Raw genomic sequence first — 108,482 nt, 5'->3', positions numbered from 1 at the left:
TTTCATGTCACGTTGCCAGAAAAAGCCAGTGAACTCATTACCCGTCTGACTGATAATTTCCAGATTTTAAAACCCGCATCTTCAAGTTAATTGCGTATATAAGAAAGTAGAGTTGGGTAATATAGAAAGTGATAAGTAAGGTATATTGGAAGCGTGGCCGTTTAAGCGGCCACTTTTGTATAAAATCAATCTATTATTATAATTTCTTTCCCATTGATCAATATATCCAATCCACTGAATATATCATGACCATATTTAGTTATGAATTTTAAATATTCTGGGAATATTTGATATTTTTCTTGGATAATAAATTTGATGCACTCTTCTCTTTGAACAGTATTTAGGGATATTTCTCCATATTGTTTTTCTAATTTTATTAACTTATTCATCTTGAATTTATCCGACTCAGTAATTCAAACTATCCCCAAAATCACCGCCTCATCAGCCTCTCCGCTCACCAATTTCTTTGTTGCTCCATCATAATGAATTTTTCCATCCACAATTAGCAAGGAACGTGGGGCGATTTTTGCTGCATCATCAAGATTATGGGACACCATTAATAAGGTAATTTGTCGTTCACTGCATATTTGATCCAGCAATTCCAGCATTTCATTACGTAAAGCAGGATCAAGTGCCGAAAAGGGTTCATCCAGCAATAAAATCGGTTGATGGCGGACTAAACAGCGAGCCAGTGCCGCCCGCTGGCGTTGTCCGCCAGAAAGTTGAGCTGGCAGGCGAGGCAAACACTCTTCCAGCGACACTTGTGTGGCAATCTGTTGGAGTGTTTTCTTTTGCTCAGTACTCAACCGTAATCCGGGATGCAATCCCAAACCAATATTTTGCTCAATGGTTAAGTGGGAAAACAGGTTATTTTCCTGAAACAGCATCGAAACGGGTCGTTTGGAAGGTGGGGTATTTGTGTGATTTTCGCCATCCAGCCAGATATTGCCTTGTTCTGGGAACTGGAAGCCCGCAATTAAACTTAATAATGTACTTTTACCTGCGCCGCTTGGGCCGAGGATCGCAATGCGTTCTCCGGCTTTAACGCTCACATTAAAATGCATGGCAAGGTGTTCATAGGTATAAGTGACATTTTCAAGTTTAATCATGGCGTCGGCTCGGTAAGCGTTCAATCACAGTGAATAAAATAAAACAAAGCAAAAGCAGCAGGAATGCGGTTACTGCACCATCCTGACTACGATATGCCCCGATTTGTTGATACAGGTAATAAGGCAAGGTGCGGAAATCTTCGTTGCCAAATAATGCGACGACACCAAAATCCCCGATTGATAATACACAGGCGAAAGCCAGCGCCTGCGCTAATGGGATTTTTAATGCTTTAAGCTCGATCCAGAGAAGGCGGTGAAGCCCTTGGATATTGAGAGAACGACATAAGGAGTTGTAACGCTCCGCCAGATCGCGCATCGGATTTTCCAATACTTTTAGGGCGTAGGGGATTGCCATTAGTGCGTTGGTCAAGATAACCAATCCGTAAGGTGATTGAGGTATGCCAGTGGTGGTGTTCAGCAGGAGAAAAAATCCCGTGGCAAGGACAATTCCCGGCATGGCAAGGATTAACAAACCGCTGGTTTCCATCGCCTGCCCCCATCGGGGAGAGTGGCGTAAACGTAGTTCTCGACTGCTCCATAGCAACATCATAGTTAGGAAAACACACAGCAATCCTGCGCCTAACGCAATGATGATAGAAGTTATCAGAGCCTGCCATAAAGCAGGTTGGCTTAATACATTAAAAATACTACGGTTCAGGCCATCAACGATCACCGCAAATAGAGGAGGAAGTAACAGCAGTAAAGCGATGCCAATCAGTAAACCATCAGATAATTTTCTCATCCATGAGTCCTGTGGATTGCTCCATTGTTGTTGATGCCCATAACCAACGGAAAGTACACCCTTGAGCTTTTGGCTAAGGAGTACTAAACCGAGGCAACAAAAAAGTTGTATCAAGGCAAGCAGGGCAGCATGACCCAGATCGTAGTCGTAACTGATTGCCTGATAAATGGCAAGTTCAATGGTCGTTGCTGCCGGGCCTCCCCCCAAGGCAAGGACGGTTGCGAAACTGGCAAAGCACAGCATGAAAATTAATGCGCTGGTCGGCAGGATTTGGCGGCGCAGATAAGGCCACTCGATAAAACGAAAATGCTGCCATTCATTCATGCCAAGCTGGGCAGCGAGTTGGCGCTGCTCAATGGCAATACTTTCCAGAGATTGCAGCAATAACCGTGTTGCCATTGGCATATTGAAGAAAATATGTGCCAGTAGAATGCCTTGCAGCCCGTAAGGAGTAAAACGATATTCAACGCCTATCCATTGGAAAATATTTGCCAGCCAGCCGGTTTGACCATAAACGGTAAGAATGCCAAACAGAGCGACCAAAACGGGAAGAATCAATGTCATGGCACATAAGCGCAGAAATAGCGTCTTTCCCGGAAAATGGCGACGGTAAAGTGCCCGTGCCAGAAAAATGGCAGGGGTTACCGAGAAGGCAGCAGATAGAAATGCCTGCCAAAAAGTAAACCGAATGACATGCCAGAGATAACTGTCATTAAAGAATTCCTGCCAATGGCTTTCAGGCGCATTGAGCCACAGCGTTCCGAATGCTGACAGGGCAACAATAATTAATAGGCCGGAGGCAATGACCCCCGGCAATAACCAACCCGCGATTAACGGCTTACAGCGCTTTGCCATGTACGGATCCATTTTGTACGGTGTTTTGCCACATCATCTGCATTGAATTGCAGAGATTTTTCAGGAACAGGAAGTTGTTTGAAAACGTCAGGCAAAGGAATATCAATCACGGGATACATCCATTGTGTCGTTGGCAGGACTTGCTGAAATGCAGGTGAGAGCATGAAATTCATGAATTTCTGCGCCAGTTCCGGTTGTTTGCTTGAGACCACTTGAGCAGCCACTTCAATCTGCAAGTAGTGTCCTTCCTTGAAGACGGCCGCAGCATAGTTATCTTTTTTCTCTGACATAATATGATAGCCCGGTGACGTGGTGTAGCTCAGTACCATATCACCTTCACCTTTCAGAAACAGGCCATAGGCTTCACTCCAGCCCTTAGTGACAGTGAGTGTCTTTCTGGCAACTTTCTGCCATTCCTGTGCCGCTGTGTCTCCATAAAGCTTCTGTATCCAGAGCAGCAACCCCAAGCCCGGAGTGCTTGTGCGTGGATCTTGGTAAATAATCTTCCAATTCTGGTGACTGTTGATTAATTCATCCATACTTTTGGGGGGATGAGGCAAGGTGTTTTTGTTGAAAATAAAGGCGAAATAACCGTAATCGTAAGGAATAAACGTCGTATTGTTCCATGTAATAGGCAATTTCAGTTTTGAGGTATCGACGTGACTGGGTGTGAATAACCCTGTTTGTTGAGCGGCTTGAATCAGATTGTTATCTAACCCCAGTATGATATCTGCGGGGGTTTTTTTGCCTTCCATCCTCAAACGGTTCAGCAAGGATATCCCATCTTCCAGGGCAACGAGTTTCAGTTCACAGCCGCACTCAGCTTCAAAGGCTTTTTTGATGGCTGGCCCCGGGCCCCATTCAGAGGCAAATGAATCATAAGTATAAACTGTCAGTGTAGGCTTCACCTGAGCAAAGGCATTGACCGAAATAGACAACATACTGATAGCAATAAAGCTGGAAAATAATTTCTTGAACACTTTGCTCTCCTGTAGTTATGAATATTCATAATTATAAATATTAATAGTTATTAGCAGTGGCAAAGGATCTGAGAAGGTGCTAAATGAAAATTACATTTATTATATCAATGATTAGCGTCTCAAATCCCTACGACGGTACTAGCCGGTTCAGGTTCGACGGGTTTGTTCTCAGCAGTACTGTTTTGTAATAGCTGCACCCCGTTGAGATGGCGGTATTGTAGAGACTTCGGTTACGCCTGCAAAGTCCAATCATAGAGGTTTACCGCTTGAGATGAGTGTGAAACAATTAGCTATCTTTTTAAATTTGTTATACCGAGAGGTAGTCTGGTGATCGATGATGATGGCTACCGCCCGAATGTAGGAATTGTAATTTGTAATCGCCAAGGGCAGGTTCTGTGGGCCCGCCGTTATGGGCAGCATTCCTGGCAGTTTCCTCAGGGGGGTATCAATCCGGGGGAATCACCAGAGCAAGCGATGTATCGCGAGTTGTTCGAGGAAGTTGGTTTAAATCGCAAAGATGTACGGGTTCTCGCCTCAACTCGTAGTTGGTTGCGTTACAAATTACCCAAGCGTTTGGTGCGTTGGGATACAAAGCCCGTTTGTATTGGGCAAAAGCAACGTTGGTTTTTATTGCAGTTGCTGTGTAATGAAGCAGATATTAATGTGCAGCGCAGTAAGATGCCGGAGTTTGATGGTTGGCGTTGGGTCAGCTATTGGTATCCTGTCCGGCAGGTAGTTTCTTTTAAACGGGATGTATATCGCCGTGTGATGAAAGAATTCTCTTCTGTTGTGATGCCAACGCAGGAACCTGCTTCATTGCTATATTCACCTTATTTACATCGTCGTAGAAGAAGTTAGGTAATTACTATGCTCATGCGCTTACGGGAAATTGTCGAAAAGGTTGCTATGGCAGCTAATTTATCTGAAGCGCTTGAGCTGCTGGTCAATGAAACGTGTCTGGCAATGAACACGGATGTCTGTTCTATCTATCTGGCAGATCACAGGCGGCAATGCTATTACCTGATGGCAACTAAAGGGTTGAAAAAGCCCAAAGGACGAGCCATCAGTCTGGCCTTTGATGAAGGCGTTGTGGGGCAAGTTGGGCGTTTGTCCGAATTAATTAACCTCGCTGATGTCCGTGACCATCCCAGTTTTAAATATATTCCCCAAGTAAAAGAAGAAAACCTACGAGCTTTTTTAGGTGTACCAATAGTTTACCGTCGCCAATTGCAAGGAATATTGGTTGTCCAGCAACATGATCGACGGTTATTTAATGAAAGTGAAGAATCTTTCATGGTGACATTAGCGATGCAGCTTGCCGCCGTTCTCGCTCAGGCTCAAACAAAAGAGTTATTTGGTCAGTATCTTCAAACGCGTATAAAGGCTCTTGCCATTTCTAATGGCATTGTGATGGCGCAGGGATGGCAAGATCGCTCCCAACCTTTGTTGGAACAGGTTACTGAAGCATTAACACTGGACTATCAGGCTGAGCGCTTAAGGCTGACTTGTGCTCTTGAAAAAGCCACTGCCGAATGCCGTCGTATCAGCAAGCGTTTCACTATTAGCTCGCAGAAAGAAAGCGCCGCCATTTTTGATCTCTATTCTCATCTATTAAATGATCCTCGACTCAAACAAGATCTGTTTCATTCCGTCGATAATGGTTTTATGGCTGAATGGGCGATTAAAACCGTGATTGAGAAATATGCTAAACAGTTTACCAGTTTGCAAGATCCTTACATGCGAGAGAGGGCATCAGATCTGCGGGCACTTGGTCAACGGGTACTGTACCATCTGAATGATCTCTTCACCGAAGGAGGGCAATGGCCGGAGCGTTTTATTCTGGTTGCTGATGAACTCAGTGCTAACTTACTGGCTGAGATGCCAGAAGAGCAATTGGTTGGTGTAATAGTGCGGGATGGTGCGACTCATTCCCATTCCGCAATACTGGTTCGTGCAATGGGGATTCCCGCTATCATGGGGGCGGATATCCAGCCTGAGCTATTACACAACCGAACACTGATCCTTGATGGTTACCGGGGCGAGGTTTTTATTGAACCGGAACCTCTGATTGTCCGGGAATATCAACAAATCATTGAAGAAGAGCAGGTTCTCAGCAAGCTGGCTGAATGTGAACAGCAACAGCGAGCACAGCTTAAAAGCGGGGAACGGGTTCTGGTACAGCTCAATGCTGGCCTGAGTTTAAAACATGAACAACAGATAGAAGATAGTATTGATGGTATTGGACTGTATCGCACAGAAATTCCTTTTATGCTGAATAGCGGTTTTCCATCAGAAGATGAGCAGAAAAATCGCTATCAAGAGATACTGGAACTTTTCCCTGATAAGTCAGTTGTATTGAGAACACTGGATATTGGCGCTGACAAACAGCTTCCCTATATGCCCATTAATGAAGAAAATCCTTGTCTGGGGTGGCGGGGAATTCGCATCATGCTGGATCAACCAGAGATATTCCTGATTCAGCTTCGGGCAATGCTAAAAGCTAATGTACAGACGGGTAATTTAAAAATACTTTTGCCGATGGTGACAAGCATTGAAGAAATTGATGAGGCCCGAAAACTGATTGAAAGAGCAAAAGTTGAAGTGGAGCAAACTTTGGTTGCCACAATCAAAATGCCTCAGATTGGTATTATGCTTGAAGTACCCTCTACCATTTTTTTGCTATCACAATTAAAAAAGCGGATTGATTTTGTTTCTATTGGTACAAATGATCTGACCCAGTATTTGTTGGCGGTAGATCGCAATAATACACATGTCGCTTCGCTATATGATAATTTACATCCTGCGGTAATTAGAGCACTGAAATTGGCTTTTGATGAGTGCCGACGCCTTGATCTCCCTATTAGTGTATGCGGAGAAATGGCAGGTTTACCAATGGGGACATTAATATTGCTTGGTTTAGGTTATCGTAGCCTGAGCGTGAGTGGTCGAAGCGTTCCGCGTACCAAATATTTATTGCGACATTTGGATGCCAATGAGCTTGAGCATCTAATCAAATTGATATTAAAAGCCGAAACCAGCCATGAGGTAAAAAAGTTATCAGCCGAATTTATGGAATCCCATGGTTTGGGAGGCTTGATTCGAGGGGGGATTTAGTCACCATAAACCTTAATCCATTTAATTGCCTGTGTTATTATCTGCGATTATTTGTCTTAAGTTATTCAAGCCTTATAATTCATTCACATAAGATCATTTATTCACAATATCATTCATTCACATAACATTATTTTTTAGTGGGGAACGATGAGCACTAGCTATCTGGCATTTCCTAATATTGACCCAGTCATATTTTCAATCGGGCCTTTATCCCTCCACTGGTACGGTTTTATGTATCTGGTTGGTTTTGTTTTTGCCATGTGGTTGGCAAATCGCCGTGCGGCAAAACCAAACAGTGGCTGGAATAAAACCGAAGTTGAGAACTTACTGTATGCAGGGTTTGTCGGGGTTTTCGTCGGTGGACGCCTCGGTTATGTTCTTTTCTATAATCTCCCGATGTTCCTGGATAATCCTCTTTACCTGTTTAAAGTTTGGGATGGGGGGATGTCTTTCCACGGCGGACTGGTAGGGGTTATCTGCGCCATGTGGTGGTGTGCGCGCCGTACCAAGCGCCATTTCTTACAAGTCGCGGATTTTGTTGCCCCACTAGTTCCTTTTGGTTTGGGCATGGGGCGTATCGGCAATTTTATCAATGGAGAATTGTGGGGGCGTGTTACGCTTGATACGCCGTGGGCGATGTTATTCCCGGGTTCCCGCAGTGAAGATATTGCATTGGCCACAGCTAATTCTTCGTTATGGCCGATTCTGGAAAAGTATGGTGTCCTGCCCCGCCATCCATCACAGCTATATGAGATGGTACTTGAAGGCATCGTGTTATTTATCATCCTCAACTTATTTATCCGTAAACCACGCCCGATGGGGAGCGTCTCAGGCTTATTCCTGATTGGTTATGGCGCATTCCGTATAATAGTCGAATTTTTCCGCCAGCCTGACGCTCAGCTCGGGTTGTTTGAAGGGATAAGTATGGGGCAGATACTTTCTATCCCTATGATTTTAATGGGATTATTTATGATGATATGGGCATATAAATCCCCTGATAACAAAACTCGCAATAACAAGGTTCAAGAGACAAAATGAAACAGTATCTGGATTTAATGAAAAAAGTGCTGGAAGAGGGCACTGCAAAAGATGACCGTACAGGGACGGGAACACTCTCTATCTTTGGTCATCAGATGCGTTTCAATTTGCAAGAAGGTTTCCCACTGGTAACAACCAAGCGTTGTCATATTCGTTCCATTATCCATGAATTGCTTTGGTTCCTGAATGGCGATACCAATACCCAATATCTGCGAGATAATGGTGTGTCTATATGGGATGAATGGGCTGACGAAAATGGCGATTTGGGGCCTGTTTATGGTAAACAATGGCGTGCCTGGGGAACAGCGGATGGTCGCCAGATCGATCAATTGACCCAAGTTATTGAGCAGTTGAAAAGAGATCCAGATTCACGTCGTATCATTGTCTCCGCGTGGAATGTCGGGGAATTGGATAAAATGGCATTGGCACCATGCCATGCTTTCTTCCAGTTCTACGTAGCTGATGGCAAACTTTCCTGCCAACTTTACCAGCGCTCTTGTGATGTGTTTTTAGGGTTGCCATTCAACATCGCCAGCTATGCTCTATTGGTGCATATGATGGCGCAACAGTGTGATCTTGAGGTCGGTGATTTTGTTTGGACTGGTGGTGATACCCACCTTTACAGCAACCATTTGGAACAGACCAAACTTCAATTAAGCCGTGAGCCACGCTCGTTACCTAAGTTAGTTATTAAGCGCAAACCAGATTCACTGTTTGATTATCGATTCGAAGACTTTGAGATTGTGGATTATGATCCGCATCCGGGTATTAAAGCCCCGGTTGCAATTTAATTCTGAATGACATCAGTAAATAAAAAAACATTTTTTTCTTTTTTCCATCCTCGAATTTGGGGATGGAAATTTATTTACCTTAATGAATTATTTATTTCATTAATTATATTTCGTGCGGAAAATGCATCTTGCAGAGAACTTGACATTTTTTAATCAATAAGTAGATTGGTTGTTTATAACATAAACAGCAGGTGAAATTGACATGTTAAGTAACTCAGTAATTGAATCCTCATTTATGACTGGGGAATTGAGTCTGGATGCAGCAGTAATTGATATATTCAAATATAATGATGGTTATATTATTATTACAGAAAATAGCCCTTTTTATCCCAAAAACTATAAATGGGAAGATCAAAAAAGTGACGTCGGAGTTATAGCCTTTGGTACTCATATACTAAATATTGTCAAAACTTATACTGCGGCTATCATTGACGGACAGGTTTATATTGACCAGAATATACCTAATAAATTAAATTCAGAAGATAAGCTTATTCCAGCACACTATTTAGAGTCATTAAATGGTCTGGAAGAAAATTTTATTATAGATAGAAAAATTATTATAAGTAAAAAAGTTAAATTATCTGTTGATGCGGAAGCCAGACATAAAATCAGTGCGGTACATAGCATGGTGCATTTTATGTCCTTGGCTCTAAACAAGGCGGCCAATAAATATTGGAATAAAAATTATGATACAGATAGTTTAGGTAACTTTAATTTAGATAAGGCATCAATATTTAAATCATCAATTTCTGAATTGCAATCTGTAGATATATATCGGTTTGGTAAGTCGATAAAGAAAAAAGGATTTGATAAGGCAGCCTTTTTGCAGGATATTGATAGTGTTAATGAAGAAATTAATCTTACCCTGAAAAATTGGTTGTCAATCGGTAACGAAATACAGGTTGAATACATATCAAAAAACATTGGGGATTTGCGATTATGGAAAAGTTTTGTAGAAAATTATCCAGTTGTTATCCCTTGTGGTGGGACTCATATAAAAAATACAGAAGAAATAAAGGACTTTAAAGTGGAAATAAATCCAGGAGAAAGTGATGAATATATTGAAATAATAACACACTGCAAGTTGAGATAATAAAAGATGATTGGCTTTGAATTGATGTCTGTATTTATTTTATTGGCGTTACTCTCTTATCTGACCCCTGGCCCAGATTGGGCGGTTATCAGTAAAGGTGTATTCAAGAGTAAAAAGGAAGGCATGCTCACTGCATTTGGCGTGCAATCAGGGCTGTTTTTTCACCTTGTTTTAGGATCATTGGGTGCTACGGTTATTCTGGCGACATCGAAAATAGCGTTTAGTATATTGCAAATAATTGGAGCCTTTTATCTTGTTTATCTGGGAATCTCTGGGCTAAGAGAGATTTATCGCAATAAAAATCAACAACAGTCTATTACAGTTTCACAAGATGTAATCAAACAGAAAAGAAACCCTTTTTTAATCGGGCTTATGGCCAATGTATTTAATCCCAAAGTAGCCATATTTTTTATCAGTATTTTACCTCAATTTATTAATCCATCACTACCCCCACTCAGACAAGTTATCATACTTGGAATTATTGATATTATCATTGGTGTATTTTGGTGGATTATATTTGTTTATGCACTATCTTATATCCAGAATGTATTTTTAAAAGGTAATTCCCAAGTTATTATTGAGTCTATTACTAATGCATTTTTATTGTTATTTGGATTTGTTATGTTAGCAAGCGCCATTTTTATGTAAATAATTTATTTCTGTAATATGTGATTTCTGTCCGAATTTATCTATAGAGTCAGGGGCATCAATATGAAGTTTATTGATGCTGTTCTTATTTAAAATAGATGAGGTTAGGTAATGAAAGGTAGAAGTTTGCTTGTTGTATATGATGATTCTTTTTATAATAAATTAGGGAGAGATAATATTTCTATAAACTCATTTGGTAATATAATTGATTTTTTTATAAATTATAACTTTGATGTGTGTAATATAGACGATTATATATCAAGAGGGAATTGTATAAGTGATATTGATATTCTGATTACAACTAATGATGTTTCACAAAATAATATAGATGAGCAACCAAATATATCTATTATATTTTCTTTGTCTGAAATTTATTCGCATACTGAAAGTAACTCGATGAGCAAAGAGGTTATTACTAAGAATATAGAGTTTAAACATAAAAAATATGATTATTTAAATCAACTTGATGGAGAAATGAAAATAAATTACGGGGGAGAGAGTTTCCATTTGCATGGTAATTATGTGCGACAGTTTTTTGATTATAAGGGATGGCAGAGTTTTATCAATTACAACGATTTTGTTATTGGATTGAAAAAGAATAAAAACAATAAAAAATTCTATTAAGTTAATAAGATAAATTATCTGCATTATTGCTATGATCGATAACACGATAACCAGATTTTTCGCCTATTTTTATGAAATCGCAGATAACACTTTCTGAGCCTGAACAAATTACATTGCAACAACTTGCTTTGAATCATCCACACCGGGACATTCGGACGCGAGGAACGGGATTGCTCATGCTTGCCAGAGGAGAAAAACCACCTCAGATCGCCGCTGAGATAGGATGCAGTGTCCGAGTTATCTACAACTGGGTTCACACATGGCACAATTCAGGGATAGCGGGATTATTAGGGGGTCATGCCGGAGGCCGGTATCTTGCCATGACACCTGAAATGATTGCCACTGCGGTCGAAGCCGCCAGCGCAGAGTCCCTGACGCTAGCCAGAATAGCCCAGTGCGTTGAGGCAAAGCATGGTTTCCTGCCCTGTACGCTTGAAACGTTGGCGAATACCCTGAAAAAGCAGGGACTCACCTATAAACGAACCCGCCGGTCGATTAAAAAAAGCGCAATGAAACGGAGTTTGCTAAAAAATCCGCCTTACTGAATAAAATTAAGAGCGGAGCACGGTTAGGCCATTATCGACTGCTCTATTTTGATGAGGCCGGTTTTGCTGCGTCTCCTCCGATCCAATATGGATGGAGCCCACGGGGTAAACCCCATGAGACTGAGCCTCAAGACCATGACAGACGGTCGGTTCTGGGGGCGTTAAATTACACGGACAACACGCTGTTTTACCAGACAACATCAGGCAGTATCACACGCGCTAATGTGATTGATTTTTTAGAGCAGGTCGCCAAACAAGGGGACAACCGCCTGACATTTTTAGTGTTGGATAATGCCCGTATCCACCATGGGATCGAGGAAAAAATCAGAAATCGCTGGTTACGAGAACATAACCTGCTTTTACTTTATCTTCCTGCCTACAGCCCCGAGCTGAATCTGATTGAAATCATCTGGAAACAAGCCAAATATCACTGGCGACGTTTTATCACCTGGACTCAGGATACAATGGAGTATGAGCTAAATACTTTATTGGAAGGTTATGGCGATAAATTTGCAATTAATTTTTCTTGAGCACTTATCTTGGTTTATTGAATACTTATTCATCATTCTATTTCGCAAAATACGATAATGAGAATTTTTTAAAAAGAATAATTGGAGACATTATTGATAGCGATAAAAAAAAGCTCTATTTTCAGTCGGATACGAGTTTTTCTAACAATATAAAAGAATATGAAAAATCAGACATTACTCATGATTTATCTAAAATCAAAGGTAGCCATATTATTCATGTGGATAATGATGAGTTAATTAATAAGGGATTCTATGATGATCAAATGAATAGCCCTTACAATTGTCTGAATAAATTTCTTTCCGAAAGTTTTAAACGAATAACCTATCTTAACCAAGAATTTATAGAAAATTTATACAATTTTAAAAATTATGGTAATGATTATGGCGTATTGCTATTAAAAGGCTTAAATTTTGATGGTATTTTACCTCCCACTCCATCACATGCATTGCATTATCCTGACAAAGGAAATTTTTATGGTGAATTGTGGTTAGCCATGATTTCAGAATTCCTTGGTTGTGCTGTTGGGTATTCACAAGAAAAAAATGGCAACATATTCCAGAATTTGGTTCCCAGTATAAAAAAAGAGTTCCTATTGTCATCGGAAAGTTCAAAGAAAGAACTTGATTTTCATACGGAAATTGCTTTTCATCCATTAATGTGTGATTACGTTTTACTGTATTGTTTACGTCAAGATCATGAAAAAAATGCTAAAACTTTTACATCAAGTGCTAAGATGATGCTCCGAGATTTGTCTCTTAAAGAAATTAAAATATTGTCTGAGCCACTCTTTATTACAGGAATAGATTACTCTTATGGCAGCCCTAATGGAGTAAAAGGTAATGGCCCTCTGACTTCAATTCTTTATGGAAATCCTAATGATCCTTATATGATCTATGATTTGGATTTAATGAAAGGGCTTAATTCAGAGGCTGAATTAGTTCTTGATAAACTTAAAAAAATTGCTAATAAACATAAATATTGGGTTGCCCTTGAAGCTGGAGACTTACTTATCATTAATAATAATCGCTGCGTACATGGTCGTTCAGAGTTTATACCACGTTATGATGGCTATGATAGATGGTTATTGCGAACTTGTGCGTTAACAAATATTAAACAGGCAAGCTCAGATACTCTTGAAGAACCCAGAATTATTAATACACGTTTTATAGTTTAGATTATTTTATAATAAAATAATTTATACCCAATGTGTTTAAATTTATCAAAAATAAATTTAGATATAAAAATATCGATTAACATAAATGTAACTATTAAAGAGTAGATTACTATTCTACTCTTTTTTCTTATTTTGTGATTTTTAAATTTCATTTTGTGAACTATCACGCAACTAAAATGTAAAAAAGTAACACATCTGCTTTTTTTTCAAATCTGTTCGCATAAATAAATAGTGCCACTGTTTATTCTATTTCTAATAGTAGATATTTCCCTTGACCAAAACCGAGAGCAATATATAAGTCGGGAAATAATGGCGTATAAATATATAAACAACAAAAATGGATTTACATTGTTAGAAGTAATGATTGCGATGATCATCATTTCGATCAGTTTGTCCTGGGGATTGTATTATTGGGGGGAATATCAAAGTCGTCTGCGGTTACAATCTTCAGTGCATAATGTGTTGTCCTTTATGGAAAGGCAACAGGCTTTGGCAAATTATTTGAATCAGGATCGCACCTTATGGTTGATGGTAGGGCAACATTGGTGCTTGGTATCGTCTATAACCAAAGTTACTGATTGCAATGAAAGTGATGGGGAGCTTGTTAATTCTCCTCATGAAGATGTATTTTTGTCATTTTCCACGGCTGATCGCATTGATTTTTATGGGATCAGGAATACAGCGATGCCGGCGAGTTTCACTTTGGCAAACTCGGCAGGTGAAATTAGTGTCGTGATTTCGGGGCGTGGTCGGATCAGGACATGCAGCAATACAATTAATCAGCTTCCTAATTGTGAGGGAATAAAAAACCCATGATTTTGACTATTTTCTGTTTTAAACCAAAACAGGAAGGATTTTCCTTGCTGGAAATAATGATAGCCCTGCTGATCAGTAGCGTGATTTTTGTTGCCATGACGAAAACGTATCCGGTTTTATCAGTCCAGATTCTCGATCTTTACCGTAAATATAGATTGCATTATTTGGTGAGTAGAACGGCTTATTTGATAGAGAAAGATATCCGACGAGCAGGTTATTGCCTGGAGAAAAAACAGTGTGAAGGTGCTCCACTGATAATTAAAAAGAAAAATACAGAAACCGCCAACTCCTGTTTTATTGCTGCTTTTGATCTCAATTTAAATAATCGATGGGAAAAACCTGATCATATTGAGTCTGAGTTTTTTGGTTATCGGTTAAACAACCGAGCCCTTGAGTGGAAGAGAGGGGCTGAAGATTGTCAGGAAACTGGTTGGGAAAGGCTGTTTGATCCAAAAGAGATCGTCATTGATGTTTTTCATCTTGAAAAATCACGCACAAAAGACGGAGTAATTTTTATCACTTTGTCCATTAATGCCCGTTGGTTGAAATCCTCATCGATTGTGCATCGTCATCAAGCGACAATTCGGCTGCGTAATATCAGGGAATAAATAAGTTTCCAAAATGTTAGATCACTTTCTTATTATTCTTCGCACCGCAAGGAGTAAGAGAGCTTCAAGCTCTAAATGTATCACTATTATGAAAAGGCATTTATATCGGGACATGAAGAGAATATGACAGATAAGCAACAGGGAAATGTTTTGTTGGTATCAATAATGATGCTATTGGCACTGAGTTTGATGATGTTGAAAGCGCTCCATTATCAACAGGAAAGCGCGATGCTCATGATGATGGATGAACAAAATTATTTGAATGCTTTTCTGCGGGCTGAATCATCATTGATATGGGGAAAGGCTCAATCATGGCCGATTAATCAGAAAGAAATGAGCACTTGGTTTTGTCTGCAACAAACTGAGTTTAATTTGAATAGTTGTCTTAAGCACTATTCAGGTGATCTTTTTTTATTAAAAGGTGTCGCTCAATTCACATCAGGAGAAAAGCTTGAACTTTATCAATGGATGAAACAGATGAAACATTTAAATCAAGATACACTTATTCCTGCAACACTGGTTCCTATTGAAAGTGGCTGGCTGGATTTTTGCCCGGTTTCTCAGGCTGAATTTTGTTTATGAAAATGCACAGCTTATTTGGGCGACAAGAGGGGATGAGTTTACCTGAAGTTATGGTTGCATCTGCCGTATTTGCGATCTCTTTATTGGGTTTAATGCGTTACCATCAAGCATTGTCAGCCAATTTCCAACAATATTGGGGACAGCTCAAGGTGGTACGATATGCCCATGATCAGTTGGAACAATATGAGCGTTGGGAAGGCCAGATTGCTCCGAAGGAAACAGAAGGAGAGGCAATAATACAACGGGGATGGAAAATGGAATTTCAGCGAGAATTTCACTCTTTGGAGTGCTATCGAGTAACGGTTAAATTGACAGTACATTACAATAAACCAAGTAAATTAGAACGCTGGTTTTGTGCAGGTGGGAGATATAAAACTAATATCTCTTATGGTCTACTAAAGTAAATAACCGCAAGTAAAATAAATGAATTTATAATTTTAAATTCTATTTCAGTCTACTGTTGTCTTTCTAAATATCTACAATTTATTGTATAGTTTTTTGTATATGGTTTCCTTCTGTAATTTTTCTATACAATACTGGTGATTTATGAAGCTGACAAATTTGGCAATCAAGCGAGCCAAACCAAAGGAAAAAGCCTATACACTGGCAGATGGCAACGGGTTATCTTTGTTAATTGATACTAATGGTTCCAAAGGCTGGCGATATCGTTATCAATTTGCGGGTAAAACTAAAATGATCTCATTGGGGGTCTATCCGGTAGTCACACTTATTGAAGCCAGAACCAAACGTGATGAAGCCAGAAAGCTCGTTGCTAACGGAATTAATCCCAGTGAAGTAAGAAAAGCGGAAAAGATATCTTCCGCAAACCAAATAGAAAATACCTTCAAAAATATCACACTTGAATGGTACGAAAAGCGTAAAGACAGATGGTCAGCTTCCTATGCAATAGAAATGATGGAAACATTTGAAAAGGATGTTTTTCCCTACATCGGCAACAGACCGATTGCTGAAATTAAACCAATGGAACTGATGGCTGTTTTATCTCGGATGAATGATCGAGGAGCGACAGAAAAACTCAAAAAGGTTCGCCAACGCTGTGGGGAAGTGTGGCGGTATGCAATAGTTACAGGGCGAGCCGAATATAATCCCGCACCTGATTTAGTGTCTGCTTTTGTTGCGCATAAAAAAGAACACTACCCATTTTTAGCGGTTGATGAGATACATGCATTTTATAAGGCTTTAAATGCTTATACAGGGAGTTTCATAGTAAAGATGGGAATGCGTTTACAAATGATAACAGGTGTTCGCCCCGGTGAATTGCGTACAGCCGAATGGTCAGAAATTGATTTTGATAAATCTCAATGGGAGATACCCGCCGAAAAAATGAAAATGCGTCGCCCTCACATTATCCCATTATCGAGACAGGCCATTGATATTTTAGAACAGATAAAACCCATTACAGGTCAAAGGAAATATGTTTTTCAGGGAAGAATAAATCAATCCCAGCCAATGAGTGCAATGACATTAAATGTATTAATTAAGCGGATTGGATACGCTGGAAGAGCTACAGGACACGGCTTCCGCCACACTATGAGCACCATCTTGCACGAACAAAACTATAACTCTGCTTGGATTGAAACACAGCTTGCACACGTTGATAAGAACTCTATTCGTGGCACGTATAACCATGCTCAGTATATTGATGGTCGTAGAGAGATGCTTCAATGGTATGCCGATTATATGGAAGCATTAGAGAACGGTAATAATGTTGTTCATGGCAAATTTAAGCGCGCATAGCCATTAAAAAAATAGTAATAATTATCTCTTTACTTTGTCATCAAGCATTGGCTATATTGCGCTTGCACCAGCAAAATCTGGTGTCAGGATTGAGACCCTGATAATAGAAAAGGCGACACATGACGCTCCAAGCGTCTTTTTTTATGTCGCAGCATTACAGCACCTTTCATTTAGTAAGGCGTTATTTGCCTATACAAATTCAATGGTGATGCTGATGGGGCAGCCTTCGGGCTGGCTGGTTTCCTTTTCTGCCAGTAGTCTCAACCCTGTCAGCGTCACCGCCCCCATAGAGATTGAGACCTCTCGCGGTGACTCCTTAGAAAAAGAAAAGGAGATCGTCGTTATGATGACTATCCCTACCCAAACTCACTTTAAATTTCTATTTTTGAGCATCAAACGTTCAGATTTAGTCTCAATACCTTGCCGTATCGAAACAAGCGCCCCCAATGAACATCATGCAAGAATGATGCTTGTTCGCGACTATATTTTGTTATTTGCTGGTCGTCTGCCTATTCAGGGGGCGCATCATGAATAATAAACCTATCTCATTAAAACAGGCTCTATATCGTTCTGGTTTGGGGATTTCACTTTTCACGTACATTACCAAAAAAGCCAAGGATGAACGCTGCGAAACCAACTTAAATAACCTGATTGTGCTGGCGCACGGGATTCATCAGGAAGTTCATCGAGACCTGTTGAAACATGCCCCACAGAACCCAGTGAATAAATTAGTCAATTGCATCGTACAACGGGAAAGAGATCCATTAGGCCAGTCCTTATTTCGGGCAGGATTATGCACTTCTTTATATGAAGTCATTCTTGAGCAGGCCAGCCAACACTGTTCGGAAGAATTGCATGATTTGCTGTCACTGGCCTGTGATATCAACCATGAAGTTTATCACGCGCTTTATGCGGCTGTTAATGGTGAGGATGAGTGATCATGAATAAAGGAAATTATAACCAGAAACGCCGCCCATTAGATGTAATCCTAGCAGTGAAGCAATCCGCCGCTAACTATTGGCAAAATTTGTTGCCCGCTTGTGGCGTTGAAGTTCCGGCAAGAGGTAAACATGGTGCTTGCCCGATATGTGGCGGCACTGATCGCTTTCATTTTATCGATGATAACCATAACGGCGACTGGCATTGTCGCCAATGTGATGAGCCAAATCACGGTGACGGGCTGGATTTAGTGGCAAGAGCCAAAGGGATCACGATTTATGCAGCGGCCAAATTGGTGGCTGATACCTTAGCAATGCCTTTGCCTGAACCCAAAAGCGTCAAAGAACAACTGAAAGTGGCAAAGCCGATTTCTGAACGCATTGCGGCACTGGTTGCCACTACAGTTACGGGTGAATCTCAATATCTGGTGAAAAAAGAACTGAAATGCCCCAATCAGAACTTATTGAAAGATGGTTCATTATTACTGATCACTCGAACATTGCACGGGACAATCACGGGTGCTCAGACCATCAAGCCGAATGGTGAAAAACGTCTTGTTTCCGGTACGCAGAAGAAAGGCAGTTTTATCCCTGTATCTGAGATAACCGGAACGCCGGACACAATCATCATTACCGAGGGGTATGCTACAACTTTAACGGTCAGCCAGTTACATGACGGTGTAATGCTGGCGGCTATTGATGAAAGCAATTTACTGACTGTTTCCAAGCAGGTCAGGGCACAATGGCCTGACGCAAAAATCATCCTTGCTGCTGATAATGACTGGCATAGACCCGACGAACTGGATAAAAAAGGCAAACCAAAGGTAAATATCGGCAAGATTTCAGCAGAAAAAGCGGCTATTGCCGTGAATGGTTGGGTTACGTTGCCACCTACGGAATACAAAGCTGACTGGAATGATTATCGCCAGCAGCATGGCATTGAGACAGCAAAGCAGGCATTCAGCAATGGGTTATATCAGGCGGCGGTAGGGAACGTAGCAGCGTCAAAATCTGTAATCACTGATTCAGATGAATACCGGGAGAAAGAATACGATCCGCTAAAACCCCATATCGATATCCGCAAGAACGGCATTTACTGGGTTGAACCGAAAGAACAAGGTGGCGAAATCGTCGAAGTTGAAAAATGGCTGAGCGATTACATGGAAATCGTTGGCATTGGCAATGATGGCAGCGAAGGTTATCTCATTATCAAGCTACGTCAGGAAGGCACGGGAAAATGTATTGTTGAAGCGCTTCCCCGCCGTGAAATTGGAATGCCGGTTGGCTGGGCCAGATTACGTTCGCGGGGAATGAACATCACCGTAAAAAACAGTCTGTTGCCTGTTTTAGCTGAGCATCTGCAACGCAGCGGCGATCGCCGTGAATGGGTTGTGACACAGAAAGCAGGCTGGCACTGCGGCGCATATGTCATGCCGGACGGTGAAATCATCGGTCAGCCTTATATGCCTGTGGCGTTCAGTGGTGGCACATCCGCCATTGCCGGTTATATGATCAGGGGAAGCGCCGAACAGTGGAAAACACACGTTGCGTCATTACTGCAAGGCAACCGCTCAATGATGCTGGGCGTACTGGTGGGATTGTCTGCCCCACTTAACTCACTGACAGGCGGGAGCTGCTTTGGTGTGCATTTATTTGCGCAATCCTCCGCAGGGAAAACCACCACCGTTGAGGCGGCCAGCAGCTTATACGGCGATCCCGAAGAACTGAAATTATCATGGCACGGTACTCACCACGGTTTAAACAATGAAGCCGCAGCCCGTAATGATGGCTTTATGCCGATTGATGAAATCGGGCAAAGCTCGAACCCGAAAGAAGTCGCTAACAGTGCCTACAGTCTGTTTAACGGTGTCGGTAAAATTCAGGGAAAACGGGAAGGCGGAAACCGTGCTGTGATCCGCTGGAAGATTGCAGCCCTTTCAACAGGCGAGGAAGATTTAGAAACGTTTCTAATAAAAGGCGGGATCACCCCAAAAGCCGGGCAGCTTGTCAGGCTGCTCAGTGTGCCCTTTATTGATACGGAATGTTTCAATGGCCATGAGGATGGTGATTCTCATGCAAGAGCCATTAAACGTGAATCCAAACGCTATTGTGGTGCAGCGGGTCGGGCATGGGTTCAATGGTTGTCTGAGTATCAGGAGCAGGCAGTCGACATGACTGCCCGTAAAGAAAAAGAGTGGCTTGATAGCCTGCCAGAAGAAGCCTCAGCTCAAGTCAAGCGCGTTGCCGTGCGTTTCGCGTTACTGGATGCCGTTGGAGAGCTGGCAACCCATATTACCGGCTGGAATAAAGATGCGTGTCATGCTGCGGTAAAGCAAAGTTTCGATGACTGGTTAGCTGATTTTGGCATCGGAAACCGGGAAAAATATCAGGTGATCACGAGAACGCGTGACTTTATCCAGAAGTACGGGCTGTCACGCTTTCAGCCTTATACCTACGGCAGGCCAAATGGGGATATTGATACTTCACACGCCATGAGGATTAGTGATCTTGCCGGGTATCTGGTGCATAACCGCCGTCATGATGGACAGGCTGAATACCATATTATCCCCAGTGTATTTGAAGCAGAAATATTACAGGGATTACAGAAGAAATCCGGCTTTGAAGCCTTAGAAGAGGCTGGAATGCTGGTTAAAGCGGAGAAAGATCGCTTTATCAGCAAAACCATCTCAGTGAATGGCACTCAGGGGCGGTTTGTGGTGCTGATTTTCAGGGATGAGGATTAACCTCACGTAAGAGAAAAAAACATTGGGATAACGGGGTATTGGGATAAGAAAGATTTATTTTAAAATATATCAGATAGTTATAGCTTTTTTAATTATCCCGTCTTATCCCGCACTATCCCGTAACATTAGGTGATTACAAATAAAGTGATATCGTAGCAATGGAAGTTATCCCGAAAAAGATTTTTCTCTGGTAGGCTGTAATTTATTGAATTTTAAATGATTTAAATTGGCGCCATAATGTGACGGGATAGATTGGGATAGAGTAACACAATGAAATATATAATAAATATGTCATTTACCCCGTTATCCCGTGAAAATTGGTGCAGTTATATAAAGGTAATCGATAGTAACCGTTATTTTTTCAGCTCTCCGTGCTACCGGGCTAATACATTAACCCGGTAGCACGGAGAAGACAAGCGCAGCGCGTCAGTGTCTAAGCAAGAAACGTTTTCTGGCTGGCAATCAGTTTTGCACCACATGCTGTACGCATGCCTTCCAAGGCGATTTGTTTGTTCTGATACTTTAAAGTCTCACTTCCTTCCACTATCGGAAATGTATCTTCACATTTCGGGCAAACAACTAAATCACCTTTGCCTGCAACAGGAACACCTTGATAAACATAACCATCAATGGCAGTGATGACTTTACCACCATGATCGGTTTTATCGTTTAACCGGATAACGGCTTTATTTGGCATATTTATTCCCTCCTTAATCAGCTATATTCCTATGTTATTGGAAAATATTCTCAAATAATCTTTAACTTCTTTTTCTATCTTCATGATCGCTGAATCAGTATCAGAATAATATTGCCTGAACAATTTTGTATTTAAATGAGGCAAGAAAATATCCTGATCAAATTGATGGCCTAATAAAAACATTATCAGGGTTAAAAAGGCTGATTCATTAGCATTTTCTATGTCATACTGACCCGATTTCTCAACGCCGAATTGGATAAGTTTTTTGACATTTTTCTGTTTGATATATCGGTATTTTTGTGGGTAAAGGGAATTCAAAAGTGCATCTACGTTACTTTCATAGGTATTCCATTGAACGTTTAAACCTTCAATATTGATACTCTGTAATTTAAGCAGACTGGTTTTCAGGTATTCATCCTGTTCGCCCTGGACTTCATTAAAATATCGATTAACTTTATGATAAAGCAAAGTTGTTTTTTCTAATTGTCCAAGATTAGCGTAATTATCAAGGATAGTCTTTATCCATGAATATTGGGAATCAGTCTGAAATTCCGCCCCAAACAAAATCAACATATCAATATAAAACTGAACAGGACCACGTTGATCAAACCCATCGTTTTTTGTTTTTTCTATGGCGTCTGTCAGTACGGTTCTTAAGCCTTCTTTGCCTAATTGCATTTCAAGGTAAGGATAGGATTCATTACAATGCGCTACTAATTCATCGATATATGTATTGATCGAATGGTTTTTTAGTTTATTACATTGCTCTTCATTAAACTCTATAGGCATATTTATGATATCTCCGATCATAATGGCTAAGGCTATAGTCGCTGGTGAAATATATTTTTTATATCATTTTCAGTTCAGCGACTAGCGACTATAGTTTCCAATTTATTATTTATATTAATCAATCTTACCTTCTAGGTAATCGCGGTAGGTCATAATATCTCTATGACTATTATGCCATTCATTTTCTCTCAGAATGAACCAATATGAATCATATGTATATTCATTTTTATATATACTTCTAATAACTAGTAATTCATATTTTTTTTCTTTACAAGGGAATTTTAACAAAAAAAAGTCTCTAACTGGTTTTAATGATTCTTCATCAAATTCCGTATAGACGTACTCATAATTCAATTTATCTTGCATTAACTTTAAAAAATCAATAAAATTCATGTTTTTTAAAACATGAAGCTCAGGAAAATCTCTTGAGTCATTAATCTTTTCTTGTAATGTTCTTGTTATTTTCAGGGATTTAAATACATCAACGCTATTAACATTTTCAATAGCATCAAATTTTTTGTTAATCAGAAAGAAATCACTCACTTTAATATATTGAGAGGTAACCAACCATTCACTGGCATCAAACCATACTTTTTTACTCGGATATTCTGAAGAATTTTCATCATACGATGGCACCAGTATTGCCATTTTATATTTTTGCATATACATATAGTAGCTCCCAGAGAAAACTAATGCTATCAAAAAAAACATTATGAAGAAAAGTTTTATGTTAGATATTTTCATATTTTCATATTTTCAAATCACAGTATTTTAATTTTGAAATCCACCTAATAAATTGATTTTTACCATAATTGCCAACACTATAGCTGATGGAAAAATATATCTTTCATCGCATTAAAAACCCAGCAGCTATAGTTTTTAGAAAAAATTATTGTTTGTATGAATCAATCTTTCCTGCAAGGTAATCTCTGTATGTCAGAGTATCTTTATTGCTCTTATGCCACTCGTTTTCTCTATAAATAGAATCGTAGCGATCGTATACATATTCATCTTCATATTTTCTTCTCATCACTAATAGCTCATATTTTTTATCTTTATGAGGGAATTTGATTAAAAAGAAATCCAATATTGGTTTTAATGACTCTTTATCAAATTTTGTATATATATATTCATAGCTAATTTTATCTTGCATTAAATGCAGGAATTTTATGGTTTCCATATTTTGTAATTCGTGAAGTTCAGGGAACTTCCTTGAATTATCAATTTCATCCTGTAATGTCATTGTTATGCTCAAAGCTTTCAATGTGTCTAAATTTTCAATAGGGACAAATTTTTTATTAATTAGATAGGCGTCATGGACTTTAATATACTGTGATGAATTTAGCCATTCACTGGCATCGAACCAATTTTTTTTGCTAGGAAATTCAGGCGAATTTTCATCATATGACGTAACCCTAACATACATCTGATATTTTTGTATATACATATGATAACCTCCTAAAGACAATAAAATTAAAACTATTAAAATAGATATTATTGTGATGATTTTCTGTTTTAGTAAACTCATAAGGTCCACTCTATTGGTTTATAATTCTGTAGGCCATTTTTTAATCCTTTCGGTGTATTCCCTGTCCCTGGTAATTGCCAAGAACCATCCGGTTCAATAGGGCCACCACCATGATCTTCGTTATATTCTCTTGTTTTAACACCTTCAACTCGCTTTTTCATTATATCATAATCATTAGGTTTTTCTGGTGGTTTGGCATTTTTATTCCCTTTAGCCAATTCATATTTATAAGCTCTATTAGCAGCCTCATACTTATCAAGTATTGAATTATATTTTTTTTCCTCTTCAGCTCCATAAACACCCACATATGTAGAACGTCTCTCAAATGCTTTGACTTCAACATCCCACGCATTCGCCATTTGTTGTGCTGGGCTTTTATTCTGTCCTGCATCAGGTATTCCTGTAAAATCACCAGGCCATCCGTTATCAACTGAAATACCCGCTCGGCAAGCATAAGTCGTTATTTTAGCATCGAAATCAAATATCGACTCATAGACCTTTTCAATCTCCTTTGGTCCAAACAACCCATCCTCTACATTCTCCCCTTTATAATGAAAAGTGGCATAATCAATGATGCCATGACTGAAGATCACCATCTCCTTAATAAGTCTTTTCTTTTCTTTCCTCTGATTCAGAAATTCGATAAGTCCTTGCTTGTTTTTTATATAAACAATACGTCCGCCTAACCCTTTAGTGTATTCGTCAATCCTCTTAATATCCTTTTTGGTATATCCTTGCTCAAATACTACCATAATACGTTGCACTGCGTGATCACCCTGACTGGCTTGAGGAAAAAGCTGCAACTGATGTAATCCGCAATTAATAAAACGGTATTGATTTCCCGGTGATTCTGTAAATATATTCCAATCTTTTTCCCAATCTATAAGAGGATCCACAAGTGTTGTAACTGTTCTCTTCGCTGCTCCTGCGCTAAATTCTCCGGGTGCTGTTCTGGCACCTACCACAGTAATATAATCATACCCACTGATATACGGTTTTTCGGTGGTTGGCTCACCCGTATTTGTAAGCAAGCTGATTTTCCTTTCTTCGAGTTCCTTCAGTGAACCAAAACTACCACGCCTTCTTTCGTAACTTTTGGCCAACTTGCCAACCAATACAGTCACTTCTTCAGGTTGCCGGGTCATAATACGGTCGGTTTCACCTTCGCCATTCGTTTTACCAAATCCTCTGGCGGGAATAGAGATATATGCATAAGGCACATTACTCACGTTAACCTGATTCTCAATCGGCAATAATTTTAGCTGATGACTGAATTTTTGATTACATTTCACGCCCGGATCACCCACTTTTCCCGAACAATTGGGAACCTTAGTAGGATGGGTCATTTTACTCTTTTGCTTCTCAATACTTTTGGATGCTTTGTTTTTCAAATCTGAGAAGACTGAAGAAATACTGTTTTTGTCCATAGCCATTATTTTCCTTTCACGATATGGTGATTGTTATCAAGTTGATAACTCCACTCTTCAATATCTTTTGTGAACTCAATCAATTGTTCCGGCGTAAAAATATGCGGAATTTGATGCAGAACGCGGGGATCGTAAAAACGGAGTAATGCTGTTTCGCCTGTTTTTAGTCGAATATTTAACTGTGATTCGAGATGACGGGTCAGTTTGTCCAATGACAGTGTTGAGTATAGCCATGAAACTGCCGGTGCCGCGCTTTCCAGTCGTAATAATTGTTCTTCCCATGTCTGAGCCTGAGTCATATCAAACAACCACGGCCCGGCAAAGGCGATTTCTGCATCCGGGAATTGCCGGAACAGCGGATTATTTGTACCTTCAATATAAGACAATTCGTCATCAAAGTAGCGCTCGTACTGCAAACCGTCTACCAGCGAATATAATTTCATCTCCGGGTAGTTTTCCCGGTATTTTTCCCATTTTTCCTTTAATGTGGCAGCCATCATTCTCCCCTCATGACCATAACCGAACCCGTTGATGCCGCTTCCATTAAGCAGGATAGGCAAATTTTTTCCGGTGGTGCAGTGAGCATTTTTTCTGGTTGAGCCACATTGATGGATTTCAGTTTATCCAGCATATCCGGCAGCTTACCGCCCCAGCCTGAGCCATTGCCCGGCGCACCACTGCCCATATTAATGGCAGCGCTGCTGGTGATCCCGCCTGCATCAATTTTCAGAAAATGTCCCGCAGCCTGAATGGTCAGTTCAGCCCCAGCATCAATCACCACTTTGGCGCCGGAACTCAGGTGAATTTCATTGCCACTTTGTGTCAGCAGGGCATCGTCTGCCTTGATATGGAGCTTTTGCCCGGTGGACAGCGAAATATCATTGTTTGCCTGTACCCGGTATTCATTATCAACGCGTAAATGCGCGTCATTTTTAATATGGTGTGTGCGGTTATGACCAATATTGCTGGTTTCATCATTGAGTATCTGGTTTTTCATGTCCTTTTGGGCATGAATAAACACTTCCTCACTGCCTTTGGCATCTTCAAAGCGCAGTTCATTAAAACCTTCCCCTTTATGGGTTTTGGTCTTAAACGTGGTGCGGGTCTTGGCGGCAGGTAAATCCAGTGGGGGACGGTTCAGGCCGTTATAAACGCAGCCGGTGACTATCGGGCGGTCAATATCGCCGTTGAGATAAGACACAATCACTTCCTGCCCGATACGTGGTATCGCCATAAAACCAAAACCGTTACCGTTCCAGCCCTGAGCGACACGAACCCAACAGGAGGCGCTGTCATCGGCTTTATCGTAACGGTTCCAGTGAAAATGCACTTTTATCGCGCCGTCTTTGTTCACAAAAATTTCTTCCCCTTCCGGCCCGACAACGGTCGCACTTTCATCACCGTCTGCCTGTGGTTTGTAATGAAACGGGGGACGCCAGTCGGCATAACCATCAATAAAGCTGAAATCGTTACTCAGTGTTGTGCCTTCGCCGCTATTGTCTCCCAGTGCCTGCGGACAGCGACCATGATGGCTTATCCCGACAATCTGCCAGCGGGTATTAAGTGGCGTGTGGGGATGATTTTCGATTTCGAAGATTTTGCCCGGCATCAATTTGATGCAATTACTGTTGCCACTACCACTTTGGGTCTGGTTTTTCAGCACTTCGTGCCGATATCTCACGAAGGGTTTACCTTCGACCTCCCGCTGAAAACGGCCATAACTCTCGTAAATGGTATACGGTGTCAGCGTTCCCATTGCCTGATATTCCTGGCTGCTCTCCAGTTGGTACACCTGAGAAAGCGGCCTGTCCGGGTTATAATCGCGGTGAATACTGCGCTTCGGGGCCATGCCGACACCGAGGCGCACCTGATAAATGACATCCTGACCGTGAGCGGTATCCGGTTGTGGCTGGTATTGCAACGGCAGGTTAGCCGTCATTCCCAAATGACTGTCACTGAAAAACAGCGTTTCATCCTCAAACCAGAAACTGATACCTTCTTCTGCGGCCAGCCGACAAAAAAACGCATAATCGGATTCCCGTTTCTGGGTGGTGTATTCCCTGCCCTGATGAGGATCTTCCAGCTGTGAATCTGCCTGAACATGGTGTTTTTTCAGCAACAGATTCATGATATCTGGCACACTCTGGCGATGATAAATATGGCTGTCCTGATTGAGCGTGAGTCGCCAGAGGTACGGACGTACTGTGAGGGTATACAGGGTTTTGTTGCCATCGGTGCCGCACCAGTCGGCATGGGAAATAATCCCGGTGATTTTGCGTTGCTCCGTTTCACCGTGGAAGACCTGTAATACAGCTTCCTGCATTAACAATGCGACTAAATCGATTTCCGGCTTCGGTTTGAAAGAATTGTCAGGCTGAGACTGAACCAGCGTCAGGTTCAGGGTAAAAAGGTCAGAAAGCCCTTCCCGCAGGGTGAAATCCGCCACGGCAAAGGTATTTTCGGGTAAACTCCCTATACGACAAAGAAAACGTAATCCACTTTTTAGCATTATTTCTCCTGATTTTTCTGTTTCCGTTAATAGCATTACATTTCACTGCGCAGTCCAAGCCTTTGGCGAAATGGCCATAACATCGCCTTCTCATCCCGCCGATAAATTTCTAACATGATGTAATTATCCCGAACGACAAAGCACGCCAGCAATTGGTCAATCATCCGACAAAACTGATACATCATACCGTCATTTTCATAACACGTCGGATCAAGGTAAATGTGCAAGATGTAGCCATTAATCACTCGTCCCTGACCCGATGGGGTGTTGTCAAGGCGGCTTTTCGGCTGAGCATCAACACGGACAATGCCGTTAATATGCTGCTGTATCCTGCGACTGAGGGCGCGATCATGCCCGGCATAACAATCATACAAACGCAGAAAATCTTTCAGTGATTCGGCATGAAAAAGTAAAAATGGCGGACAGTTTAAGAGGTTGAGCAGCAACCAATCCGATTTTCCCATGACCATTGGCGGAAAATCGGGGGAAACCGATGTAATATTGTTCGCGTATAAATGGGCGGGCACTGATTCTTGTGTGAGCGTAATATCACCGATAGCCAGCTTCATAGCCTGCACATGGTAGCCAATGAAATGTGCACATACCATCTGGGATGGCAGATTATTCGCCGTTTTTCCATCCACCCCGGAAAAGTATATTTGGTTGTGAAGTCGCCCCAGTAAATCATCAGTTATCAGCGACTGAAAATAGACGTTATCGGGTTCACCGGCATCCAGTAGCCAGTCACTTTTGGCATGAAACTGATCAATCGGCAGGAAATGGCACGGCTTGCCACGTGGAGCGCTGTCCTGAGTGATTTTCTCACCGGGCTGCTTCGCGGTTTGGATACTTTTCACACGAAAAAGTCGCTCCGTTTCTGCCAGTGGTAACGGGTAACATGCATTATCTGATACCAGTGAAATAGGCTGGCTGACCATCGGCACCAGATGAACCGCTGGCACACACCCCAACTGAAAGGCATCACCCAAATCATCTACAGGCAACTCTCCTTGCAAACGGATAACTAGCTCGCAGGTGCCATCCGGGTTTAATGCTAAATCGCGTTGCTCATTGATATTTAACATCATGAAATTGAATACATGAGGCAGGCAATAATACTCAGTCATCTGTTGCAAACGAGTAAAAGGCAGATTTTCCACGGGTAACAGAGTATGTTGGAAATTCTCAGACCAACCCATAAAATCACTATACCTGAGCCTTATTTCCTCCTTTGCAGTACGCCAATAGATCTCATCAATGTGCATATCCAGCCACAAGCTTAATTGTGCTGCCCGGTTTTTATCAGTTCCTAAAAAGAAAGGCAGTTTTCCACCTGGCCAGGCCGATACTGCATTTCCCGTTTGACGCAGCGTTAACACAATATCGCTGTATTCACGTGTTTTTTGGATCTGTTTATCCAGCATAAGAAACGGTTCAATATGCAAATCGCGGCAGGTGTGAAACTGGAAATGTTGTTCCCCTACAGCGGCAGTAAGCGGTACGCCTTGCGGGATATCCACGGTGCCCTGATGAACGCCCTGATGGGGTGTAAATTGAATGATTGTCGTCGGTGGCACGGGGCGCAGGGCATGAGGCCAGATACGACCGAGCATTGCATGGGTGACTTGTGGAATACTGTCTTCAATGGTACTGCGCAGATTTGAAGACAGCAGTGCAAAACCTTCCAGTATGCGTTGGATATCCGGGTCATTTGGATGATCCAGAAATTCGGCCAAATGTGGTTTTTCGGTTGCGGCTAACTTCATCATTTCGCGCAGGTAGGCTAACTCTTGTAGGTACAGCGATTCCTTACGATTCTTCATTTTCTCTTTCCATACAAACTAACGATTTATCGGCATTTCGTTGAAAATATTTATGAATAATAAAATAACCCATGTTTATTGGGCTATTATACGGATTTATCTGTTAATTTAATTAATAAATTAGGGTTATTATCTCACTTTAATCGACATTTAAAAAACAGGCTCAGCAACCATTTGACCTTATCCGTCTCAACCGTTAAAATCTTGCTTACACTGTAATGATCTTATCGTCTGCAAAGATCGCCTTCGGGTGGCGAAATAAAACTCCCGTAGCCTGAAAGGGAGCGCTAAATTGCGGTACATCTGCATACTTTTGGAAGCAGATATCATCGGACACCTAACCCCTCGTCCGGTGATGAAAGTCTCTTAAACTGAAAAAGACCTCAGAAGGGTGTTTTTATCTTGTCGTCTGAGTGACTTGAACGTTAGATCATGCACTGACCTTTTCAAACCAACATAAACCCTATTTGCCTTTATCTTCAATGAACAACAGGATGGATTTTGCACATCCAGACCCCAGTTCATACTTTTCACTGTCTCTGCCTGAATGATTCAGCAGACAGGTTTTCTGTGCACCAACAATTAATCCATAGCTACCGTTTGACATCGAACCCTGCACCGTTTTGCTGCGCCTGTTGGCATTTCAACGCGCCCGCGATTTTTGCTGACTGTTTGCTGGATTTAAGGCGTCACTTTTTGCCGGTTTACCGCTGAAAGTGACGCCGCAGCCAAAGGACACCACAACCCTGACAGGCTCATGCCTGCTTCACCACTCAGTGAATCTGACACTGCATTTTTAGATTGAAAAAGGAGAACTTGACGATATCGAGGCTGGCTTTTAGTCAGTGGGGATGACCTGTTTATATAGGCGGCAGTACTGCGTACTCAACCGATACCCCGCAATACCTCAACTTGTGTTCACTCTGGCGCACAGATATCCGTCAAGGGCAAGGCAGGCATTTCCTGTTTTGCCGCACTGTCGCGCGCCAGAGTTCGCATGTTGTCAGGTATGAGTAAGGAGCAGCCAATGAGCCGATTGATTAAAGAATTAAAATTTTTTGCCCGCCAAGGTGGCGGCAGTCATAAAACCTGCCATGACCGCATTCGGATCGCTGGACGTTTGGGGCACTGTTATTGAGCCTGAATATTCAGGTTAAAAGCCTCAGCCATTTGAAAGCCAAACATGTGGAACATTATGTTAATACTCGTTTATCTCAGGGAATTGCTAAACGAACGGTGCAGAATGAAATGGCTGCGCTGCGTAATATCTTTCGTATGGCAGGCCGGGAGAAACTGGAAACCTTGCCGCGTTTGAGTAATCAGGCATTAGGATTAAGCGGCACCAGCCGAGCAGGAACGAAACAGGCGATCCCTGATATTACGTTTCAGGTTGTTTATCAGAAAGCGCTTGAACGTGATGTTGGATTTGCCGTCACCTTGAAACTTGCCCGCTTGCTGGGATTACGTTCTCAGGAAGCCGTACAATGCAGTGCTTCACTGAAAAGCTGGCGAAAACAATTAGAACAGCCAGAGCCGAAACTGCATATTGTCTTCGGTACAAAAGGCGGCCGACCAAGACAAACCCGCGTATTGGATGTTGCAGCAGTAAAAGAAACTGTTGAGCAAGCCATTGTTGTTGCAGAACAACGTGGTGGCAGGTTGATTGATAAACCAAACCTCAAACAGGCCATGAATTACTGGCGGACACATACCACAAAGATTAGTTTAACAGGCCGTTATTCTCCTCATAGTCTGCGCTATGCGTGGGCGCAGGATGCGCTTAATTTTTACCAACAAAATGGTTTTAGCCGTCAGGAAGCACGAGCACTGGTATCAATGGATTTAGGGCACGGTGATGGTCGCGGGCGTTACGTTGAACGGGTTTATAGTCGTTAAACTTAGTCGTTCTGTTATTGAGTCAGATAAAACAATCAGTTAAAGTAATCTCGCCACTGGCAAAATCCAGTGGTCAAGGTTTAGCAGCCTTGAGCTAAGAACACTGGTAGGATGTTTTCTACCAGTGCGCCTGTTATCACCCTTTCAATGGTGGTTCAGGTGGGGGAGACTCACGTCTCGCCGGAATCTTAGCCCGGTCTGCTAACCCTGCCTTGAATCACCACCATCAATGATTAATTAATGGAAAGGGGTAACAGGAATGAATAACGTTAGAAATGATTGGCATCAAGCAGATATTATTGCTGCGTTACGCAAACGTGGTACGACCTTAGCGGCAGTTTCCCGTGAGGCGGGACTCAGTTCATCTACACTGGCAAATACTCTTAGTAGGCCTTGGCCTAAAGGAGAATGGATCATTGCGGATTATCTTGGCATCCATCCTTCAGAGATCTGGCCTAGCCGTTACTTTGATAGTTATGGTCGATTAGTTGAGCGCAAGGTTCGAGATAAATCATAAAAATAGTCAGTTCTGACTTGCAAATCATCGGGAAGATAGCCGTAACGGGGTATCTTCTCACTAGTAGTAATATTTTCCCTATCACTTCAATAGATTCTGGCGAAATACACCTCTACCTTTCCATCTGTTCGGAACTTTTGGCGCACTGACAATATTGATAAAAAATATCGATAGCAGCAGAACGAAGGTAAATCGGTTGGCAATAGGCGAAACAACAATAATTACATATTGTCAACGGCATAAGCCGAGGTAGTAAGTCGTGGTCATTTAATGACCAGTGCGCACGCGTGAGGAAATATATGTAACAGAGCACCAAAAAGCAGGCTAACCGCTATTTTAACGGTACACCGACAACACGGTTTATTGTGACCTATGAGTAATCCGTTATTGATGCTATGGACAATCATATCAAAGGTAGCAGAGTAACACGCGACAACCGTGCAGAGTTCGTGAGACAGGCGATTATAGAAAAGCTACAGCATGAACTTTGATGATTAACGAAAATGTTAGGGAATTATGATTTTTACAGTCCATAAAAAAGAAAATCCTAACATGTTCTTAACATGCTACTTGTGGTTGGATCTTTAGTTATTCGCGCAACTCTTATTGATATCCGCGAAGTAACCAACCTTCTTTAAGAGGGCGCCTGTCAGATGAAAATTATCTTCCGGTTGCTATTATTACGTTTGAAGCAGGGCGATAGCACACTATTTTTACTGATTTTTAAAGATTAATAATTTCCAGTATGTCATTTTTATAGTTTTATATCGGGTAATAATTGAACTAAATCACAGTTCTTTAGACATTTATAGTTAACAAAAGAGTTAAAAAACAATATTGACATTTTAAGTACAAATATTAATCAAAGTATGCTCGCGCCCTGACGTTTGAAGCGAGCTGATTAACCACTGACAGTATTTTAAATCGCAGCAGTGAAAAATCATGATGCTGTTTGAAGCGAAGGCGTGACAAAATAAGGGTAATTTACAGAGAGAGCTGTTCTTGGATGGCATTTTACTACATGCAATGATTTATCAGAGTGATGATGTTTTAGCAAAATATATAATAAGATGAAAACCTCCTAGCAGCGATTTAATTCGTATAGAAATTTGTATAGATTTGATAATGAAATATAAAAATATTTGTTTAATATTAATGCGTTAAATTGATTGTTCTATTCCGGTGGGGGCATTGATGTTTAGAGTTTATCATTCAAATCAGCTTGATATTCTTAAGGAATTGATGGCGATATTGATCGGGGATAATCCCTTATCTGACCCATTTGGCAAAGAAGTAATTTTGGTTCAAAGCCCGGGGATGTCACAGTGGTTGCAGATTCAATTGGCAGAAAAACTGGGCATTGCTGCGAACATGGAATTCCCGTTACCTGCAACTTTTATCTGGCAGATGTTTACGCAAGTATTGCCTGATATTCCCAAAGATGGTGCTTTCAGTAAGGATGCCATGAAATGGAAATTGATGACTCTGCTGCCTGATTTATTGACGGAGCCGGAGTTTTCAGCACTCAGGCACTATCTTGATCAAGATAGTGATAAACGTAAGATCCACCAGTTAGCTGGGAGAATTTCCGATCTGTTTGACCAATATCTGGTTTATCGTCCAAAGTGGCTGGAAAATTGGGAAAATGATCAATTAATTGATGGTTTGAGCAGTAATCAGTTATGGCAAAAAAGGCTATGGTCTGAACTGACAGAATATACTCGCCAATTACAACAACCTTTGTGGCATCGCGCCAATTTATACCATCGATTTATCACAACGTTGGAAGAAGGGAATTTTCCATTGGAAAATCTTCCCCCGCGCATTTTCATCTGCGGCATATCTGTATTGCCCCCTGCTTATCTGCAAGTATTTAAGGCATTAGGTAAACATATTGATATTCATCTTATGTTTACTAACCCATGCCAATATTATTGGGGGGATATTCAAAGTTATGCGTTTCTTGCCAAATTAAATAGCCGGAAACCCAAACATTATAAGAGTCTCCAATCGTTGGAAAGATTCAAAGATCCAGAAGAAGCTCCATCACTCTTTAATGAAGAAGGGGAGCAGGATCTGAACAATCCATTGCTGGCATCTTGGGGAAAATTGGGCAGGGATAACCTCTACCTGTTGTCACAATTGGAGCCGGATTCTGATGTCCATGCTTTTGTTGAATTGGAGCCTGATTCTATCTTACATAAAATCCAGCAGGATATCCTTAATCTCGAAGATCATGCCCAGATTGGCTCTACAGAAAATACCTTCAACAATAGTCTGAAAAAGCGTCCGTTTGATTGTGCTGATCGCTCTCTGACTTTTCATTCATGCCATAGCCCGCAGAGGGAGATAGAAGTATTGCAGGATCAAATCCTGCATTTATTGGATGATGATCCTGCACTGACACCGAGGGACATCATTGTAATGATGGCAGATATCGACAGCTATGCTCCTTATATTCAGGCCGTTTTTGGCAATGCTCCTGATGACCGTTATATTCCTTTTGCTATTTCTGACCGTAAAGCTCGTCAGGCACATCCTGTCTTACAGGCGTTCATTACCCTGTTGGAGCTGCCACTGAGTCGATTTACGGCAGAGCAGGTGTTGGCATTATTGGAAGTCCCTGCTTTAGCCAATAAATTTGCTATTCAGGAAGAAGGGTTGCGTTTATTGCGGCGTTGGGTAAAAGAATCGGGGATTTGCTGGGGGCTGGATGATGACAACATTGAAGCACTGTCTTTGCCAGCCACAGGGCAGAATACGTGGCGCTTTGGTCTGACGCGCATGCTGTTGGGTTATGCCATGGATAGTCAGGCAGGGCCATGGAATGAGGTTTTGCCTTACGATGAATCCAGCGGCCTTGCGGCCGAATTGGCCGGGCAATTGGCTGAGTTTTTAATGGAACTGAATCGCTGGCGTAAAATTTTGAGTGAAGAACAGCGATTGGAGGATTGGTTGGCGGTATGTCCGCAACTGCTGGAAACTTTTTTCGAAACGGATGATGAAATCGAACTGGTTCTGGCACTTATTACGCAGCAATGGCAAAAAGTGATTGATAATGGCTTGAATGCATACTACGGAGAGAGCATTCCTTTGGTATTGTTGCACGATGAACTGGCGCTTCGTTTTGATGATGAGAAAATCAGCCAGCGCTTCCTTGCTGGCTCCCTCAATTTTTGTACCCTGATGCCTATGCGTTCCATTCCTTTTAAAGTTGTTTGCCTGTTGGGAATGAATGATGGGATTTATCCAAGAACTATCCCACCACTTGGGTTTGATCTGATGGCAGAACAAACTCAGCGAGGGGATAGGAAACGGCGTGATGATGACCGTTATCTCTTTCTGGAAGCAATGGTTTCGGCTGAGCAATTTCTTTATATCAGCTACATTGGTAAATCGATTCGGGATGATACTGAATGCAATCCATCTGTATTGGTCAATGAGCTACTGGATTATATTTGCCAGAGTTTTTGCTTATCCGGTGATGAAATGCTGAATGTTGATGACAGTGCCAGAAATGCCCGAAAACATTTACTTTCACAACATACCCGTGTGCCTTTTGCGATGGAAAACTTCTTGCCTGATCACTATTCACAAAGTTATGCCGCAGAATGGTTGCCAGCCGCGACACAGCAAGGGGTTTCAGCGACTGATTTTTGTCAGCCGATTGCCTTTGATCGCAGTGAAGTAAAAGAAGTTGCATTAGATGAATTGATCCGCTTTTATCGACATCCTGTCAGGGCATTTTTTCAGCAACGACTGAAAGTGCATTTTATCATTGAAGAGATGGAATTGCCTGAGGAAGAGCCTTTTGTACTGGATAACCTGCAACGTTATCAATTTAACCAATTACTGTTAAGCGTTCTGATAGAACAGGGAGCACCTGAATCTTTGTTCTGCCATCTCCGTGCATCAGGAGGATTGCCATACGGTTCCTTTGGCGAGGTTTATTGGATGGAACAGTTGGAATCCATGCAGCCGCTGGCTGCCAGAGTACGTGAAGAGAGAACGGAGCCTTTTTCCATTGAGCTATATGAGAAATTAGACGCTGTGATATTGGTTGGCAGAATTAATCAGATACAGCCTGATGGAATTTTACGTTGGCGGCCAGCGAACTTAACGGCCAATGACGGTATCCAATTATGGATTGAACACCTTGCCTATTGTCTTTCAGGGGGGACGAGTGAAAGCCGCATGTATGGAACGGGCAAAAAGGGGAAAAAAGAGAAGGAAGATAAAAAGGTTTCAGAATATCGCTTTGTACCACTGGAACCGGATGAAGCGAAACAATATCTGAACCAGATGATAGAGGGGTATCTTCAAGGAATGTCTGAGCCTCTCCCCTTATTTTGCCGAAGTGGCTGGACATGGTTGGTTGACTGTTTTGATAAGGGAACGGGGGAAATCGATTTCAGTGAAGAAGTGCAACAAAGCGCTGAAAATAAACTGATGGAACAGTGGCTGGGAACACATGACAGAAAAGGGGAAAGCAGTGATCATTATATACAACGGGCTTTCCGGCAGGTTGATCAATTACTTTTGGATCGCATGAAGCGTGAAGTTCAGAGCTATTTGTTGCCTATGGCCCGTTATTCAAATGGCGCATTATTCAAATAGCGCATTGTTTAAATGCCTTTTCATAATAGTGATACATTTAGCTCTTGAAGCCCTCTTACTCCTCGCGGTGCGAGGAGTAAGAAAGTGATCTGGCATTTTGAGAACTTATTTAAATAACTAGGGAGAATATTAGGTTATGCCTAAATATATTATCCGCATCATGACGGTGCTCTTTCTGCTACTTTGTGGCGGCACTGCATATGCTCAATTGTCTTGGCAGCCGTTGCCAGATACGATTCACAAAAGTGAACGCGATCCACGTCAATATAAAGCCATTAAACTGCAAAATGATATGACAGTTCTGTTGGTTTCTGATGAAAAAGCGATTAAATCATTGGCTGCTGTATCTATTCCGGTTGGTCATATGGAAAATCCAGATAATCAGCTTGGTCTGGCTCACTATCTTGAGCACATGGTGTTAATGGGATCTAAACGTTATCCGCAACCGGGAGAGTTTGCCGAATTTTTGCAAAAACATGGGGGAAGCCGTAACGCCAGTACAACAGCCAACCGTACTGCATTCTATCTGGAAGTTGAAAATGATTCCTTAACAGAAGCGACTGATCGCCTTGCAGATGCCCTTGCTGAGCCTTTGCTGAACCCCGTCAATGCTGATCGTGAACGTCATGCCGTTGATAATGAAATGACCATTGCTCGTGCGGGCGAAGGCCATCGTATGTGGCAAATCCGTGCCGAGACAATTAATCCGGCTCACCCTAATGCTCGCTTTGCTGGCGGAAATTTAGAAACCCTCAAAGATAAACCTGACAGCAAATTACAGGCGGCACTGGTTGATTTTTACCAACGCTATTACTCCGCCAATTTGATGAAAGGGGTTGTGTATGGCAATCAATCAATAGATAAATTGGCTCAGATTGCGGTAGAAACCCTCGGCCGTATCCCGAATCGACACGCTTCTGTGCCTGCCATTAAAATTCCTGCAATAACAGATAAAGAAAAAGGCATCATTATCCATTATGTACCAGCACAACCTTGTAAAGCGTTGCAGCTGGAATTCAGTATTGCCGACAATAGTGCAGATTTTCGCAGCAAAACAGATACATATGTTGGATATTTAATCGGTAATCGCAGTCAAAATACGTTATCTGACTGGTTATATAAAAAAGGTTTAATCGAAGGCATTGATGCTGGGGCAAGTCCAAAAACTGATGGCCATACCGGGACATTTAATATTTATGTTTCGCTGACGGATAAAGGGCTTGAACAGCGCGATCAGGTTATAGCAGCCATTTTTTCTTATATTAATCTGCTAAAACAACAGGGTATCAACAAAAATTATTTCGATGAAATGACGAAAGTCCTTAATTTGTCGTTCCAGTATGCGTCAATCGTGCGGGATATGGATTATATTGCAGGACTATCGGATGCCATGCTGATATTACCTATTTCCCATGTTCTGGATGCGGGGTATGTTGCAGATGGTTTCAATCCAAAAGCGATAGCCAGCCGTTTGGATGAATTAACACCTGAAAATGCACGTATTTGGTTTACCAGCCCAACAGAGCCACATAACAAAGAAGCTTACTTTGTACAGGCTCCGTATCAAATCAATAAAATTACCTCAAAGCAGCTGGCGGAATGGAAAAAACTCGAACAGGGAGATTTATTCTCTTTGCCTGAATTGAATCCTTATATTCCTGATGATTTATCCCTGATTAAAACGTCTGGCAGTCAAAAACACCCTGAAATGATTTTGGAAAAGCCAAATGTTCGTTTGCTGTATATGCCGAGCCAATATTTTGCCGATGAACCTAAAGGCAGTATTACACTGGAGATGCGTAACCCTAATGGATTGAAGAAAATCAAGGATCAGATTTCAGATACATTATTGGGCTATTTATCTGAACTTACACTTAATCAATTGGGTTATCAGGCTTTAGTTGGGGGGATGAGCGTTTCTACAGATTATGTAGATGGTTTGAAGATCGGCGTCAGTGGTTATACCCAACATTTGCCAGAGTTGTTAACGTCAGCGATTAATCAGTACATTTCGTTTACACCGACTCAAGAGGAATTGGCTCAAGCGAAATCATGGTATCGGGAACAACTTGAAGTCGCCAATAATGGCAAAGCCTTCCAAATGGCAATGCAGCCAATTTCTCGTCTTTCTAGTGTGCCTTACTTTGAACAGGCCGAAAAATTGAAGGTGCTGGATACTATCACTGTTGACGATATTGTGAAATACCGTCAGGGCATGATCCAACACTCGGCTTTACAGGCTCTGGTTTTCGGTAATTTAACTAAGCAGCAGAGTACTAACATCGTTCAATCAGCACAGAAGCAACTCGCTAATCAAGGAACGGTATGGTGGACTGGAGATCGCATTGTTATCGACCGTAATTATGCTGTTAACTTTGAAGGCACGGCTAACAGCACAGATAACGCATTGGCAGAAATCTATATTCCGACAGGATATGACCATATCAATGGCAAAACTTATTCTGGCTTGCTGAGTAGCATTTTGTCACCGTGGTTCTATGATCAATTGAGGACGAAAGAGCAGCTTGGCTATGCAATTTTTGCTTTCAACCAAAATGTAGGTAAGCAGTGGGGATTGGGTTTCTTGTTGCAAAGCAACAGTAAGCAACCGGATTACCTGCATCAACGCTACCAGAGCTTCTATCAACAGGCTGATAAAAAGCTGAAAGCGATGTCTGATGCTGAGTTTGAGCAGTATAAAAAATCTCTGCTGAAAGAAATGCGTGAACCACCACAGACTTTCTATTCAGAAGTAGACCGTTATTATGCGGATTTCGGGCGCAATAACTTTAAGTTTGATACACGTGAGAAAACCATAGCAGCAATGGAAAAAGCCACTAAAGCGCAGCTCATCGCATTTTATGAAAAAGCAGTTATTAAACGTCAGGGATTAGCTCTGATTTCCCAAACTACAGGGAAAAAAGGCTCAGTTCATCAATATGCTGGGCTGAAAGGCTGGAAAACTTACAACTCTGTGTCAGATTTCCAGAAACAATTGCCGGTTAAGGTGAATGCTCAGTGAGCAAAGCTATACCGGACTATGAAATACCGGATCATGAAATGTTAGGCCGTCAGATGCTAGGTCATCAAGTAGTTCAGTCTTATAAAGCAGGAGAGTCTTATAAACTGAACCCGTTAACATTGCCGCTGTATGGTCAGCGGCTGATCGAAGCTTCAGCAGGAACGGGAAAGACTTATACGATAGGCTTGCTGTATCTCCGTTTGCTACTGGGATTGGGTGGCTCTGCCGCCTTTTCCCGTCCGCTGAATGTTGAGGAAATTCTGGTTGTTACCTTTACGGAGGCTGCAACGGATGAGTTGCGTGGACGTATCCGTGAAAACATCCACCAACTCCGCTTGGCCTGTATACGGGAAGAAACCGTCGTTAACGATCCGATTTATCAGCAATTGCTGAATGAAATTCCTGATAAGGAAAGTGCAGCCAGTTGGTTATTGGCCGCTGAGCGTCAGATGGATGAGGCTGCGATTTATACCATCCACGGTTTTTGCCAGCGAATGTTGGTGCATAATGCGTTTGAGTCAGGTGTATTGTTTGAGCAAACGTTGATTCAGGATGAAAGCCAGCTACGTAAACAAGGCTGTGCCGATTTTTGGCGGCGTCATTGTTATCCCCTGCCATTACCGATTGCTGCGGAAGTCAGCCGGATATGGAGTGGGCCGGAAGCACTATTAAAAGATATTTCTGATTATTTACACGGAGATATGCCGTATATCATCAATGCACCTGATGGCAATGAAACGTTGTTTAGCCGTCATCAGAAAATTATTGAACAGATTGAGTCGATAAAGCGTCAGTGGAATGATGCTGCTTCTGAGTTAGAGGGGCTTATCGCCAATTCAGGTGTTGATAAACGTAGCTACAACAAAAAGCATTTACCCAATTGGCTGAATAGTGTTTCTGAGTGGGCTGGATCACCAACCAAAGACTATCTGCTATCTAAAGACTTGGATAAATTTTGCCAGTCCCGTTTATTGGAAAAGACCAAAAAAGGAGAGGTTCCGCAGCATGCGCTGTTTGAAGCCATCGATGGTTTATACCAACAGCCGCTGACATTGAAAGATATCATCATTCCCAAAGCGATTGTGGAAGTTCGTCAATCGGTTAATCAGGAGAAACTGACACGTGGCTACATGGGCTTTGATGATTTGTTGACCCGTTTGGACAGTGCTTTGCGACGTGCAGGAGGAGAGCAGCTTGCTGCAACCATTCGGCAGCGCTACCCCGTCGCAATGATCGATGAGTTTCAGGATACTGACCCACAGCAATATCGCATTTTCCAAGCCATATATTACCCTGAATCAGAAAGTGAACAGCCGGAAAATGGCTTGTTGTTCATTGGCGATCCCAAACAAGCGATTTATGCGTTTCGCGGTGCTGATATTTTTACCTATATTCGCGCTCGTTCTAACGTTAAGGCCCACTACACGCTGGAAACTAACTGGCGTTCTTCCGTATCAATGGTGCACGCCGTCAATAAACTGTTTTCTCGCCCAGAACGTCCATTCTTGTTTGAACAAATTCCATTCATTAACGTTAATGCTGCGGAGAAAAATCAAGGGTTGCGATTTTCTTTTTATAATGAGGATCAAGCTGCTTTACGATTTTGGTTACAGGATGGTGATGGCGTTTCCAAAGGGGAATATGAACAAAGCATGGCCCGACAGTGTGCTGCCCAAATAAGGGATTGGTTGCAGGCAGGGCAAGAAGGCAAGGCTCTTTTATGTCATATAGAAAAAGAGCAGATAGAAAAAGAGCAGATCACAAAAAAACGTCCGGTTATGGCGGCAGATATTACGGTATTGGTACGTGATCGCCGGGAAGCTTCATTAATCCGCAAAGAATTAAATGCGCTGAAGATACCATCAGTTTTCCTTTCTAACCGAGAAAGTGTGTTTGATACACCAGAAGCGAAAGATTTGCTTTGGTTATTACAGGCGGTATTGGCTCCGGAAAAAGCGCGAGAATTGAGAAGTGCATTAGCCAGCAGTTTATTTGGTTTGAGTGCACGACAAATTGATCAATTAAATCACGACGAAACGGCTTGGGATCGTTTGGTTGATGAATTTGATGATTATGCCCGTTTATGGCGCTCTCGTGGTGTATTGCCCATGCTGCGGGCGGTAATGGTGAAATATCGGATAGCGGAAAATCTGTTGGCAGGGGATGAAGGTGAACGTCGGCTTACAGATATTATGCACATTGGTGAGTTATTGCAGGAGGCATCTCAGCAACTAGATAGCGAACATGCTGTTGCCCGTTGGCTGGCACAACAAATTTCCCGCCCGAATCCACAGGCAGAAAGCCAGCAACTGAGGTTGGAGAGTGATCGACATCTGGTGAAGATCTGTACCATTCACAAGTCTAAGGGATTGGAATATCCGTTGGTTTGCTTGCCTTTCATTTGTGGTTACAGGAAGCAGAAGCAGGCTGTCTACCATGATCGCCAGAGCTTTGAAGCCTATCTCAGTATTTCCCATGATGATGAAATGTTGAAAGAAGCTCTGGAGCTGGCCGATGAAGAGCGCTTGGCTGAAGATTTACGCTTACTCTACGTTGCATTAACGCGGGCGATTTATCACTGTAGTGTTGGTGTGGCTCCGCTTATCAAAGGAAATAGAGGGAAAGCCGGTGATACGGATTTGCATTTGTCAGCTCTTGGATACTTGTTGCAAAAAGGGCAGAAAGGAGATGCAGCACTATTGGTAAATAGCCTGAATGAGCTTTGTGATGACAGCATAGAAATCAAACATGTGAAAGATACCGCTGATTCACAATGGTACTCGCAAAATGAAAATATTCTGTCGCTGGAAGCCAGAAAGTTTCAACGTTCCGTTCGGGATGATTGGCGGGTGACGAGCTATTCGGGTTTGCAATATTCCGCTTCTCACGCGGCTTCCCATACTTATGCTGGTGCATTTGGTGAATCCATAGATGTGATTGTGCAATCCATTTCTCCGAAGATGGATATTGATGCATGTGGTGAAAAGCAGGGAGAGCAGTCGTTACAGATGACTCCGCATACTTTCCCACGTGGTACGTCTGCGGGCACATTCCTGCACAGTATCTTAGAGGATCTGGATTTCGGCAACCTTCCTGCTCAGGCGTGGTTGATGGAAAAGCTGACTGCTTCAGGGTTTGACGAAAATTGGGCACCTGTATTAGAACAATGGATAGAGGATATTGTGGGCGCAGTGCTGAATGAGCAAGGTATGCAGCTTGTCAGTGTGCCGCGCCATCTCCAGCAAAGTGAAATGCAGTTTTACCTGCCAGTGGATAAGCTATTGCATTCAAAGGAAATGGATGCACTGACTCGTCGTTATGATCCGTTGTCTGCGCAATGTGCGCCGCTGTCCTTTCATCAGGTCAAAGGCATGTTAAAAGGCTTTATTGATTTGGTTTTTTGCTGGCAGGATAAGTTTTATGTAGTGGATTACAAGTCAAATTGGTTGGGTGAAAACAGCCAGTCATATACGCAAGAAGCGATGGCAAGAGCCATGATAGAACACCGTTATGATTTGCAGTATCAGCTTTATACCCTGGCCCTGCACCGTTATTTACGCCACCGGTTAGCCAATTATGATTATCGTCAGCATTTTGGCGGCGTGATGTACCTGTTTCTGCGTGGCATTGATAAGGATAACCCCGGGCATGGCATTTACCACTATTTGCCTCCCTTTGAATTTATTGACGAACTGGATACGCTTTTTAGTGATGCTGGTGAGGAACGAAGCGTATGAATTCCATGATGTCATTGTTGCAGCACGCAGTGAGCCAGAAGTTGCTGCGCCCTTTGGATGTACAGTTTGCTTACGCGATGGTTGAGGATGAAAATCCTCTGTTACTGTTAATTACGGCTCTGTTAAGTGCTGAGTCAGGGGCAGGGCACGTCTGTTTGCCGTTGGAGCGAATTTCGCCAAAATATTTTTTTGAAGGCAGGCAACCTGAATTAGCTGCATCTCTTTGGTCTTTGGCCGGGGAACCAGCTCCACAGCAGATTCTGGCTGAGTTACAAGCCTGTCCGGCGGTGAGTACGGGGGCGTTTCCTACACCGATGATCCTTGCTCATCAAGGGGGGGCTGATTGCAGTCTGTATTTACAACGTATGTGGCACAGCGAACGGCGTGTGGCAGATTTTTTTGCTGCTGTGGAATTGACTGATATCCCTGATGAAATTCAGCTACGTCGTATTTTGGATGATCTTTTTGGTGTCACTGCTGAAGAGGAAATTGATTGGCAGAAAGTTGCGGCGGCAGTGGCTGTAACGAGCCGAATTTCTGTGATCTCTGGAGGGCCGGGAACCGGAAAAACCACGACAGTGGCTAAATTGTTGGCTACTTTGATCAAATTACATGAAGGAAAAAAATTAAGCATTCAATTGGCAGCACCAACAGGCAAGGCGGCAGCAAGATTGACTGAATCGCTCAGGGAAGCGGTTAAAAAGCTTAACTTGACGTCAGAACAGTGGCGCAGCATTCCAGAGCAGGCGCAAACTATCCACCGTTTACTGGGAGCACAGCCTGATAGCCAGAAACTGCGTTATGACCGTGATAATCCGTTGTCCCTTGATATTTTGATTGTTGATGAAGCCTCAATGGTGGATTTACCGATGATGGCTCGCTTGATTGATGCTTTACCATCACGGGCGAAAGTTATTTTCTTGGGGGATAAAGACCAGCTTGCATCGGTTGAAGCAGGTGCGGTATTGGGGGATATTTGCCGCTTTGCTGAACAGGGCTATAGTGCCAAACGTGCCGAACAGTTGGAAAGACTAACCGGATGCCAGCTGACACCGTATTCCTCTCCATCTTCTGGTGAAAACGCTTCTACTGTGCGGGATTGCCTATGCCTGTTGCGCAAAAGTTATCGCTTCAATTCGGCTTCCGGCATTGGACAATTAGCATCGGCAGTGAATCGGGGAGATCGTGCGGGTGTCGCTATGGTGCTGAGTCAGACTTTTCCTGATATTTATTTTTATCCCCTTTCAGCGGATGAAGATTATCAGCGTCTGTTGGCTGAGACGGCTACGGGCTACTATCAATATTTGGCGATGGCAAATGAACAGGTATCGGAAAAATCTATCCTGACCGAATTTAACCGTTTTCGGCTATTGTGCGCGTTAAGGGAGGGGCCCTTTGGTGTCACCGGACTGAATCAGCGAGTGGAACAATTATTACACAGGAAAGGTGTTATCACCCTGCCCAAAAACTCAGAGAACCGGAGTTATGTTGGACGTCCTATCATGATATTGCGTAATGACAGTACTCTTGGGCTGTTTAACGGAGATATCGGGATTATGCTCAGAAATCAGGATAATGAGCTGAAAGCCTATTTCCAGTTGTCTGATGGGCAGATTAAAGGGTTTCAGCCGAGCCGATTGCCTCAACATGAAACAGCTTATGTGATGACTGTGCATAAATCTCAGGGATCTGAATTTGAGCATACTGCCTTGGTATTACCAACTCAATACTCACCGCTGGTCAGTCGGGAGCTGGTGTATACCGCATTGACCCGGGCCAGGGAAAAATTGACTATTTATGCCCATAAGCCAGTGTTGGACAAGGCAGTGGTTACAGCAATACGGCGGCGAAGCGGGTTGGCAGAATGGTTCAACCCGCAATAAAAAAGCCTGATATGACTAGGCTGATATGGTTAAGATTAATAGTCCTATAAATTTAACATCAAGATTTTGGAACGGCGCTGGTAGTTATACAGCGCTTGTTTTTCCACGGGCAATATCTCTATTCCTGCGGGCTCAAAACCTTTCTCCTGAAACCAGTGAATACTGCGAGTCGTGAGTACGAAAAGTTTTTCCAACCCTATTTGTTTAGCCTGGTTGGAAATTGAATTCAGCAGTATTTCACCCCGGGAAGAGCTTCGGTAGTTAGGATGCACAGCAACGCAGGCCATTTCCCCTATTTTTTCATCAGGATATGAATACAAAGCAGCGCAGGCGATAGTGACATTATCGAGTTCTATCAGCGTAAAATTATCAATTTCCATTTCCAGTTGTTCACGTGAACGGCGTACCAAAATTCCTTGTTGCTCCAATGGACGAATAAGCTCAAGAATGCCACCAATATCATTGATATTGGCGCGGCGTATCTGTTCGGAACGTTCCATGACTATTTGGGTGCCGATACCTTCGCGGGAGAATAATTCCTGAATCAACGAACCATTTTCTTGATAATTGATTAAATGACTGCGGCGAACACCACGACGGCAGGCTTTGATTGCTCCTCTTAAGAAACGTGAGGTTCCTGAAGAGTAATCACCGGAGTTTTCCAATTTGTACAGGTGAGCTTCTGCTTCATTGGGAAACATTTCTGACAAGGTATTGCCTTCAGCGTCAAGCACTCCCTGAGATGAACAGAATCCAATTAATTTTTCTGCTTTTAATTTAATCGCTAATTGTGTCGCAATTTCTTCGGAAGTTAAGTTGAAACTTTCTCCTGTGACGGAGACTGCGACCGGCCCAATCAGCACGATAGTATTATTATCCAATTGCTGGTTGATCGCTTCTTCATCAATACGGCGGATCCTGCCACTGTGGCAATAATCGACGCCATCATCTACTCCTAAGGGTTGGGCGATAATAAAGTTTCCGCTGACAACATTAATATTGGCGCCTTGTAATGGTGTGTTACTTAAGCTCATGGAAAGACGCGCTGTAATATCCAATTGTAATAGACCTGCTGCTTGTTTGGCCAAATCCAGTGTCTTAATATCTGTTACTCTGATGTGTTTGTGGTAAACCGATTTGCAATTGTGTTCGGCAATATTCTGTTCAATTTGTGGACGAGCACCATAAACGACGATTAACCGAATGCCCAGATTATGTAGTAATCCAATGTCATTGACGATATTGGAGAAATTCTCATGGGCGATGGCTTCACCCCCTAACATAATGACAAAGGTTTTGCCGCGATGTGTATTGATATACGGAACCCAGTGACGGAATACCTCAATCAATTCGGTGCTGCACTCTCTCATGCTACTTTCTCCAATTGAATTTTTATTCGGTTTTTTTGTATTTTTATTCTTTCTTGGAGGGAATGGCAAGAGAAAATATGGATATAAATAATGCTACTATTTATATTGGCATAAACACATTAATAGATTAAAAAATACATTTTTTTTGATGACAGAAGTTCGCTAATTAATTAGAGTTCCCGCTTAACTATTATCTTTAGTAAAGATTACTGAGTTTGGTTATTTTTAAATGGAATAAACGATGAGTCATTCAGACCATAATACTTCACGTCGTCGCCTGCTGAAAGGCGCAGCCGCTGTATGGCTATTAAGTATCAGCCCAATTGGTTACGCAGCTACTTCAAAAGTAATTGCTGTTCGTATTTGGCCTGCATCAAGCTATACCAGAGTGACGTTGGAGTCTAATATTCCACTTAAGTATCACCAGTTTTCACTTTCAAATCCTAATCGTATTGTTATTGATTTACAGGGTATCCAGATTAATAGTGTTTTGAGCAGTATGGGGGCACAGATTCAGCAGCGTGATCCTTACTTAAAATTAGTGAGAGCAGGGCAATTTAATCCTAAAACGGTGCGTTTGGTATTTGAAGTCAAACAGCCTATAGCCCCGCATATTTTTATATTACCGCCAATTGCAAAGTTTAAGCACCGTTTGGTGCTCGACCTGTATCCCAAAAAGTCTGCTAGTGTGGATGATGATCCTTTGCAGGCTTTGCTGGAAGAATACAACAGTGGGAACCTGGAACAGCGTTTACCTGTTGAGAACCGTAAACCCGGAAAAGCAGGCAAAGACAGGCCGGTTGTGATTATGCTCGATCCCGGTCATGGTGGTGAAGACTCCGGAGCGATTGGGAAATATAAAACCCGCGAAAAAGATGTCGTGTTACAAATTGCCCGTCGTTTACAGACACTCATCAAGCGTGAACCGGGCATGAAAGTTTACATGACCCGTAATGAAGATGTGTTTATTCCCCTGAAAGTGAGAGTGGCGAAAGCTCGTAAGATGCAGGCAGATCTCTTTGTTTCTATTCATGCGGATGCCTTTACAAATCGCTCTGCTCGGGGTTCATCCGTGTTCGCACTTTCAACTAAGGGCGCCACCAGCAATACAGCTCTCTTCCTCGCTCAGACCCAGAACGAGGCTGACTTGATTGGTGGAGTCAGCAAAAGTGGTGATAAATATTTGGATCATACCATGTTGGATTTGGTTCAAACTGCAACGATTAATGATAGCTTGAAGTTTGGTGATGAAGTGCTTAAACGGATGAGTAAGATCAATAAGCTGCATAAGAATAGCGTCGATCAGGCGGGGTTTGCAGTTTTGAAAGCACCAGATATTCCATCAATTTTAGTAGAAACGGCATTTATCAGTAATCTGGAAGAGGAACGCAAACTTAAGACTGCGAAATTCCAGCAGAAAGTGGCAGAATCTATTTTTGCTGGCATTAAAGCGTATTTCAAAAATGGGGCAGAATTAGCACGGCGGTAAAATATCCGCCTTGGATTAATTTTTCGCCATAATAATAATCAGTAATCGTTTGTTACTTATGATGTAAGTATAGTCATTTACTTATTGTTTTTTTACAAAGTTTAAATGATTGTTTGGATAATTTTAATAAAAATTCGGATAGAACTTAGAAAATAATAACTGGAATGAAAAGTGAATAGATGAAATGAACGATTGAAATTGGTTGCGGGGGCCGGATTTGAACCGACGACCTTCGGGTTATGAGCCCGACGAGCTACCAGGCTGCTCCACCCCGCGTCCGTCTATTTGCAGATCTTGATTATCGATCGTAAATGCAAATATTAAATAATGACATCGTTTAGAATTGGTTGCGGGGGCCGGATTTGAACCGACGACCTTCGGGTTATGAGCCCGACGAGCTACCAGGCTGCTCCACCCCGCGTCCGTCTATCTACAATTTTTGACTATCAATCAAAAATGCAAATACTGAATGATGACATTCTTTACTGTTATATTGTTCTTACTAACAATATTTTTTACTACCAAAGTTTTTACTACCAAGGTTTTTACTACCAACGATGTTTCTACTACTAAACTGCTTCGATGCTACATCCTATTAACGATAACATCTAACAGAATTGGTTGCGGGGGCCGGATTTGAACCGACGACCTTCGGGTTATGAGCCCGACGAGCTACCAAGCTGCTCCACCCCGCGTCCGATGAGCGCACACTATACTCTTGAACGAAGTAGTTGCAAGTTTTTTTATTAAAAATTACTAGATTTATTTATTTTTTGTTTGAAAAACAATCTTTTTGTTTTGTTTTTGCTCGATTATTTACATATTAATAATAATTTATTTTTTCTAGCTACATTTAATTATTTATTGGTGTTTGATATTGTTCGTGGTCGGATTAAGTGATGGTTAGATATAGGGCATTAATATGAGAATTTGGGGCAAACCTCTTTTATTTGGATTTGTCATTTTACTATTGTCGGGATGCCATTTTCGACCGACTGATCAGGCGCAGCAGTATAAAGATGGGAAAATTACCCACGATTTCCAATTGGTTAATACACCTAATGCCGAAGGTTCTCCGGTTAATGCCAAGGATTTTGTCACTCAAGTTAAATATATCAGTGGAGCTTCTTCTCGTCTTTATAACAATAACCGCGAAATATTTGAGGCGATCCAGAATTGGATGCTGTCGGGTGGTGATACCCGTGATTTAAATAAGTTTGGATTACTGGCTTATCAGATGGAAGGTGAAGATAAATACGGAAACGTAAAATTCACGGGTTATTACACTCCTGTGTTACACGCGCGACATACCAAACAAGGTGAGTTTAAATATCCGCTTTACCGTATGCCAACTCACTCGCATTCCCGTTTGCCAAGCCGTGCTGCGATATATCGCGGAGCACTGAATAAGAAATTTATTATCGGGTACAGTAATTCCTTGATGGATAATTTCATGATGGGAGTACAGGGAAGTGGCTATGTCAATTTTGGCGATGGGCGCCCATTGACCTTTTTTGGCTATGGGGGGAAAAATGGTCATGCCTATCTTAGTATCGGCAGTATTCTGATTAGTCGTGGAGACGTGCCGAAAGAGAAAATGTCCATGAAAGCTATCCGTCAGTGGGCAGAGCAGCACAGCGAACCCGAAGTGAGAGAATTGCTGGAACATAATCCTTCATTTATTTTCTTTAAACCTGAACCCCATACTCATGTGAAGGGAGCCAGTGCTGTGCCCCTTGTTGCAAAAGCATCGGTAGCATCTGACAAGTTATTGATCCCTCCCGGAACATCATTGCTGGCGGAAGTACCTGTGCTGGATGAGATGGGTGGATTTACTGGTCAGTATCAGATGCGTCTGATGGTGGCGTTGGATGTTGGCGGTGCCATAAAAGGAAACCATTTCGATATTTATCACGGTATTGGGAGTAAATCAGGTGAAATGGCCGGTTTTTATAATCACTATGGCCGTGTTTGGGTATTGAAGAAAGCATCATCTGGTGTTTTGGCGGCAAACCAGTAAGATTCCTCCAATTCATACGATCAATTTCAAGTAATCAATTTCAAATAATCAATCAATAACCTATCTCCAATGGAGGTAGGTTTTATGCAGGGTTTATTTAGCAATGCAAGTTTCTCTCTCTGATGTTTATCTTCAGCGTTTCGCTGGTACAGCTCGACTATATGGTCAGAAAGCGCTTTCATTATTTGCCCGTTCACATGTTTGTGTGGTGGGTATTGGTGGTGTTGGTTCATGGGCGGCAGAAGCTCTGGCGCGTACAGGTATCGGCGCTATCACACTAATTGATATGGATGATGTTTGTGTCACCAACACCAACCGTCAGTTGCACACTTTGGTACAAAACGTGGGCTTGCCAAAAACAGAAGTTATCGCTGAGCGGATACGAGCGATCAACCCTGAATGTAAAGTTACTTGTATTGATGATTTTGTCACGCCTGATAATGTGGCTGAATTGATGTCGGCAGGATTCAGTTATGTTATTGATGCGATAGACAGTATACGGCCAAAAGCCGCGTTATTGGCCTATTGCCGTCGCTATAAAATTCCGGTTGTAACGACCGGCGGAGCGGGTGGGCAACTCGATCCAACCCAGATTCAGGTGGTGGATTTAGCAAAAACGGTACAAGATCCATTGGCGGCCAAATTGAAAGAGCGCTTGAAGTCGGATCATCGTGTGATGAAAAACGGCAAAGGTAAGTTGGGCATTGACTGCGTTTTTTCAACGGAACAACTGGTTTACCCGCAAGCTGACGGTACAGTTTGCGCAGCGAAGAGTACCGCGGATGGCTCAAAGCGAATGGATTGTGCTTCTGGTTTTGGTGCCGCAACAATGGTTACGGCGACTTTTGGTTTTGTGGCTGTATCCCACGCATTGAAAAAGATGGTGGCAAAAGCTGGGCGTGAAAATACGCTTTAAACAGGTCTCATCTTTAAACAAAGCTAATGAATGTAGGTATTAGCTATTTCCTGAATCGTGTTTATAAGGGATTTTACGCCATTTAGCCTTGAGCCACTTAGTTGTTGTTCAAGGCCGAGTTGCTGGAATAGTTCAGCTAAAGGTGTTTGTGCAACCTGCTCAGGTGTTTTGCCTTCCACGGCGGTCAGCAGAATTGCCAATAACCCTTTGACAATACGGCCTTCACTATCGCCATAAAAATGCAGACGGCTGTCTGAACGTCGTTGATGCCCCAGCCAGACACGATTTTCGCAGCCGGATCTTTCTATATTCTGTTGTTTTAGCTCATCCGCCAAAGCTGGCAGCTTTCTGGCCAGACCGATTAGTTGCCGATAACGATCTTCCCACAATTTGCATTGCTGAAAATTTTCAATAAGTTGTTGCTCTGTGATTTCCGTTCCGAAAGGATGCGGAGCAAGGATAGTGTCTGAAAGTTGTGTCATCGGTTATTTGTCTTGCAGTGGATTTGTCGCTAGTTTGCTCTGAATGAGGCTTCAGGATCAATGAAGTTTCAGGATAATAGCAGTTATGCTTTTAAACTAAAGCTATTTGATGCGAAAAATAGCAATCTGATGAAGGATAGTCAGTTCAAAGGTGTCTGAGAATGAATGCCGATAAACGAGCCACGATAAAACAATATCAATCATCCAACAGCGACAGCGCAAATTTTACGGCGTTGAGCAGACTATCCGCATCTTGCTGGTTGTTATAAGGCATAAACGAGGCGCGAAGGCAGCCGCTAATTCCAAGAGCATCCAGTAACGGCTGAGCACAGTGTTGTCCTGAACGCAGGGAGATATTCTGTTCTGCAATCAGTGTCGCCAAATCACTGTGGTGTATTCCGGCGATATTGAAAGCCAGCAAACTGGAACCTGCCACACGGTAACTGATAAAACCCGCCAGCGTGCTGAGCTGTTGTTCAGCATAATCCGTCAGAGCAATTGCATGAGATTCGGCGAGTTGGGCATCAATGGTTTCCAACCACTCCAAGGTTGCGGCAAAGCCGATCACACCCGCAACATTGGGTGTTCCCGCTTCAAAACGATAAGGTACGGCTTCTGGTGTAAAACCGTCAAATGAGACTTGAGTCAGCATTTTGCCGCCGCCTTGCCACGGCGACATCGCATTCAGTAATTCAGTTTTTCCATACAACACACCCAATCCATTTGGGCCATACAGTTTATGGGCCGAGAAGGCATAAAAATCGATATCCAGTTGATGAACATTGATAGGCGAGTGAACGATGCCTTGAGCGCCATCGACCAGAACTCGGCAATGATATTGGTGGGCGAGTCTGGTGACTTGTACCAAATCTATTGCAGCACCGGTAACATTCGACATTTGGCTGATAGCAACCAATCGGCTGTTTTCATTCAGGAGTTCGGCAAGGGTAGCGATTTCTGGTTGGCGTTGATTTCCAATTGGCCATTTGACAATTTTTGCGCCCGTCTGCTCTGCCAGAATCAGCCACGGCAGCAGGTTAGAGTGGTGTTCCTGTTCGCTGATTATGATTTCATCACCCACGTTCAGGCGGGAGCGGAAGTAACTTTGTGCGACCAGATTGATGGCTTCGGTTGTGCCTTTCGTCCAGATAATATTTTCAGGCAAGGGTGCATTGATCAATTCCGCAGCCAGTGAACGGGCTTGCTCATAGCGAGCAGTTATGGCTTGCGCAGTGGCATGTTGGCTGCGATGTACTGTTGCACTGTGGTTTTGGTAATAGTGCTCAGTTGCTTCAATCATACAAGACGGTTTTAATGCTGTGGCGGCACTGTCCAGAAATGTGGTTGATTGTTGCAGGGCTGGAAAGTACTGGCGGAATATTTCTGAGTTAAAGGCTTTCATAAACGGTGCTAATTTAATCGTTGTGTGATAAAGAATAAGTTTTTCTTTAACCAAGAGAAAAGGAATTCTACAGGAGAAAGTCGAGAAAAAAAGCACCGCAATTGCGGTGCATTAAAAAAAATCACTATGGACAGACAGGGTAAATGTACAGGAAGTGAAAAAAAACAGTAGCTTACGCTACAAAGTCTGGTTTCCCAGACAACTTGCAAACACAACATCACAACCACAAAGCCAAAAGCGTCAATGTATTGCTACAAAGAGACTTTTCGTTCCGGCTTAGGAAGTGCGCACACTATAGGGATTTACTGGTATATCATCAATGGACAAATTATAATGCTTCGGATTACAAAAACTAATACCTGAATGAAAAGAGTTACCGGTATCGTCACTATTACATAAGAAACGAACATGTCTAAACGTTTACCTCCACTCAATGCGTTACGCGTTTTTGATGCCGCAGCCCGTCATTTAAGTTTTACTAAAGCGGCAGAAGAATTATTTGTGACACAGGCCGCAGTTAGTCATCAAATGAAAAGTCTGGAAGATTTTCTGGGATTAAAGCTTTTTCGTCGTCGTAATCGTTCGCTGTTGTTGACGGAAGATGGACAGAGTTACTACCTCGATATCAAGGAGATTTTTACTGCCATTAATGATGCGACCCGTAAACTTCAGGCCCGCAGCGCTAAAGGGGCATTAACGGTCAGTTTATCCCCCAGCTTTGCTATTCAGTGGTTAGTGCCCCGGCTTTCTGGTTTTAATCAGAGTTTTCCGGGGATCGATGTCAGAATTCAGGCGGTGGATAGGGAAGAAGATAAACTGGCTGATGATGTCGATGTCGCAATTTTTTATGGCAGGGGGAACTGGCCGGGCATGAGAACCGATCGCCTTTATCCGGAATACCTGTTGCCTGTTTGTTCTCCTACATTGCTGACGGGAGATCGTCCATTGAAAACGCCGTCAGATCTCGCCAGGCACACTTTGTTGCACGATTCATCCCGACGGGATTGGCAAGCCTATATCCGCCAGCTTGATATGCAGCAGCAGATCAATGTTCAGCAGGGGCCAATCTTCAGCCATAGTGCGATGGTGATTCAGGCGGCAGTACATGGCCAAGGAGTTGCTCTGGCCAATAATGTCATGGCACAGAATGAAATTGATGCAGGGCGTCTTGTTTGTCCGTTCAATGATGTTTTGGTGAGTAAGAATGCATTTTATTTGGTTTGTCACGATAATCAGGCAGAATTGGGCAAGATCGCGGCTTTCCGTAAATGGATACTGACTCAAGCTGCGACTGAGCAAGAAAGGTTAGGATTTATTACCCAACATACTTAACCTGACACAATTAATAATCAGCTATACCCAATGGCTGTCAAATAAAAACGGGGGCTGTGTGATGAGCAATCAAATCATGCTTATTTTTGTTGGGATCAGTGGTTTTTTCTACGTGGCACTGGGAGCAATGGGGGCACATATGTTAGCGCCTGTCCTGACACCACGTCAGATGGAATGGATTCATACCGGTCTGCAATATCAAGGGCTGCATACACTCGCCATGATGGTTCTGGCTGCTTTGTTGATACGCCAGCCTGTAGCATCATTTGGTTGGGGTGGGATTTTTTTTGCGGCGGGAATTGTGCTGTTTAGCGGCAGCCTTTATTGTCTGGCCTTTTTACCGTTAAAATTTTTGGTCTATTTGACACCAATCGGTGGGTTCAGTTTTCTCATTGGTTGGTTATGTGTATTAATTGGCGCTCTGCGTCTAAGGAAATCGGCGCCTAGCCATGAATAAAGTTGCTTTATATTGCCGCCCGGGTTTTGAAAAAGAGTGTGCGGCAGAAATTACCGACAAAGCGGGTAAAAAAGAAATTTACGGTTTCGCCCGAGTGAAAGAGAACAGTGGCTATGTACTGTTTGAGTGTTATCAGCCGGATGATGCGGATCGTCTGATCCGGGAAATCCCGTTCAGTGAGTTGATTTTTGCCCGTCAAATGTTGGTTGTTGGCGAGCTGTTGAAAGATTTACCGCAAGAAGATCGCGTTACACCGATTATTGGCATGTTGATCGGCGTTATTGAGAAGGCGGGTGAGTTGCGTGTAGAAGTGCCGGATACCAATGAAAGCAAAGAATTGATGAAATTCTGCCGTAAGTTTACGGTTCCGCTGCGTAATGCGATGCGTCAGGAAAAACTTTTGCTGGCAAAGGAAAATTACAATCGTCCTGTGATTCATGTCTTTTTCATTGCTCCAGGTTGTTGTTATGTCGGGTATTCCTACAGCAACAATAATTCCCGTTTCTATATGGGGATCCCGCGCCTGAAATTTCCTTCAGATGCACCAAGCCGCTCAACACTGAAACTGGAAGAAGCTTTCCATGTATTTATTCCTTATGACGAATGGGAAGAACGTTTGGATAGCGGCCTTCACGCAGTGGATCTCGGTGCTTGTCCGGGAGGATGGACTTACCAGCTCGTGAAACGCAGTATGATCGTTCATGCGGTAGATAATGGCACGATGGCTGAGAGCCTGATGGATACGGGACAGGTGAAGCATTATCGTGTGGATGGTTTTAAATTTGAGCCGCCAGTGAAAAATATTTACTGGCTGATTTGTGACATGGTTGAGAAGCCCGCCAAAGTTGCACAACTTATGACGGATTGGCTGGTAAAAAGTTGGTGTCGTGAGGCGATCTTTAATCTTAAATTGCCGATGAAAAAGCGCTATGAGGAAGTGGCTCATATATTGCAGAAAATAGAGCTGCAATTGAAAGAAAACGGCGTGAATGCGCAGATTCAGGCGAAGCACTTGTATCATGATCGTGAAGAAATCACTGTACATGTTCGTCGTATCTGGTCTGTGTATGCAACTGAGCGGGATTATTGATATTTCCGTTATTTTTTAATGTGCTGCCCTTGTTGGCAGCATCTAATAACCTTCAGCAGTACCATCGAACCCCAGCCACTCCAGTCATTCTTATCCTGCTACATAATCTTGACCACATAGTTGGCTATATTTCTGAGGAGCAATTTCTTTTTTTATTGCATTATTTGATTGTATAACTCGACTATACAACTCAATTGCACTGAAAATTGATATTTAGGGATATGGAATAAATTTCAAGTTGAATAGAAATAAACTAATTTTTAAAAAAATCAGGTAAAGAGATAATTCTATCTTAGGATCAATTTTCAGCAGATAAAAACAACATAATTTAATAATAAATCATGTTGTTTTTTTATTATCAAAAAAATTTCATTGAGAAATTAATAATTAATTACATAAATTAAATTTGTGCAATATGTATTCTAAAAAGATATATGAATTATTTTTACATAGACAATAACTAACGCTATTTTATTCTAGAGTTTTCTTTCCAAGAGGGTCTTAGGAAGAATTTAAAACTCTTACGCCCGTTATTATGAAAATTTCGGGTTTTAGGATACTTGTCTTGTTTTTACAGGAGATTTACATGACCTCAAAGAAAAAATATACCTATGTGGGGTTATCTGATTCCAATTCCGTACAGGATGTTCATTCACTTCTCACAGCCTACGTTCCAAACTCTGATCCTGATGTTCGTGTTGCGCATAAGGTATTAGCGGATGAAGCGCCTGATGAGCTTGTGCGTGGAGATTATCAATGGGCCAAGAAATATATTCATTCTGGCGCATTAGAATTATCTTATCATTTTCTGGAATCGACACCTGCTATAATGCCGTTGTTTAAGATTTCTGGCTTCAGTGCTTTTAATAACGAGCAACAAAAAGCTGCGAAACTTTCTTTACAATCTTGGTCTGATGTTGCCAATATTAAATTTACCGAGGTTAGCAGCGCTAATAAAGCGAATATCACTTTTGGTTTCTTTGATTATAGCGCCAACAAGGATTATGCATTTGCTACTCTGCCACAGGGGCAGAAAACTGCTTATACTTGGTATAATTCTGAAAGTCATACTTTTGTAGATAATGACATTGATGTGAATGGTTATGCCCGTCAGACTTTCACTCATGAAATTGGACATGCATTAGGGCTGGAACATCCTGCCGATTATGATGCTTCTGATAAAGTGCGTCCAAGCTATACCAAATCAGCGAAATATTTCGAAGATTCTCGTGCTTATACCGTCATGAGTTACTTCAGTGAAAAATTCACTGGTCAAGATTTTAAATATCAATATTCATCGGCGCCTTTGCTGAATGATATTTCTGCCATTCAGGATCTGTATGGTGCGAATATGGAAACCCGTAAGGGAGATACCGTATATGGTTTCAATTCCAATACTGATCTTGACTTCATGACCGCAACTGATGCTAACAGCAAACTCGTATTCAGTGTCTGGGATGCTGGCGGTGAAGATACCTTTGATTTCTCTGGCTTTACCCAAAATCAACGTATTAACCTGAATGAAGGCGCTTTCTCTGATGTTGGAGGCTTGAAAGGCAACGTTTCCATCGCTCGTGGTGTAGTTATTGAGAACGCGATTGGCGGCAGCGGTGACGATATTCTGGTAGGTAACAGCGCTGACAATATTCTGAAAGGTGGAGCAGGTGATGACGTCATTTATGGCGGCCTGGGCGGTGATCACCTATGGGGTGGTGAAGGCAACGATACCTTTGTTTATCTGGATGGCAAAGAATCACTGAAAGACAATCCAGACTGGATTCATGATTTCATCTCTGGTGAAGACAAGATCGACCTGTCTGATTTCAATTTCGGTGGTACTGGCGATATCAAATTTGTGAATTCGTTCTCAGGTAAGGCGGGCGAAGTACTGCTCACTTATGATAAAGCCAATGATGTAACCGATCTGGAAATCAGTCTTGGTGGTGATTTGGCCGGCAATGATTTTCTGGTGAAAGTTATCGGTCAACCGTTGACTGAGACAGATTTCATCGTCTAATTAATAGCATCATATTAGTGAAATACTGCCGTATCCTGAGAGGAATACGGCAGTATTATTTAAATGATGGAAAGTGGACATGATGAAAAGTGGAAATGATGGAAAGGAGGTAATTGTGTTGTATAGATATCGAAATTTAATACCTGTTTTCTTCAACTCCTTGCTGTGTAGCTGTCAGTTTTTTAGATTGAAACTGTTTTTATTGAAACCGCTTTTATCAAAATCGGCCTTATCGATAATTTTTTCTCTCTTTTTTGTAGGAGGATGTATGGCGAGTAGTTTGGGGCTTCCATCTGCTGGTGAGTTGAAAGGGTTATGGCAACTCACCGATGGGAACAGGTTGTGCAATATTGAATTGACTGATACTCATTTACCCGATGGTTCAATCTGGGCTTTGAAAAGCGATGCTTGTGTGCCTGAGTTGATTGGGTCTTCTGTTGAAGGATGGTATCCATCTCCTGATGGCATCACATTGACCGACGGTGATGGCAATAGTTTGGCGTTTTTTAGTCATGAGTCGGAACAGTGGATTGCCTATTTTGTTGATGGCCGGGAACTGGTCATGACATTTAATGGCACAGAAAATAGTGGCACAGCGAATGCGGTAACAAAATAAAAATCATGCATGGATATACCCGATAGATTTCAGCAAAGCTGTGGATTGAAAAATATAAAGGTATACCAATGGATTTTAAGGTGCGACGCGGCGGCAAGGGAACGAATCCGCGGGAGCATAGATAACTATGTGACTGGGGTGAGTGAGCTCAGACAACAAAGAGGCAACTTGAAAGACGAAGGGTATATAGATAACTAATTCGTTTTGCTTCACTTAATGATAAAGGGATTGCAGTGAAATTACGCTTTCCAAAGGATGAAATCACGGATGTTATCCGTGCACGCAGCAAGGTCTTCTGGACTATTGGCTTATTTACGGCATTCATCAATTTACTGATGCTGGTTCCCTCCATTTATATGCTTCAGGTATATGATCGAGTACTGCCATCGAGTAATGAGATGACCTTGCTAATGCTGACGTTGATTACACTGAGTATGTTCGCCATTATGGGGGGGCTGGAATATATCCGGAGTATGGTGGTGATCCGCATTGGCAGTCAGTTTGATATGTGCCTGAACCAACGGGTTTATACCGCGTCATATGAATCCAATCTGAGAAATGGCTCCACTGATGCAGGGCAGATGCTCAATGACTTGGCGACCATTCGGCAATTTTTGACGGGCAATGCACTATTTGCTTTTTTTGATGCTCCTTGGTTCCCTATCTATCTTTGCGTTATTTTCCTGTTCAGCCCGTATTTGGGATTGTTGGCGTTGGTTGGGGCGATTATTTTGATTGCGCTGGCGGTGTTGAATCAATGGTTATCTCAGGCACCTTTAGCGGAAGCAAGCAATCTTTCTTTACGATCAGCCAACTTAGCCAGTACTAACTTGCGTAATGCCGAAGTGATTGAAGCGCTTGGAATGTTGCCGACATTGCGCCGTCGTTGGTTTGGCCTGCATCAGCGTTTTCTCAATTTTCAGCGTATTGCCAGTGAGCGATCCGCGTCCATCACAGCGTTGACCAAAACGGTGCGCATGGCTTTGCAATCGTTGATTCTTGGTTTGGGTGGTTGGTTGGCGATTGAAGGGAATATCACACCAGGGATGATGATTGCGGGTTCTATTTTGATGGGAAGGGCGTTGTCGCCGATTGAACAATTGATACAGGCATGGAAGAGTTGGAGTGCAGCCCGCTTATCATGGCAACGATTGGACAAGCTACTAAAAGCTCAACCAGAACGCAAAAGTGGCATGTCATTGCCATCTCCTGAGGGGATGCTATTGCTGGAAAAAGTATCGGCAATGCCACCGAGTAAAATTCGGGCAGCCCAGACCCCGCAGACCGGATCATCATCAAATAACCAATATGTCTTGCAGGATATCAACTTTGCCTTGAGTTCTGGTGATGTTCTGGGAGTGATTGGCCCTAGTGCCTCGGGGAAATCCACATTGGCCCGTTTGCTGGTGGGGATCTGGCCAGCGCAAGAAGGCGTTGTACGGCTTGATGATGCTGATATTTACCAATGGAACAAAGATGAGTTAGGAGCATCCATTGGTTATCTGCCACAGGATATTGAACTATTTGGCGGCACGATTGCGGAGAATATCGCACGTTTTAATGATGTTGAACCTGAAAAAGTCATTGAGGCAGCGAAAAAAGCTGGAGTCCATGAGTTAGTGCTCAATCTTGAGCAGGGTTATGACACAGTTATTGGCGCTGGCGGCATGGGGTTATCTGGTGGGCAGAAACAGCGGATAGGTTTGGCTCGCGCTCTGTATGGCAATCCATCGCTTGTGGTGTTGGATGAACCTAACTCGAATCTGGATGATCTTGGTGAAAAGGCCCTGAGTCATGCGATTGCTCAATTACGGGAACAAAATAAAACGGTGGTAGTTATCACCCACAGACCTTCATTGCTCTCGCAAACAACCAAAATTTTGCTGTTGGTACAGGGGAAAATGAAAATGTTTGGCCCTTCCCAGCAAGTGATGGCTGCGTTATCTCAGTCTCCGTCACAACCACAGTCACAGTTAAAAGCGGTCGAACGTGCCTCGTAACATGATTCAGCCATATTTCAATTCTTGGGATATTTCTATCTGGGAGTAAAGATGTCCTATCAGACTAACGCAAAGGATGCCCGAAATGAGGTGTCGGAATTATTGCCGCTGGATGCAAATCGTTACCTGCGAATAGGCTGGTTGGTGATTGGGATTGGCATTCTGGGGTTTCTCATTTGGGCGGCATTCGCACCACTCGATAAAGGGGTTGCTTCTTCTGGTACTGTTGTGGTTGACGGGAACCGCAAAACGGTACAGTCCCCTGTCAATGGCATTATCAGGCAAATTCAGGTGAAAGAAGGCGAACACGTGAAGGCCGGGCAGGTTTTGGTTCAGCTCAGTCAGGTGCAGGTTAACGCTCAAATTGATTCTTTGAAACAGCAGCTTTATACCACATTGGCAACAGAAGCCCGGCTTCTGGCCGAGCAGCAAGGGCAGGATACTGTTGTGTTTCCGTCTGCGCTATTGAATCAGCAATCGGAGCCACGCATTAATGAGATTCTTGCCTTGCAAAAACAGCTCTTTTTATCACGTCGTGAAATGTTGCGCAGTGATTTGGCTGGAATGCAGCAGACAGAAGAAGGCCTGAATTTTCAAATTAAGGGACTGCGGGAAGCCCTGATGAGCAAACAGCAACAGCAAATTTCGCTCAAAGAGCAGGTTACGAATCTGCGGCCCCTGACTGAAGAGGGTTATTTTCCTCGTAACCGTTATCTGGAATTACTGCGTAGTCAAAGTGAATTAAGTGGCAGTATGGCTGAGATGGCAGGACGAATTGGGCAGCTTGAAAAACAGCGACAGGAAACGCAGCAGCGAGTTATCCAACGTCAGGCGGATTACCAACGTGAAGTACGCAGCCAACTGGCAGATGTACAAGTATTGGCTAATGAGCTGAAAAATAAGCTGGAAACAGCACAATTTGACCTGTCACATACATCCATTATTGCTCCGGTAGATGGCTCAGTGGTTGGATTAACCGTGTTTACTCAAGGTGGTGTGGTGGCCTCCGGTGAGAAATTAATGGAAATTCTTCCAGCCCAGAGCGCGCTGGAAGTAGAAGCGCGTTTGATGGTGAACCTGATTGATAAAGTGGCTATAGGGCAAGATGTTGATTTGATGTTTACGGCGTTCAATCAGAACCGGACACCGAAAATCGCAGGTAAGGTGATGGTGGTTTCTGCCGACCGTTTGGTGGATGGGGTGACAAGAGAACCTTATTACCAGATGCGATTGAGAGTCAGCCCTGAAGGTATGGAGAAACTGGCAGGATTGAATATCAAACCGGGGATGCCTGTTGAAGTATTCGTCAAAACAGGTTCGCGTTCTCTGTTGAGCTATCTGTTTAAGCCGCTAATGGATAGAGCGTCTACATCGTTGATTGAGGAGTAATGAAGATGTTGAGGTATTGCAGTTTTGCCAATAAACGTACTTTGTTATTGCCTCTGTTGTTAACCGTATTATTGGCAATATTAATTTCTGGCTCCGTACATGCACTTTCCTTAACGGAGGCTTATGCGCTGGCATTGCAGCACGATCCGACGTTTCAGGCCGCTATCAAAGAGCAGGAAGCCGGACAGGAAGAGAAAAATCTTGGGTTGGCAGAGTTACTGCCCAAGATATCAATTAGCTACCAGAATGCACCGCAAAACTGGCAGAAGATGGAATCGCAATCTTTGAACAATCGGGGCAGGGTCATCAGGGAGAGCCGTGACCGGGAGTATAGCAGCTATAGTGGTGCGATTGTTTTGACCCAGCCATTGCTCGATTTTGAAGTGTGGGCACGTTATCGAACCCGTCAGGCTTATTCCTTAATGAGTGATACTCGCTTTCGGGCGGATAGCCAGCAATTGGCGGTCAGGGTGGTGAACAGTTATGTGGCTGTGGCTTATGCACAGGATCGCTTGGCACAAGTCGCTCAGCAGCGGACAGCCTATGAAGAGCAACTCGAGCACAACCAAAAGTTGTTTTCTTCCGGTGAAGGTACTCGTACTGATGTAGCAGAAACTCAGACACGTTACAGTCAGGTACTGGCTGATGAGTTAGTGGTGCAGGATGAGCTGGATGCAGCCATTCGTGACTTGCAGTTATTGGTTGGTATGCCGTTACCGGCAGATTTGCCTGTTAATCGTTTATCCAATGTTCCAAGGTTCAAAACAATCAAACTAGACTTAGAACACTATGCTGATTGGGAAGAGCTGGCATTACGTCAGAATCCACAACTGGCTGCGACCCGTCATAAAATTGAGGCGGCGTATCAAGATATTCAGCGCAATCGTGCAGGATATCTGCCGAAACTGGAGTTGTATGCTTCCCATAATGAAAATAAGTCCAGCAGTGATAACAGCATCGACCAAAAATACCGGACTGATTCCATCGGATTACGAGTATCCATGAACCTCTATAATGGTGGCGGTACTTCAGCGGCGGTGCGCCAATCAGCAGCAAACTATGGCAAAACCAAATATGAGATGGATGTTCAGACAGGAGAAATCCTGAATGCACTGAGACGCAATTATAACGCCTGCGTGAATGGTGAAAAGCGGATACGAGCCTATGAAATGGCGGTGGGAGCGGCTGCATTACAAGTGAAAGCTACCCAGAAAAGTGTAGCGCTGGGGCAGAGAGTAAATGTCGATATATTGAATGCTGAGCAACAGCTTTATACTGCTCGCCGTGAATTGTCTCAGGCAAAATATGACTATATGAAAGCGTGGGTTGGTTTATTGAATGAATCCGGTCAATTAAAGGGTGAGCATATTAATTTAATTGCTGATTATTTTGGTTGAGACGATTAGTTGAAATGACTGAAATGTGATACTACGCTTTATTTGCCTGTAAGATTCGCACAAAAGCAAGTATCACAAATCATATTATTGCAATAATATCAATTCATTATCTATTGATGAGCCTCAATTGCTGCAAATTTCCTTGTAATGACAAGTCGGTTTTCAGCAATGCAATTTCGCGGCTGATATAAGCCATTTCTTTGTGAGATTCCAATTTATTGCGCCATTTATCTGGCAGGGTTTCTAAATTATGGAATAAATTATCCAGCGAGCCAGCTTGCAGCAGCAGGGTGGCGGCAGTTTTGGGGCCAATACCCTGAACTCCGGGGATTTTACTGCTACTAATGCCTGCTAGCCCCCAATAATCGGGAAGCTGGTTAGGGGCAACGCCAAATTCTTGCTGGACAAAAGGTAAATCCAGCCAGCGTTTTTGGAAGTAATCGCGAATTTGGATATTGGGAGAAAGAAGCTGGCAATAGCCTTTATCGGTTGAAACGATTGTGACACTATGCCCGCTATCGGAGACTTTTGTTGCCAGTGTTGCAGCCAAATCATCCGCTTCATGTCCTTCCGCGTGCCAGCAGGCGACTCCCAGCGCATTGAATGCTTGCTTAATTAATGGCATTTCTTGCTGCAAATTGTCCGGCATGGCAGAGCGGCCCGCTTTGTAATCAGGGAGAAGATGATGGCGCCAGCTATGGCTGCGATCATCTTCATCAAATACCGCCACGGCGTGGGTTGGAGATGCGTGGGTGATTAACTGCTTTAACGCATGCTCACAGGCTGGGATGCAAGGGCTTCCCTGTACTGCATGAATGCGTCGAATCAGATTTAAGGCGTCTACAATCAAAAGGTGTATCATGGTCGTTATCTTCCATCCGTGGATTTATTCCTTGGCATCAGCCTCATTATTGAATTGATGAGATAAGGTATCTGCGATTTATCTGATTATCTCATAACATGGCTCATAAGCAGTGCCTCTGGGAAGTTTCATGCGATCCTGCTCCACAAAATCTTTCAGAAGGTTGTCCATGCTATGCATGATATCTGCATCTCCATGGATCTTGAATGCCCCATGTTTTTCTATGGCATGAATACCCACTTCTTTTACATTGCCTGCCACAATACCAGAAAATGCACGTCGTAGTGCTGAGGCCAGTTTTGCTGGCGACTGATCTGGGGATAAATTCAGATCAGCCATGTTTTCATGGGATGGGCTGAATGGAGATTGCAAATCAGGGCTGATTTTCAGTGACCAGTTGAAGCTATAGGCATCTCCGGTTGAGTGGCGATTTTCTTTGACATCCGGCATGGCTTTTTTCATGATACGCGCGACTTCTGATGGGGCATCCACAATAATGCGATAGTGATGGCGAGCCTGTTTCCCCAGAGTATTAACGATAAATTCATCCAATACCTGAAAGTAATTGGCGCTTTCTTTGGGGCCAGTCAAGACCAGTGGTAGAGCTTGATCTTTATTTTCGTGATTCATCAAAATAGACAGTAAATACAGTAATTCTTCTGCCGTTCCTACTCCGCCAGGGAAGATAATGATGCCGTGGGCAATACGGACAAAGGCTTCCAGACGCTTCTCAATATCAGGCATGATGATCAGCTCATTCACCAGTGGATTGGGTGGCTCTGCCGCGATAATTGAAGGTTCTGTAATGCCGATGAAACGACTTTTTTTGTAATTCTGCTGGGCATGTCCTACAGCAGCTCCTTTCATCGGTGCTTCCATTGCACCAGGCCCACAACCCGTACAGATATTCAGTTCACGTAATCCCAGTTCATTTCCTACTTTGCGCCCGTACAGGTATTCTTTCTCATTAATTGAGTGACCACCCCAACAAACAATCATATTGGGTTCTTCTGAGATATGCAGTGCCTTGGCGTTGCGCAGGATAGAGAAAATGGTATTGGTAATGTGCATACCATTTTCCATATTCAAATTGTTTGCTTTCTGAGCATTGTCAATTTGCGCGTGAACGAACAAAATATCCCGCAGTACTGCGAAAAGATTTGCTTGCAGGGAGCGGATGATTTTGCCATCAACGAATGCTTCTTCTGGGGGATTAACGAGCTCCAGTTTTACGCCGCGTTCTCTGCGCAGTACGTTGATGTCAAAATCTTCATATTTTGACAGTAGTTCTTTACTGTTATCTGTCTGACTACCAGAATTGAGAACCGCCAGTGAACAGTTACGGAAAAGGCGGTATAAATCACTGCTTGCGGTACGCTTAAGCATATCTACTTCAAGCTGAGAGAGTAAATCCATTGATCCTAATGGATTGACATGTGTAATCAAGAATGTCTCCTTTTACCCTTTGCGGGGGTTCCTCAATAATGATTTATACCCTTTATCTCTCAAGTCGTTGCTTTTTATTGCTTTTATTTGTTTACCATTACAATAATCTGGCCATCGCAGCAACTTGAAATCTATTGGGTATAACTGATTTCATCCAGCAGTTTGGCTAGCTGTCACTAATCAGGTCACTTCGATTACTGGCGGGCTAATCTTCCTGTTGCTGGAACAAATGCTTCGTTACTGCGCCACGGATTGATATCCAATCCTCCCCGACGGGTATAACGTGCATAAACAGTGAGTTTTTCTGGAGCGCATAACGTCATTAAGTCATTGAAAATGCGCTCGACACATTGTTCATGAAATTCATTGTGATGCCGGAATGAGACTAGGTAACGCAAGAGCTTTTCCTGATCAAGTATGGGGCCTTTATAGTGGATCATGACAGATCCCCAATCGGGCTGATGAGTGATCAGGCAGTTCGATTTTAGTAAGTGGCTAACTAAAGTTTCTTCAACGACAGGGCCAATTGCTGCATTGTTAAGATAATCGCGACTGAACTGATAATCATTAATTTCAATATCCTGATTATCGATACATTTTCCTTCAAATTCGGCAATTGGCTGCTGGCTGAAATCGTGGAGAGGATGTAACACAACTTCAATATTGCCATTGGCACAAGCAGATAAATCTTGTTGCAGGGTTTTTTGCACCGTTTCCCAATCAGCAAAGCGGGTTTGGTTAAAACTGTTCAGATAAAGCTTAAAGCTTTTTGATTCGATAAGGTTTTCACTGGCTGCATCTAAGCTGATATGACCGATGGCAACTTGAGGGACACCACGTGCGTTGAGCCAGGAGAGTTCGTACATTGTCCAGATATCAGCACCGTGAAAAGGAAGATTATCAGGAAATAGTTCAAGCGGTTCACGGTTCATACTGCGGGGAACCGCTTGCAATAGAGTAGGATCATAGTTATCGCAGTAGGGGGTTGGTTTACCTAACGTGAGTTGGGAAAGAGCCTGATTATTCTGATATAAAGACATTAGAATTCCTTTAAGTTGAAAAATCTTACGACTGAGATAGTTTTTGCGACTGTAATGGCCTTTAGTGTATCAAGGAATTCTAACGGTTCGTATTTTTATTGTTCATTATTTCTCATGCTCACCACATCAGCGTAGAGCTTCTTCAATAAGGCTAAATCTTTTTCGATGGATTTTGATAAGAATTTTCCAAGACTACCTTATATTTGATCTTAAATATAGAGATTTTCCAATTTAACTTTATATTAGCTTTGAATTATGCATAATATTTTTTAAATGAAATAAATGCATTTTTTCTTGGCTTGAATCTAAAAGTATAAGGTGCATGTTTTTATTATATATTTATTTAGCTTTGCTCTATTTGTTTAATTTATTCACATTTTAGTAAATAGCAGATATAAAAATATATCTGCTATTTATTATGACCCGATTAATCAGAAAGTAACTTATTCAATAGTGGAGATCTAAATACATGATGAGGATCATACTTCTGCAATGCAGAAATCGTAGAAGCCCAATTGTTATCAGCAGATAAACCATGAGTAAATGAATCTGGTATTACTTTTGTTAACACATTAGTATCCTCCCATGCGGCCGTTTTTCCATATGCCCAACCTTTACTCCATTCGACACGGGCTGATGCGTAAGTCCCATTAAACTCTTGAAATAACCATTGCTCGAATTTACGGAGAAATTCAATGGAATGTGGTGTTTTCGGAAAGGTCAATATATCCATCCAAACTGCAACATCCCATTCAGGGTGATCCAAACGGGGACGAATGGCAGATAAGCCAGGGATAACCGCTTTTTCATACATCACTTCGGCAGGATTATCTAATCCAGTGACTCTAACCTCGAGGGGGCCGTTGATAGGGTATTTTCCTTCAATTTCAAACTCTTTTATCAAATTTTGCCATTGGCTATAGAATACGCTTAGTACACGTTGAATATCAGTACGGCGTGTCAAGACTGCATAACCATTTGCCGTAACGCGTAATGTCGTCGGTTTCACATATAACAGCAGGTTTTTACTCCAGCCCCAGATATCTTTTTCACGGCCTTGTAAGGCGATTTTTGTCAGTAGATATTGCATTTCACCTATTAACGGAGTTATTGAAGGGTTAGTGCTAAGTGCTTCCTTCACGAGATTCGATATGATAAGTGGAATATTATCGGAAAATGGGTAGTTATAGGGGGAGTTAACTTCAACACTGGAAGAGGGTTGAGTTGGTGCTACACTCCAGACTTTTAACCATGGGTGATTTGTAAAGGGAAACAAAATTATTTCAGCCCGGCCACTTTTATCCAAGAATTGGCTAAGAGTTCGTTTTCCTTTTATGTTTTTCGGGGAGGCAAATAACTCTTCCGCAGAAATATCAGTAAAGCTTTGACACCGTAGGCGTTGATTTTTACCAGCTTGCAACTGGACTTCCAAAACTAGAGCACTACCTATATGGGTTAATAAAGGAGCACAATCTGGATCATTCCTTTCAAAACGCTTAATGCCATATTGCTGATTTTCTTTATCCCATATGACAGCAGACAGGGATAATATTGTATTACTGAGAGAACCGAATGTATGTCCGGGAAGTGGGGTTTCGTCAAGTGCTTTAATGGCCGTCCCATGCCCTCCTATCGCGAGAACCGCGCCGAGTGTTAAATCTCCTGGAGCGGGTGTTGCAGTGAAGCCCAAGCCCTGTTCTTCCATTTGAGTCATTAACTTTTCCATCAATATGCCAGTTTGTGCTGTCACTATGGAAAATTGAGAACGGTGTTCAATATTGACCTGACTAAAGTAAGGGGAAAGATCCATCAGCATAATACGGTTTGTGAAACTTTGCCCGGATTCCAATATCAGTGGTGACCAATTATGTGATTGTCCGATGGGCCTTAATTTATAATTTTCTCTCCATGCCCAATTGACAACGGTAATAACTTCTTCAATAGATTTTGGTATGCAGCACGGTATATTATAGGCTTTAATTTCTTCTGACCAATTTTTAAAGTTTATTATTTTCCATGTGATTTTTTTGGGAAAATCAGGTAAGTGATATTCTGTTTCTGTAATTATCTGTTCTTGTGAATGAATGTTTTCTTGCTTAAACAATTCGGATGATGACATATTCTATTCCCTTATTCTTTTAGTCAGTGGAATTTTATTTTTTAATATAAAATCAAAAATAAATCTATTTGTTATGTATTGTTTTTTTGAACGGAGATGATTATTGGTGTTATGTAATCTGAGGGATGTTGGTTTTTTTGAGAGAGAGTCAGGTAAATAATTTTTGTTAGCTATAAATGTAATAGATGATGCTACAAACAGAATGGAAAGTAATTATGGTTTTCATGATTTATTGAAATAAATCTGAATATTTAGCAAGGGATGGCCATATCAACATTTTTTCATTAAGGTGGTAATATCACTCCTCGGTTGTTATTTTGCTAAAAAGTCTATAGGTATAAGCAGGATAACATTATAAACCTGAGCCTGAAAATGTGGATGATATAATTGTATGACCTTGAATGTAACAGAAGCACTCTCTGACTTTACCCGACGTTACGTTGAATTATGGCAAGAGAAAACCGGGTTTCCGCCAGCCAGCAGTGAATTGTATGGCATACCTTCATCATGTATTGAGCGTACGGGAGATAGTGTGGTGCATTGGCTTCCTCGGCCGTTTTCTGCTCAAGAAAAACTCAGTAAGGTAGAAACTGCATTGGAGATTTGTTTGCAAGATTCTATCCATGATTATTATGTCATGCAGTTTGCAGGTGATATGGCCGCCAGTTTTGAGGGGCAGCGTTTCAGTCTGATTCAGGTATGGAGTGAAGATGATTTTATTCGGTTGCAGGAAAACCTGATTGGTCACCTTGTCACACAGAAGCGGTTAAAACTCTCGCCTACCGTATTTATTGGCACCACTGATTCCGATATGGGGTTGATTTCCGTGTGTAATTTGACAGGACAAGTGATTTTTGAACAGTTTGGTCGCGATGAACGGAAAACGTTATCCTCAGATTTGGCAAGTTTCCTTTCGGTTATCAATCCTGTGATGAATTAATTGCAGATATTAATTTAATTTCTTGTAAGAGATATCTCACATAACGCGTGAGATATTTCTTTGAATCACGGCGTGAATATTGCGAATTTATATTATTTGTATTTCATATCAATAGAATGCGTGATTTTATCTCAGTGTTAATTTTATTCTATCTTCTGGAATTCTGATTCAGTTGCTTGTTTGAAGAGCCTGAATCATAGATCCTTTTACTGTTCCGTAAGGAGCCACAGCAAAACAATTACCAGGGAATAAATCCATCGGGAAGATGGTTCAAGGATGATTAGGTACAGGCCGGAGTGCCGAAAACTATCAGTATAATGATTAAGTTAAGGATAACCTACAGGGAGATTTTTTGTCAGGGAAATACGCAAGGAGCGCCCCATTTTAGCAGGATTGCTATGACAGCCACTCTAGGGGGGGAGATTTTATCTCCTCCCTTATTTCATATATATCCCCTTCGTCTTTCAAGTTGCCTCTTTGTTGGCTGCGCTCACTCACCCCAGTCACTGTTGTTATGAACATAGAATTATCTATGCTCCCGGGGATTCGCTCCCTTGCCGCCGCGACGCACCTTGAAATCCATTGGGTATAGCCGTAATTTTCCTACCGCAACTTTTCCGCTGAAATCGTATCAATGATATTCTTACGTCACCAATGACGTGGTGGCAGTTTCTGTCATCTGAGCAACAGATAAGCATCAGACGAAACATCATGAGTATCGAGAAACAAATTCTACATAAATTACAGTTAATTGAAGCTGCCATGAAAATGGTGGGGTTATGGCAAGATTATCCACCTAAACCTGAAGCCTTTGAAAGCACTGAGCCTTTTTCCATCAATACAATGTCGGCGGAAGAGTGGCTCCAGTGGGTGTTAATCCCAAGAATACGTGCTTTGATAGATCAAAAAGCCAGTTTGCCGACGGCATTTGCCATCGCCCCATATTTTGAAGAAGTTTATAAAGAAGAGGTAGAACGTTATTTACCTTTGCTTGAACACTTACGCGGATTGGATAATTTATTTACGGGCAATCTGTTTACACAGGATACTTGATATGCTGGATATTATTTATCAGGATGAACATATTGTTGCCGTCAATAAACCAGCCGGGTGGTTAGTTCACCGTAGTTGGCTGGCTCGCCATGAAACTGTTTTTGTGATGCAAACACTGCGTGATCAAATTGGGCAGCATGTTTTTCCTGTTCATCGTCTGGACAGGCCAACATCCGGTGTTTTATTGATGGCACTTTCAAGTGAAGTCGCCAGAACACTTTCGCAACAATTTGAATTCCACGATATACAAAAAACATATCATGCAGTTGTAAGGGGTTATGTTGAAGGTGATGATATTATCGACTACGCCCTAATGGAGCAGTTGGATAAAATTGCGGATAAATTTGCTGATACAGATAGAGAAGCGCAACCAGCCGTTACTTATTACCGCTCATTAGCAAAAGTAGAGTGCCCAATTGAGATAGGGCGTTATCCGACATCACGTTTCAGTCTCTTGGAATTGAGGCCAAAAACTGGCCGTAAGCATCAATTGCGGCGGCATATGGCGCATATTCGACACCCGATTATTGGGGATACCACGCACGGCGATTTGCGGCAAAATCGAGGTGTTGATAAATATTATCAGACTGGCAGGTTAATGCTGCACGCCAGCCATCTTCAACTCAAGCATCCTGTAACGGGAGAGAGCCTTCTTCTGACTGCAAGATGGGAGCCGTCATGGCAGCACTTGCTTGAACAATTTGGTTGGCAGGGTATTGTACCTGATCTGGAATGTCTGACTATTCGTGAATGAACGTAGTATCAATCAACGTAGTATCAAACCAGTAAAAGAGATCAATATTTATGGCAAAAATTGGTGTTTTCGTTGGTACAATTTATGGCAATGCGTTGGCGGTTGCGGAAGAAGCGCAGCAGATCCTTGTGCAGCAGGGACATGAGGTTGAGATTTTTGAAGATGCAACTTTAGCGCAATGGCAAGAATATTTACAGCAAGTTGTCTTAGTGGTCACTTCGACAACAGGGCAAGGCGATCTGCCTGACAATATCCAGCCGCTCTATACAGAGTTGAATGATAAGTTGGGTTATCAGCCTGATTTGCGCTATGGCGTGATTGCTCTGGGCGACAGTAGTTACGATACTTTCTGTGGTGGTGGTCGCTCTTTTGATGAATTGCTACAGGAACAGGGAGCCAAACGAATCGGTGAGATATTGCTGATTGATGCTATTGATGTGGTTGAGCCTGAAGTCTTTGCCCAAGACTGGATTGAGGAGTGGGGAACGCTGTTGTAGCACGGTTGTAGGATATGTAGTGCGGTGATTTACAACACCGCTTATTCCTTTAGTTGATTCGAGACTTCGGAAGGGTAAGCGGTGGGTGACACAGCTGACACATTACTTACGAGTCAGTTTTTCCAAATCTGCTTCGATTTCTGCGATCTTATTCGCAACAACATGTTCGAGATGACGTAAGTCGTCGAGGATCTTATGTTTCAAATCCACTTCAATCTGATCACGTTTGCAAATCTGATCCAGCTCTTCAATCACATAACGCAGGTTGGTGTTAATTTCTTTAACTTCTTTATAACCTTGGCCTGAATGATTGTCAGAAATAGTTTTTAACTGGCGTGGGTACTTAAATTTAACGCTCTTGGCGAAGAATTCGCCCTTATCCTTGCGGAAATAAATCTTCAGAATGTCGTTATTCGCTTCCTGACGGAGGCTATAGCGATCAATATCTTCAGGATACGTGATCCCCAAACTTTTCAAGTTATCGTACATAGCGCGTCACCTAGTTACCTCAATGAAATGGAAAGGCAAAAAATAGTGGATTTATTATCCATTTCGTAATCGTTAAAAGTCAATTGGTTAATGGCGCTTGAGGGAATACTACTTGAAACAGGTTAGTTGTCAGTAGAGAAATAGAACAATAAAGTAACAGTTTTTCTTATTGAACTTAAGATTCAATCAAACTAATTTCTCTTCAAGAAATGTTTATCAATTTGATAACTGTGTTATCCATTTAAAATAATCAGGGCTGAGAGGAACACATGCCAAAAAGATTGGTGGATCCTGAACATCTTCAGAATAGATTGGCAATTATTTCTAAAAACGAGCTACCTCTTCAATAGAATTATTTCAATAAGTTAGCTTCCATATGCGAAAAATAGTTCTTTCTGAATTTACAATTATGCGGCAATACAAATATATAGCCGCATAATAATTTCGTGAACTTATCTATGAAATAGATAATTCATGCTGTTAGTCAATATTTCTTAGCAGTTCATTAATACAAACTTTGCCACGGGTCTTGGCATCAACCTTTTTCACGATAACAGCACAATATAAGCTGTAGCTGCCATCTTTGGATGGAAGATTACCGGATACTACGACGGAACCCGCTGGTACACGGCCATAATGGATTTCGCCGGTTTCGCGATCATAGATTTTGGTGCTTTGGCCGATGTAGACACCCATTGAGATCACGGAACCTTCTTCTACAATAACGCCTTCTACGATCTCAGAGCGTGCGCCGATAAAGCAATTGTCTTCAATGATGGTTGGGTTGGCCTGCAATGGTTCCAGAACACCGCCAATGCCAACACCACCGGATAAGTGAACATTTTTACCTATCTGTGCACAGGAACCGACAGTTGCCCAAGTATCTACCATCGAGCCTTCATCCACGTAAGCACCAAGGTTGACATAAGATGGCATCAAGACGGTGTTACGGGCGATATATGCCCCTTGGCGAACAGCCGCCGGAGGTACGACACGGAATCCTTCTTTTTCGAAACGTGCCTGATCATAATCAGCAAATTTCATCGGTACTTTGTCGAAATAGCGGCTTTCAGCACCTTCCATCACCTGATTGTCATTAATGCGGAAGGAAAGCAGTACCGCTTTTTTCAGCCATTGATGAGTTATCCATTCTCCGTCGATCTTTTCGGCGACACGCAGTTTGCCATTGTCTAACATTTGAATAACCTGATTAATGGCATCGAGGGTTGTGTTATCAACAGTAGTGGGAGTGATGTTTGCACGGTTTTCAAATGCATTTTCGATAGTCGTTTGTAATTGCTGCATAAGTATGCGGTTCCTAATTTCTGTTAAGGGAATCTTGCTATAGTTTATCCCGTGTGTTCAGGGCTTCTGTCAACCTTTCTGATAATTCATCCCTTATTTTTTTATGTAATGCGTTTTGATCTTTATCCGCTAATACAAAAAAGTCTTCGACACGCTCACCAATAGTTGTAATGCGGGCCCCATGCAGAGAAACCCCCAGTTCCGCGAAAATATTGCCTACCCTCACCAATAACCCGGGTTGATCCAATGCAATCAATTCCATGTAAGTACGGCGAACATTTTTTGTTGGTAAAAAATTTACTTTGGTGGGGACATTAAAATGGCGCAATTTAGCAGGTAGATTGCGTATCTTTGGTACTTTAGTATGAGGATCGTTTACTACTTTCAGTAAGGCCCGGCGGATAGGCTCGTGACGATCAAGTGCCAGCGGGTGACCATTAGGTTCTAAAACAACAAATGTGTCCATTGCCATTTCATCACGATTAGTAAAGATTTGGGCATCGTGGACACTTAAATTACGCTTGTCCAGTTCCCCGACAACGGCAGCAAAAAGGGAAGGCCGATCTTGGCACCAAATAAAAATTTCGGTGCCACCGTGAGAAAATGCGGTGCTGATCAGAACCATCGGTTCCGGGAAGTTGTGGTGGACTAAGTGGCCTGCATGCCATGCTAATTGATCAGGGGTATGACGCAGGAAATAATCTGCATGACAACGGCTCCAGATACTGTGTAAGCTTTGTTCGTCGATATTTTCTTGTCGCAGAAGAGTCAGTGCCTGCAAGCGATTATTACGAATGCGTTCTCGTAAATCAGGGGTGTTTTGAATTCCCTGACGCAATTGGATTTCAGTGGTGAAATAGAGTTCTCGTATCAGGCTCTGTTTCCAGCTATTCCAGAGTTTGGCGTTGGTGGCACAAATATCTGCAACGGTTAGGCAGACTAAGTAATTAAGACGGTTTTGGTTTTTGACCCGGCTGGCAAATTGCTGAATGACCTCCGGATCTTGAATATCCCGCCGTTGGGCAGTCACTGACATCAGTAAGTGATCGCGAACCAACCATTCTATTAATTCTGCTTCGTGGTTTGTCAGACCATGTTGTTGTGCAAATGCGAAAGCATCTTTGGCACCAAGCTCAGAATGATCGCCATTGCGCCCTTTGGCAATATCATGGAAAAAAGCCGCCAGCCGCAATAGTTCTGGTTGAGGAAGACGTGGATAAAGCTCAACACACAGAGGATGGATCATCCGGTTGTTTTCATCAGCAAAACTTTCCAGTTTTTGCAGTACACGGATGGTGTGTTCGTCAACGGTATAAGCATGAAAAAGGTCAAATTGCATCTGACCGACAATTTTGCTCCAAAATGGCATATAAGCCCCTAATACACTATGAAGGTGCATTGGAAGTAATGCTCCTGCAACTGCATTGGGATGACGCAAAATATCCATGAAAATTTTTCGTGCTTCGGGAAATTCACACAAAGGGCTGCTCAGGTTTCTGCGGGCATAGCGAAGTTGACGCAATGTTGTGGAATAGATGCCCTTAATTTCACGGTGTTCAGCCATATGATAAAACATTGTCAGTATTGAGGTGGGATCACGGCTAAACAGCGTTTTATTGATTAGATCAATGAGATTCCCCCGCAATTGAAAATCGCCGTTCAGGGGACGTGGTTTTTTTTCATTGGGCTGCAATGCCAAAATCGCTTCATCAAACAGTTGCAGCAGCATATTATTCAGCTCACTGACACGGCGAGTCATGCGATAGAAATCTTTCATCATTCGCTCTACTGGCTGATTTCTTTCTCCTTCATAACCGAGCAATTGGGCGACACCGAACTGGCGTTCAAACAGCAACCGATTATCATAGCGGGTAACAACCAAATGAAGGGCAAAACGGATGCGCCAGAGAAAATTCTGGCATTCATTCAGTTCGTTGCGCTCTTCTTGGGTCAGGAAACCAAAATTAACCATTTCATCTAAAGATGTGGCACCAAAATGGCGGCGAGCGACCCAAAGTAATGCGTGAATATCACGGAGTCCACCCGGGCTGCTTTTGATATCGGGTTCCAGATTGTAACTGGTGCTGTGATAGCGTTGGTGGCGTTCTTGTTGTTCCGTAATTTTGGCAGCGAAAAATTGAGCTGATGGCCAGAAATCATCACTGAAAATATATTTCTGCAATCGTAGAAATAGAGGTAAGTCACCACAAATTAAGCGGGATTCAACCAAATTCGTCGCGATTGTGAGATCGGAAAGCCCTTTTTGCTGACATTCGGCAAATGTCCTGACACTATGCCCTACTTCAAGGCGGATATCCCAAAGCAGGGCAATGAGCTGCCCGAGACGAGCTGATTGTTCCTCAGTCAATGGAGACTCACTCAAAATCAGTAGGTCAATGTCAGAAAGAGGATGTAATTCACGGCGACCGTAGCCACCTACTGCGATCAGAGAAAGAGAATCTATCTGAGCAAATCTTTGTTCCTGCCATAATCGCTTTAAAAGTTGATCAATATAGTCACTGCGGGTGTAAATCAGTGCTTCTGGTGAAATTCCTGCCTTGAATGCCTGCTCAAGCCATAGCTGGAATTCATCAATATGCTGTTTAAGGGCAGGAAATTGCAGGTCATCGTGGGAAAATTCCACGGGAGAAAGGGGAGGTACAGGTGCATGTACTAAGGAAATATCGACTGGCATAAGTAGAAACCTATTATGAGGAAGCTCATGAGGAAACAGACCATGATGTCCAGATTACTGAGAAAATCGCGGGATGAACAGGGATTAGAGGCAAAGATTAAAGCTCCCCGTGAATTATCAGGGAGCTTTTAGTTTCTTGTTTGCTTGTTACTTGCTACTTGGTTAAAGCTGATAAGCGCTCGCTGGCAATTATGCGTTCACCAATACTGCTGAAATATGCGCTTCTTCTTCTTTGCGCCAGGTCATGATTTCACAGCCATTGTCAGTAACGACAATTGTGTGCTCATATTGTGCAGACCAACCGCGATCTTTGGTTTTAACTGTCCAGCCATCTTTCATGGTGCGGATACGGAAATCACCAGCATTGACCATCGGTTCAATGGTGAATGCCATGCCTTTCTGCAATACAACACCGCCATCATCAGCATCATAATGCAGTACATGAGGCTCCTCGTGAAAGACTCTGCCGATACCGTGACCACAGTATTCGCGAACCACAGAATAATCGTGACCTTCTACAAATTGTTGAATGGCTTTGCCGATGGTACGCAAGCGAATGCCGGGCTTGACCATTTTCAGGGCAAGGTACAGGCTTTCCTGTGTTATGCGGCACAGGCGTTCACCTTGAATGGTTGGCTTGCCGACTATGAACATTTTAGAAGTATCGCCGTGGAACTCATCTTTGATGACTGTAACGTCAATATTGACGATATCACCTTCTTTCAGGACTTTGTCATCGCTTGGAATACCGTGGCAAATCACATCATTGACGGAGATACATACGGATTTAGGGAAGCCGTGGTAGCCAAGACAAGCGGAGATAGCCTGCTGTTTCTCAGTGATATGATCGTGGCAGATACGATCAAGTTCACCGGTGGTGACACCAGCCTTAATGTAAGGCTCAATTATTTCCAGAACTTCGGCTGCCAGACGTCCGGCCACGCGCATTTTCTGAATGTCTTCTTCTGTTTTGATAGAAATAGCCATGAAATGGGTCCATTTAAGTCGGAAAATCACCGACTACTTGATATTAACTAAGGAAAGTGTTGTCAGTAATGGTATCAGCCCACCGAATGGATGCCAATATAACCCTCATTTTTCCAGCCATAGTTTGAGATTGATATCGTTTATATCTGCTGGACTACAGGCCATCAGAAATGGCATGAGAAGTGGAATGAGAAGTGGCAGCAAATGTAGCTTTTAACATAGGTGGCTGCAACAAATGTTGGAGTCTGGTGGCGGTTTGTGGTATAAAGCGCGCCGGTATTCAGTGTAATTGTTTCTGATATGATGCAATTCGCAGAGATACTAAATAAAACTCATTATGTGTAAATAACACACACGGATCGGCACATACACCGGGGTGCTCTCATGCGGTTAATCCATTTATATGAGTAATTTTTATATGAATGGCTCGCAGTCAAAGAGTCGGTGTCATGGGATCTGTGGAGGCATAACCCCAATTAACTTTATAGAGGTCTAAAATGGCAACTGTTTCCATGCGCGATATGCTGCAAGCGGGCGTTCACTTCGGTCACCAGACTCGTTACTGGAACCCAAAAATGAAACCTTTCATCTTTGGTGCTCGTAACAAAGTTCATATCATCAACTTGGAAAAAACTGTTCCAATGTTCAACGATGCACTGGCAGAGCTGAACAAAATCGCTTCCCGTAAAGGTAAAATTCTGTTTGTTGGCACCAAACGTGCTGCTAGCGAAGCAATAAAAGAATCAGCACTGAGCTGTGACCAATACTTCGTTAATCACCGTTGGTTAGGTGGTATGCTGACTAACTGGAAAACTGTTCGTCAGTCAATCAAGCGTTTGAAAGATCTGGAAGTTCAGTCTCAGGACGGTACTTTTGACAAGCTGACTAAAAAAGAAGCGCTGATGCGCACTCGTGAGCTTGGCAAACTGGAAAACAGCCTGGGCGGTATCAAAGACATGGGCGGCCTGCCTGATGCTCTGTTTGTTATCGATGCTGAACACGAACACATTGCTATCAAAGAAGCAAATAACCTGGGCATCCCAGTATTCGCTATCGTTGATACCAACTCTGACCCAGACGGCGTTGATTTCATCATCCCTGGTAACGACGACGCAATTCGTGCAGTTAAACTGTACCTGACCGCTGCAGCTACCGCTGTTCGTGAAGGTCGTTCTCAAGATCTGGCTGTTCAGGCTGAAGAAGGTCTTGTAGACGCTGAATAATAAGGCATGCTCATTCTTGAGCCCTTATTGACCAGGTATTGAAATATATTGGTTAGGGGGCCTGTCATGGCCCCCTTTACATATCTGATATAGAACTATTATCTGATATAGAGCTTTTATCTGATATAGAACTTTCCACGCGGAGTATTATCTTCCCGCGAGACATATCGAGGAATAAAACAAATGGCTGACATTACCGCTGCTCTGGTAAAAGAACTGCGTGAGCGTACTGGCGCAGGCATGATGGAATGTAAAAAAGCACTGGTTGAAGCAAATGGTGATATCGAGCTGGCTATCGATAACATGCGTAAATCAGGTCAGGCAAAAGCGGCTAAGAAAGCAGGCCGTGTTGCTGCTGAAGGTGTTATCCTGGTTGAAGTTGCGGCTGATGCTAAATTCGCAGCTATCGTTGAACTGAACTGTGAAACTGACTTCGTTGCTAAAGATGCAGGCTTCCTGGCGTTCGGTAAAGAAGTTATCGCTTCTGTTATGGCAGACAAAAATTCTGACATCGACGCACTGAAAGCTCAGTTTGAAGAACCGCGTACTGCTCTGGTAGCGAAAATTGGTGAAAACATCAACATCCGTCGCGTTGCTATTCTGGAAGGTGAAGCAGTTGGTTCTTACCTGCACGGCGCTCGTATCGGTGTTCTGGTTGCTGCTGAAGGCGCAAACGAAGAACTGATTAAGCACGTTGCAATGCACGTTGCTGCAAGTAAGCCTGAATACGTGAACCCAACTGACGTTCCTGCTGACGTAGTTGAGCGTGAGCACCAGATCCAGCTGGATATCGCAATGCAGTCTGGCAAGCCTCGTGAAATTGCAGAGAAAATGGTTTCTGGCCGCATGAACAAATTCACCGGCGAAATCTCTCTGACTGGTCAGAACTTCGTGATGGATCCAAGCAAATCTGTTGGCGATCTGCTGAAAGAAAACAATGCTAACGTAATCAACTTCATCCGCTTCGAAGTGGGCGAAGGTATTGAGAAAGTTGAAGCTGACTTTGCAGCAGAAGTTGCAGCAATGAGTAAACAGTCTTAATTTTCTTAAATGGAGCCGCCGATTGGCGGTTCTGTTTTATCTCATGATGAATTTTGACATCTGGGCTGCATAGCGTGGATGTGTAGTAATTGAGTAAGTCGTAATAAATCCCCAATAATCCTTATCTGCTTAGGACTGAACACCATGGCAACCAATGCAAAACCCGTATATCAGAGAATCCTGCTTAAGCTCAGTGGAGAAGCCCTGCAAGGCGCAGAAGGTTTTGGTATCGACGCCAGCGTCTTAGATCGCATGGCTCAGGAAATCAAAGAACTGGTTGAGCTGGGTATTCAGGTCGGTGTCGTTATTGGAGGAGGCAACCTGTTTCGTGGTGCTGGTTTGGCAGAAGCAGGAATGAACCGTGTAGTAGGCGATCACATGGGCATGTTGGCGACTGTGATGAATGGTCTGGCAATGCGTGATGCTTTGCACCGCGCCTATGTGAACGCTCGTTTGATGTCTGCCATTCCACTGAATGGCGTGTGTGACAATTATAGCTGGGCTGAGGCGATCAGCTTACTGCGTCACGGTCGTGTTGTTATTTTCTCTGCGGGTACTGGCAACCCGTTCTTTACAACAGATTCCGCTGCATGTCTGCGTGGCATTGAAATCGAAGCGGATGTTGTGTTAAAAGCGACCAAGGTTGATGGCGTTTATTCTGCTGATCCTACAAAAGATCCTGAAGCCGTTCTCTACAATAATCTCACTTATCAGGACGTATTGGAGCGTGAATTGAAAGTGATGGATCTGGCGGCCTTTACATTGGCTCGTGACCATAACCTGCCAATTCGTGTTTTTAATATGAACAAACCAGGCGCACTTCGTCGTGTTGTGATGGGGGAAAGTGAAGGTACGTTGATCTCTCACAACTAATTTTTCACAATTCGTGTTCAGAGACATCGGTGAAATTTGACGGTATGATCAGCGTTTTAATGCGCCAAATTTAATGACTACGGGCCATACCCCTAAGTGTATTTGATTCACTTATCTGTGATTCACGTATGGGTGGCCTAAAAAATAACCATCTCCCAAGGGTTTGTAACGTGATTAATGAAATCAAGAAAGACGCACAAGACCGCATGGAAAAAAGCGTCGAAGCACTGAAAAACCAAATCAGCAAGGTTCGTACTGGCCGTGCTTCTCCTAGCCTGTTAGATGGCATCAGCGTTGAATATTATGGCGCTGCGACTCCATTGCGTCAGATTGGAAACGTCGTTGCAGAAGATGCCCGCACTTTGGCGATCACAGTATTTGATCGTTCCATGACTGCGGCTGTCGAAAAAGCAATTATGGCTTCTGATCTGGGCCTGAACCCATCTTCTGCCGGAACCATTATTCGTGTTCCATTGCCACCGCTGACTGAAGAGCGCCGTAAGGATCTGATTAAAGTTGTTCGTGGCGAAGCTGAGCAGGGTCGTGTATCCATCCGTAACATCCGTCGTGATGCGAATGATAAGGTCAAAAATCTGCTGAAAGACAAAGAAATCAGTGAAGATGAAGAACGTCGTTCACAAGAAGACATTCAGAAACTGACCGACAGCTTCATTAAGAAAATTGATGAAGCGCTGGCGAATAAAGAAACTGAGTTGATGGATTTCTAATTTCCATTTCATGTATCCAACGCCGCAAAAATTGCGGCGTTGTTCTTATCGTTAATATTACACTTCGTATCACATTTCTTTTTCAAGCGATGGACATAGCGATCTATTCCGCTCAAACTATTACGGTTTTCTGTTGCGATTTTCCATTGCGATTTTATATCAGTAGCATACTTAGAGTATTAAAATGAAACGGTTAACTATTCTTGGCTCAACGGGTTCGATTGGGAAAAGTACGCTTTCTGTTGTCCGAAATAACCCGGAGAAATTCAATGTCGTCGCATTGGTTGCCGGGAAAAATATTGAAGTCATGACACAGCAATGTTTGGAATTCCATCCACAATATGCAGCAATGGCAGATGAGCAGTCGGCGAAGGCACTGCGCCAGTTATTACAGGCGCAGGGAAGCCAAACCGAAGTTCTGTTTGGTAAAGATGCCATTTGCGACTTAGCTGCATTGGAAGAAGTCGATCAAGTCATGTCAGCCATTGTTGGTGTTGCAGGTTTATTGCCGACTTTGGCAGCTATCCGTAAGGGCAAACAAGTACTATTGGCTAACAAAGAATCTCTGATTACCAGTGGTCGTCTATTTATGGATGCAGTTGTTCAATATAACGCGCAACTGTTGCCAATTGATAGTGAACATAATGCCATTTTCCAAAGTCTGCCAGAGGCTGTTCAGCATAACCTTGGCAATATAAATCTAAAAGAACACGGTATATCGAGTATTATTCTGACGGGATCGGGCGGACCGTTCCGTAAAACACTTTTAGAGAAATTACCTGGTGTTACCCCGGATGAAGCATGTGCCCATCCTATCTGGTCAATGGGACGTAAAATTTCTGTTGATTCCGCCACCATGATGAACAAGGGATTGGAATATATAGAAGCATGTCATCTGTTCAATGCATCTGCAGATGAAATGGAAGTATTATTGCATCCTCAATCAGTCATCCACTCAATGGTTCGTTATCAGGATGGCAGCATCATCGCACAATTGGGAACGCAGGACATGTGTACCCCAATTGCTTATGCAATGGCTTACCCTAATCGCATTCCATCCGGTGCAAAACCATTGGATTTTACTGAATTGAGCATGCTTACTTTTGAATCTCTGGATTATCAGCGTTATCCTTGTTTGAAGCTGGCTATTGAGGCTTGTCATCAAGGGCAGGCGGCCACAACGGCTTTGAATGCAGCAAATGAAGAAACAGTTGATATTTTTTTGAAAGATGGAATCCGCTTCACAGATATTGCGACAATTAATCGATTGGTTGTGGAAAAAATAAATTTACCTGAACCTCAAAGCATTGAAGCAGTCTTAGAAATTGACAGCATAGCAAGGGCTTTGGCGAGGGAAACCATAAAGGCGTTTGCCAAATAGCAAGTTTCGTTAATAAGTATATGTTTGCGTTTGGGCAAATGTTATAGTTCGCGGGTAAATTATAGTTGCTATAATAGCCAATTCAATTATCTGGTTCCTGCATTCTAATCATGGATAAGAGTGTTAGGGCTTACCGGAAATAAAGGCTTTCATTCAGGTCGAACCAGAAATAGCCGTGGTATCCGTGGTAATTGTTGACACGTGACACGGCTTTTTTATGTTTGAAAGTGGTTTAATTTATCGAAAAGTCAGGTTAGTTATTTAAGGATTATTTTGAGTGATACCTCCCAATGATAGTGACTCATCGCCAACGTTACCCAGACATGTTGCCATCATTATGGATGGTAATGGGCGCTGGGCAAAACAACGTGGCAAATTAAGAGTTTTTGGCCACCGAGCAGGAATTAAAGCGGTGCGGAGTGCCGTGAGTTTTTCAGTTAAACATAACATTGAATCGTTGACGCTATATGCTTTTAGCAGCGAAAACTGGAATCGCCCACAGCAGGAAGTCAGTTCATTGATGGAGTTGTTTGTTTTCGCCCTCGATAATGAAGTAAAAAACCTGCATAAGCACAATGTGAAATTGTCTGTTATTGGTGATATCAGTCGGTTTGGCTCACGGTTGCAGGAGCGTATCCGCCGTTCAGTTGAATTGACAGCGGGCAATACCGGATTGCAGCTTAATATTGCCGCTAATTATGGTGGTCGTTGGGATCTGCTTCAGAGTGTTAAACAAATTGCTGAAAAAATTAAAGCAAATGAGTTGGCTCCAGAAGAGATTACCGAAGCTACAGTGGGTAGCTTTATCAGTGTAAGTCAGCAGCCTGAAGTTGATTTGGTTATTAGGACTGGAGGCGAACATCGTATCAGTAATTTCCTGTTATGGCAGATCGCTTATGCAGAATTGTATTTTACCGATATACTTTGGCCTGATTTTGATGAAACTGCCTTTGAAGGTGCCATTAATGCCTTTGCTAAACGAGAACGCCGATTTGGCGGAGCAATACCAGACGATGCCGAAGTGGGATCATAGGAGGAGAACTTGCTGAAGTACCGTCTTTTAACTACGTTGATATTAATTCCTCTTGTTATTGTAGCGCTGTTTTTCCTCCCCCCATCAGGGTTTGGGTTGGTTGTCATCGCTGTATCAGCACTTGCTGCATGGGAATGGGGACAATTTGCAGGTCTTTTCACTCAGGCTAAACGTATCACACTGGCCGCGTTATTTGCTGTAGGGTTATTAGCCTTGCAGTATTCTTTATCTGATTTTTCCCATCTCATTGAAAAAAAACAAATTGTATATTTATTATGGGCTGGCATGCTTTGGTGGGGAGCCGCTATTTTACTGGTGGTGACTTATCCTGCTTCTGCTTCCATTTGGAAATCATCAGTTGTCTTGCGTCTGTTATTTGGGGTTCTGACTATTGTGCCATTTTATTGTGGAATGATGGTACTGCGTACTCAGGGCTATGAAAATAATAGTTATAATGGCGCATGGTGGTTGCTGTACGTCATGCTGTTGGTATGGGCTGCTGATTCAGGCGCTTATATTTTTGGCCGTACAATGGGTAAGCATAAAATGGCTCCCAAAGTATCACCAGGCAAAACACTTGAGGGGCTTTTCGGTGGGTTGTTAACTGCTGCGTTGATTTCGTGGTTGTTCGGGAAATTTGCTCCTGTCTCTGCGATGCCAGAACATCTATTGCTGATTTCTACAGCAGTAGTTATTGCTTCGGTCTTTGGTGATTTGGCTGAAAGTATGTTCAAGCGGGAATCGGGGATCAAAGACAGCAGTCAATTGATTCCGGGACACGGTGGTGTCATGGATAGGGTTGATAGCCTAACAGCGGCGGTACCAATATTTGCTGGGCTGGTTATGTTAATTTCTTCTGGATTTACTCTCTGAAGGTACGTAATGGATATTCTCTGGAATCTGGCTGCATTTATTGTTGCTTTGGGTATTCTCATCACAGTGCATGAGTTTGGTCATTTTTGGGTTGCCAGACGATGTGGTATCCACGTTGAACGTTTTTCTATCGGGTTTGGAAAAGTGCTTTGGCGTCGTACAGATAAACAGGGAACTGAATACGTTATCGCCCTTATCCCCCTTGGGGGATATGTCAAAATGCTCGACGAACGGGCAGAGGAAGTTTCTCCCGAACGTCGTCATATGGCATTCAACAACAAAACTATTGGTCAGCGCGCGGCAGTGATCAGCGCAGGGCCAATCGCAAATTTCATTCTGGCGGTGATCGCCTATTGGCTGGTTTTTGTGATTGGCGTGCCAGCCGTGCGCCCTGTAGTGTTGGATGTGAAGCCAAATTCTATTGCTGCACAGGCAAATATTTTGCCTGGAATGGAACTAAAAGCCGTTAATGGTATCGAAACTCCTGATTGGAATTCGGTGCGTCTTGCCATGATAGATAAAGTCGGTACGGCATCGGTATCTGTGGATGTTTTACCTATGAATTCGCTTGATAGTGTTCAAAAGACACTGGATTTGCGTGAATGGGCTTTCGATCCGTCCAAGCAGGATGTTGTGCTGTCTTTGGGAATTATGCCTGTTGTTCCACAGATTAGTTCGCAAGTGGAAAACGTTCATCCAGCTTCAGCTGCTGAAAAAGCGGGTTTACAAAGTGGGGATAGGATCGTTAAAGTCAATGGCCAAGATGTAGATGTATGGCACACTTTTTCTTCTTTTGTCAGGAAGAATCCTAATATTCCTCTAAAATTGGACGTTGCAAGGGCAGATACAATGGTTTCTCTGTCTTTGATTCCTGAAGTCAGAAAATTGTCCAATGGTCGTGAAGAAGGATTTGCTGGCACCGAACTGAAAATCATTCCATTAGCGGATGAATACAAATTTATTCAGCAATATGGACCTCTTTCTGCCGTTTATGAGGCAGGGGACAAAACCTGGCAATTGATGAAACTGACTGTCAAGATGCTCGGCAAATTGATTGTGGGCGATTTAAAACTTAATAATCTGAGTGGCCCGATTTCCATTGCCAAAGGCGCTGGTGTATCGGCTGATTCTGGCTTGGTGTATTATTTGATGTTTTTGGCGCTGATTAGCGTCAATCTTGGGATCATTAATTTGTTCCCATTGCCAGTACTAGATGGTGGACACTTGCTTTTCCTTGCTATCGAAAAGATCAAGGGCGGGCCAGTCTCCGAGCGTGTACAAGACTTCAGTTATCGCATTGGTGCTATGTTACTGGTGTTATTAATGGGGCTTGCACTTTTCAATGATTTCTCCCGCTTTTAAGGTGGGGGACCGGTTAGGAAAACGCATAACAACGATGGCGATGAAAAAGTTGCTCATAGCGTCGCTGCTGTTCGGCAGCGCCACTGCATACGGTTCAGACGGATTCGTAGTTCGGGACATTCACTTTGAGGGTCTTCAACGTGTCGCCGTTGGTGCAGCATTACTGAACATGCCAGTTCGAGTAGGTGATACGGTTAGTGATGAAGATATTAGTCGCACGATTCACTCATTGTTCGCAACTGGAAACTTTGAAGATGTTCGTGTCTTACGTGATGGCAATTCACTTGTCGTTCAAGTAAAAGAACGGCCGACCATCGCCAGCATTACTTTCTCCGGTAACAAATCGGTGAAAGATGACATGCTCAAGCAAAATCTTGAAGCCTCTCGTGTCCGTGTTGGTGAAGCCCTTGATCGCACCATGCTGTCCAATATTGAGAAAGGGCTGGAAGATTTCTACTACAGTGTTGGTAAATACAATGCGACAGTAAAAGCTGTTGTCACGCCTCTGCCCCGCAACCGTGTTGATTTGAAACTTGTTTTCTCTGAAGGGATTTCTGCCAAAATCCAACAGATTAATATTGTTGGCAATAAAGCCTTCTCAACTAATGAGTTGCTTAACCATTTCCAACTTAGGGACGATGTCCCTTGGTGGAACATGACGTCTGACCAAAAATACCAGAAACAAAAATTAGCCGGTGACCTTGAAACTCTACGTAGTTTCTATCTTGATAGAGGCTATGCTCGTTTCAATATCAGCTCGACTCAAGTTAACCTGACGCCGGACAAGAAAGGTATTTATATTACTGTCAATATTACCGAAGGTGATCAATACAAAATCACAGGCGTTGATTTGAATGGTAATTTGGCTGGTTACCAGTCCCAAATCGGTGAATTGACAAAAATTGAGCCGGGTTCGCTGTACAACGGTGCAGAAGTAACCAAGATGGAAAAAGCCATCAAAAACCTGCTTGGTAGCCATGGTTATGCTTATCCTCGTGTTATGACACAACCTGAAATCAATGATGCGGATAAGACGGTTAAGTTGCATGTGAATGTTGATGCTGGCAATCGCTTCTATGTGCGTAAAATCCGCTTTTCAGGCAATGATGTTAGTAAAGATTCGGTACTGCGACGTGAAATGCGTCAGATGGAAGGTGCATGGCTGGGCAGTGATTTGGTTGAGCAGGGCAAAGAACGCCTAAATCGATTGGGATATTTTGACACTGTTGATGTGGAGACTGAACGTGTACCGAGCAGCCCAGATCAGGTTGATGTAGTTTACAAAGTCAAAGAACGCAATACTGGTTCTATGAACTTTGGTGTTGGTTTCGGTACAGAAAGTGGCATGAGTTTCCAAGTTGGTGTCCAGCAGGCTAACTGGCTGGGAACCGGAAACTCGGTAGGTATCAACGCCAGTAAAAATGACTATTCAACATCGGCCGATTTATCCATAACTAACCCTTTCTTCACTGTTGATGGTGTAAGTCTGGGTGGGCGTGTGTTCTATAATGATTTCCGCGCCAATGACGCTGATCTTTCGAATTATACTAATAAAGCATACGGCACTGAGGGAATGCTCGGGTTCCCATTGAATGAAAATAACGGCTTATCATTGAGACTGGGTTATATACATAACTCCCTGTCTAACATGCGACCACAGGTTGCGATGTGGCGTTATTTGGACAAGATGGGCAGAAAAACAAACTTCAATGACAAGGCGAGATTTGACTCCAATGACTTCTCGGTAACTGTGGGATGGGTTTACAACGATCTTAACCGTGGTTTCTTCCCGACATCTGGCCTGAAATCATCTCTGGATGCGAAAGTGACGATTCCAGGCTCAGATAACCAGTTCTATAAAATTACTTGGAACTCAACAAGTTATTACCCATTGAATGATGCTCAGTCATGGGTGCTGATGGGGCGCACACGCCTAGGATATGGCAGCGGTTTTGGTGGCAAAGAAATGCCATTCTATGAAAACTTCTATGCTGGTGGTTCCAGCAGTGTTCGTGGCTTCCGCTCGAATAATATTGGCCCGAAAGCTGTTTATTTGGATAAAGAGGGTAAAGAGAAAAATAGCCCATCCCGTGATGCTGTAGGTGGTAACGCCACGGCGGTCGCCAGTTTCGAACTGATTACCCCGACACCATTCCTGGATGCTAAATATTCCAATTCTCTGCGGACTTCTCTATTTGTGGATGCGGGAACTGTGTGGGATACCAATTGGAAGCCTTACGCTGGGGTGCCAGACTATAGTAAGCCAAATAATATCCGTGTTTCAGCGGGTATTGCTCTGCAATGGATATCACCATTAGGGCCATTGAGCTTCTCTTATGCGAAGCCAATCAAGGAATACGAAGGTGATAGATCGGAGCAATTCCAGTTCAATATTGGCGGAGTTTGGTAATTATTAATCATTTTTGGTAAAAATCGCTCTACTATTAAATAGAGTAGGTAGAGCGGTATTGAGAGTGAATCCCATATTGAAAAGGGTAAACTACATAGTTCAGTGGGATAGGCCCTAAGTCTTCCAGTTTTTAAAATAGCGTAGGTCAAAGGAGTTTATAGTGAAAAAATTATTGTGTGCAGCAAGCTTGGGTATGACATTAGCACTCTCTGCAGGCGTTCAGGCGGCAGATAAAATTGCTGTAGTGAATGTTATGGAAGTTTTTCAAAAGTTACCTGCCCGTGAAGCTGTGGCAAAACAATTGGACAATGAATTTAAAAGCCGTGCAACTGAATTACAGAGTATGGAGTCCGAGCTGAAAACCAAAATCCAGAAATTACAGCGTGATGGCTCAACAATGAAAGCCAGTGAACGTGAAAAACTGGAAAAAGAAATGAAGGCGAAACGTGAAGACTTTGCTCAGAAAGTGCAGGGTTTTGAAAATGACAACCGTCGTCGTCATATGGAAGAACAAGATAAACTTATAAATCGTATCAAGGATGCGGTTAAAGTGGTTGCAGGCAAAGAAGGTTACGATCTTGTTTTGGATGCGAATGCCACCGTGTATTCTGAGTCTGGTAAAGATATAACTGCAGAAGTACTGAAACAGGTTAAATAAGTAAATGGTTTCAATTCGATTAGCTGATCTCGCTCAGCAGTTGAATGCGCAATTGCAGGGTGATGGCGATATCGTCATCACTGGCATTGCACCGATGTATTCAGCAAATAACGAGCAAATTACATTTTTATCCGACAGTCGTTATACTGACAAGCTTTCTGCATGTCAGGCTGCGGCTGTTGTGCTGCGTGAAGCAGACCTTCCTCATTGTAAGGTTGCCGCGCTGGTTGTTGATGATCCTTATCTTGCCTATGCCCGCATGGCACAAATTATGGATACGACACCAAAACCTGCACAGGATATCCATCCATCAGCGGTTATCTCTTCTGAGGCGATTCTGGGCAAAAATGTGGCGATTGGTGCAAATGCAGTTGTCGAGTCCGGCGTTGTGCTTGGTGATGATGTTATCGTTGGTGCCGGTTGTTTTATTGGAAAAAATGCGCGGATTGGCGCAGGAACTCGTCTTTGGGCCAATGTATCGATATACCATAATGTTGAGATTGGTGAATTATGCTTGATCCAATCAGGAACTGTTATAGGTTCAGATGGTTTTGGTTATGCCAATGAACGTGGAAATTGGATTAAAATCCCACAGTTAGGCACAGTGATCATCGGAGATCGCGTTGAAATCGGTGCTTGTACAACAATCGATCGGGGTGCGTTGGATAACACAGTTATCGGTAATGGTGTTATCATAGACAACCAATGCCAGATTGCTCATAACGTGACAATCGGAGACAACACCGCAGTGGCTGGTGGTGTCATTATGGCGGGTAGTCTGAAAGTTGGTTGTTACTGTATGATTGGTGGAGCCAGTGTCATTAATGGACACATGGAAATCTGTGATAAAGTGACTGTGACTGGTATGAGCATGGTGATACGTCCAATTACAGAGTCTGGCGTATATTCGTCTGGTATCCCGTTACAACCGAACAAGTCTTGGCGTAAGACAGCCGCTTTAGTCATGAACATTAATGAAATGAATAAGCGGCTAAAGTCAGTTGAACGTCAACTGGACGGTGAAAACGAGTAATCATACTAGCATCTAGGATGGGCATCTTTAATTAAACGTTTTTAATTAGTATTTTTGGTTGTGCTTTTGATTTTTTGCGGCCTGCCTGATAACTCTGAGTTTGGGGTTAACGCAGGCCGTGTCGTTAATATTATGATTCTTATATGACAGGAAGAGTATTTAGATGAGTGATAATCATACTCTACAAATTGAAGAGATTTTAGATTTACTTCCTCACCGCTACCCATTTTTATTGGTAGATCGTGTTTTAGATTTTGAGGAAGGTAAATTTCTGCGCGCAGTCAAGAATGTATCATTTAATGAACCATTCTTTCAGGGGCATTTCCCTGGTAAACCCATTTTTCCAGGCGTTCTGATCCTTGAGGCAATGGCCCAAGCTACTGGTATTCTGGCGTTCAAAAGTGTTGGATCGCTGGAGCCAGGTGAATTGTATTACTTTGCAGCGATTGATGGCGCTCGCTTCAAGCGTCCGGTGTTGCCAGGTGATCAAATGGTAATGGAAGTAGAATTTATTAAAGAACGTCGCGGAGTTGCGCGTTTTAGAGGCGTAGCGAAAGTCGATGGAGAAGTGGCTTGCGAAGCTGAAATGATGTGCGCTCGCCGTCGTGAGGCTTAACCCATGATTGATCAGACCGCTGTTATTCACCCCTCTTCCATTGTTGAAGAGGGTGCTGTCATTGGTGCCAATGTTCGCATTGGCCCATTTTGTTATATCGGTGCTCAGGTTGAGATTGGTGAAGGGACTGAGTTGAAATCCCATGTTGTGGTTAATGGGATCACCAAGATAGGTCGTGATAACCAGATTTATCAATTTGCTTCCATTGGTGAGGTGAATCAGGATCTCAAATATCAGGGTGAGCCAACTCGCGTTGAAATTGGTGATCGCAATCGCATTCGTGAAAGTGTTTCTATCCATAGGGGCACGGTTCAGGGTGGGGGATTGACTAAAGTCGGCAGTGACAACTTACTGATGATTAATGCCCATATCGCTCATGACTGCATCGTTGGTGACCGTTGTATCATTGCGAACAATGGTACATTGGGTGGGCATGTTATTTTGGGTGATTACGTCATTATTGGTGGAATGACGGCGGTACATCAATTTTGTCAGATTGGCTCTCATGTTATGGTCGGTGGTTGCTCTGGCGTTGCGCAGGATGTTCCTCCTTACGTTATCGCCCAAGGAAACCATGCAACACCATTCGGATTGAATATCGAAGGTATGAAGCGTCGTGGGTTCGATAAAGAATCTCTGCATGCAATTCGTAATTCCTATAAGGCGCTTTATCGCAGTGGAAAAACGTTGGAAGAAGCCAGGCAAGAGATTGGCCTTCAAGCAGAAAACAATCCGCATGTGAAAGTATTCAGTGATTTTCTGGAAAATTCCGCAAAATCCAGTCGTGGCATCATTCGTTAAGTAGATGAAGGATACTCCTTTGACTACCTTTTCTTCTATTATTGATAATCAGCGCCCGCTGACAATTGGCTTGGTCGCCGGAGAAACATCCGGTGACATCCTTGGGGCTGGGTTGATTCGCGCGTTGAAAGCAAAAATTCCGCACGCCCGTTTTATAGGTGTTGCTGGCCCCCTTATGCAGGCGGAAGGTTGTGAAGCCTGGTATGAGATGGAAGAGCTGGCAGTAATGGGAATTGTCGAAGTTCTGGGGCGTTTGCCTCGCTTGCTGAAAATACGCAAAGACTTAACAGAGCGTTTTATCGCGTTGAAGCCTGATGTGTTTATTGGAATCGATGCTCCTGACTTCAACATTACGTTAGAAGGTCGGCTTAAACAGCAGGGAATTAGAACGATCCATTACGTTAGCCCATCAGTCTGGGCATGGCGTCAGAAACGTGTGTTTAAAATTGGTCGGGCAACGGATTTGGTATTAGCATTTTTACCATTCGAAAAAGCTTTTTATGATCGGTTTAATGTCCCATGTCGGTTTATCGGGCACATGATGGCAGACGCAATGCCTTTGCAAACGGATAAAGCAGCTGCCAGAAGAATTTTGAATCTCCCGTTGAATGCTCACTGTCTGGCGATACTGCCCGGTAGTCGTCATGCCGAAGTAGAGATGCTAAGTGCTGATTTCTTAAAAACCGCACAATTATTACGGGAGAAATTTCCCGACCTGCATGTCTTGGTTCCTTTGGTTAATGCCAGACGGCGTGAACAGTTTCAGCGCATTAAAGACGAAATTGCACCGGATTTGCAGCTCCATTTATTGGATGGTAAAGCTCGTGAAGCCATGATTGCCAGTGATGCTACATTACTTGCATCCGGTACGGCAGCACTGGAATGCATGCTGGCCAAATGTCCCATGGTGGTGGGTTATAGAATGAAACCTTTTACATTCTGGCTGGCAAAACGTTTGGTGAAAACACCATATGTTTCCTTGCCTAACCTGCTGGCAGGAAAAGAATTAGTCAAAGAATTACTACAAGATGAATGCAAGCCACAAGCATTGTCAGAGGCATTGTTGCCTCTTTTGCTGGGTGGTGCTGATGTGGAAGCGTTGAAACAAACATTTTTGCATTTGCACGAAAGCATTCGCTGTGATGCCGATGAACAGGCTGCGCAAGCCGTTCTGGAATTAGCGAGAAGATAATGGATTTTGTTTATCCTCAGGCGAATTTGATTGCCGGTGTTGATGAAGTTGGGCGTGGTCCGTTGGTGGGTGCTGTAGTTACTGCGGCAGTCATTCTTGATCCGGCTAACCCTATCACAGGTTTAATGGATTCGAAAAAACTCACGGAAAAACGCCGTGAGGCACTGTATTTGGAAATAAAAGAAAAAGCCTTGTGTTGGAGTCTCGGGCGTGCAGAGCCGGAAGAGATCGATCAGCTCAATATCCTCCATGCCACAATGCTTGCTATGCAAAGAGCCGTCGAGGGTTTGGCTCTCACCCCTGACTATGTTCTGATTGATGGCAATCGTTGCCCAGCGCTGGCCATGCCAACACAAGCAGTCGTAAAGGGCGATAGTCTGGTTGCAGAAATAAGTGCAGCCTCCATTCTGGCCAAAGTAACGCGTGACAGAGAAATGGCAGAATTAGATAAACAGTTTCCTGGTTATGGTTTTGCGCAGCACAAAGGTTATCCTACAGCCCTGCATCTCGAAAAACTGGCTTCTTTGGGTGCTACGGAGCATCATCGTAAAAGTTTTGCCCCAGTAAAACGGGCGCTAGGTCTTGGATAAAAATCTGGGATAAGTATCTGGACAGATTATGACAGAACCACGTTTTGTGCACTTACGTGTTCACAGTGATTATTCAATGATTGATGGCTTGGCCAAAACTAACCCATTGGTGAAAAAAATCGCCAAATTGGGAATGCCGGCTTTTGCAATTACGGATTTTACCAATTTGTGTGGATTGGTGAAGTTCTATGGCAGTGCCCACGGTGCCGGTATCAAGCCAATTATTGGTGCTGATTTTTATGTGGAAAGTGATTTGTTGGGGGATGAATATGCCCATCTGACGATCCTTGCCCGCAATAATGAAGGTTATCAAAACCTGACCTTGTTGATCTCCGAGGCTTACCAAAAAGGTTATGGTGCGATTGGCCCGACCATCAAACGGGAATGGCTGGCAAAATACAAGGCTGGGCTGATCTTACTGTCAGGTGCGCGTATGGGGGATGTGGGTAAATTCCTGCTGCGTGGCAATCGTGTGATGGTGGATCAATGCCTCGATTTTTATCAGGAGCATTTCCCTGACAGCTATTACCTTGAATTAATCCGTACCGGGCGTCAGGATGAAGAAAGCTATCTTCATGCGGCTGTGGCACTGGCAGCAGAAAAAAATCTTCCCGTTGTGGCAACCAATGATGTCTGCTTTCTGGAGAGCGAAGATTTCGATGCCCATGAGATCCGGGTTGCTATCCATGATGGTTATACGCTGGCTGATCCGAAACGCCCTAAAAATTACAGCCCTCAGCAATATCTACGCAGTGAACAGGAGATGTGTGAACTTTTCTCAGACATTCCTGAAGCGCTACAAAATAGCGTAGAAATTGCTAAACGCTGTAACGTCACGATCCGTCTTGGTGAGTATTTCCTGCCGCAATTTCCGACAGGAGAAATGAGCACTGAAGATTTTCTGATTGAAAAATCCAAACAAGGATTGGAAGAGCGTCTGGAGTTCCTCTATCCCGATCCGGAGATCAGGGCGCAAAAACGCCCAGAATATGATGATCGGCTCGATATTGAACTGAAAGTGATCAACCAGATGGGATTCCCTGGCTACTTTCTGATCGTGATGGAATTTATCCAGTGGTCGAAAGATAATGGTGTTCCCGTCGGTCCGGGACGAGGCTCTGGTGCTGGCTCCCTTGTGGCTTATGCGTTAGCGATTACCGATCTTGACCCGCTGGAATTCGATCTGCTGTTTGAACGTTTCCTTAACCCTGAACGTGTTTCCATGCCTGACTTTGACGTCGATTTCTGTATGGAAAAACGTGATCAGGTTATCGATCACGTTGCAGATATGTACGGACGAGATGCGGTATCGCAGATTATCACTTTTGGTACGATGGCGGCGAAAGCGGTTATCCGCGATGTTGGGCGTGTGCTTGGGCATCCATATGGTTTTGTTGATCGAATATCAAAATTGGTGCCTCCTGATCCCGGCATGACGCTGGAAAAAGCCTTTATGGCTGAGCCGCAACTACCTGAAATTTACGAAGCGGATGAAGAGGTTAAGGCGCTGATAGATATGGCGCGCAAACTGGAAGGTGTCACCCGTAACGCAGGTAAGCATGCTGGTGGTGTGGTTATTGCACCAACCAAGATTACTGACTTTGCACCGATTTACTGTGATCCCGAAGGGCAAAACCCGGTTACCCAGTTTGACAAGAACGATGTGGAATATGCGGGGCTGGTTAAGTTTGACTTTCTTGGCCTGAGAACGCTGACCATCATCAACTGGGCACTTGAGATGGTGAATACACGTCGTGCCAGGAAAGAGTTGGAGCCGATTGACATCGCGGCTATTCCTCTGAGTGATCAGAAAAGTTTCGATATGCTGCAACGTTCTGAAACCACGGCGGTGTTCCAGCTTGAATCCCGTGGGATGAAGGATTTGATCAAACGCCTGCGTCCTGACTGCTTTGAAGACATGATCGCCTTGGTAGCATTATTCCGCCCTGGGCCGTTGCAATCAGGCATGGTAGATAACTTTATCGACCGTAAACATGGACGGGAAGAGATCTCTTACCCTGATGTTGAATGGCAGCACGAATCCTTAAAACCTGTATTGGAACCGACTTACGGTATCATTCTGTATCAGGAACAGGTGATGCAGATTGCTCAGGTTTTGGCGGGTTATACGCTTGGTGGTGCAGATATGCTCCGCCGTGCAATGGGTAAGAAAAAGCCAGAGGAGATGGCTAAGCAGCGGTCAGTATTTGAAGAAGGAGCGATAAAACAGGGCGTTAATGGCGAACTTTCCATGAAAATCTTCGATTTGGTGGAAAAATTCGCGGGTTATGGCTTTAACAAATCTCACTCCGCAGCTTATGCATTGGTTTCTTATCAGACTTTATGGTTGAAAGCTCACTATCCGGCAGAATTTATGGCGGCTGTGATGACGGCTGATATGGATAACACTGAAAAAGTCGTTGGGCTGGTGGATGAGTGCTGGCGCATGGGGCTTAAAGTTCTGCCTCCTGATATTAATAGTGGTTTGTATCATTTCCACGTCAATGATGACGGAGAAATTGTTTATGGTATTGGTGCGATTAAAGGTGTAGGTGAAGGGCCGATTGAAGCAATTATCGAAGCCCGGCAGAAAGGAGGGCACTTTAAGGAACTATTTGACCTGTGCGCACGCGTTGATATCAAAAAAATAAATCGCCGTGTGATGGAAAAACTGATTATGTCCGGTGCTTTTGACCGACTGGGTCCACATCGTGCGGCGCTAATGTCCTCTCTGGAAGGTGCACTGAAAGCAGCGGATCAACATGCCAAAGCTGAAGCTACCGGTCAAACGGATATGTTTGGCGTGTTGGCGGAAGAGCCAGAACAGGTTGAGCGTTCATATGCCAGTACACCTAAATGGCCAGATCAGGTGGTCTTGGATGGTGAGCGGGAAACACTGGGTCTGTATTTAACTGGGCACCCGATCACAAGTTATTTGAAAGAGATTGAACGATATACGAATGGGTTGCGTCTAAAAGATGTAAATCCGACACCTCGTGGTCAAGTAACAACTGTGGTAGGTTTGGTATTGGCGTCCAAAATATTGACAACCAAACGGGGAAACCGGATTGGTATCAGTACATTGGATGATCGCTCAGGACGGCTGGAGATCATGCTGTTTTCTGATGCGCTGGAAAGGTATCAGCATTTATTAGAACAGGACAAGATTTTGATTGCTACCGGACAAGTCAGCTTTGATGACTTCAGCGGTGGGCTTAAAATGACGGTTCGTGAATTAATGGATATCAGTGAGGCCCGTGAAAAATTTGCACGTGGGCTTGCTATCTCATTATCAGACAGGCAAATTGATGAACAATTATTGAACCGTCTCCGTGGTACATTGGAGCCACACCGTTCAGGTACGATACCGGTTCATCTTTATTACCAGCGGGTAGATGCCCGCGCCCGTTTACGATTTGGTGCAACATGGCGGATAACGCCAACAGACACCCTTTTGACAGATCTGCGAACTCTGCTGGGTAATGAGCAGGTAGAATTAGAATTTGACTAGAATAGGAACGTTATGAGTCTGAATTTTCTGGATTTTGAACAGCCAATTGCCGAGTTGGAAGCGAAAATCGATTCGCTCACCGCAGTTAGCCGTCAAGGTGAAAAGCTAGATATCAATCTGGATGAAGAAGTCCAGCGTCTGCGGGAAAAAAGCCTGGAGCTGACTCGCAAGATTTTCGCTGATTTAGGGGCATGGCAAATTTCCCAGCTATCACGTCATCCACTGCGCCCTTATACACTGGATTATATTAAGCACATATTTACTGACTTTGAAGAATTGGCGGGTGATCGTGCCTATGCTGATGACAAGGCAATTGTAGGTGGATTGGCGCGCATTGATGGTCGTCCTGTCATGGTGATTGGTCACCAGAAAGGGCGTGAAACGAAAGAAAAGATCCGCCGTAATTTTGGTATGCCATCGCCTGAAGGTTATCGCAAGGCGTTGAGATTGATGGAAATGGCCGAGCGTTTCAAATTGCCAATTATTACTTTCATTGATACTCCTGGCGCTTATCCTGGGGTTGGTGCAGAAGAACGCGGTCAATCAGAAGCTATTGCACGTAACTTGCGTGAAATGTCTCATCTTTCTGTACCTATCATCTGCACAATTATTGGTGAAGGAGGCTCTGGCGGAGCATTGGCACTGAGTGTCGGTGATAAAGTGAATATGCTGCAATACAGTACTTTCTCCACCATCTCTCCTGAAGGCTGTGCTTCCATTTTATGGAAAAGTGCTGAAAAAGCACCATTGGCGGCTGAAGCTATGGGGAATACTGCCCCACGTCTGAAAGAATTGAACCTGATTGATACGGTAATTTCAGAACCACTGGGTGGCGCGCACCGTAACCATGAAGAAATAGCTAAAACATTGAAGACTCAATTATTGGCTGATCTTTCTGAGTTGAGTGAACTGAACAGTGAAGAATTAGTTAATCGCCGTTATGAGCGCTTGATGCAATACGGTTACTGCTAAGGTCTGCAAGTAAATTCCGGAAGCTATTATTATCATGGCTTCCATAATAAAGTGTTACTCTTAATATCGCTTTATTTTTAATATCCCTAATAGCAGGTGGAAAGCATAAAGGAGTGATAACTCCCCAGTATTTCCACCTGTTTTGCTGTTTCTAAGAGTGAAATCATCACGGTATAGATGATCTACTATTATTATTTCTGATGACATTGGGTTGGAATAGGTGCCTCGTGAGCTGGGCTTTAAAATAATAAGTTGAGTTTTTCTATGGCCAAATACAAATATATTATTTACGCTTTTTCTTGTGTGTTTATCTGGAGTTTTATTCCTTCTATATCGCGTTTTGGTCAGAAAGAGATGGATCACTTCCAATATTTATTCTGGTCAAATATTTTGTCTGTTTTGGCGGTCTTTGTCGTTGCTCTCATGATGGGAAGAACTTGGAAAAGGCTTTTATTCATTCCTTTGCCCGTTATGCTTAAGGTGTTGATCTTAGGTGCTTTGGATTGTTTCTTCTATTTGCTGCTTTATTATGGTTATTCCATCGAGAATGGTGTTGCTGTTTTGGTGATCCAATATAGCTGGCCGCTAATGATTATTGGATTGTCGTTTTTCCTGTTCAAAGAGAAACTGTCGATCAGGCAGATGATTGGTATTGCAATGGGTTTTATGGCTGTTGTAATCACTTTCACGAAGGGAAATATTACCGAGGTTGCGGTAGAACATCCTCAGGCGTTGTTGCTGGTATTCAGCGGGTCATTTTGTTTTGCATTAATGTCAGTATTATCGAGGCAATTCGCTATTGATCCCTATATTAGTACGTTCTGGGTATTCCTGTGTTCTACATTAGTATCTGCGATATTTATGTTTACTTTCAGCAGCATTAATTTACTTGTCGGTGATTCACTGATGCCAACATTGCTTAACGGTATTATATTAAATGGTGTCTCTTATATTATTTGGTTCAAGGCAATGAGTAGCCCTGATTCCCATAAAATTGCTTCAATCTTATTCTTATCACCAGTCTTGTCGATGATGTGGATTATTCTGTTTTTTGGTGATGCTTTTGTCCCTGCCTATGTGATTGGGCTAGCGCTGGTTATCATTTCTGGATTACTTTGCATCAGTGCGAAGAGAAAAATTTCCGGACAAAATAAATTGATGGATGATCTGATTGAGGATTGATCTGGCAAGAATGAAAAAGGTTTGGTTCTATAATGATAAATATTCATGATCACCTGCTCACGACGTTGGCAGAACAAATTGGCCAGCATAAAAAGATTTTAGTTGGATTTAGCGGTGGATTGGATTCCACCGTATTGTTGCATTTGCTTGTTCGTTTGCGAGCCCAATCTCACCAATTGAATAGTGAGCGAATGGTATTAAGGGCAATTCATATTCATCATGGTTTAAATGCAAAGGCAGATTTATGGGGTGAACATTGTCGTCAGGCTTGTGCTGATTGGCAGGTCGATTTTCGGATAGAAAAAGTCACACTTGATACATGTCAGAATGGGATTGAAGCTGCGGCTCGAAGTGCTCGTTATCACGCTTTCCAACATGAGCTACAGCAGGATGAAGTTTTAATAACGGCACAACATCTTGATGATCAGGCAGAAACATTTTTATTAGCATTGAAACGAGGTAGTGGCCCGGCTGGGTTATCTTCCATGCCTTCCAGAATGCCATTTGCGGGAACAACATTGATTCGTCCTTTGCTGAATGTAAGTCGTGCAGAATTGGAAGAATATGCTCAGGCACAAAATTTGCAATGGGTAGAGGACGATAGCAATCAAGATGATCGTTATGACCGTAATTTCCTGCGTCTGAATATCATGCCTTTACTCAACCAGCGTTGGCCTCATTTTCCGCAAGCCGTTTCCCGTAGCGCCAGCTTGTGTGGAGAGCAAGAACAATTGCTGGACGAATTGCTGAAAGAATCTTTGAATGAATTGGTTACATTGGAAGGTTCAATATCTATTTCTCCTTTGGAAAACAGTTCTGAAGCAAAACGAAATGCGTTGTTACGACGATGGCTCAATCAATGTGGCGTAAAAATGCCAGCACGAGAGCAGCTTCAACGAATTTGGTCAGAAGTGGCGCTTGCGAGGCAAGATGCAGAACCTCGCTTTAGATTAGGGCAATATGATATTCGCCGTTATCGGCAGCAACTTTGGCTGGTGCCTCAATATCAGAATCTGGCGGGTTCTATTCTTGAATGGGATATACAACAGAAATTGATGTTACCAAATGGGTTGGGAACACTGAGCCTTTCGCAAGAAAACGGTATTAAAGTAAGAATGCCAAACGGTAATGAGCAAGCAGCAATTCGTTTTGGTGTTCAGGGCAATATTAGTATTGTGGGGCGGCAACATTCCCGCCACAGTAAAAAACTGTGGCAAGAGCTGGGGGTTGCACCTTGGCTCAGAGAGAGAACACCTTTGCTCTATTACAATGAAAAACTGATTGCAGCACTGGGCGTTTTCATCACTAAAGAAGGTCAGAGTTTGTCTGATGACGAGAGGGTTTTTGTTCAGTGGAAGAAAATTAATTTTTAAAAAAGTCCTTATCTAATATAAGGACTTTTGGAAGGGGAAATTGCTATTTGCGGTTATGATGAAGAATGCTCAATAACAATCGTACCAATTTCTGGATTGCTGAAACTGATAATGTGATCCAACCTTAATTCACGGGTTTCTTTATTTGACTCGACGATAAGATATTCAACTTTTCTTCTCAAAATTAATTCCTTAGCCTTACCCTCAAATAATTTACCACCCAGCAATTGAACATGTAAGTGTAACTGGCGTTGGCAAGCGATTTCGAGGTTATCGTAATCGTCACAGTTAATTGGTTGATATTCTTCGTTATTTATAGACATATTTGCTCACCACTATGTTAGTGGCGGTTATCGTGCCGCCCGTGATTGACCAAAATCAAACGTAAAACGCTTCTTACGACTATAGCACAGTAAGCTTTCGTGATTACTGGGTAAGTCTGTGAGAATTTTGTTGAAACAGGAAGTAGATTAAACCTGTATTTTATCATTTCGCAACGAGATTAAGTAAGTAACGCAATTAAGTCATACTATTGAATTTTTATCTCCATGTAATTTGGATTACAGTAAAGTAACGTCAATCTTGTTACGTGAAGCTCATGTTTTATAGGTAGCGGACGTTATAAAAAAGGGTTATACGCTGTCAAGTTGGTATTTTGTGGTTGTGCTTAATCTTAGTCTTAGAGCTAATTCTGACCACAGAATTAGCAATATTTTTGAAGCTTTGTTTATTTTGCTAACGTATTGTAACTTGAAAATAATTAATTATCTTTTTGAATTTATTGGGTTAAATGATGAATAAAAAAATATTACTTGCATTGCTGGCTGCTGGGGTTTTCAGCATAGCGGGATGTCAGAACATTTCGGTCACGCAAAATAATCCCATATCTCAGGAACAGTTCCAATCAACAGAGAAAGTGTTTAGTGGTGTTATCCCTTGTGCAGATTGTTCAGGTATTGAGACGACCTTGCAGCTTGCTAAGGATGGAACTTATATATTGGGACAAACCTATTTAGAAGCTAAAAGTGAGGAAAATACTTTCTTTGAAACGGGTCATTGGGCGATAAACGGCAAAAAGATTATCTTGAGTAATCAAGATGGTAAAAAATCTTATTACCTGATTAACGGTGAAAATTTGGACATGCTGGATATCAATGGAGAGCCGATTCAATCAAGCTTCAATTATGAATTAGATAAAGTAACACCGAAAAAACTGGCTGGGGAATACAGTTATTTTGCTGATTCAGCGCTTTTTACAGAATGTGATACCGGAAGACGTTATGATGCTTCTGAAAATATCGATTTAGAACGTGGTTACAGTGCTATGGGAGTAGAAGGCGGAACTCCTGTTTATGTGGAAATAGAAGGCTACTACACGCTTCGCCCTTCAATGGAAGATGGGTTGTTTGATAATGCAGTAATCCAAACAGGTAAAATTCGTTTTGATAAAGCCTCTTCCTGCCATGCCAAGAGATAACGAATAACAGAGGAATATAGGCTATATATGAAAAAACCTGCGTATTAATTGCGCAGGTTTTTTCAGCTTAGGCAGATACTTTCAAGCAGAATTAAGCTTGTTGAATATGACCTTTCAGATAATCAACAATATTTTCCAGCTTCAGCATTTGCTTGTCACCAGTGCGGCGGTATTTGTATTCGATTTCACCGTTATCTAAGTTACGATCGCCGATAACCAGAGTATGGGGTACACCGATCAGTTCCATATCAGCAAACATGACCCCAGGGCGTTCTTTACGATCATCGAGAATCACATCAATACCGCTGGCACGTAAGTCTGCATATAATTTTTCAGCGACTTCTTTCACGCGGTAAGATTTGTGCATGTTCATTGGCAGGATTGCTACTTGGAATGGGGCAACTGCATCTGGCCAGATAATGCCACGATCATCGTGGTTCTGCTCAATGGCGGCTGCGACGATGCGGGTTACACCAATACCGTAGCATCCCATGGTGATAACTTGATTATGTCCATCTTCATTTTGTACCGTTGCTTTCAAAGCTTCGGAGTACTTGGTCCCTAATTGGAATATATGACCAACTTCAATACCACGCTTGATTAACAACGTTCCTTTGCCATCAGGGCTTACATCACCTTCAACAACATTACGGATATCAGCGACTTCCGGCTGTGGTAAGTCACGCTCCCAATTAATGCCAAAGTAATGTTTGTCATCAATATTAGCACCAGCACCGAAATCACTCATGATGGATACGCTACGGTCAATAATGACAGGGATAGGCAGGTTGACCGGGCCTAAAGAACCAGGACCTGCTTTCACGATGGCGCGAATTTCTTCTTCGGTAGCGAAATTCAATGGGCTGGCTACCAAAGGCAATTTTTCTGCTTTGATCTCATTCAGTTCATGGTCACCACGTACCAGCAAAGCAACTAATTTGTGTCCGCTTTCTTCTGCGGCATGAACGATCAGCGTCTTGACAGTTTTTTCAACTGGCAGATTGAATTGTTCAACCAGTTCAGCAATGGTTTTGGCGTTCGGTGTATCGATCAGACGCATTTCTTCAGATGGTGCAGCACGCTCTTGAGATGGCATGACAGCTTCAGCCAATTCAATATTAGCAGCATAGTTAGATTCGGTAGAGAAAACGATGTCATCTTCACCACTGGCAGCCAGAACCTGGAATTCATGAGAAGCGTTTCCGCCAATTGAACCGGTGTCTGCCAGAACTGCGCGGAAATCCAAGCCGATGCGGGTAAAGATTTTACTGTAAGCATCGTACATCTTATCGTAAGTCTCTTGCAGAGATTCTTGGCTGGTATGGAAAGAGTATGCATCTTTCATGATAAATTCACGTGAACGCATAACACCAAAACGTGGGCGCACTTCATCACGGAATTTGGTCTGGATCTGGAATAGGTTCAGTGGAAGCTGCTTATATGAAGTGACTTCATTACGAACCAGATCGGTGATAACTTCTTCATGAGTTGGTCCCAAAACGAAAGGACGCTCACCACGATCAACAAAGCGCAGTAATTCTGGGCCGTATTGTTCCCAACGGCCACTTTCCTGCCATAAATCCGCTGGCTGAACTACCGGCATGGAAACCTCAATCGCCCCTGCATTATTCATCTCTTCACGAACAATGTTTTCAACTTTTTTCAACACGCGGACACCTGTCGGCATCCAGTTGTATAAACCTGAGGCGAGTTTACGGATCATGCCGGCACGAAGCATCAGTTTATGACTGACTACTTCCGCATCAGCAGGTGTCTCTTTTAAAGTAGAGAGCAGATATTGGCTAGTACGCATAGTAAGTTTCCATTGGATAGCACATTGCTTCTGGGCAGTAAGATATTACTACCCAGCCCAGAAAATAAAGACAAACCGCTAGTCTACCAGTGAGCTTGCGATGTCAAAAGGAGTTTTAATGGCGTTCGATAGAAACCACTTCTGTTATGGCATCAAAAACCCGCCAACGAACGTTGAAGTCTAAGATGTGAGCTGCATATATTCGGTTTTCCTGCGCTTTTTTACGGTAAGCAGGGCGGGGATCCTGAGCCAATATTTGGCTGATAAATCGCCTTAAGTGAGGGTGATTGGTTCTGTAGGATAAAAGTTGGTATTCTGCTTCTGGTGAGAAATTGACTGCCATGTCTGTATCTGGTGCTGTTTGGGCAAAACCCGCTTTGGCTTCTGAACGTGCTTCGGCGAAAGGCAGGTAAGGTTTGATGTCGATAACAGGTGTACCATCCACCAAATCTAAACTACCAAGTTCTAGAATGACACGGTTGTTCTCGCATTGAATGCTTTTCAGTTCTACCAGTGACATACCAATTGGATTGGGACGGAAAGTTGAACGGGTGGCAAACACGCCCATTTTTGCATTTCCGCCCAAACGGGGAGGCCGTACCAATGGATTCCAGCCACCATCCATGGTTTGATGAAACACAAAAATAATCCATAAATGGCTGAACTGCTCCAGCCCGCGTACTGCATCAACCTGATTGTAGGGAGCAAGTAACTCCAGCTGCCCTGTACCATCTTCGACCAAACCCGGTTGACGGGGAATGGCAAATTTCTCTTTATAAGGAGAATGAATGGTTCCTATTTCTGTAAAATGAAAATCTGCCATGAGCGTTTTTTTATAATAAAGATTCAGTCATAATTATTTATTGGTTGTCAGTAATGCTGACCCTTCACAAATGGCAATTTGGTAGCAGCCTTGGCCAGATAAAATTGCACATTGATGAAGTAAAACTGCGTTTGCATTTAGATAAGAAGCTTTTGCTAACATTTTTTGCCGTGCGGTTGCAATACTGGCAGGAGAGTCTTGCAGTGTACTGCGGCAGGATTCTCCGGCGACAATACCTAATTCTTTAAATGTCAGACCTAAAAGCTCATCCGGTTTGGTATATAGGCGGACATAAGAGGAAGTTTTGTTTTCCTTGGTTGACTGATATTTCAACTTTGAATCAGGCACATCAGATTTATCGAGCTGAGTTTGTAGTGAAGTACACCCAGCCATAAAAAAAGCCATGAAACAGATAGCTAACACACGCATCGAGTTGAGTCCTCATATTGATAGTGTCAGTGAGTGGGGATTGAGTGAATATCAGTGCCAAAAATAATCATAGAAACGTTTTCTTCTTTCACTCAATAAAAATGGGTGGACATAAAAATATCCACCCAATGATTTTAATCTTGATTGACTGAATAGGAAAGATTACCAGCCTTTTATTGCACCACCCTTGAAGACTTTATCAGCTTCTTTCTCTACTTCTGGAGATTGGTACGCTTTCACGAATTTCTGCACATTTTCCGCACTTTTATTATTTTCACGACTGACAATAATATTTACGTAAGGTGAATTTTTATCTTCAACAAAGAGTCCATCTTGCTCTGGTGTTAACCCAATCTGCCCTGCATAGGTATTATTGATAATTGCAAAAGCAATCTTTTGGTCGTCCAATGAACGTGGCAGTTGTGGTGCATCCAGTTGTACGATATCTAAGTGCTTAGGATTGCTGGTAATGTCTAAAATAGTTGGCAGCAGACCAACACCCTCTTTTAGGGTGATAAGACCTTGTTTTTGTAATAACAGCAGAGCGCGGCCCTGATTGGTCGGATCGTTGGGGATGGCAATTTGAGAACTATTTTGCAATTCATCCAGTGACTTAATTTTTTTGGAATAGGCCGCCATTGGGAAAATGAAAGAGTTACCAACAATTGCCAATTTGTAGTTACGTTCTTTCACTTGCTGATCTAAAAAAGGCTTATGCTGGAAGACATTCACATCAATGTCTCCCTTGTTCAATGACTCATTTGGCAGAACATAATCATTGAATGTAGTCAGTTCAACATCAAGGCCATATTTATCTTTAGCCACTTGTTTGGCAACTTCAGCAACTTTAAGTTCAGGTCCTGCGATAACGCCAACCCTAATATGGTTTGGGTTACGTTGTTCCTGCCCACAACCGGCAAGAATTAATGTACCTAATAATGCACCGATTGCTGCAATGGATTTCAATTTTACTGACATATTTTCACCCCTATTGAATACTGATTTATAACCTGTCTTATTAAGTTACTGTGTACCGCTATAATGAGGCTCTTAGGTATAGGCCCTGTAATGAGGGCCTTACTAAAACCTTGTTGAAATAATCTTATTTACGATTAACAGCTTTCACTAAATGATCACCGCCTAACTGAATCAAGAATACTAAAACAACCAATAATGCTAATACAGTATTCATCACTGTCGCGTCATAGCCGATATATCCATACTGATAGCCAATCTGCCCCAAGCCTCCGGCGCCAACAGCCCCGCCCATTGCAGAATAACCAACTAGTGTGATTAAGGTTATGGTTGCGGCATTAATCAAACCTGGTAATGCTTCCGGCACTAGGATCTTTTTGACAATTTGAAACGGTGTTGCTCCCATTGCACGTGCTGCTTCAATTAGGCCAGTCGGAATTTCCAATAATGCATTTTCCACCATGCGGGCAATAAACGGTGCTGCCCCCACGGTCAGCGGAACAATCGCTGCCTGCAATCCGATTGATGTTCCTACAATCAGACGGGTAAATGGAATCATCCATACCAATAGAATAATGAAAGGTATCGAACGCGTAATATTTACCAATGCAGAAAGTATGCGATAAAGAGCACCATTTTCAATAATCTGTCCAGGACGGGTAACATACAAAAGCACGCCAGCCGGTAATCCAATAACAAAACCAAAGAAACCGGAAACGAAAGTCATTACAAGAGTTTCCCAGACTCCTTTAACTAATAATAAAATCATTCCTTCAGACATAACCGAGAACCTCTACTTTCACATGATGCTTTTCTAAAAATGCAATTGTTGATTTGATACTATCGCTTTCCCCGTCTAATTCAGCCAGCATAACCCCGAATTTAACACCACCGGCGTAGTCGATTTGGGAACTTAATATGCTGATATCAATATTAAAGTGGCGAACAGCCATCGAAATTAAAGGTGCATCAACTGATTTACCTGTGAATTCCAGTTTCAATAATGGACTGCGATCAGGCGCGGATTCCGGTTGTAACTTCTTTAAGTAATCTTCAGGAATATCCAAATGCAACGTAGATTTGATAAATTCTTGGGCAATCGGCGTCTTGGGATGTGAAAATATTGCGCTCACAATATCTTGTTCAATTAATTGACCACCACTGATGACGGCGACTTGATCACAGATACGTTTAACGACGTCCATTTCATGGGTAATTAGAAGAATAGTTAATCCCAGTCGACGATTAATGTCTTTTAATAATTCTAGTATAGAACGAGTTGTTGCTGGATCCAGAGCGCTGGTGGCTTCGTCACACAAAAGCACTTTGGGAGAGTTTGCCAGTGCCCGTGCAATAGCAACACGCTGCTTTTGACCACCAGATAAATTGGCAGGATAAGCATCATGTTTGTCTGTGAGGCCGACTAAATCTAGCAGTTCGTTAACTTTGGCCTTGATATCGGCTTTTGACGTGTTATTAAGTTCTAAAGGTAACGCAACATTGTCAAATACTGTTCTGGATGACAACAAATTAAAGTGCTGGAAAATCATGCCAATATGACGACGTGCATGAGTGAGTTCACGTTCTGAAAGAGAAGTGAGATCTTGCCCAGCCACTAATACCTGACCAGAGGTCGGACGTTCAAGCATATTTACACAGCGGATTAGGGTGCTTTTGCCTGCACCGGAAGAGCCAATGACGCCATATATTTGTCCCTGTGGGACATGCAGGTTGATATCTGAAAGCGCCTTTATAGAACGCGTTCCTTGTTGAAATATCTTATTTATCTGAGTCAGTCTTATCATTTTTTTCTTATTAGATGTAGAGATGAACGACTTGAGAACATTTCAACAAGCCATGAATTAAAGTGGATGTTAAGGCGTCTAGACGTCTAAGTCAACTATGAATAAATTAAATGCTGCATTCTCATTCAGTAATAAATCATGCGATACTGTCCGCTTGGTACATTCTTGGAGCAATCAGGTGACTCAAGGTATTCCCGCCGTATTTTTAGATCGTGACGGCACGATTAACATCGATCATGGTTATGTACATGAGATAGATAATTTTCAATTTATTGATGGTGCGATTGAAGCCATGCTTGAATTGAAAAAAATGGGCTATGCTCTGGTTTTGGTTACAAATCAGTCAGGTATTGCACGTAAGATTTTTACTGAAGATCAGTTTATGCAATTAACTGAATGGATGGATTGGTCATTGGCGGATCGAGGTGTTGATCTTGATGGCATCTATTATTGTCCGCATCATCCAGAAGCAGAGGATGGAGAATATAAGAAGTGTTGTGACTGCCGCAAGCCGCAATCAGGCATGTTGCTGGATGCACAGAAAGAATTACATATCGATATGTCTTCTTCTTATATGGTAGGAGATAAAATAGAAGACATGTTGGCGGCCAATGCAGCGAAAGTTGGAACCAAAGTTCTCGTTCGTACAGGAAAAACAGTAACAGAAGAAGCAGAACAAGCAGCAGATTTAGTGGTTAATAGCTTGTCAGACCTACCAAATGTGATAAAAAATAGGCAAAAATAACCTTTTGGGCTAAATTGTGAGCTGTTAAACGGAAAGTTACAAAAAAAGACTTGCCTAAATCAGAATGGTCCCTATAATGCGCTCTCGTTGTCACGGCAAACACACAAATTTGCCGGGGTGACAAAGTGAAAGACCTTGAAAAATAAGGCTTGACACTGAAAGAGGAAAGCGTAAGATACGCAGCCTCGCAACCGGGAAACGAATCATCGGTTGCAATGCTCTTTAACAATTGAATCAGACAATCTGTGTGGGCACTCGCAAGAC

The 108,482-nt window shown here is 42.8% G+C and carries 90 protein-coding genes, 3 tRNA genes, 1 pseudogene and 1 riboswitch; of the genes and pseudogenes, 60 read left to right on the top strand and 34 right to left on the bottom strand.

The genetic code is table 11. The features are described 5' to 3' along the window. Positions 1-185 precede the first annotated feature (185 nt). Genes Xvie_RS08955 through thiB form a run of 4 tightly spaced genes read right to left on the bottom strand, consistent with a single transcriptional unit; the run spans position 186 to position 3,686 of the window. Entirely contained in the window at positions 186-389 is a 204-nt protein-coding gene (locus Xvie_RS08955) for a hypothetical protein (RefSeq protein WP_086108973.1), read from the bottom strand. A gap of 24 nt (positions 390-413) precedes the next feature. Continuing rightward, positions 414-1,109: a thiamine ABC transporter ATP-binding protein ThiQ gene (thiQ, locus tag Xvie_RS08950; protein ID WP_086108972.1), complete on the bottom strand. Its 696-nt coding sequence runs from the start codon at positions 1,107-1,109 to the stop codon at positions 414-416. Then, positions 1,102-2,706: a thiamine/thiamine pyrophosphate ABC transporter permease ThiP gene (gene thiP / locus Xvie_RS08945; protein WP_086108971.1), complete on the bottom strand. Its 1,605-nt coding sequence runs from the start codon at positions 2,704-2,706 to the stop codon at positions 1,102-1,104. Before thiP ends, thiQ begins: the two co-directional genes overlap by 8 nt. After that, positions 2,682-3,686 carry a thiamine ABC transporter substrate binding subunit gene (gene thiB / locus Xvie_RS08940; RefSeq protein ID WP_086108984.1) on the bottom strand — a complete coding sequence of 335 codons (1,005 nt, stop codon included), beginning with the start codon at positions 3,684-3,686 and terminating at the stop codon, positions 2,682-2,684. Before thiB ends, thiP begins: the two co-directional genes overlap by 25 nt. 106 nt (positions 3,687-3,792) lie before the next feature. Continuing rightward, positions 3,793-3,897, bottom strand: a riboswitch (TPP riboswitch). Positions 3,898-4,013: 116 nt separating this feature from the next. On the opposite strand from thiB, the gene rppH reads away from it, so the two are divergent. The 18 genes from rppH to Xvie_RS08850 all read left to right on the top strand — a co-directional run bounded on the left by rppH (position 4,014) and on the right by Xvie_RS08850 (position 20,690). After that, positions 4,014-4,544, top strand: coding sequence for an RNA pyrophosphohydrolase (gene rppH / locus Xvie_RS08935; protein ID WP_086108970.1), 531 nt, complete (start codon positions 4,014-4,016; stop codon positions 4,542-4,544). Between the two features lie 9 nt (positions 4,545-4,553). Beyond that, positions 4,554-6,800 (top strand): phosphoenolpyruvate--protein phosphotransferase, encoded by a 2,247-nt coding sequence (gene ptsP / locus Xvie_RS08930; protein ID WP_086108969.1) that lies wholly within the window; start codon positions 4,554-4,556, stop codon positions 6,798-6,800. A 147-nt stretch (positions 6,801-6,947) separates the two neighbouring features. Beyond that, complete coding sequence (lgt, locus tag Xvie_RS08925) at positions 6,948-7,838, top strand: prolipoprotein diacylglyceryl transferase (RefSeq protein ID WP_086108968.1); 891 nt, start codon at positions 6,948-6,950, stop codon at positions 7,836-7,838. Further along, positions 7,835-8,629, top strand: coding sequence for a thymidylate synthase (thyA, locus tag Xvie_RS08920; protein ID WP_086108967.1), 795 nt, complete (start codon positions 7,835-7,837; stop codon positions 8,627-8,629). The genes lgt and thyA overlap by 4 nt, the downstream gene beginning before the upstream one ends. A 202-nt stretch (positions 8,630-8,831) precedes the next feature. Then, a complete protein-coding gene (locus Xvie_RS08915) occupies positions 8,832-9,722 on the top strand; it encodes a hypothetical protein (protein WP_244175553.1) in 891 nt (296 codons plus the stop codon). A gap of 6 nt (positions 9,723-9,728) precedes the next feature. Continuing rightward, positions 9,729-10,370 (top strand): LysE family translocator, encoded by a 642-nt coding sequence (locus Xvie_RS08910; RefSeq protein ID WP_086108966.1) that lies wholly within the window; start codon positions 9,729-9,731, stop codon positions 10,368-10,370. A 111-nt stretch (positions 10,371-10,481) separates the two neighbouring features. After that, the gene (locus Xvie_RS08905) at positions 10,482-10,994 is read left to right on the top strand and encodes a hypothetical protein (RefSeq protein WP_086108965.1); all 513 of its coding nucleotides are present in this window, start codon (positions 10,482-10,484) and stop codon (positions 10,992-10,994) included. Positions 10,995-11,065: 71 nt separating this feature from the next. After that, complete coding sequence (locus tag Xvie_RS08900) at positions 11,066-11,539, top strand: helix-turn-helix domain-containing protein (protein ID WP_086108964.1); 474 nt, start codon at positions 11,066-11,068, stop codon at positions 11,537-11,539. After that, positions 11,536-12,069, top strand: a complete 534-nt coding sequence (locus Xvie_RS08895) for an IS630 family transposase (RefSeq protein ID WP_139838838.1) — start codon at positions 11,536-11,538, stop codon at positions 12,067-12,069. The genes Xvie_RS08900 and Xvie_RS08895 overlap by 4 nt, the downstream gene beginning before the upstream one ends. After that, entirely contained in the window at positions 12,066-13,244 is a 1,179-nt protein-coding gene (locus tag Xvie_RS08890; RefSeq protein ID WP_244175552.1) for a TauD/TfdA family dioxygenase, read from the top strand. Before Xvie_RS08895 ends, Xvie_RS08890 begins: the two co-directional genes overlap by 4 nt. 309 nt (positions 13,245-13,553) lie before the next feature. After that, positions 13,554-14,060 (top strand): prepilin peptidase-dependent protein, encoded by a 507-nt coding sequence (locus Xvie_RS08885; RefSeq protein ID WP_244175551.1) that lies wholly within the window; start codon positions 13,554-13,556, stop codon positions 14,058-14,060. Then, a complete protein-coding gene (locus Xvie_RS08880; protein WP_086108962.1) occupies positions 14,057-14,668 on the top strand; it encodes a prepilin peptidase-dependent protein in 612 nt (203 codons plus the stop codon). The genes Xvie_RS08885 and Xvie_RS08880 overlap by 4 nt, the downstream gene beginning before the upstream one ends. Positions 14,669-14,791: 123 nt before the next feature. Further along, on the top strand, positions 14,792-15,250 hold the full coding sequence (locus tag Xvie_RS08875) for a YgdB family protein (protein ID WP_244175550.1): 459 nt from the start codon (positions 14,792-14,794) through the stop codon (positions 15,248-15,250). Continuing rightward, on the top strand, positions 15,247-15,654 hold the full coding sequence (locus Xvie_RS08870) for a prepilin-type N-terminal cleavage/methylation domain-containing protein (RefSeq protein WP_086108960.1): 408 nt from the start codon (positions 15,247-15,249) through the stop codon (positions 15,652-15,654). The genes Xvie_RS08875 and Xvie_RS08870 overlap by 4 nt, the downstream gene beginning before the upstream one ends. A gap of 142 nt (positions 15,655-15,796) precedes the next feature. Next, entirely contained in the window at positions 15,797-17,008 is a 1,212-nt protein-coding gene (locus Xvie_RS08865; RefSeq protein WP_086108959.1) for a tyrosine-type recombinase/integrase, read from the top strand. A 34-nt stretch (positions 17,009-17,042) separates the two neighbouring features. Further along, the gene (locus Xvie_RS08860; RefSeq protein ID WP_086108958.1) at positions 17,043-17,543 is read left to right on the top strand and encodes a host cell division inhibitor Icd-like protein; all 501 of its coding nucleotides are present in this window, start codon (positions 17,043-17,045) and stop codon (positions 17,541-17,543) included. After that, positions 17,536-17,946: a hypothetical protein gene (locus Xvie_RS21550; RefSeq protein ID WP_167376249.1), complete on the top strand. Its 411-nt coding sequence runs from the start codon at positions 17,536-17,538 to the stop codon at positions 17,944-17,946. The genes Xvie_RS08860 and Xvie_RS21550 overlap by 8 nt, the downstream gene beginning before the upstream one ends. A gap of 2 nt (positions 17,947-17,948) precedes the next feature. Further along, the gene (locus Xvie_RS08850; protein WP_086108957.1) at positions 17,949-20,690 is read left to right on the top strand and encodes a DUF927 domain-containing protein; all 2,742 of its coding nucleotides are present in this window, start codon (positions 17,949-17,951) and stop codon (positions 20,688-20,690) included. A gap of 433 nt (positions 20,691-21,123) precedes the next feature. Here the strand turns inward: Xvie_RS08850 and Xvie_RS08845 are convergent, their stop codons facing one another. From Xvie_RS08845 to Xvie_RS21545, 9 genes are all read right to left on the bottom strand, one after another. Further along, entirely contained in the window at positions 21,124-21,387 is a 264-nt protein-coding gene (locus Xvie_RS08845) for a PAAR domain-containing protein (RefSeq protein ID WP_086108956.1), read from the bottom strand. Between the two features lie 21 nt (positions 21,388-21,408). Continuing rightward, positions 21,409-22,176: a hypothetical protein gene (locus Xvie_RS23115; RefSeq protein WP_244175549.1), complete on the bottom strand. Its 768-nt coding sequence runs from the start codon at positions 22,174-22,176 to the stop codon at positions 21,409-21,411. Between the two features lie 114 nt (positions 22,177-22,290). Further along, positions 22,291-22,845: a hypothetical protein gene (locus Xvie_RS08830; protein WP_086108954.1), complete on the bottom strand. Its 555-nt coding sequence runs from the start codon at positions 22,843-22,845 to the stop codon at positions 22,291-22,293. 220 nt (positions 22,846-23,065) lie between these two features. After that, complete coding sequence (locus Xvie_RS08825; RefSeq protein ID WP_086108953.1) at positions 23,066-23,623, bottom strand: hypothetical protein; 558 nt, start codon at positions 23,621-23,623, stop codon at positions 23,066-23,068. Positions 23,624-23,700: 77 nt separating this feature from the next. Beyond that, on the bottom strand, positions 23,701-25,137 hold the full coding sequence (locus Xvie_RS23110; RefSeq protein WP_244175548.1) for a hypothetical protein: 1,437 nt from the start codon (positions 25,135-25,137) through the stop codon (positions 23,701-23,703). Next, entirely contained in the window at positions 25,137-25,628 is a 492-nt protein-coding gene (locus Xvie_RS08810; protein WP_086108951.1) for a DUF4123 domain-containing protein, read from the bottom strand. The genes Xvie_RS23110 and Xvie_RS08810 overlap by 1 nt, the downstream gene beginning before the upstream one ends. Continuing rightward, a complete protein-coding gene (locus tag Xvie_RS08805) occupies positions 25,628-27,640 on the bottom strand; it encodes a type VI secretion system Vgr family protein (RefSeq protein WP_086108950.1) in 2,013 nt (670 codons plus the stop codon). The genes Xvie_RS08810 and Xvie_RS08805 overlap by 1 nt, the downstream gene beginning before the upstream one ends. A 35-nt stretch (positions 27,641-27,675) precedes the next feature. Next, positions 27,676-29,463 (bottom strand): type VI secretion system baseplate subunit TssF, encoded by a 1,788-nt coding sequence (locus Xvie_RS08800; RefSeq protein WP_086108949.1) that lies wholly within the window; start codon positions 29,461-29,463, stop codon positions 27,676-27,678. Positions 29,464-29,926: 463 nt separating this feature from the next. Continuing rightward, complete coding sequence (locus Xvie_RS21545; protein ID WP_167376248.1) at positions 29,927-30,070, bottom strand: hypothetical protein; 144 nt, start codon at positions 30,068-30,070, stop codon at positions 29,927-29,929. 420 nt (positions 30,071-30,490) lie between these two features. Here Xvie_RS21545 and Xvie_RS08790 point away from each other — a divergent pair. From Xvie_RS08790 to recD, 6 genes and pseudogenes are all read left to right on the top strand, one after another. Further along, a pseudogene (locus tag Xvie_RS08790) lies at positions 30,491-31,359 on the top strand (integrase domain-containing protein). A gap of 259 nt (positions 31,360-31,618) precedes the next feature. Then, on the top strand, positions 31,619-31,876 hold the full coding sequence (locus Xvie_RS08785) for a helix-turn-helix domain-containing protein (RefSeq protein ID WP_086108947.1): 258 nt from the start codon (positions 31,619-31,621) through the stop codon (positions 31,874-31,876). A 1,194-nt stretch (positions 31,877-33,070) separates the two neighbouring features. After that, positions 33,071-36,493, top strand: a complete 3,423-nt coding sequence (gene recC / locus Xvie_RS08775; RefSeq protein ID WP_086108946.1) for an exodeoxyribonuclease V subunit gamma — start codon at positions 33,071-33,073, stop codon at positions 36,491-36,493. Between the two features lie 136 nt (positions 36,494-36,629). Further along, entirely contained in the window at positions 36,630-39,515 is a 2,886-nt protein-coding gene (ptrA, locus tag Xvie_RS08770; RefSeq protein WP_086108945.1) for a pitrilysin, read from the top strand. A 53-nt stretch (positions 39,516-39,568) separates the two neighbouring features. Then, complete coding sequence (recB, locus tag Xvie_RS08765; protein WP_086108979.1) at positions 39,569-43,252, top strand: exodeoxyribonuclease V subunit beta; 3,684 nt, start codon at positions 39,569-39,571, stop codon at positions 43,250-43,252. Positions 43,253-43,257: 5 nt separating this feature from the next. Next, positions 43,258-45,135, top strand: a complete 1,878-nt coding sequence (recD, locus tag Xvie_RS08760) for an exodeoxyribonuclease V subunit alpha (RefSeq protein ID WP_208612546.1) — start codon at positions 43,258-43,260, stop codon at positions 45,133-45,135. Positions 45,136-45,179: 44 nt separating this feature from the next. On the opposite strand, the gene argA is transcribed toward recD, so the two are convergent. Then, positions 45,180-46,505: an amino-acid N-acetyltransferase gene (argA, locus tag Xvie_RS08755; protein WP_086108943.1), complete on the bottom strand. Its 1,326-nt coding sequence runs from the start codon at positions 46,503-46,505 to the stop codon at positions 45,180-45,182. A gap of 241 nt (positions 46,506-46,746) precedes the next feature. On the opposite strand from argA, the gene amiC reads away from it, so the two are divergent. After that, positions 46,747-47,994 (top strand): N-acetylmuramoyl-L-alanine amidase AmiC, encoded by a 1,248-nt coding sequence (amiC, locus tag Xvie_RS08750; RefSeq protein ID WP_086108942.1) that lies wholly within the window; start codon positions 46,747-46,749, stop codon positions 47,992-47,994. Positions 47,995-48,193: 199 nt separating this feature from the next. Here amiC and Xvie_RS08745 read toward each other — a convergent pair. The 3 genes from Xvie_RS08745 to Xvie_RS08735 form a co-directional block, all read right to left on the bottom strand. Beyond that, positions 48,194-48,270 (bottom strand) — tRNA-Met (locus tag Xvie_RS08745). 68 nt (positions 48,271-48,338) lie between these two features. Beyond that, positions 48,339-48,415 (bottom strand) — tRNA-Met (locus Xvie_RS08740). Between the two features lie 197 nt (positions 48,416-48,612). Next, positions 48,613-48,689 (bottom strand) — tRNA-Met (locus Xvie_RS08735). Positions 48,690-48,916: 227 nt separating this feature from the next. Here Xvie_RS08735 and mltA point away from each other — a divergent pair. Both mltA and tcdA read left to right on the top strand, forming a co-directional pair. Further along, entirely contained in the window at positions 48,917-50,014 is a 1,098-nt protein-coding gene (gene mltA / locus Xvie_RS08730) for a murein transglycosylase A (RefSeq protein WP_086108941.1), read from the top strand. 103 nt (positions 50,015-50,117) lie between these two features. Further along, positions 50,118-50,930, top strand: coding sequence for a tRNA cyclic N6-threonylcarbamoyladenosine(37) synthase TcdA (tcdA, locus tag Xvie_RS08725; RefSeq protein ID WP_086108940.1), 813 nt, complete (start codon positions 50,118-50,120; stop codon positions 50,928-50,930). Positions 50,931-50,953: 23 nt separating this feature from the next. Here tcdA and csdE read toward each other — a convergent pair whose 3' ends face one another. Together csdE and csdA are read right to left on the bottom strand one after the other, a co-directional pair. Beyond that, positions 50,954-51,412 (bottom strand): cysteine desulfurase sulfur acceptor subunit CsdE, encoded by a 459-nt coding sequence (csdE, locus tag Xvie_RS08720; RefSeq protein WP_086108939.1) that lies wholly within the window; start codon positions 51,410-51,412, stop codon positions 50,954-50,956. Between the two features lie 196 nt (positions 51,413-51,608). After that, a complete protein-coding gene (csdA, locus tag Xvie_RS08715; RefSeq protein ID WP_086108978.1) occupies positions 51,609-52,814 on the bottom strand; it encodes a cysteine desulfurase CsdA in 1,206 nt (401 codons plus the stop codon). Between the two features lie 408 nt (positions 52,815-53,222). On the opposite strand from csdA, the gene Xvie_RS08710 reads away from it, so the two are divergent. From Xvie_RS08710 to Xvie_RS08675, 8 genes are all read left to right on the top strand, one after another. After that, positions 53,223-54,146 (top strand): transcriptional regulator GcvA, encoded by a 924-nt coding sequence (locus Xvie_RS08710; RefSeq protein WP_086108938.1) that lies wholly within the window; start codon positions 53,223-53,225, stop codon positions 54,144-54,146. 61 nt (positions 54,147-54,207) lie between these two features. Continuing rightward, positions 54,208-54,603, top strand: coding sequence for a DUF423 domain-containing protein (locus Xvie_RS08705; protein ID WP_086108937.1), 396 nt, complete (start codon positions 54,208-54,210; stop codon positions 54,601-54,603). Continuing rightward, a complete protein-coding gene (gene rlmM, locus Xvie_RS08700) occupies positions 54,596-55,693 on the top strand; it encodes a 23S rRNA (cytidine(2498)-2'-O)-methyltransferase RlmM (protein WP_086108936.1) in 1,098 nt (365 codons plus the stop codon). The genes Xvie_RS08705 and rlmM overlap by 8 nt, the downstream gene beginning before the upstream one ends. Before the next feature lie 586 nt (positions 55,694-56,279). Next, positions 56,280-57,710 (top strand): serralysin family metalloprotease, encoded by a 1,431-nt coding sequence (locus Xvie_RS08695; RefSeq protein WP_086108935.1) that lies wholly within the window; start codon positions 56,280-56,282, stop codon positions 57,708-57,710. A 268-nt stretch (positions 57,711-57,978) separates the two neighbouring features. Continuing rightward, the gene (locus Xvie_RS08690) at positions 57,979-58,326 is read left to right on the top strand and encodes an AprI/Inh family metalloprotease inhibitor (protein WP_086108934.1); all 348 of its coding nucleotides are present in this window, start codon (positions 57,979-57,981) and stop codon (positions 58,324-58,326) included. A 233-nt stretch (positions 58,327-58,559) separates the two neighbouring features. Continuing rightward, complete coding sequence (locus tag Xvie_RS08685) at positions 58,560-60,326, top strand: type I secretion system permease/ATPase (RefSeq protein ID WP_086108933.1); 1,767 nt, start codon at positions 58,560-58,562, stop codon at positions 60,324-60,326. Positions 60,327-60,377: 51 nt separating this feature from the next. After that, complete coding sequence (locus Xvie_RS08680; RefSeq protein WP_086108932.1) at positions 60,378-61,715, top strand: HlyD family type I secretion periplasmic adaptor subunit; 1,338 nt, start codon at positions 60,378-60,380, stop codon at positions 61,713-61,715. Further along, on the top strand, positions 61,715-63,112 hold the full coding sequence (locus Xvie_RS08675; RefSeq protein WP_422645962.1) for a TolC family outer membrane protein: 1,398 nt from the start codon (positions 61,715-61,717) through the stop codon (positions 63,110-63,112). The genes Xvie_RS08680 and Xvie_RS08675 overlap by 1 nt, the downstream gene beginning before the upstream one ends. A gap of 106 nt (positions 63,113-63,218) precedes the next feature. Here the strand turns inward: Xvie_RS08675 and xni are convergent, their stop codons facing one another. The 4 genes from xni to Xvie_RS08655 form a co-directional block, all read right to left on the bottom strand. Continuing rightward, entirely contained in the window at positions 63,219-63,974 is a 756-nt protein-coding gene (xni, locus tag Xvie_RS08670; protein ID WP_086108930.1) for a flap endonuclease Xni, read from the bottom strand. Between the two features lie 78 nt (positions 63,975-64,052). Continuing rightward, the gene (ppnN, locus tag Xvie_RS08665) at positions 64,053-65,420 is read right to left on the bottom strand and encodes a nucleotide 5'-monophosphate nucleosidase PpnN (protein ID WP_086108929.1); all 1,368 of its coding nucleotides are present in this window, start codon (positions 65,418-65,420) and stop codon (positions 64,053-64,055) included. Between the two features lie 194 nt (positions 65,421-65,614). Then, a complete protein-coding gene (gene queF / locus Xvie_RS08660; protein ID WP_086108928.1) occupies positions 65,615-66,460 on the bottom strand; it encodes an NADPH-dependent 7-cyano-7-deazaguanine reductase QueF in 846 nt (281 codons plus the stop codon). A gap of 427 nt (positions 66,461-66,887) precedes the next feature. Next, complete coding sequence (locus Xvie_RS08655) at positions 66,888-68,579, bottom strand: cholesterol oxidase substrate-binding domain-containing protein (protein ID WP_086108927.1); 1,692 nt, start codon at positions 68,577-68,579, stop codon at positions 66,888-66,890. Between the two features lie 391 nt (positions 68,580-68,970). On the opposite strand from Xvie_RS08655, the gene syd reads away from it, so the two are divergent. From syd to Xvie_RS08635, 4 genes are all read left to right on the top strand, one after another. Beyond that, positions 68,971-69,519, top strand: a complete 549-nt coding sequence (syd, locus tag Xvie_RS08650; RefSeq protein ID WP_086108926.1) for a SecY-interacting protein — start codon at positions 68,971-68,973, stop codon at positions 69,517-69,519. Between the two features lie 711 nt (positions 69,520-70,230). Further along, positions 70,231-70,572 (top strand): YqcC family protein, encoded by a 342-nt coding sequence (locus tag Xvie_RS08645; protein WP_086108925.1) that lies wholly within the window; start codon positions 70,231-70,233, stop codon positions 70,570-70,572. 1 nt (position 70,573) lies between these two features. Then, the gene (gene truC / locus Xvie_RS08640) at positions 70,574-71,326 is read left to right on the top strand and encodes a tRNA pseudouridine(65) synthase TruC (protein ID WP_086108924.1); all 753 of its coding nucleotides are present in this window, start codon (positions 70,574-70,576) and stop codon (positions 71,324-71,326) included. A 50-nt stretch (positions 71,327-71,376) separates the two neighbouring features. After that, on the top strand, positions 71,377-71,823 hold the full coding sequence (locus Xvie_RS08635; protein ID WP_086108923.1) for a flavodoxin: 447 nt from the start codon (positions 71,377-71,379) through the stop codon (positions 71,821-71,823). 102 nt (positions 71,824-71,925) lie between these two features. Here Xvie_RS08635 and Xvie_RS08630 read toward each other — a convergent pair whose 3' ends face one another. From Xvie_RS08630 to map, 4 genes are all read right to left on the bottom strand, one after another. After that, positions 71,926-72,312, bottom strand: coding sequence for a DUF3461 family protein (locus Xvie_RS08630; protein ID WP_086108922.1), 387 nt, complete (start codon positions 72,310-72,312; stop codon positions 71,926-71,928). Between the two features lie 480 nt (positions 72,313-72,792). Then, a complete protein-coding gene (gene dapD / locus Xvie_RS08625; RefSeq protein WP_086108921.1) occupies positions 72,793-73,617 on the bottom strand; it encodes a 2,3,4,5-tetrahydropyridine-2,6-dicarboxylate N-succinyltransferase in 825 nt (274 codons plus the stop codon). Between the two features lie 37 nt (positions 73,618-73,654). Continuing rightward, positions 73,655-76,312 carry a bifunctional uridylyltransferase/uridylyl-removing protein GlnD gene (gene glnD / locus Xvie_RS08620; protein WP_086108920.1) on the bottom strand — a complete coding sequence of 886 codons (2,658 nt, stop codon included), beginning with the start codon at positions 76,310-76,312 and terminating at the stop codon, positions 73,655-73,657. A gap of 189 nt (positions 76,313-76,501) precedes the next feature. Then, positions 76,502-77,299 (bottom strand): type I methionyl aminopeptidase, encoded by a 798-nt coding sequence (gene map / locus Xvie_RS08615; RefSeq protein WP_086108919.1) that lies wholly within the window; start codon positions 77,297-77,299, stop codon positions 76,502-76,504. 497 nt (positions 77,300-77,796) lie between these two features. On the opposite strand from map, the gene rpsB reads away from it, so the two are divergent. The 19 genes from rpsB to tilS all read left to right on the top strand — a co-directional run bounded on the left by rpsB (position 77,797) and on the right by tilS (position 100,151). Next, positions 77,797-78,522, top strand: coding sequence for a 30S ribosomal protein S2 (rpsB, locus tag Xvie_RS08610; RefSeq protein ID WP_086108918.1), 726 nt, complete (start codon positions 77,797-77,799; stop codon positions 78,520-78,522). A 183-nt stretch (positions 78,523-78,705) separates the two neighbouring features. Continuing rightward, positions 78,706-79,563, top strand: a complete 858-nt coding sequence (gene tsf / locus Xvie_RS08605) for a translation elongation factor Ts (protein ID WP_086108917.1) — start codon at positions 78,706-78,708, stop codon at positions 79,561-79,563. Between the two features lie 144 nt (positions 79,564-79,707). Continuing rightward, positions 79,708-80,436, top strand: coding sequence for a UMP kinase (gene pyrH / locus Xvie_RS08600; protein WP_086108916.1), 729 nt, complete (start codon positions 79,708-79,710; stop codon positions 80,434-80,436). A 170-nt stretch (positions 80,437-80,606) separates the two neighbouring features. Then, positions 80,607-81,164, top strand: a complete 558-nt coding sequence (gene frr, locus Xvie_RS08595) for a ribosome recycling factor (RefSeq protein ID WP_086108915.1) — start codon at positions 80,607-80,609, stop codon at positions 81,162-81,164. Positions 81,165-81,348: 184 nt separating this feature from the next. After that, complete coding sequence (gene ispC / locus Xvie_RS08590; protein WP_086108914.1) at positions 81,349-82,545, top strand: 1-deoxy-D-xylulose-5-phosphate reductoisomerase; 1,197 nt, start codon at positions 81,349-81,351, stop codon at positions 82,543-82,545. Positions 82,546-82,882: 337 nt separating this feature from the next. Further along, positions 82,883-83,578, top strand: coding sequence for a polyprenyl diphosphate synthase (gene uppS / locus Xvie_RS08585; RefSeq protein WP_244175556.1), 696 nt, complete (start codon positions 82,883-82,885; stop codon positions 83,576-83,578). A gap of 9 nt (positions 83,579-83,587) precedes the next feature. Beyond that, a complete protein-coding gene (gene cdsA, locus Xvie_RS08580; RefSeq protein WP_086108912.1) occupies positions 83,588-84,451 on the top strand; it encodes a phosphatidate cytidylyltransferase in 864 nt (287 codons plus the stop codon). A gap of 9 nt (positions 84,452-84,460) precedes the next feature. Further along, entirely contained in the window at positions 84,461-85,813 is a 1,353-nt protein-coding gene (gene rseP, locus Xvie_RS08575; protein ID WP_086108911.1) for a sigma E protease regulator RseP, read from the top strand. Positions 85,814-85,847: 34 nt separating this feature from the next. Next, positions 85,848-88,223 carry an outer membrane protein assembly factor BamA gene (gene bamA / locus Xvie_RS08570; protein WP_086108977.1) on the top strand — a complete coding sequence of 792 codons (2,376 nt, stop codon included), beginning with the start codon at positions 85,848-85,850 and terminating at the stop codon, positions 88,221-88,223. Between the two features lie 160 nt (positions 88,224-88,383). Next, positions 88,384-88,881 carry a molecular chaperone Skp gene (gene skp, locus Xvie_RS08565; protein ID WP_086108910.1) on the top strand — a complete coding sequence of 166 codons (498 nt, stop codon included), beginning with the start codon at positions 88,384-88,386 and terminating at the stop codon, positions 88,879-88,881. A 4-nt stretch (positions 88,882-88,885) separates the two neighbouring features. Further along, entirely contained in the window at positions 88,886-89,914 is a 1,029-nt protein-coding gene (gene lpxD / locus Xvie_RS08560) for a UDP-3-O-(3-hydroxymyristoyl)glucosamine N-acyltransferase (RefSeq protein ID WP_086108909.1), read from the top strand. A gap of 163 nt (positions 89,915-90,077) precedes the next feature. Beyond that, entirely contained in the window at positions 90,078-90,530 is a 453-nt protein-coding gene (fabZ, locus tag Xvie_RS08555; protein WP_086108908.1) for a 3-hydroxyacyl-ACP dehydratase FabZ, read from the top strand. Positions 90,531-90,533: 3 nt separating this feature from the next. Continuing rightward, on the top strand, positions 90,534-91,331 hold the full coding sequence (gene lpxA, locus Xvie_RS08550; RefSeq protein WP_086108907.1) for an acyl-ACP--UDP-N-acetylglucosamine O-acyltransferase: 798 nt from the start codon (positions 90,534-90,536) through the stop codon (positions 91,329-91,331). Between the two features lie 4 nt (positions 91,332-91,335). Further along, on the top strand, positions 91,336-92,523 hold the full coding sequence (lpxB, locus tag Xvie_RS08545; RefSeq protein WP_086108906.1) for a lipid-A-disaccharide synthase: 1,188 nt from the start codon (positions 91,336-91,338) through the stop codon (positions 92,521-92,523). Further along, positions 92,523-93,113, top strand: a complete 591-nt coding sequence (gene rnhB, locus Xvie_RS08540; protein ID WP_086108905.1) for a ribonuclease HII — start codon at positions 92,523-92,525, stop codon at positions 93,111-93,113. The genes lpxB and rnhB overlap by 1 nt, the downstream gene beginning before the upstream one ends. A gap of 28 nt (positions 93,114-93,141) precedes the next feature. Continuing rightward, the gene (dnaE, locus tag Xvie_RS08535) at positions 93,142-96,624 is read left to right on the top strand and encodes a DNA polymerase III subunit alpha (RefSeq protein ID WP_086108904.1); all 3,483 of its coding nucleotides are present in this window, start codon (positions 93,142-93,144) and stop codon (positions 96,622-96,624) included. Positions 96,625-96,636: 12 nt separating this feature from the next. Next, positions 96,637-97,596 (top strand): acetyl-CoA carboxylase carboxyl transferase subunit alpha, encoded by a 960-nt coding sequence (gene accA / locus Xvie_RS08530; protein ID WP_086108903.1) that lies wholly within the window; start codon positions 96,637-96,639, stop codon positions 97,594-97,596. A 264-nt stretch (positions 97,597-97,860) separates the two neighbouring features. After that, complete coding sequence (locus Xvie_RS08525) at positions 97,861-98,778, top strand: DMT family transporter (RefSeq protein WP_086108902.1); 918 nt, start codon at positions 97,861-97,863, stop codon at positions 98,776-98,778. Positions 98,779-98,810: 32 nt separating this feature from the next. Further along, on the top strand, positions 98,811-100,151 hold the full coding sequence (gene tilS, locus Xvie_RS08520) for a tRNA lysidine(34) synthetase TilS (protein ID WP_086108901.1): 1,341 nt from the start codon (positions 98,811-98,813) through the stop codon (positions 100,149-100,151). 53 nt (positions 100,152-100,204) lie between these two features. Here the strand turns inward: tilS and rof are convergent, their stop codons facing one another. Further along, positions 100,205-100,474 carry a Rho-binding antiterminator gene (gene rof, locus Xvie_RS08515; protein WP_086108900.1) on the bottom strand — a complete coding sequence of 90 codons (270 nt, stop codon included), beginning with the start codon at positions 100,472-100,474 and terminating at the stop codon, positions 100,205-100,207. Between the two features lie 470 nt (positions 100,475-100,944). Here rof and nlpE point away from each other — a divergent pair, with 470 nt between their 5' ends. Further along, positions 100,945-101,628, top strand: coding sequence for an envelope stress response activation lipoprotein NlpE (gene nlpE, locus Xvie_RS08510; protein WP_086108899.1), 684 nt, complete (start codon positions 100,945-100,947; stop codon positions 101,626-101,628). A gap of 91 nt (positions 101,629-101,719) precedes the next feature. Here the strand turns inward: nlpE and proS are convergent, their stop codons facing one another. The 6 genes from proS to metN form a co-directional block, all read right to left on the bottom strand. Further along, positions 101,720-103,441 (bottom strand): proline--tRNA ligase, encoded by a 1,722-nt coding sequence (gene proS / locus Xvie_RS08505; protein ID WP_086108898.1) that lies wholly within the window; start codon positions 103,439-103,441, stop codon positions 101,720-101,722. A gap of 115 nt (positions 103,442-103,556) precedes the next feature. Then, complete coding sequence (gene tsaA, locus Xvie_RS08500) at positions 103,557-104,264, bottom strand: tRNA (N6-threonylcarbamoyladenosine(37)-N6)-methyltransferase TrmO (RefSeq protein WP_086108897.1); 708 nt, start codon at positions 104,262-104,264, stop codon at positions 103,557-103,559. Between the two features lie 33 nt (positions 104,265-104,297). Then, positions 104,298-104,693 carry an Rcs stress response system protein RcsF gene (gene rcsF, locus Xvie_RS08495; protein WP_086108896.1) on the bottom strand — a complete coding sequence of 132 codons (396 nt, stop codon included), beginning with the start codon at positions 104,691-104,693 and terminating at the stop codon, positions 104,298-104,300. 162 nt (positions 104,694-104,855) lie between these two features. Beyond that, positions 104,856-105,671 carry a MetQ/NlpA family lipoprotein gene (locus Xvie_RS08490; RefSeq protein WP_086108895.1) on the bottom strand — a complete coding sequence of 272 codons (816 nt, stop codon included), beginning with the start codon at positions 105,669-105,671 and terminating at the stop codon, positions 104,856-104,858. A gap of 124 nt (positions 105,672-105,795) precedes the next feature. Further along, the gene (locus tag Xvie_RS08485; RefSeq protein WP_086108894.1) at positions 105,796-106,449 is read right to left on the bottom strand and encodes a methionine ABC transporter permease MetI; all 654 of its coding nucleotides are present in this window, start codon (positions 106,447-106,449) and stop codon (positions 105,796-105,798) included. Beyond that, positions 106,442-107,473 carry a methionine ABC transporter ATP-binding protein MetN gene (metN, locus tag Xvie_RS08480; RefSeq protein WP_086108893.1) on the bottom strand — a complete coding sequence of 344 codons (1,032 nt, stop codon included), beginning with the start codon at positions 107,471-107,473 and terminating at the stop codon, positions 106,442-106,444. Before metN ends, Xvie_RS08485 begins: the two co-directional genes overlap by 8 nt. A 178-nt stretch (positions 107,474-107,651) precedes the next feature. Here metN and gmhB point away from each other — a divergent pair, with 178 nt between their 5' ends. Further along, a complete protein-coding gene (gmhB, locus tag Xvie_RS08475) occupies positions 107,652-108,218 on the top strand; it encodes a D-glycero-beta-D-manno-heptose 1,7-bisphosphate 7-phosphatase (protein WP_086108976.1) in 567 nt (188 codons plus the stop codon). Positions 108,219-108,482: the final 264 nt, after the last annotated feature.

The organism is Xenorhabdus vietnamensis (assembly GCF_002127535.1).
GTDB classification, from domain to species: Bacteria; Pseudomonadota; Gammaproteobacteria; order Enterobacterales; family Enterobacteriaceae; genus Xenorhabdus; species Xenorhabdus vietnamensis.
This window is presented reverse-complemented; position numbering and strand designations above follow the sequence as displayed.

Bases quoted from the DNA above. Each gene is read 5' to 3' on its own strand.
- Xvie_RS08955 (WP_086108973.1), bottom strand. From the start codon at position 389: ATGAATAAGTTAATAAAATTAGAAAAACAATATGGAGAAATATCCCTA.
- thiQ (WP_086108972.1), bottom strand. From the start codon at position 1,109: ATGATTAAACTTGAAAATGTCACTTATACCTATGAACACCTTGCCATG.
- thiP (WP_086108971.1), bottom strand. From the start codon at position 2,706: ATGGCAAAGCGCTGTAAGCCGTTAATCGCGGGTTGGTTATTGCCGGGG.
- ptsP (WP_086108969.1), top strand. From the start codon at position 4,554: ATGCTCATGCGCTTACGGGAAATTGTCGAAAAGGTTGCTATGGCAGCT.
- lgt (WP_086108968.1), top strand. From the start codon at position 6,948: ATGAGCACTAGCTATCTGGCATTTCCTAATATTGACCCAGTCATATTT.
- thyA (WP_086108967.1), top strand. From the start codon at position 7,835: ATGAAACAGTATCTGGATTTAATGAAAAAAGTGCTGGAAGAGGGCACT.
- Xvie_RS08915 (WP_244175553.1), top strand. From the start codon at position 8,832: ATGTTAAGTAACTCAGTAATTGAATCCTCATTTATGACTGGGGAATTG.
- Xvie_RS08910 (WP_086108966.1), top strand. From the start codon at position 9,729: ATGATTGGCTTTGAATTGATGTCTGTATTTATTTTATTGGCGTTACTC.
- Xvie_RS08905 (WP_086108965.1), top strand. From the start codon at position 10,482: ATGAAAGGTAGAAGTTTGCTTGTTGTATATGATGATTCTTTTTATAAT.
- Xvie_RS08900 (WP_086108964.1), top strand. From the start codon at position 11,066: ATGAAATCGCAGATAACACTTTCTGAGCCTGAACAAATTACATTGCAA.
- Xvie_RS08885 (WP_244175551.1), top strand. From the start codon at position 13,554: ATGGCGTATAAATATATAAACAACAAAAATGGATTTACATTGTTAGAA.
- Xvie_RS08880 (WP_086108962.1), top strand. From the start codon at position 14,057: ATGATTTTGACTATTTTCTGTTTTAAACCAAAACAGGAAGGATTTTCC.
- Xvie_RS08875 (WP_244175550.1), top strand. From the start codon at position 14,792: ATGACAGATAAGCAACAGGGAAATGTTTTGTTGGTATCAATAATGATG.
- Xvie_RS08870 (WP_086108960.1), top strand. From the start codon at position 15,247: ATGAAAATGCACAGCTTATTTGGGCGACAAGAGGGGATGAGTTTACCT.
- Xvie_RS08865 (WP_086108959.1), top strand. From the start codon at position 15,797: ATGAAGCTGACAAATTTGGCAATCAAGCGAGCCAAACCAAAGGAAAAA.
- Xvie_RS21550 (WP_167376249.1), top strand. From the start codon at position 17,536: ATGAATAATAAACCTATCTCATTAAAACAGGCTCTATATCGTTCTGGT.
- Xvie_RS08850 (WP_086108957.1), top strand. From the start codon at position 17,949: ATGAATAAAGGAAATTATAACCAGAAACGCCGCCCATTAGATGTAATC.
- Xvie_RS08845 (WP_086108956.1), bottom strand. From the start codon at position 21,387: ATGCCAAATAAAGCCGTTATCCGGTTAAACGATAAAACCGATCATGGT.
- Xvie_RS23115 (WP_244175549.1), bottom strand. From the start codon at position 22,176: ATGCCTATAGAGTTTAATGAAGAGCAATGTAATAAACTAAAAAACCAT.
- Xvie_RS08830 (WP_086108954.1), bottom strand. From the start codon at position 22,845: ATGTATATGCAAAAATATAAAATGGCAATACTGGTGCCATCGTATGAT.
- Xvie_RS08825 (WP_086108953.1), bottom strand. From the start codon at position 23,623: ATGTATATACAAAAATATCAGATGTATGTTAGGGTTACGTCATATGAT.
- Xvie_RS23110 (WP_244175548.1), bottom strand. From the start codon at position 25,137: ATGGCTATGGACAAAAACAGTATTTCTTCAGTCTTCTCAGATTTGAAA.
- Xvie_RS08810 (WP_086108951.1), bottom strand. From the start codon at position 25,628: ATGGCTGCCACATTAAAGGAAAAATGGGAAAAATACCGGGAAAACTAC.
- Xvie_RS08805 (WP_086108950.1), bottom strand. From the start codon at position 27,640: ATGCTAAAAAGTGGATTACGTTTTCTTTGTCGTATAGGGAGTTTACCC.
- Xvie_RS08800 (WP_086108949.1), bottom strand. From the start codon at position 29,463: ATGAAGAATCGTAAGGAATCGCTGTACCTACAAGAGTTAGCCTACCTG.
- Xvie_RS21545 (WP_167376248.1), bottom strand. From the start codon at position 30,070: ATGTCAAACGGTAGCTATGGATTAATTGTTGGTGCACAGAAAACCTGT.
- Xvie_RS08785 (WP_086108947.1), top strand. From the start codon at position 31,619: ATGAATAACGTTAGAAATGATTGGCATCAAGCAGATATTATTGCTGCG.
- recC (WP_086108946.1), top strand. From the start codon at position 33,071: ATGTTTAGAGTTTATCATTCAAATCAGCTTGATATTCTTAAGGAATTG.
- ptrA (WP_086108945.1), top strand. From the start codon at position 36,630: ATGCCTAAATATATTATCCGCATCATGACGGTGCTCTTTCTGCTACTT.
- recB (WP_086108979.1), top strand. From the start codon at position 39,569: ATGCTAGGTCATCAAGTAGTTCAGTCTTATAAAGCAGGAGAGTCTTAT.
- recD (WP_208612546.1), top strand. From the start codon at position 43,258: ATGATGTCATTGTTGCAGCACGCAGTGAGCCAGAAGTTGCTGCGCCCT.
- argA (WP_086108943.1), bottom strand. From the start codon at position 46,505: ATGAGAGAGTGCAGCACCGAATTGATTGAGGTATTCCGTCACTGGGTT.
- amiC (WP_086108942.1), top strand. From the start codon at position 46,747: ATGAGTCATTCAGACCATAATACTTCACGTCGTCGCCTGCTGAAAGGC.
- mltA (WP_086108941.1), top strand. From the start codon at position 48,917: ATGAGAATTTGGGGCAAACCTCTTTTATTTGGATTTGTCATTTTACTA.
- tcdA (WP_086108940.1), top strand. From the start codon at position 50,118: ATGCAAGTTTCTCTCTCTGATGTTTATCTTCAGCGTTTCGCTGGTACA.
- csdE (WP_086108939.1), bottom strand. From the start codon at position 51,412: ATGACACAACTTTCAGACACTATCCTTGCTCCGCATCCTTTCGGAACG.
- csdA (WP_086108978.1), bottom strand. From the start codon at position 52,814: ATGAAAGCCTTTAACTCAGAAATATTCCGCCAGTACTTTCCAGCCCTG.
- Xvie_RS08710 (WP_086108938.1), top strand. From the start codon at position 53,223: ATGTCTAAACGTTTACCTCCACTCAATGCGTTACGCGTTTTTGATGCC.
- Xvie_RS08705 (WP_086108937.1), top strand. From the start codon at position 54,208: ATGAGCAATCAAATCATGCTTATTTTTGTTGGGATCAGTGGTTTTTTC.
- rlmM (WP_086108936.1), top strand. From the start codon at position 54,596: ATGAATAAAGTTGCTTTATATTGCCGCCCGGGTTTTGAAAAAGAGTGT.
- Xvie_RS08695 (WP_086108935.1), top strand. From the start codon at position 56,280: ATGACCTCAAAGAAAAAATATACCTATGTGGGGTTATCTGATTCCAAT.
- Xvie_RS08690 (WP_086108934.1), top strand. From the start codon at position 57,979: ATGGCGAGTAGTTTGGGGCTTCCATCTGCTGGTGAGTTGAAAGGGTTA.
- Xvie_RS08680 (WP_086108932.1), top strand. From the start codon at position 60,378: ATGTCCTATCAGACTAACGCAAAGGATGCCCGAAATGAGGTGTCGGAA.
- Xvie_RS08675 (WP_422645962.1), top strand. From the start codon at position 61,715: ATGAAGATGTTGAGGTATTGCAGTTTTGCCAATAAACGTACTTTGTTA.
- xni (WP_086108930.1), bottom strand. From the start codon at position 63,974: ATGATACACCTTTTGATTGTAGACGCCTTAAATCTGATTCGACGCATT.
- queF (WP_086108928.1), bottom strand. From the start codon at position 66,460: ATGTCTTTATATCAGAATAATCAGGCTCTTTCCCAACTCACGTTAGGT.
- Xvie_RS08655 (WP_086108927.1), bottom strand. From the start codon at position 68,579: ATGTCATCATCCGAATTGTTTAAGCAAGAAAACATTCATTCACAAGAA.
- syd (WP_086108926.1), top strand. From the start codon at position 68,971: ATGACCTTGAATGTAACAGAAGCACTCTCTGACTTTACCCGACGTTAC.
- Xvie_RS08645 (WP_086108925.1), top strand. From the start codon at position 70,231: ATGAGTATCGAGAAACAAATTCTACATAAATTACAGTTAATTGAAGCT.
- truC (WP_086108924.1), top strand. From the start codon at position 70,574: ATGCTGGATATTATTTATCAGGATGAACATATTGTTGCCGTCAATAAA.
- Xvie_RS08635 (WP_086108923.1), top strand. From the start codon at position 71,377: ATGGCAAAAATTGGTGTTTTCGTTGGTACAATTTATGGCAATGCGTTG.
- Xvie_RS08630 (WP_086108922.1), bottom strand. From the start codon at position 72,312: ATGTACGATAACTTGAAAAGTTTGGGGATCACGTATCCTGAAGATATT.
- dapD (WP_086108921.1), bottom strand. From the start codon at position 73,617: ATGCAGCAATTACAAACGACTATCGAAAATGCATTTGAAAACCGTGCA.
- glnD (WP_086108920.1), bottom strand. From the start codon at position 76,312: ATGCCAGTCGATATTTCCTTAGTACATGCACCTGTACCTCCCCTTTCT.
- map (WP_086108919.1), bottom strand. From the start codon at position 77,299: ATGGCTATTTCTATCAAAACAGAAGAAGACATTCAGAAAATGCGCGTG.
- rpsB (WP_086108918.1), top strand. From the start codon at position 77,797: ATGGCAACTGTTTCCATGCGCGATATGCTGCAAGCGGGCGTTCACTTC.
- tsf (WP_086108917.1), top strand. From the start codon at position 78,706: ATGGCTGACATTACCGCTGCTCTGGTAAAAGAACTGCGTGAGCGTACT.
- pyrH (WP_086108916.1), top strand. From the start codon at position 79,708: ATGGCAACCAATGCAAAACCCGTATATCAGAGAATCCTGCTTAAGCTC.
- ispC (WP_086108914.1), top strand. From the start codon at position 81,349: ATGAAACGGTTAACTATTCTTGGCTCAACGGGTTCGATTGGGAAAAGT.
- uppS (WP_244175556.1), top strand. From the start codon at position 82,883: ATGGATGGTAATGGGCGCTGGGCAAAACAACGTGGCAAATTAAGAGTT.
- rseP (WP_086108911.1), top strand. From the start codon at position 84,461: ATGGATATTCTCTGGAATCTGGCTGCATTTATTGTTGCTTTGGGTATT.
- bamA (WP_086108977.1), top strand. From the start codon at position 85,848: ATGGCGATGAAAAAGTTGCTCATAGCGTCGCTGCTGTTCGGCAGCGCC.
- lpxD (WP_086108909.1), top strand. From the start codon at position 88,886: ATGGTTTCAATTCGATTAGCTGATCTCGCTCAGCAGTTGAATGCGCAA.
- fabZ (WP_086108908.1), top strand. From the start codon at position 90,078: ATGAGTGATAATCATACTCTACAAATTGAAGAGATTTTAGATTTACTT.
- lpxA (WP_086108907.1), top strand. From the start codon at position 90,534: ATGATTGATCAGACCGCTGTTATTCACCCCTCTTCCATTGTTGAAGAG.
- lpxB (WP_086108906.1), top strand. From the start codon at position 91,336: ATGAAGGATACTCCTTTGACTACCTTTTCTTCTATTATTGATAATCAG.
- rnhB (WP_086108905.1), top strand. From the start codon at position 92,523: ATGGATTTTGTTTATCCTCAGGCGAATTTGATTGCCGGTGTTGATGAA.
- dnaE (WP_086108904.1), top strand. From the start codon at position 93,142: ATGACAGAACCACGTTTTGTGCACTTACGTGTTCACAGTGATTATTCA.
- accA (WP_086108903.1), top strand. From the start codon at position 96,637: ATGAGTCTGAATTTTCTGGATTTTGAACAGCCAATTGCCGAGTTGGAA.
- Xvie_RS08525 (WP_086108902.1), top strand. From the start codon at position 97,861: ATGGCCAAATACAAATATATTATTTACGCTTTTTCTTGTGTGTTTATC.
- tilS (WP_086108901.1), top strand. From the start codon at position 98,811: ATGATAAATATTCATGATCACCTGCTCACGACGTTGGCAGAACAAATT.
- rof (WP_086108900.1), bottom strand. From the start codon at position 100,474: ATGTCTATAAATAACGAAGAATATCAACCAATTAACTGTGACGATTAC.
- nlpE (WP_086108899.1), top strand. From the start codon at position 100,945: ATGAATAAAAAAATATTACTTGCATTGCTGGCTGCTGGGGTTTTCAGC.
- proS (WP_086108898.1), bottom strand. From the start codon at position 103,441: ATGCGTACTAGCCAATATCTGCTCTCTACTTTAAAAGAGACACCTGCT.
- tsaA (WP_086108897.1), bottom strand. From the start codon at position 104,264: ATGGCAGATTTTCATTTTACAGAAATAGGAACCATTCATTCTCCTTAT.
- rcsF (WP_086108896.1), bottom strand. From the start codon at position 104,693: ATGCGTGTGTTAGCTATCTGTTTCATGGCTTTTTTTATGGCTGGGTGT.
- Xvie_RS08490 (WP_086108895.1), bottom strand. From the start codon at position 105,671: ATGTCAGTAAAATTGAAATCCATTGCAGCAATCGGTGCATTATTAGGT.
- Xvie_RS08485 (WP_086108894.1), bottom strand. From the start codon at position 106,449: ATGTCTGAAGGAATGATTTTATTATTAGTTAAAGGAGTCTGGGAAACT.
- metN (WP_086108893.1), bottom strand. From the start codon at position 107,473: ATGATAAGACTGACTCAGATAAATAAGATATTTCAACAAGGAACGCGT.